Raw genomic sequence first — 110,823 nt, forward strand, 5'->3', positions numbered from 1 at the left:
GGCTATGGTCGCGCGGACGATGTGAGCGAGGATGACGAAGCGAACTCGGTGTTCCTGCAGATCATCGACCCCGGCGCATTTGGCAGTGAACAGAGTTTTTTACGGCAGACCGCGGCGCTGCTGGAAATGTGGGAACAGTGCGAGCGCGAGGGTCATATCAACACTCCGCTGCGCATCCCAGGAAAACGCGCCTGGCACCTGCGAAACAGGCAGTTGGAAAAGGGGGTAGAGCTTTATCCCAGTATCGTTGACGACCTGAAAAAGCTTGCGGAGAAGTCGGGAATTGCCATGCCCGAAGCTATTTCCTGAGAGATAACACGCATCGGGGCGGGTTGTTCCACCCGCATTTGACGAATTCGGCGCGAAATGGGTCTAGGCTGGGAGAGAGCGAAAACCGAATACCCATATAACAAAGGAGTGCAGCGCGCGTGAATGATCTGGCTCGGAAAACGGCACTGGAACTGCTGCAGGGCTACCGGGAAAAATCCTTTTCTCCGGTTGAGGTGGTAAAGGCGATGCTGGCGCAGATCAGACGTTGCAATCCGGTCGTGAATGCATTCAACCTGATCGACGAAGAAACAACGCTGCGATTCGCGCGCGAATCTGAACAGCGTTATCAGTCTGCGAATCCGCGGGGACGACTGGACGGAGTACCCATTGCCATCAAGGATGTTTTTCTCACACCCCAGTGGCCCACCATCAAGGGGTCCAGAACCATCGACCCGAAATCTACTGTGGGCAAGGAGGCCCCCTGCGCGGCCGCATTGCGCCGCAACGGTGCGGTCCCGCTGGGTAAAACCACCACGCCGGAATTTGGCTGGAAGGGTGTTACCGACAACCCGGTAGACGGCATCACCCGCAACCCCTGGAATCCGGAGAAAACCGCCGGTGGTTCCAGTGGCGGCAGCGCCGCGGCGGTACCGCTCGGTATGGGGCCACTGGCGCTCGGCACCGATGCGGGCGGTTCCATCCGTATTCCCGCGGGTTTCTGTGGTTTGGTGGGTTTGAAGCCGAGTTTCGGCGAGGTGCCGCACTGGCCCGCGAGCCCCTTTGGTACCCTCGCGCACGCCGGCCCCATGACCTGGACGGTGGCAGACTGTGCGTTAATGATGAATGTCCTCACGGAAGCAGACAGCCGCGATACCCATGCCATTCCCCGCCGCAATATCAATTATCTCGCGGCGATCGATGGCGAGCCGACAGACCTGCTGCGCGGAGTGCGCATTGCCTACAGTGGCACACTCGGGTATGTGGATGTGGCTAGCGAGGTCGCGGATGCGGTGCGTGCGGCCGCGGAGTTGCTGGCGTCTCTGGGGGCGGAAATTACCGAGGTGGCGCCGGGCTTCGACGATCCCATCGCCGCGTTCGGCCACCTGTTTTACGGTGGTGCCGCCAATGCGCTGAGGAATCTCGGCAAAAAACAGCGCGCACTGATGGACCCGCAACTGGTGGCGGTCTCGGAAAAGGCCGCACAGCTGTCCATGCTGGATTACCTGGAAGCGGTGAACGAGCGCATGGCGCTGTGCGAGCGCATGGCCGCATTCCACACCAAATACGACTTGCTGCTCACACCCACGCTGCCGATTACCGCATTTAAGGCGGGGCGCGAGGTGCCGGAGGACTGGCCCAGTACCCGCTGGCCGTCGTGGACGCCATTTACCTATCCCTTCAACATGACCGGGCAACCGGCCATCTCCGTACCCTGTGGCTTTGACCGCGCGGGCCTGCCCATCGGCCTGCAGTTTGTGGCGGCGCGCTTCAACGACAGCGCCGTGCTGCGCGCGGCACAGGCCTACCAGCTGGCGGCACCACTCACGGATAAACGCCCGGATTTGTTCTTTGAACACTCGACACAGAGTGCGGCTGAGAGGATGAGCCCGTGAGTCGGCTGGATTTCGATTTTTACGAGTCGGAAGATCCGATCTGGAATCCGGCGCTGCTCACAATCCCAGTGCCCGGTATTCGCAAAATGGTCAATCTGGCGGCCACCATGGAGGATGTAATCCACCTGTCCATTGGCCAGCCGGATGCGCCCACACCAGCCCACGTGGTGCAGGCGGCAGTGGATGCACTGAACGCGGGGCAGACCGGTTACACCATGGATGCCGGGTTGCCGGAGCTGCTGGATGCATTGGCGGATTATTACAGTGAGCGCTCCGGCCGCGGGATTACGCCGGAAAATATTTTGGTCACCACTGGCGCCACCGAGGCGATCTACCTGGCGTTGACGGCGGTCTCCGCGCCGGGTCGGGAATTTATCGTGCCCGATCCCTCCTTCATGCTCTACGCGCCGCTGATCCGCATGAATGGCGGTACCGTGAAATACATCCCGACCCGTGCGGAAAACCACCATCAGCTCGACCCGCAGGAAGTGATCGACGCAATCGACAGCAACACCCACGCGATTGTCCTGAATTCACCCAGCAATCCCACCGGCACGGTATATCCGCGGGAGACGGTTGAAACCATCGTGCAGGAGGCGGCGTACCGCGGTATCTATGTGATCAGCGATGAGGTGTACGACCACCTGATTTACGACGAACGCGGCTATCACAATTATGCGAGCGTGTTGTCCTGCTGCTCTGACTTGGATCATGTGATGGTGATGAGCAGTTTTTCCAAGACATTCAGCATGGCGGGCATGCGCATTGGCTGGCTGATTGCGAGCCAGGGCGCCATCCGCAAACTGCGTCGCTACCATATGTTTACCACCACCGTGGCAAACACACCCTGCCAGTGGGCCGGGGTGGCCGCGCTCAAAGGTGACCGCAGTTTTATTGCCGATGTAGTGGACACCTACCGCAAGCGCCGCAACCGTCTGGTGGAACTGGTGGATCAGACCCCGTTTCTGGAAGGGTATGTGCCGGATGGTGCGTTCTATATGTTTCCCGCACTGCCGGAGGGGGTGAACGGCAATAATGTTGCGTTGCGATTGTTGCGGGAAACCGGCGTGTGCACTATCGCCGGTGATACTTTCGGTGAGAGCAGCCGCAATGCGTTGCGTTTCAGCTACGCGACATCCATCGAGAATATCGAGCGCGCCTTCGAACGCATTATTCCGTGGATGGAAAAGCAGGATTTCGGCTGAGTAATTCTGCGGTTGTAGGAGCCTGCTTGCAGGCGAACGGTTCGGAGCACTGCCGTGTTCGCCTGCAGGCAGGCTCCTACAGCAAGTCGGTGGTCATCTGCGGATGTTTTTTTGCGTTTGTCTGTAGGAGCCTGCCTGCAGGCGATTGGTTCGGAGCTCTGCCCGTTTCGCCTGCAGGCAAGCTCCTACAAAAGCGTACGTCGTATCTGTGTGTAGGTTGGGCAAAGCGCGGCTTGCCCAACAGCGGAATCAGATGCTGCGTTTGCCGGAGAGATTCAGGGTGAGCTCCAGCAGTCCCGCCCAGGGGTCCATGTCCCTGCCGCCCTTGATGGCGTTGTCGACCGCGCGTGCGCGCAGCAGGAAGTTTTCCAGCTGGCGCGGGCGCAGGCGCTGGCAGGCGGCCTGGATCAATGGCTGGCGCTTTTGGATGCGGACCAGGCGGTTGATCGGCTGGCCCTGATCCAGCTTTTGTTGCGCCTCCAGCAGCGTGCGGATTTCCCGGGCGATGGCCCACAACACTACCGCGGCCTCGACGCCTTCGGCGCGCAGGCCCTGGAGTGTACGCACGGCGCCGGCCGCGTCGGCGGCGAGCGCCTTGTCGATGAGGCCGAACACATCGTAGCGCGCGGAGCTGGCCACGGCGTTGCTCATGGTGTCGGCCGTAATGACGCTGTCCCGGGCCAGCAGTTTCAGTTTTTCAATTTCCTGACTGGCGGCGAGCAGGTTGCCCTCAGCGCGTTCGGCGAGAATCTGGATGGCTTCCGGTTCGGCGTCGAGGCCGGCGCTGCGCAGGCGTTCGTGTATCCAGCGCGGCATTTCGCTGGCGTCCACCGGCCAGATCTGGATGAGCACGCCCCGTTCTTCCAGTGCCTTGACCCATTTGCTGTTGAGCTGGGCGCGGTCGAGCCGCGGCAGTACCAGCAGCAATAGGGTTTCGTCGTTTGCCATGCTGGCGAATTCCTGCAGGGCTTTGCTGCCCTTGTCGCCGGGTTTGCCGCCGGGCAGGCGCAGTTCGATGATTTTTTTGTCGGCGAACAGGGAGAGGCTGCCGGCGGCGGAGAGGAGTTGCCCCCAGTCGAAATTGTTTTCGCCGTGCAGCAGGTCGCGCTCGTTGAAGCCGTGTTTGCGGGCGGCGTCGCGGATGCTGTCGCAGCATTCTTGCACCAGCAGGGGTTCGTCGCCGGTGACGACGTAGATGGGGGCGATGCTCTGGCGCAGGTTTTGGCCGAGTTGCCTGGGGGTGATGCGAGCCATGCTGTTCTGTTGCCCTTGTGTCTTTTTGGTCCCGCCGTTAGGGGGTGGCGGGGTTGTCGGTGACGGGGGCGCTGATGTCGAGGCGGCGCAGGCGGTCGATGATGCGGCCGATGAGTTCGCGGCGCATTTCTTCCCGTTGCAGGCGCTCTTCTTCGCCTTTGCTGACGACTTCGTCGTCGTCCCATTCGAGGGTGCGGTAGATGTCGGCTTTGGCGTTGGTGAGTAGGTCGCGTCCGGTGTTGTCGCGTACGCTGTATTCGGCGCTGGTGATGAGTTCGTATTCGGAGGCGCGGCCTTGGGCATCCACGGAGACGGTGCGTTTCCGTTCGATTTCTTTGTGGATGGTGAGGGTGAAGTCGGCTTCGATCGGACTTTCTGCCAGGGGCAGGCCGCTGGTCTGCAGCAGGCGGGTGATGCTTTCGGCCAGTTCGCTTCTGGGGTCTTCGGTGGCGATGTAAAGCTTGCTGCCGGGAGGGAAGTTTTTCGGTGCGCCGCGGAGGTGCCAGCCGCAGGCAGAGATAGTGACGGCCAGGATTATTGTGAGAGTCCGGAGTATTGCGTGTTTCATCTAGGTCCGCTGAGTTTTTTAGCTGGTGCGGTGGCGGCCGGGCACCGGGGGTGGGTTTTCAGGACCGCTGTGAATACATCCCTGTACGCTGCGTCGGCAACATCCCTGTTGCCGACGCTCCTGAAAACCCACCCCCGGCACCCGGCCTTCGCATCTGATTTTTGTGCTTCGATGGCGAGAGCGTTTACGGCTTAGTTGGCGACGACGTTGACCAATTTGCCGGGCACCACAATCACCTTGCGCACGGTGAGGCCGTCGGTGAACTTCACCACGTTTTCGTCTTCCAGCGCCATTTTTTCCAGGGTGGCCTTGTCGGTGTCCGCCGGTACTTCCAGCTTCGCACGCAGCTTGCCGTTGACCTGTACCACGAGGGTGATGGTGGAGCGCACCAGGGCGTTTTCATCCACTTGCGGCCACTGGGCGTCGACCAGCTCGCTGTCGTTGCCGATCAGTTTCCACAGCGCGTGGCAGATGTGCGGAGTGATTGGGGCGAGCAGCATGATGGCGACTTGCAGGGCTTCGCGTTCTACCGCGAGGCCGTTGGCGGAGTCGCGTTCTGCAATCCTGGTGACTTCGTTCAGCAGTTCCATCACCGCGGCCACGGCGGTGTTGAAGGTCTGGCGGCGGCCGTAGTCGTCGCTGACTTTCTGGATGGTTTCGTGGGTTTTGCGGCGCAGTTGCTGTTGTTTGTCGGACAGCGCACTGGTGTCGATGGCGCTGCTGCTGTTGCCGGCTTCGATGTGGCCGTGCACGGTTTTCCACAGTTTGCGCAGGAAGCGGCTGGCGCCTTCCACGCCGGAGTCGTGCCACTCGAGGGTCTGCTCGGGCGGTGCGGCGAACATGGTGAACAGGCGCACGGTGTCGGCGCCGTATTCCTGCACGGCGGCGTGGGGGTCGATGCCGTTGTTCTTGGACTTGGACATCTTGACCACGCCTCCGGCAACCACTTCTTCACCGGTGGCGCGCTCGATGGCTTTGATCGGCTTGCCTTTGTCGTCGCGCTCTACGTCGACGGCGGTGGGGGCGATCCAGGTTTTGTGGCCGTCGACTTCTTTGTAGAAGGACTCCGCCAATACCATGCCCTGGCACAGCAGGCGTTTGAAGGGTTCGTCGCTGCTGACGAGGCCTTCGTCGCGCATCAGTTTGTGGAAGAAGCGCGCGTACAACAGGTGCAGGATGGCGTGTTCGATGCCTCCCACATACTGGTCCACGGGCAGCCAGTAGTTGGCGCGCTCGGGATCGAGCATGCCTTGTTCAAAGTCGGGGCAGGTGTAGCGGGCGTAGTACCAGCTGGACTCCATAAAGGTGTCGAAGGTGTCGGTTTCGCGCTCGACCGCTTCGCCGTTGTATTCGTCCTTGCGCCATTCCGGGTCGGCCTTGATCGGCGAGGTGATGCCGTCGAGTTCCACGTTTTCCGGCAGCAGGATCGGCAGTTTTTCCGCGGGTACCGGTATTTCGGTGCCGTCGGCCAGGTTGAACATGGGGATGGGAGCTCCCCAGTAGCGCTGGCGGGAGACACCCCAGTCGCGCAGGCGGTAGTTGGTGGTGACGCGGCCCTTGCCGGCGGCCTTGAGGCCGTCGGCGATGGCGTTGAAGGCGGCGTCGAAGTCGAGGCCGTCGAAACCGCCGGAATTGGTCAGTACGCCTTTTTCGGTGAAGGCCTCTTTGTCCAGGTCGATGGCTTCGCCCGCGGCGGGGGCGATGACCTGTTTGATCGGCAGGTTGTATTTTTTGGCAAACTCCCAGTCGCGCTGGTCGTGGGCGGGCACGGCCATGACGGCGCCGGAGCCGTAGTCCATCAGTACATAATTGGCGATCCACACGGGCACTTCTTCGCCGGTGAGCGGGTGGATGGCCACAAGGCCAGTATCCATGCCTTTCTTTTCCATGGTGGCCATGTCGGCTTCGGCCATGGACTGCTTCTTGCACTCGGCGATGAAGGTTTTGAGCTCGGGACTGGATTCCGCCAAGGCAAGGGCGATGGGGTGCTCGGCGGCGAGTGACACGTAGGTCACGCCCATCAGGGTGTCCGGGCGGGTGGTGTAGACATCAAAGTGGTCGACGCCGGCAATGGTCTTGGGCAGCGCGAACGCGAGCTCGACGCCTTTGGATTTGCCGATCCAGTTGCGCTGCATGGTGCGCACCTGCTCCGGCCAGTCGGGCAGCTGGTCCAGGTCTTTCAGCAGTTCTTCGGCGTAGTCGGTGATCTTGATGAACCACTGCGCCAGCTCGCGGCGCTCGACGGTGGTGCCGCAGCGCCAGCAGGCGCCGTCTTCCACCTGCTCGTTGGCGAGCACGGTGGCGTCGTGGGGGCACCAGTTCACCGCGGAGTTTTTCTTGTACACCAGGCCTTTCTTGTACAGGCGGGTGAAGAACCACTGCTCCCAGCGGTAGTAGGAGGGCTTGCAGGTGGCCAGTTCGCGGGACCAGTCAAAACCGAAGCCCAGCGCTTTCAACTGGCCCTTCATGTAGTCGATATTGGAGTAGGTCCATTTGGCCGGCGCGGTTTTGTTCTGGATTGCGGCATTCTCCGCCGGCAGACCGAAGGCGTCCCAGCCCATGGGGTGCAGCACGTTCCTGCCCTGCATGCGCTGGTAGCGGGAGATCACGTCGGTGATGGTGTAGTTGCGCACGTGCCCCATGTGCAGCTTGCCGCTGGGGTAGGGGAACATCGACAGGCAGTAGAACTTTTCCTTGCTGTGGTCTTCCTTCACCTCGAAGCTTTTGTTGCTCTCCCAGTGGGCCTGGGCGGCGGCTTCGACTGCGGAGGGGTTGTACTGCTCTTCCATCTGTGGGGAACCTATACTCTGTGACTCAATCTATTGGGATATTCCGGCCGTGAACGGCGCTGGCCTTTCGGCCAGAAAACGGCGAATTATAGGAGGGATGGGGTGAGTAAGAAACCTGTAGCGGGCAAACCCGATCTGCCATCGGAAGATGAGGACCTGACGGCGGAGTTGCGGCGGGACCTGGAAAAGCTGGTGGAGGGCGAGCTGGCGGTGGAAAAACTCACGGCCAGCAAGGCGGCCTTCCTGCGCGCCTGGCTGAAAGACGACGCGCATCGGGCGGAAGATTACCTGAAGGATCTCGGTGGTGAACTGAAAACCCTTGAGGAGCGCACCGGTGATTGGCTGTTGGAGGCAGCCGACCCCACCAAGTCCGCCTGGCCAGCGCTGATGTACTGTATCCGTCGCGGCGAACCCTGGGCGCTGGCGGGAGAAACTGCCGGCGAGGGCGAGGAGCTGCAGTGCATCGGCTGCGGCTACCGCGCGCTGCCGGACGCTGGTAGTCAGATTACGCCCTGCCATCGCTGCGGCTACGGCTGCTTCCGCCAGATCAGTGGTGGACTCACATCGGACTGAAGAACACCCGCACCACGATGGCGCGGAGACCACTCGCGCATACACCGAAAATGGAGCCACCCTGGCCAAGATGGAACTGCAGACTGCCCTTACTACCCTGATCATGCCGCCTTTCGCCCCGCTGGTGGGGTTGCTGTTGGCGTTTGTGTTCTGGTTTTTCCCCTCGTCTACCCCTGTCGCCAAATTGTCACTGCCGCTGGCTATTCTCTGCTTCCTCACTTTGTGGATTTGCGCGACACCCGCGTTCTCCGGCTGGCTGGGCCAGCGCCTGGTAAGCCAGCAGCCGGAGGCTCCCAAAGTGGAGCCGGGCGCAGTAGTGATTCTTGGCGGTGGCCGCTACCGCAACGAGGACACTGGCAGCGAGCGGCTTTCGGCAGAAACGCTTGAGCGAGTGGCCTGGGCTGTCGCGCGGGCGCCGGCGGACTTGCCGTTACTGGTCTCCGGTGGGCGGGTCTACGCGGAAGAAAAGGCGCCGGAATCAGATCTGATGGCCGACGCGCTGGAGAAGCTGTTTCAGCGTTCGGTGACATGGCGCGAGAATTGCAGTCGCAATACGGCGGAGAATGCCGTGAATTCGGCGGCACTTCTGCACGATTCCGGAGTCGAAAGCGTACTGTTGGTAACGCATTGGTGGCACATGCCGCGCGCGGCGGAAAGCTTTGCCCGCGCCGGCCTGCAGGTCCGGCCACTGCCGGTGGGCAGCCCGGGGGAACTGGTGCCGAGAGCGGAGAACCACCTGTTGCGCTGGCTCCCTAGTGCGGCGGCACTGCTGCGCAGCCAGGTTTACTGGCGCGAGCTTTTGGGAAATCAGTGGTACCGCTGGCGTGCGCTGCCAGGCAGGCGCAATTGCTGACCGGCTTGCTCCGGAGGTTCCGGATCAACGCTTGATGCGATAGCCCTGAGTAACTAGTATGGGCGCCCTGATCGAAGGTTTCTTATGAAACCATCCGGGTGCCGGATGGACCCGGCCAGGTACCGGAGCGATCAGGAGTGAACCTCAGATGGCCGAATTACGCGCAATAACAAGATAAAAAACGAGGTAATGTTCACATGATGGGTATCCCACCTTCCCTTTCCCCTATTCAATTGCACAACCGCCTGAACCGTCCGGTGTGGATTGGTTTCAAGTTGACCCGGCGCGGTAAGCGCCAGCTGGTTCTGTTGGCTGCTGGCAGTGAAAGTGGAGCTCAGTTGAGCAAGAACTTCGAAACCTTCGTAGGCCAGATAGTGCGGGAATTCAAACTGGATCCGCAGCAGACGGATTTTGTGGAGCTGCGGCAGGAGCAGCGCGAAGAGGGGATATCCAACAACTGGCTCCGCTGGCACGCCCACTGGGTCGGCTCAGCGCCCATGGAATGCAGGGCTGATCCCGTAACCTCGGAATCGGCGCGTACCTATCTCGACGAGGTATTGATCCGCAGCAGTGCGGCAGCCTAGGAAATTTTCCAGAGTAACAAATCCGTTAACCGAGCCCGCCCTGTGCGGGCTCGGTCCGTTTTGGACGGGGACATTCGACCAATCAGCGGGGACGCGACGAGGCGTGCGCCCTGCCTTTTGCCCTCTCCGGGCCAAACAAGTCGGCCAGGGCTTTCTCCAGAGTGGGAAACTGGAAACTGTAGTCGCTGTCGAGCACTACGCGGGGCTCCATTCGCTGGCTCGCCAACAGCAGTTCTGTGGCCATCTCCCCAAATATCAGCTTGAGCATCCACGCGGGTGTGCGCAGCAGACAGGGCCGGTGCAGCTGTTTTGCCAGCAGGCGGGAAAAGCTGTTGTTGGTGACTGGCTCAGGTGCGCAGGCGTTAAAGGGGGTGCAGAGATGCCGGTCGATGGCGTGCAGCATCAGGCCGACAATATCTTCCTCGTGAATCCAGCTCATCCAGTGCTCGCCGCTGCCCATCGGACCGCCAACACCAAGGCGGAACGCGGGCAGCATTTCCGGCAGGGCGCCGCCGCGGGTGGAAAGTACGATGGCGGTGCGCATGATGCCGACGCAGATACCCGCCTGTTGCAGCGGAAGGGTCGCCGCTTCCCAATCGCGGCAGAGTTCCGCGGCAAAGCCGCCACCGGGGCCGCTGGTTTCTTTCAACAGATCTCCGCCGCGATCGCCGTAATAACCCACGGCGGAACCTGAGAGGACGTATTTGGGGCGTTGTGGGAGGCTGAGAATCCACTGCGCCAAGCGCGCGGTTATTTCCAGGCGCGAGCGGCGGATTTCCTGCTTGCGGGCGTCGGTCCAGCGCTGGGCGATGGTTTCGCCCGCCAGATTGACGACAATATCGACAGGCCCTTCCACCTGTTGCAGGTCGCGCACGCCCACGGCGGTTTCTCCGCAGCGCTCGCGCACCTTGTCCGGATCGCGGCTGAGCACCGTGAGGCGGTATCCTCGCGCCAGCCATTTCGCGCAAAAAAGACGGCCTATCAATCCAGTGCCGCCGGTGATTAAACAATGCATAAATCTGGCATCCGTGCCGCACATTGTCGGGCGTGTGCAGAAAAAAGGGTTCCGGTTGCGGGGTGGCAGTGTCTTCCGGCTCATCCCTGCAAAGAGCGCAGCCCGCTGCTGTCAGGGGCTGCAAATATCACAGCATAATAGCAGCCGTATTTTACCGGCGCGGCAGAATGCGGCGATATTCCGGGGGGGCAGGGCATTGGAGGTGAAAGTGGGCGGCAAACCGAGGCAAGGGGCGCCCCGTTTTGGGGCGAGCCAGGAAGGACACTGATCTCGCCCGCGCGCGCGTTGCGCAACTCAGTCCGCAATTTCACGGGCGAAGACGGTTTCGGTTCCTCTGGCCGGGCGGCGCTGCAGCAGAGCGGCCGCTGCCAGCATCAGGGCAGCCAGTGCCACCAGAGCCCACACGCCGATCACCATGAAGGGGGTAAAGCCGCTGCGCGACTCTACCTTGCCAATCAGGGTCGCCTGCTCGAACTGCGGCAGCTGCTCGATAATGTGACCGTTCGGCGCGACGATAGCGGTTACACCGGTATTGGTACTCCGTACCAGATAGCGCCCGGTTTCCAGTGCGCGCATCTGTGCCATTTGCATGTGCTGCAGTGGGCCGATGGAGCGGCCAAACCAGGCATCATTGCTCAGGGTCAATAGAACCTGGGCTTCGCCGCTGCTCTTTGCCACCAGTTGCGGGTAGACGATCTCGTAGCAGATCAGAGGCGCCCAGCTCAGGCTGCCGGCCTCCAGTGGGGGCTGGCCTTCAGGTCCGGGGCGGATAAACGAGGTGGGCAGGTTGAAGAATTCGATGGTGCCGCGAATCCAGTCTTCCAGCGGCACATACTCGCCGAACGGCACCAGGTGGCGTTTGTGGTAGAGCTGCTGCTCGCGGCCAAAGACCGCCGCCGAGTTGTGCACCACGCGACGGTAATCCTGCTCCGTGTCGTAGAGGATACCGGTGATGAGATCTATACCGATTGACTCTGTATTGTCCTGCAGCGCCTGCATCAGGTTCGGCGAATGATGGTACAGCAGTGGCAGCGCTGCTTCCGGCCAGATCACCAGATCGACCCCCTGGCGGTGCAGTTCTTCTGTGGCGCTCTGGTAGCGCTTGATGGTCTCGCCGCGAAATTCCGGCAGCCACTTTTTTTCCTGGGGAATATTCGCCTGCACCAGCCCCACGCGCACGCTGCGCGCATCGGCCCGGGTCCATTCGATGTTGCCGAGCAGCAGGCCGGCGGGCCAAAGCAACACCGCGGCGAGCACCAGGGACAGGGCGCTGCTCGATTTCCATGAGTCGAAGGCACGGCGCGCGCACAGCGCGCACACCGCGGTGGAAAATGCCAGCAGCAGGCCAATGCCGTACACGCTCAGTATCGGCGCCCAGCCCGCCAGCCAGGTGTGGATATGCCCATAGCCGGCAAAGAGCCACGGAAAACCGGTAAATATCCAGGTGCGAAACCACTCACTCACAAACCACAGTGCGGCAAACGCGAGTGCGAAGGAGGCAGGGTGTGCGCGGAAGCGCGCGAGGACCGCGAACGGCAGCGCAAACAGTACCGCCATGATGCCGACAAAACCGCCAGTGAGAATCACCCCGAGCAGCGGTGAGGAATTGCCGAAGTCGGTAATGGAGACGTATACCCAGGAGCCGCCGCTACCGAACAGACCGAGGCCGTAACACAGTGCCAGCCCGAAGCAGCGCCTGCCGCTCAACACCGCAGCGTTGCGACCGGGCGCCAGCAGCCAGGCGAACAGCCCGAGGGAGAGCGGGCTGCACCACCAGTAATCGAACGGGGCAAAGGAGAGGGTCAGCAGGCCGCCTGCGATCAGTGCGGCCAGCGGATACAGGAACATGGTCAGTGAAGAAAAGGGATTGCGCATCAGCCGTCTTCTTCAGTGGGCTTGTCGGTGCGACTGACCCGCAGCAGGTGAATCTGCCGATTATCGGCGTAGAGCACGCGGAATTGGAAATTCCCGAGTCTGGTGGTCTCATCCCGTCCCGGCAGATGGCCGAAGGACTGCATCACCAGGCCGCCAATGGTGTCGAACTCCTCATCGCTGAATCCGCAATCGAAGTACTCGTTGAAGTCTTCAATGGGGGTGAGCGCCTTGACCACGTAATCATTGTCGCTCACCTTGCGGATATAGCTGTCTTCCTCGTCCTCATCGGTTTCGTCTTCAATATCGCCGACGATTTCTTCGAGAATATCTTCAATGGTGACCACGCCGGAAACGCCACCATACTCATCGATGACGACAGCCATGTGATAGCGGTTTTCGCGGAACTCCCGCAGCAGAATATTCAGGCGCTTGCTTTCCGGGATGATATTCGCCGGGCGGATGATGTCTTCCAGGCGGAATTCGTCCACGCCTTTCAACACCAGCGGCAGCAGGTCTTTGGCCAGCAGGATGCCGCGGATGTCGTCGATGCTTTCGCCCACCACCGGGAAGCGGGAGTGACCGGATTCGATGATCTTGGGCAGAAAATCCTTGGGGCAGTCCTCAATGCTGACCACCACCATCTGCGAGCGCGGAATCATGATCTCCCGCACCTGCTGGCTGGACACATCCAGCGCGCCCTGAATGATGGACAGGGCTTCGGCGTCCACTACCTTGTTTTCGGCAGCGTCCTTGATGATATCCAGCAGTTCATCGCGGGATCTGGGTTCTTGGGAAAAGGCGCCCAGTAATTTCTCCAACCAGTTTTTCTCTCCCGATCGGGGGCGGTTGGAGGAGGAGCTACTTGGGGGTTCGTCGGTGGTCATGGATGTGGCCATACTCCGCGTTACTCGTCGGTTCCGTCTGAAAGTTCATCCGCCGGCACACCTTGCGCCGGCTCATCAATAGGGGCGTAGGGATCACTGAATCCCAACTGCGCCAGAATGCGGGTTTCGAGATTTTCCATGATCTCGGCTTCATCGTCCTCGATATGGTCATAACCCAGCAGGTGTAGTGTGCCATGGACAACCATATGCGCCCAGTGTGCGGTCGGAGCTTTGCGCTGCTGTTCCGCCTCCACGGCTACCACCGGGGCGCAGATCACCAGGTCACCGAGCAGTGGCAGGCCCAGTTCCTCGGGGATGTCCGCGGGGAAAGAGAGTACATTGGTGGGCTTGTCCTTGCCGCGGTACTGGCTGTTTAGCGCCTGGCTCTCGTCTTCGTCGACGATGCGCAGTGCGATTTCGGCCTCAGGGCGACAATTGCCCACCGCGGCGGCGGCCCAGCGTGTGAGGTCGTCGTCGCTGGGCAGATCGGTCTGGCTCGTGGCCCGCTGGACATCAATAAATACGTCCGCGGGCACAAGCTGCGAGGGTTCGGGTTGACTTTTGTTCATGGGCGCGGCGTCAGGCCGCATCTTCTCCGGCTGCGCGCAGGGCCCGGCGGGCTTCGCGCTCCGCCTGCTGCTTTGCCTCCACTTCCGCCTCGTGCACATCGTAGGCTTCGACGATGCGCTGGACCAGCGGGTGGCGCACCACGTCTTTGGCGCCGAAGTGGGTAAAGCTGATGCCGTTGACGTTATCCAGCACCTCGATGGCGTGTCGCAGACCGGAGGCGGCACCGCGAGGCAGGTCGATCTGGCTGGGGTCGCCGGTGATGACCGCAGTGGAGCCGAAGCCGATGCGGGTCAGGAACATCTTCATCTGTTCGCGGGTGGTGTTCTGGCTCTCGTCGAGGATCACGAAGGCGTTGTTCAAAGTGCGCCCGCGCATGTAGGCGAGCGGCGCCACCTCGATCACATTGCGCTCGATGAGCTTGCCCACGGTCTCAAAACCGAGCATTTCATAGAGGGCGTCGTAGAGAGGGCGCAGGTAGGGGTCGACCTTCTGGCTCAGGTCACCGGGCAGGAAGCCCAGTTTCTCACCGGCTTCCACCGCCGGGCGCACCAACAGGATGCGCTCGACCTCGTCTTTCAGCAGCGCCTCTACCGCGCAGGCTACCGCCAGGTAGGTTTTGCCGGTGCCGGCCGGGCCGATGCCGAAGTTGATATCGTGGGTCTGAACGGCGCGCACGTATTTGCGCTGGTTGACACCGCGCGGTCGCACACTGCACTTCTTGGTGCGGATCAGGACAACCTGATCCCCTTCGCCTTCCGCGGCAGTCTGACGCGCATCCACCAGTTCTTCGACCCCCGACTGTTGCAGGGCGAGGTGAATCTCGTCCGGAGTGAGGCTGTCTTTCGCTCCGGTTTCCTTGTACAGGTTGCTCAGGATCTCGCCGGCGGCGCGGGCGGAGCTGGCATTGCCGTAAATGGCAAACTCATTGCCGCGATTGCGGATTTCAATATCCAATCGCTGTTCAATCTGGCGCAGGTGTTGATCGAATTGGCCACAGAGATTGGCCAGGCGGCGGGCGTCGTTGGGCTCAAGAGTGATGCTGTGAGCGAGAGCTTGTGTTTCCAAATTGGTTTCCGTTCACCTTTCGTCTATGGGTTCTGTCTGTAGGTTATACCCATTTCGCCGATATGGGAAAGGTTGGATTGTGACGATTGGGTTCTAACCGGTCTCGCGGCTTATAACAGGTGAGTATGACGAATCAATGTGTTTAGGATCTGCGGACGTCGGAATTGAAGGTTCTGATACTGATTGCCCTTCGCGAGACCTTCCGCGAGAGGGACCTCGCGGAAGAGCCCCCATGGATGGGTTCACGGCGTGTCTCGCGAAGGGCAATCGGTAGCAGGACCGCCACGGGACCTTCCGAATAGGGACCCCGAAATCAGTTCAGTGGACCATCAAGTTCGGATGACAGAAGAGTTCCACGCAACGAATTCGGCAGCGCCTCCTCAATCAACACATCCGCGAATTTTCCAATCAGATCCAGCTGGTCACAGCGGAAATTGACCACACGGTTATTCTCGGTCCGACCCTGCAGTTGCCCCGGGTCTTTCTTGGACACACCGCTCACCAGAACCCGCTCCACATTGCCCACCATGCGGCGCGCGATCTCCGCGGCCTGCTGGTTGATGCGGTGCTGCAGCAGTTGCAGGCGCTGTTTCTTGACCTCTTCCGGGGTGTCATCCGGCAGGTCCGCCGCCGGGGTGCCCGGGCGCGGAGAATAGATGAAGCTGAAAGACAGATCGAAACCCACGTCCTGGATCAGCTTCATGGTGGCTTCGAAGTCTTTTTCGGTCTCGCCCGGGAAGCCGACAATAAAGTCGGAAGACAGGCAGATATCCGGGCGGATGGCCTTGAGGCGGCGGATCTTCGACTTGTATTCCAGCGCGGTGTGGCCGCGCTTCATGGCCATCAGGATACGATCGGAACCGCTCTGGACCGGCAGGTGCAGGTGGCTGACCAGTTCCGGTACCTCTGCGTACACGTCGATCAACGCATCGGAAAATTCCACCGGGTGTGAGGTGGTGTAGCGGATACGGTCGATGCCGTCGATAGCGGCCACGTAGGTGATCAGCTCGGCGAAATCGACGATCTGGCCATCTTCACCTGCTGCGCGGTAGGCGTTTACGTTCTGGCCCAGCAGGTTCACTTCACGCACACCCTGAGCGGCCAGGTGGGCCACTTCTTCCAGCACATCCGCCACCGGGCGGCTAACTTCCTCACCGCGGGTGTAGGGCACTACGCAAAAAGTGCAGTATTTGGAACAGCCTTCCATGATGGAGACGAATGCGCTCACACCGTCCGCTTCCGGCTGGGGCAGGCGGTCGAATTTTTCGATTTCCGGGAAGGACACGTCCACCACGATGGCGCCGGTGTTCTGTTTACGGGTTTCCATCATCTCCGGCAGGCGGTGCAGGGTCTGGGGGCCGAATACCAGGTCCACATAGGGCGCGCGCTTGGCGATTGCCTCGCCTTCCTGGCTCGCCACACAGCCGCCGACACCGATGACCAGGTCGGGATTCTTTTCTTTCAGGTGCCGCCAGCGGCCCAGCTGGTGGAACAATTTTTCCTGTGCCTTCTCGCGGATAGAACAGGTATTCACCAGCAGTACGTCTGCCTCCTCCGGATCGTCCGTGGGCACCATCTGGTGGGATTCGCCCAGCAGGTCCCGCATGCGCGCAGAGTCGTACTCATTCATCTGGCAGCCGTGGGTCTTGATGAAGAGCTTTTTCACCGGTTTTTCGGACGCTGGAGAAGACATAGTGAGCCTGGTTAAAAACTGGTCAGTTTAGAAGGTGGGGCATTATACCGGCCGCCCCGGGGGCTGCATAGACGGGGGCTGGTTACAGTGATAACCTTCCGCGCTTTTTCGGGGGCCGGGCCCGCCCAGCGGCTGGTTCCGAATCTATCCCGACCTTAGAATTCAGCGGCGCTTTCCGACTCCTGCGCACTCTTTCAGAGATATTCATGGCCAACCCAATCTACAAAGTTATTTTTCTCAATCAGAATCAGGTATTCGAGCTCTACGCCCGCGCCATCTACCAGAGCGAGATGTATGGCTTTATCGAGGTGGAAGAGTTTGTATTCGGGGAGAAGTCGCAGCTGGTGGTGGACCCCAGCGAGGAAAAGCTGAAAAGCGAGTTCGCGTCGGTGAAGCGTTCCTACATTCCTCTGCACAGCATCGTGCGGATCGATGAGGTGGAGAAAGAGGGCGTCGGCAAGGTGCATGAAGTGAAGGGCGACAAGATTGCCCATTTCCCATTTCCCGCCCCTTTGCGCCCCCCCGTCGACTCCGAGTGACGGTCCGACGAGCCGGACGTCACCAGCCACCCTCAGAAAACGGGCCTCAACGGCCCGTTTTTTTGTTTTCCAATCCCTGCTGATCTCCGGCCGCTGCGTCTGATTCCACACTATTCATGGGGAGCCGTGGCGTAGAGTGGAATTTCTGGCACGGCGTTTTGCATTTTGGTAACGGTTTGTCGCAATGGCGCTGACGACGACCGGCGGCGAACTAATCTGATTAGAGGAATGTGTCGATCGCCCATTCGCGATCCGGGCTGTGGGAGGAATCGCGCGGCGGGCGTGGAAATTTCCGAAACCTAAAATGTCGTGGAAGTTTTTAGGTGATTGCATGAATTCAATACCGGCCATCAGAACCGCTATCTCCGATCTCAAGATCGAACAACGTGTTGAGCGCGACGTCAAAGCGGGTATCCCGGAGGTAGACCGCCGCAACCACACAGAGAGCGAAGAGAGCCTGCGCGCTTATGTGGTGCGTGAGGTCATTGGCAGAGTGCATGAAAACCGACAGTCGGAACTGGACCGGGAACTGGCGGACCGAAGCGGGGTAGAAATTCGCCAGCTCTATCAGGAGCTGAAAAATGCAGAATCCCTGGTGGAGAAGAAAATCGGCGGCCGCCTGGCAAGTCTGATCAGCGGGCTCAAGTGCGGCGCGCAGGATTACTCCGCGTTGCGTATGGACCTGGAGATCTTTCGCCATCGCAACGGGCTCACCCGCGAAGCGGAGTATCGTGAGTCGAAGCTGATGCACTACTCCGTCATCTTTTTTATCGTCATTCTCGAAACAATGCTGAATGCCTTTTTTCTCTCCCGGGGAAGTGAGCTTGGGTTGGTGGGAGGATTCTTTCAGGCATTCATCATTTCCCTGATTAACCTCGGATTTGCCGCGATTCTGGCGGTTTCACTCAGGAACTGCTTCCATGTAAACCTGGCGAGAAAAACGATTGCCGCGGTGATGCTTGCGGCCGTGGTTACACTTGCGGTCGTTTTCGTGCTGGGGGTCGGGCACTACCGCGAGGCACTGGAGCAGGACCCCTTTACCGCCTCGCAGCTCGCCATCCAACATCTGCGTGCGCAGCCACTTGCGATCGACGATTTCAATTCCTGGATCATGGTGGTAGTCAGCGGTATTGCGCTGATGCTGCTGTGCGCCAAGTTGTTTGTGGTGGATGACCGCTACCCCGGATACACCGCGATCACGCGAAGGGTGCGCCGCCTGCAGCAGGCCTGGGCCGAGGCCCACGAGGACGCGATCGAAAGCGTCAATGAGATGGCCGACGAACTGCATGAAATGCTGGCGGAAAAAGAGAAGGCCCTGCGCGCGCAGTTTATCCAGTTCAAAGCCAGTATTGAGCGCAGTGAGGAAATTCATCGCCACTATCAGGAAGACATTGTCAAAGCGCAGGGGTTGCTGGATGAGTTGGTGCGCTACTACCAGTCTTACTCCACACGCATGCTCAACCGTCGCGCCGCCTATTTCGGTGAACTGTTGCGCTTTGAGCTGGACAAGCTGCCGCGCCTCAATACCACGGGCCTGGAACAGCACCAACGGGATCTCGCGACCTTTGAAGAATTGATGGCGGAACTGGATCAGGTATACGACCGAGGTATCGCGACCGTCAATCAGCGCTGTGAAGCAATCCAGTACACCCTTTCTGTACTGGTGGACAAGCTCGAGCTGGATCACGGCCTGCGGAGAGCGTGACACCATGGCAGCAGCAAGAAGCCGCGCGCGGCACAGAAGCCGTTTTTCAGCGGAGGATCGCAAAGGCCTCGCTGTGATAGCCGTAAGCCTTGCCATTCTCGCGCTGCTGGCGGTGTTTGCGCTGACGGTATTGCGCGCCCCGGAGCGGAATTACGACCCGGTATCGCTGTGCAACCCCAGCCTGCCGCGATTTGCACAGTACATCGTCGTGATCGACGCTTCGGATACCCTGTCTGCCCATCAGGCACACTTCCTGAAAACCCATCTGGCGGGGCTACTGGACAAGGCTGCGGTCAATGATCGCTTTTCGGTCTTTGTACTGGACGATCACTACAACGGTCTTTCGGAACCGGTGGTCGATCTGTGCAAACCCAACGCGGGCCGGGATGTGAGCGCACTGACCGCGAACCGGCAATTCGTACAGGCGCTGTACCGCGAGCGTTTCGAGCTGCCGCTGGACCGGGCGATTGCCAGTGCGGTTGCCCGCGGGGACCAGCCGGTATCTCCCATATTCGAAGCGTTGTCGGATGTGGCGGCGCTGAACCACTTCGATCCCGCGGCGGAGAATGTGCATCTCACCATCGTCAGCGACATGATCCAGAACTCGCGTGCGGGCTCCGTGTTCAAACTGGGCCCGGCGGCCGTTGACGGGCTGCCATTGATCGACCTGCGCCGGGCGCGCACCCGGGTATTGTGGCTGGACCGCGAGAAGTATCAGCAATACCAGACCGCCGAGCTGCAGGCCAGCTGGAAAGATTATCTCGACAGTGTTTCCCGCCTGGAGGCCATTCAGCGGGTGCGAAATTAGACTTGTATTCCCCGACCTGAGCATTTTTGTCACCGGTTTTCTCCAATCTGCCCGGTTGACATAGAAGCTTCAAGAAACAGCCGCCGATTTGTAAGAAAACTCAAGCAAAGTTTCCGTCATCAGGATTTCCCAAAACGATCTCCTTAACTGACGACGGGACATGCCAATGAGTAATCGATATCGCGCCCTGTGGATCTCCGATGTTCACCTGGGCAGCCGCGACAGCGAGCCGCAGCGACTGGCGGATTTTCTCGCGCAGAACTCCGCGGACACGGTGTACCTGGTGGGCGATATTTTCGATATGAAGGCGGTGTCACAGGGCAGGGGAAGCTGGTGCCATGCCTCCAGCCTGCTGCTGGAAATGCTGTCTGACCTGAGCACCCGCGTTCCTGAAATCATCTACGTCCCCGGCAACCACGACGCCCCCATGCGCAGCTGGGCGGGCAAGCGCCTGGGCAACATCCGCATAGAGCGCGAGTGGACCCATACCGCCGCTGACGGCAAACGCTATTGGGTGACTCACGGCGACCAGTTTGAGCACCACATCGAAATACATCCGGTCAGCTACCACATTGGTGACCATAGCTATTACCTGATGCTGCGAATCAACCGCTGGATCAACTACTGGCGCGGCCGCTTCGACAAGCCGTGGTGGTCGCTCGCCAACCACGTGAAAAACCGCGTGAACGCGGCGCGTCGCATGATGAACAAGTTCGAGGAAGTGGCGATTCGCGAGACTGGCCGCCGCGGATTCGACGGCGTTATTTGCGGGCACATCCACCGCGCAGGTATCCGCCACAGCGCCGCCCGCGACCAGGCCATCACCTATGCCAACTGCGGCGACTGGGTCGACTCCATGACCGCGGTAGTGGAGGAAAAGGATGGTGCCCTGAACATTCTGCACTGGCACCGCGCGCCCAAGATTGCCCGCATCATGACCGAGGCTGTCGCCGCATGATTCATCTTGAAAATCTGTTACAGCAAAACCCCTGGTACAGCGCCGCGCCGAAAAGTCCCGCGCGGCGTCTGGTTTCCGCCACGGTTAAAAAAATCTGCTGCGAACAGCAGATTCAGCAGTTCGGCAAACACTTTCCGCACCTGGGGGGGCTCGATTTTATCCGCCAGGTATTTCGCTCCTTCGATTTCCGTTACGACGTCAATCTGGCGGAACTGGAGCGAATTCCCGCCAGCGGACCGCTGGTGATTGTATCCAACCATCCGCTGGGCAGTCTCGATGGGCTCGCGCTGATCGACCTGGTGGCCAGGGTGCGAAAAGATGTAAAAGCAGTTGCCAGCCAGCTGCTGTGGAATATCGAACCCCTGCGCAGCTACTTGTTGCCGGTGGACAACTTCAATGGCCGCACCCGCCGCGAAGACGTGGAAGGCATCTACAGCCACCTGCGCGCCGGCGGTGCCATCATCGTCTTCCCCGCCGGGGAGGTATCCCGCCTGACCCCGCAGGGAGTGCGCGATGGCCACTGGAACCCGGGCTTTATTCGCTTTGCGGACAAAACCGGTGCACCGATATTGCCGGTGCAGGTGCGCGGCAGGAACTCGCTGTGGTGGTACGGCCTGTCCATGGTCAACAAGCCGCTGTCGACGCTGTGGCTGGTGCGGGAGATGTTTAAGCAGGTGCGCCGCGGAATCGACATTCGCATCGGCACTCCGGTGTCGCCTGAGCACTACCGCAACTGGCCCATGGCGCCGCGGGCACAGGCCAAGCTTTGGAAAAAACAGGTCTATCGTCTGCACAGAAATCCCCAGGGGTTGGCACCGGAGCCGATTGCCGCGGCGGAAGCGGTTGCGGACGTAGCGGCAGTACTGGCGCGCTGCGAAACTCTGGTGGCGCAGGGAGAGTTCGAGGTGAAACTCTACCGGCAGCAACCGGACTGTGTGGTAATGCGCGAGCTGTCGCGGCTGCGGGAAATTGCCTTCCGCGCCGTGGGCGAGGGCACCGGCAACAGCCGCGACTGGGATGCGTTTGACGCCTGGTACGATCACTTGCTGCTGTGGGACAAAGACAACCAGCGTCTCGCCGGCGCCTACCGCCTGGTGAGCACCGATGGTCTTGATGCCGACAGGATCTACAGTACCACCCTGTTCAGTTATGCGCGCTCACCAGACGAATGCCTGCCGGCGTCTGCCGAGTTGGGCCGCAGCTTTCTGCTGCCGGACTATTGGCGCGGCCGTGGGCTCGATTTATTGTGGTGTGGTATCGGGCAGTGGATTCAACGCAACAACCGCCGCTATCTGTTCGGCCCTGTGTCCATGCCCGGTAATTTCTCGCGCCGCGCCAAATCCGCCATCGTGCGCTACTTTCTGCATCACTTTGCGACCGAAGCGCCAATGGGCAATGCGCGCCTGCCATTTGTGGAAGCGCGCGCGGATCTGCCGGCACTAACCGGTGATGCCGACGACGACATGCGGCAGCTGAAGCAGATCCTGAAAGATGAAGGTGTGGTACTGCCCCCGCTTTTCAAAAAATATACCGCCGTGACCGTTCCCGGTGGCACCAGCTTTCACGCGTTCAATATCGATCCGGACTTTTGCGATTCGGTGGATGGCCTGGTGGTGGTGGATCTGGAAAAAGTGGATCCCAAGTTTGCCCGACGCTATCTGACCGCAGATTGATCTGCGGCAACGCCGTTCCCGGATACGGGCAATCTTCGTCTGTATCCGGCGCCTTTTCCCCTTTGCCTTTCTGCGATTCTGTTACGCTTGTGATTCTTCGGCCTTTTCGCATCCCGGATCACGGACATGAACAAGTGGTTGTCGAAAGGAGTGCTCGCCTGTTTGCTGCTGCTGGCGCAGCTTTGCTTTACCTATTGCGTAGCGCAGGAGCCGCAGTCGCAGGGGGAGGGCAATGAGCCGGCCGCCGAGCGGCGGGGCCCACATATCGCGCAGCTCTCAATCAGCGGCCCCATTGGTCCCGCGACCACGGATTATTTGATTCGCACCAGCGACAAGGCACGCAAGGGCGGTGCGCGACTTTTTATCGTGAATATGGATACCCCGGGAGGGCTGGACGCGGCCACCCGGGACATCATCCAGCATATCCTCGCCTCAGACATTCCCTACGTTACCTACGTCACCCCCGCCGGAGCCCGCGCTGCCAGCGCCGGAACCTATATTCTCTACGCCAGCCATGTGGCGGCGATGACGCCTTCAACCACTCTCGGTGCCGCCACTCCGGTACAGATCGGCGGTATGCCAGGCCAACAGGAGCCGCCGGCGAAAGCGCCGGAGATGTCCGAGGACAAGGCGGGCGAAGAAGGCGAGCAGAACGGCGAACCGAAAAAACGCGAACGCGATCCGAGGAGCGCGATGGAGCGCAAGGTCGTCAATGATTCCGTCGCCTATATCCGCGGGCTCGCCCACCGCAACGGGCGCAACGCCGACTGGGCTGAAAAAGCTGTGCGAGACGCCGCGACCCTGACCGCGAGAGAAGCGCGTGCCGAAAACGTGGTGGATATTGTGGCGGACAATCAGCAGCAGCTGCTGCAGCAGCTAGCCGATCGGGATGTGATATTGCCTTCCGGGAAACAGAAAATTTCCGGAACCATCGCCGAGTTGCCTGTGGTGTCCTACGAGCCGGACTGGCGCAACGAACTGCTGTCCCTCATCACTAACCCACAGGTGGCCTACATTCTGTTGCTGATCGGCATTTACGGGCTGATTTTCGAAGGCTACAGCCCTGGCGCGATTGTACCTGGCGTGGTGGGTATTATTTGTCTGTTACTGGCGTTTTATGCGCTGCAGGTTCTGCCGATCAATTACGCCGGTCTGGCACTGATTATCGTGGGGGCCCTGTTGATCGCGGCGGAACTGTTTGTGCCGAGTTTCGGTGCGCTGGGTATTGGCGGGGTTGTTGCGCTGGTGATCGGTTCGGTCATGTTGATCGACAGTGATGTGCCGGGGATGCGGATTTCCAAGACGATGATCGGCTCCATTGCTGCAATTAGTGGGCTGGCGCTGCTGGGATTTCTGTACGCGGTCGGCCGCAGCCTGCGCAAGCCGATTGTCGCCGCCAATCAGGCGATGGTTGGGCGCACAGCGGTGGTGTCGGTGGTGGAACCGGAATTGTTGGTGAAAATCGACGGTGAGATCTGGCGTGCACGCTGTGACAATCTGCTGACAGAAGGTCAGCTGGTGAAGGTGACGGCGGAGCAGGGATTGCTGTTGCAGGTAGTGCCGGAATAATCAAACAAGGAGACGTTTATGCTCAGTTACTTTGCCGGTCTGGCGTTTCTCGCGGTTGTCCTGGTGGTGATGTACGCGATCCGCATCCTGCGCGAGTACGAGCGCGCGGTGGTATTTTTTCTCGGCCGCTTCCAGGCGGTGAAGGGACCGGGGCTGATTATCATCATTCCCGTCATCCAGACCATGGAACGGGTGGACCTGCGTGTAGTGGTAATGGATGTTCCCACCCAGGACGTGATCAGCCGGGACAATGTGTCGGTAAAGGTCAACGCGGTAGTGTATTACCGGGTTGTCGACCCGCAGTCGGCGATCATCAATGTGGAAAACTATCACGAAGCGGTGAGCCAGCTATCGCAGACCACGTTGCGCTCTGTGCTGGGCAAACACGAGCTCGACGAGATGCTTTCGGAGCGCGACAAGCTCAACATTGATATCCAGAAAATTCTCGACGAGCAGACGGACGCCTGGGGAGTAAAGGTGACCAATGTGGAAATCAAACACATCGATCTCGACGAGAGTATGATCCGCGCCATTGCACAGCAGGCAGAGGCAGAACGCGCACGGCGGGCGAAAGTGATCCATGCGGAGGGGGAGGCTCAGGCCGCGGCGAAGCTTACTGAAGCGGCGGACCAGCTCTCCAAAAATTCGAATGCGATTACGTTGCGGTATATGCAGACGCTGATCGATATCGCGGGGGATCAGAACTCAACGATTGTGTTTCCCCTGCCGCTGGATCTGGTCAAGCCATTGTTAAAAGCGGATAAAGGGTGAAGGGAAGAATAAAAAGGGCTCCCGGCATGCCGGGAGCCAATCTCCTGCGAGATGATTGCGGTAGGAGAAAAGGGAAAAAAATTGGGAAATCCGTGGGCCCGTTACCACCAGGCCCAGTAAAGCGCGACCAGAATCAGGCTGATACACACCGCGGAGATATTGAATCCACTGCTAGTGGAATAATCCACCTGTTCTGCGTGAATGGCCTTCTCGCAGTGCTCTTTGCCGGCAAACAGCATGCCGAGAACCAGGCAGGCCACAAACACCAGCCCCACCCGATCCATAAATGGCAGCTCGGGCCAATAGATGCGCGCCAGTGCGGACAGCACCACCGAGCTGATGCCGGCTACCAGTGCCGAGGTGGCGTTGGCTTTTTTATAGAAGAAACCCAGCAGGAAAATGGCCACGACCCCGGGGGTGAAGAAGCCGGTGAATTCCTGGATATACTGGAATGCCTGCTCCATCTGGCCGAGCAGCGGCTGGGCGATAATCATCGCAATCACCATTGCGACCAGGGCAGCAATGCGGCCAATGGTAACCAGGTGTTTTTCACTGGGCGGTTGGCGTACCAGCTGGCGGTAGATGTCCATGGTGAAAATGGTCGATATGCTGTTGGCCATGGAACCGAGGGATGAGGCAATGGCGGCGACCAGCGCGGCGAAGGTCAGGCCCAGCAGGCCGGCGGGAACGAGTTTCATCATTTCCGGGTAGGCCTGGTCCGGGCGCTCCAGGTTTGGCGCCAGTACCAGGGCGGCAATGCCAGGCAGCACCACGAGCACCGGCATCAGCAGTTTCAGAAAGGCCGCCAGCGTAATCCCCTTTTGTGCTTCGCGCAGGCTTTTAGCCGCGAGGGTGCGCTGGGTTATGTACTGGTTGAAGCCCCAGTAAGAGAGATTCATTACCCACAGGCCGCCAACCAGAACAGAAATACCCGGCAGGCTCACGTAGTCTTCATGCTCCGGCGACAGAATCATGTCGAAGCTCTGCGGAACCCGATCCAACAGCATGCCGAACCCGGTGATCACGCCATTGCCCTCGGCAATGGTGTCGAGGGCCAGGTAAGTCACCAGCAGACCGCCAAACACCAACAGTGCCACCTGCAGGATATCGGTGAATGCCACTGCCTTAAGGCCGCCATACAGAGAGTAGGCTACGGAGAACAATGCCAGGAACAGCATACCGTACAGCATATCGATACCGGCGATGGTTTTGATCGCCAGCGCCCCCAGGTACAGCACCGCAGTGAGATTCACAAAGGTGTACACCGCCAGCCAGAAAAACGCCATCACCAGCTGTACCCGCTGGTCGAAGCGCTGCGCCAGAAACTGGGGCATGGTGTAGATTTTTTTGTCGAGAAACGTAGGCAGGAAATATTTGCCGATAATGATCAGCGTGATCGCACCCATCCATTCATAGGAGGCGATGGCGAGACCGATGGCGTAGCCGGAGCCCGACATGCCGATGATCTGCTCGGCGGAAATATTCGAGGCGATCAGCGAAGTACCGATGGCCCACCACGGCAGGGTATTGCCCGCGAGAAAATAGTCGGAGCTGTCGCGCTGGTGGCCGGCTTTTTCCCGCGAGACCCACCAGGCTATGCCCATTAATAAAATGCAGTATGCCGCGAATACGGTTATATCCAGACTCGTCAACGCCATGTGTTACCTCACCGGAATCGGTTCGTTATTGTTGTGAAATGGAGTGATATTTTTCGATATATTGCTGTGCCACCTGCGCGGCCTCTTCCGGTGTTCTCCCCGGCTTGTACAGATCGCTGCCGATACCAAAGCCGCGGGTACCCGCGAGGAAGAATTCGCGCATGCTGTCCAGATTGACACCGCCTACCGCGAGCAGATCTATGTCACCCGGCAGTACCGCTTTCAGGTTTTTTACATAGCCAGGGCCGAGGTTGACCGCGGGAAACAGTTTCAGGTATCGGGCACCGGCGGCAATCGCCGAGAAGGCTTCGGTGGGGGTCTGGATACCGGGCATACTCACCATCTTGAGTGCGATGGTGCGGCGGATCACGTCCTGATCGCAGTTGGGGGAGACAATCAACCTGGCCCCGGTCTCGGCCACGGCTTCGACCTGCGCCGTCGCGGTTACCGTGCCGGCGCCACAGCAGGCCCGGTCTCCGAAATGTTCAACCAGCCTGGCGATACTCTCAAGCGGGCGCGGGGAGTTGAGCGGCACTTCGATATAGTGGAAGCCGGCTTGATAAATGGCGTCCGCTACAGGAATCACTTCTTCCGGTGTAATGCCTCTCAGAATGGCCACCAGCGGCAGTATTTTTTTCTCGCTCATCGGTTGTTGTCCTTATGGTTTTCTTTTCCCGTCTATGCGGGAGCGGTTTGTCGGGGGGCGAGCTGGCGTGCAAAAAAAGCGAGACCCGCGAGCGCCAGGGACTCCCCGTCGTGGCAGTGGCACTCTATTTCCATACTTTGCAGCGCCTGGCGGTACAGCCGGGTAATCCGCTCCGAACCGATCAGCTGCACTGCAGGGGGATGATTTTCTCCGGCGACGGCGTGGCGGATCTCGCTGCCGATCAACAACCCGGATAGATAGGCTGCGCTGTGTTGCGGATGCAGTTTGTTGTCCAGTACGCGGGTGCGCGCGCTGAACAACTGCTGCAGCAGGGCGCCACTGCTTGTTGAGTCACTGCGGCTGGCTTCTACACCGGCAAGGAATGCGGTGTCGTCGAATTGCTGTTCGCCCTGCACCAGCACACTGTGTTCACTCAGCAGTGCATAGAGCTCGCCGGTCATGGCGGTGGTAAATGCGTGTATCTGGCCATCGCGGATTTGTACCCACTTTGCGTGGGTGCCCGGCAGGCACAACAGGCTTCGCTGTTTCTGCGCTGCATCTGCTTGCTGCAACCAGCCGATGATCTGGGTTTCCTCACCGCGCATGACTTCCAGCTCGCCGGTTGCGCCGCGCGCGCAGACGCCGGGCACGATGTGCATCCGGGGGGACTCGTCCTGAGTTGCGGAAATTGACGCCATCTGGTCTGCCAGCGTGGCCGGGTCCAGCGGGCACTGCGCATAGGGCACAGCCCGCAGGCCGATATTGGAGCCGATCATGCCGCACAGAATGACGGGATAGGCACGCGCCGCATCGGGCAGCCGGGCGATTTCCGCCTGTAAAAAGGGCAGCAGGCCGTCGCGGCCGAGGCGGGAGACGCCGTTGGCGGAATCCGACTGCGCCACCAGCGTACCCCGTTCGTCAAGCGCCCGCAGGCGGAAGCTGCTGGTGCCCCAGTCGATGGCGATAAACCCCTGCCTGACGCCCGCGGTGATGTCGGTATTGACCGCAGACATCAGTGGGATTCCCGCGAGACTTCGTCACCGGAACCGCCCACCAGGAAATCCAGGTCTGCGCCCTGGTCCGCCTGCAGCACCGTGTCGACATACAGTTTGGCGTAGCCGCGGTGATAGGTGGGAGCCGGTTTGTTGGCGTGCCACACTTCGAGGCGCGCCTGCAGTTCATCGTCGGAAATTTTCAGGTTGAGGCTGCGGGCTTCGCCATTGAACTCAATCAGATCACCGTCGCGCACCACCGCCAGCGGGCCACCGGCGCTGGCTTCCGGGGCCACGTGCAGGATTACCGAACCGAAGGCGGTACCGCTCATGCGCGCATCAGAAATACGCAGCATGTCCTTGATGCCTTTTTCCAGCAGTTTTTTCGGCAGCGCCATGTTGCCCACTTCCGGCATGCCCGGATAGCCCTTGGGACCGCACCCCTTCAGCACCATGATGCAATGCTCGTCGATATCCAGTTCCGGCAGGTCCTTGCGCGCGTGGTAATCCTCAATGGACTCAAACACCACAGCGCGACCGGTGTGGTTCAACAGCTCGGGAGAGGCTGCGTTTGGTTTGATGATGGCACCCTGAGGGCAAAGGTTGCCGCGCAGTACCCAGATGCCGGAGTTTTCCTTCACCGGGTTGTCGATATCGCGGATCACGTCGTCGTTGTAGCACTCGGCGTGTTCGATCTGTTCGCCGAGGGAGACACCGCTGACGGTCGCTGCGCTCAGCTCCAGAAAGCCGGCGATTTTTTTCATCACCGCAGGCAGGCCGCCCGCGTAGTGGTAGTCCTCCATCAGGAAGCGCCCCGACGGCATCAGGTCTACCAGCAACGGCAGGTCGCGGCTGTAGCGGTCGAAGTCTTCCAGTTGCAGGTCGATTTCCAGGCGTCCGGCCAGCGCCAGCAGGTGCATCACGGTGTTGGTGGAACCACCCACGGCGGCGTTCACCTTGATCGCGTTGATCAGAGAGTCCTTGGTAACGATGTCTTTCATACGCACATCGTCGCGCACCAGTCGCACAATCTCGCGGCCGCTCATATGCGCCATAGCCTGGCGGCGGGCATCCACGGCGGGGATGGAGCCGTTGTAGGGCAGGCACAGGCCCATGGCCTCCACCAGGTTGGAGACGGTAGAGGCGGTGCCCATGGTCATGCACACGCCGCGGGAGCGGGACATGCCGCTTTCAGCGGCGATGAAGTCTTCCTGGCTCATTTCGCCGGCGCGCACCGCTTCGGAGAATTTCCACACGTCGGTGCCGGAGCCGATATCGCGACCGCGGAACTTGCCGTTCAGCATGGGGCCGGAGGAGACCACGATAGTGGGCAGGTTGACGCTGGCAGCACCCATCAGCTGGCCCGGGGTGGTCTTGTCGCAGCCGCCCAGAAGCACCACGCCGTCGATGGGGTTTCCGCGAATGGATTCTTCCACGTCCATCGCCAGCAGGTTGCGGAACAGCATTGCGGTGGGGCGCATCTGGGTTTCGCCGAGGCTGGTGACCGGGAACTCCAGAGGCACGCCACCGGCTTCCCAGATACCGCGCTTCACGTATTCGGCGATTTCCCGAAGGCCAGAGTTGCAGGGAGTGATTTCAGACCAGGTGTTGCAGATGCCGATAATCGGGCGGCCGTCGAAGACGTGGTCGGGGTAGCCCTGGGCTTTCATCCAGGAGCGGTGGATAAATCCGTCTTTATCCAGCTTGCCGTAGCTCAGCTGGCTGCGGCGTGGCTTTTCTGCCTTGTTATTGGGCTTGTCGCTATCGTTGCTCATTCAATTGCCATTCCTGATCGCAGGGTGAATGTCACCCTATCACTCAAAGTTGTTTTATATGATAAATATGTCTTATTTGTGAGGCAAGCCGTTTTGTGGGATTCCCTCCTGGCATTGGCAACAGGAACGCGCCCGTTCGTGGCCTCAGACGGATTACTGTATGATTTGTCATATTAAATCAAGTGGTGGGAGTATGTAATGGCAATGGATTCCGGTCGCAACCTGACCCAGCAGGTGGTGCACAGTCTGGGGATGGATATTCTGAACGGTCGCTATCCCCCGAATGCCGCCCTGCCCTCGGAGGCGGAACTGTCGGAGATGTTCGGGGTTTCCCGCAGTGCTACCCGCGAGGCGGTAAAAATGCTCGCGGCCAAGGGCCTGCTCTCCTCCCGTCCCCGCCAGGGCATTCGCATTCTGCCGGAGAGTGAGTGGAACCTGTTTGATACCGATGTGCTGCACTGGCTGTTGGCGAGCCGCCCGAACCTGTTGTTGTTGCGGGATTTCATTCAGATGCGTATTTCCATTGAACCGGAAGCGGCGGCGTTGGCGGCGCAGCTGGGGGATGAGGAGCGGATCGCGGGGATCGGTGCGGCACTGGAGCGGATGAGGCTGGCGGAGCAGGGAATGGAAGACCCGCTGGAGGCGGATATCGCGTTTCACACGGCAATTCTGTCGGCCAGCGGAAATCGCTTCCTGACCCAGTTGCGCGCCTTCTGTGCCACCGCGCTGCGGTTCAGCATTCGCCATACCAACCAGATCAAGGGCGTAACGGCGGCGGATGTGAGCGATCACCAGGCCATCTATGTTGCCATCCGCGAAGGGCAGAGCGAAAAGGCGCGAGTGATGATGCGCGATATGCTGGAAGAGGCGCTGTCGCTGCTGGAAGCGAAGATTACGAAAGTTGCAGCGTGATCGTTTGACGCATACAAGAGCGCCGGGTTACCCCGGCGCTATTCAGCATCACTTCAGTGGCAGTTTTACCGTCGCCGCTTCCAGCTGCGGAGCGTTGGCGGTAATGGCGATACCGTCCAGCTTCTCACCCACCCGGATCAGCGCGCTGGCTACACCGTCTTCACTGTTCAGTGCGGCCGGCGATACCAGTTCCGCATCGCCGCTAACGGAGAAGGTTACCGGGATACCGTTGGTGTGGGTGCGGTTGCCGTTTTTGTCCAGCAGGGCGGCGTGCACGAACAAAAGGTCTTTGCCGCCGGCCACCGGAGCGATGCCGGCGGTGTCGACGTTCAGCGCCAGCTGCCGAGCTTCGCCGGCGGTGGCCAGGCGATGCCTGGCAACTTCCCTGCCGCCTGCATAGGCCACGGCTTCCAGAGTGCCCGGTACAAATTCCGGCAGTTCAAAGTGAAATGGCGGGTGCCTGAGGTTGCTGAAGCGGCTGTCCGGTGTGGTGCGCGCAATGGCGTTGCCGTTCAACAGAATTTCCACTTCGTCCGCGTTGCTGAAGACATAGAAGCTGCTGCTGGAGTCCGCCTGCCAGTGGCTGGCGATATGCACCATGTAACCACCTGCCAGCGGGCCGGCAAAATCGTCGGCGTCGCGTTGGCTCTGGTAGAAGTAGTAGCTGAACTTGGGTCTGCGTTCGATGCTCATGATGCCGGAGGCTTCCAGGTCATCGGCGTAGCCGCGGTTGTAGTCGAACATCACCCAGTAGCCGTCGGCGAAGGCGGGCGTGTTGAAGTTGTCGTTGTGCGCTTCCATGATATTGAGCGCCTGCTGCTGCAAACGTTTTTCGCCGTCGCCCAGCAGCTGGCGGCTGGAGCGGTCGGACTGCATCAGGTCGCCCCAGCTGTCCTGGTTCAGGCCTGCGTTCATGGCGTAGTATTCCCAGTCCCCATACTCGGACACGATGTAGGGTTTGGTGGGCTCTTCATAGTGATCCAGGCGATGCTGGCGGGCCTGCAGGTAGATGTCGTAGCCGTAGCTCTGCCAGCCGCCGGAGTAGACATTCTCGCCGGGGAATTCCTCGTGTACCGCGGCGTGCAGACGGTCGATAAACGGCTCGGGCATCCAGGATTCATTCAGCGAGCACTCCCAGGCCAATACCGAGGGGTGGTTGCGGTCGCGGCGGATAAGATCGCGGCAGGTCTGTACCACGTGGTCCTGAAAGGCGGGATTGTCGCTGTAATACTGCCAGCCGAGCACCGCGTCCAGCAGTACCAGACCCAGCTCGTCAGCGGCACGCATAAATGCCTTGGCGTGGGGGTAGTGGGACAGGCGCACATAGTCGAAACCCGCGGCCTTGATCAGCGCCGCATCGCGGTACTGCGCCGCATCGGACAGGGCATAACCCACATAGGGGTATTCCTGATGGCGATTGACGCCGCGCAGGAACGTTTTTTCCCCGTTGATAAACAGCTCGCCATTTTCCAGACGGAACTCGCGAATACCGATGCGGGTGTGCTCTTCGTCCACCAGTGCGTCGCCCGCGTAGACACGGGTGTGCAGGTCATAGAGGTTTGGGGAAGACGGCGACCACAGCTTGGGGGCATCGACGGACAGCGTCTGTCTGTCGGTGACCGCAGCTTCTGCGCTGCTCGGGATCTGCTGCTGCGCGCTGGCGACTACTTTGTCTCCGTCCAGCAGGCGGTGCTCTATGCGCAGTGCGCCGGTGTGCTCACCGTTGCGCAGGTGGGTCTGTACCTGCACCTGCGCGGATTGTTCGGAGACCAGGGAATAGCGCACGAACAGGCCGCCGGAGGCCACTTCACCGGCGTGTACCGGGTCGCTGATATGCACTGGATTCTCTACCCGCAGCCAGGCGTTGCGGTAGAGGCCGCCGTACATATTGAAATCGAGTTTTTCCAGTGGCTTGGGACCGGTGGTTTCGTTATCGCGATTGTCCAGACGCACCAGCAGCTGATTTTTTCCGGGCTTCAGGTGATCGCTGAGATCGACAGTAAACGGCAGGTAGCCCCCCAGATGGGACGCGATTTTTTCGCCGTTCAGCCATACTTCCGCGGCGTTCATTGCCCCTTCAAAATCGATGTACACCCGTTTGCCAGCCCAGCCGCCACTGCTGTCTATGGCATCAGTGTCGATGGTGCGCCGATACCAGGCATCGCCCTGCCACTGGTCGTTGACAATACGCGGTTCGATACGCGGGGTGTGGGGCAGGGCGACCTTCTGCCAGTCTGCGGATTGCCGCACCTGTTCCTTGGTGAGTACCTCGTCGGCACGGGTGAACTCCCAGCCCTTGTTCAGACTGATCGGCTGGCCTACCCCGTGTTGCGCGGCACTGATGGTAAGGGCAGTACGATTTTGCTCCGGTTTCTGCTCCGGACCGGACTGGCCGCAGGCGGCGAGAGCGAGCGCGCTGGCGAGCAGGCCACTTTTTATGGCAAGGGATTTCATTGTTTGTCCTCGGTGTTCTTCATCGCGGATTTTTTATCGGTACCCATTTCCGCGGCAGGGGTTGCGGCGTGACGCTTGAAAAATGCCAGGGACGGCAGCGGTGCATTGTGCCTTGCCGGGTCGAACATCCCGGCATTTTCCCAGTGGGAGCCCTGGCCCCACAGGGTTTTGCACTGCGTGCTGACCCAGGCGGGCTCCCAGTAGACCACGCCGATGCCCCCGGCATTTTTTACCGTGTTGGCGAGGTCGTCCAGGTAGCGCAGTTGGCCCTCCGCCGTGGCGGGATACCCGGGCACCAGGCTGTCACTGCCGAGCACGTTTTCCGCCTGGTCGTAATTCTTCAGTGTCCAGGGATAGGAGGTTTCGACGATGATCACGTCTTTGCCGAATTTCTCCCGCAGTTCGACGATGGCCTCACCCACGGAAGACACACTGTACTCGGACCATTTGCCGTAATAGCTGAGACCGATCAGCTCGTAATCCTGTTGCAGGTATTTTTCCGCATCCGCAAACCAGTTGAGGGCATTCTCCGGCTGCGCGATGTGCAGCATACGCTGGATGTCGGTGTTGTGTTGCCGGTTGAAATCCGCCACCGCCTGCAAGCCGCGGTCCAGCAGGGCGGCGTTTCTGTGCCAGTCAATGGTTTCGTGCTGCATGGATTCCGCGGTTTGCAGAATCTCGTTATTGGTTTCGTTGCCAACCTGCACCATGTCTGGCACCAGGCCGCGGCGCTCAAGCTCGGCGAGGGAATCAAAGGTGTAGCGGTAGAGGGCGTCGCCCAGTGCCGCGGTATCGCCCACGATGTGTTCCCAGGCGGCGGGCACAATCTGCTTTTCGGGATCGGCCCAGGTGTCGGAGTAGTGGAAGTCCAGCAGTACCGGCAGGCCGGCCTGTTTGGCGCGGGCCAGCATTTTGGCGGCGTCTTCAAAGTTGGAATAGTTGGTCCATTGCGGGTTGTGCCACAGGCGTACTCTCACCAGGTTGGTGCCGGCATCCGCAAAGATCTGTACCGGGTCGCGGGCTTCGCCGTTGACCAGAAAGCGGGCGCCGCAATCTTCCATTTCATTGACGTAGGAGAGGTCCGCGCCGGCGTAAAACAGAGGGGCTTCCGCTGCAACGGTGGAACTGGTGGGGGTGGAGTTAATCGTGGGGGTGGATTGGCATCCGGCCAGCGCTGCGGCGAGGCCGAGCAAAAAAATCTGATTTCGCATGGGATTCCAGTCAGAAACTCAGTAGGCATCGGCGAGATGGAAAGGACCGGGCGGCGGGGCGCCCGGTCCAGTGACGAAGAGTCCAGCAACCGGAAACTTACAGTTTCCAGTTGAAGCCGACGCTGAAGCGGCGGCCAAATTCTTCGTACTTGTTGATGTGATACGGGTTGTTGGATTCCAGTCCGTACACCTCGTAGGGCTCGTCCGTGAGGTTCTGTACCTGGAATAGCAGTTTCAGGTTCTCCGTCGCCTCGTACGACATGCTGAGATCCACATATCCCTCGTCGGCGTTGACCCCTTCCTCGCCGGAGACGCGGTTGATGTCCCGCTGGAATTCACTGCGGTAGTTGTAGGAAACGCGGGTTTCAAAGCCGTTCATGTAGTACCACAGGGTGGCGGTGCCCACGTGTTCAGACAGTCCGGTGAGGCCGAACGGTGTGGCATTCAGCGGGGTGCCCTGCTTGATGTTGGATTCGGTAAAGGCGTAGTTCGCGTAAATACCGAGGCCACTGAGGTAACCGGGCAGGAAGGTGAGGGGCTGCTGGTACATCAACTCGTAACCACGGATATAGCCGCCACTGCCGTTGACCGGCAGCGACACGCTGTATTCGGTGCCTTCGTATTCCACGGTTTCGGCGCCCGCTTCGCGAGAAATGAACGATTCCATGTCCTTGTAGAACAGGGTGGCGGCGACGCTGCTGTTCTCCGCGAAGTACCACTCGTAGCTGAGGTCCGTCTGATTGGCGCGGAAGGGCTCAAGGTAGGGGTTGCCGGAGCCGGACTCTCCGGGGTTGGCGCCCCACTGGTCCTGTCCCAGATCCAGCGCCGGGCTCAGCCAGTCCAGCGGTGCGCGGGCGATGGTCTTCGCCACCGCGAGGCGTACCTGGCTGTCTTCGGTTACGCCAAAATTGAGGTTCAGGCTGGGCAGTACATCGGTGTAGCGGTTGTCGGTGCTGACCGCGATGGCTTCTGCGGGAATCTCGGCCCAGCTACCGTCGGCGTTTTCAACCCATACGGCCGGGGTGATCTGGTGGCTGCTGGTGGCGGTGTCGGTGCGCGCCCAGCGGACACCCACGTTACCGGTGACCGGGATGCCGGCGATGGCAGTGTCGAGATTCAGTTGTACAAACGCCGCGGTGATGTCTTCGTTCACCTCCCAGCTGCCCATCAGATCGTTGTGATCGCCCGGTGTGGGGTTTGTGAGGCCGTTGAAGTAATCGGCAATCACCGTTTCGCGGTCGAGCGCCAGGTATTCCGGCAGATCGCTCCAGTAGTCCTCGCCGGCGGCATCAATCACCAGGTCGGAGGTAATCGTGTTGCCGTCCACGGCGAATTGCTCCCAGCGCTGGGCGTCGACGCTCTTTTCCCGCTGCGATACGCGGGTGCCAAAAGACACCGAGGAGAAAATACCGTCGCTGAACAGGTAATCCGCGTTCAGGGCGACTGCGCTGATGGTGTCGGAACCGGATGCCAGCGGGCGCACTTCGATATTATCGATGACATTCTGGTTGAGATCGGTGAGGCTGACACCCGGGTCGAGCACAAAGGTCATGCGGTTGTCGCCGGTCGCACCGAAGGTGGCGTACATGTCTTCGCTGGTATTGACGGTGCGCAGAGAGGCCCAGCGGCGGTCGCGATCGGCGGAAGAGTAGGAGAGGTCGGCACCGAATACCCAGGACTCGGTATTCCACTCCAGCGCCAGGCCGTGGCTCTGGAGGGAATCTTTCTGGGTAAACTCTTCGTTCAGGTTGCGCAGGGAACTCAGGCCCACGCGACCGCTGAGCAGGTCGACAGTGCCGGCGTCCGAGTTGGCGTACTGGCTGTCGATACTTTTGATGATATCCCACTGGCGTGCGTACGCCGGGTCTATCTCGAAGTCGAAGCCGCGTTGGGTCTCGTCGATCTCCAGACGGGAATAGAAAAAGTCGTAGCTCAGGCTGAAGGCGTCGCTCGGCTCCCAGGCGACCACCGCCATGGTGCCGAGGCGCTTGTCGCTGCCGCCGCGCACCAGTGCAGAACCACCCCACGGGGCGTTGACGTTCTTGCCCTCTTCGTCATTCCACTGCGTGTTGTGCCAGGTGTCGCCGTAGTTCCAGAGCTCCGCGCGTTGGGTGCCGATCGGCTGCTCCTGGCCGGAGATACCGATGGCTACCCCCAGAGTGTCGTCGGCGAACTTGTCGATAAAGGCGACACTGTAGCGGGTGCCAATACCACTGTTGATGGCGTCGTCAATGCCGCTCGCCAGTTCTTGTTGCGAGCCGCGAAAATTGATCGAAACCACGCGCTCATCGTAGTCCAGGGGCGCCACCGTTTTCAGGTTGACGGTGCCGGATACGCCGCCCTCGGTGAGGCTGGCGGTGGGGGATTTGTATACCTGTGCGGCGTTGATCAGCTCTGACGGGAACTGGTCGTAGCGGATATTGCGGTCTTCTTCGACGGTGGCAACCTCGCGGCCGTTCAGGGTGGTAAGGCCGAGCTGGCCGCCCATGCCGCGGATGGAAATCTGGCTGCCGTTGCCGCGGTCGCGGTCCTGTGCCAGGCCCGGCAGGCGCGCCAGTGTCTCGGTAATGGAGACGTCCGGCAGCTGGCCGATGTCTTCGGCGGAGATCGCTTCAACAATACTGTTGGCGTCGCGCTTCTGGTTCAGTGCTGACTGCAGGCTCTTCTGGTAGGTGCCGGTAACAACGATCTCTTCCAGTACTGCGTCACTGTCCTCCTGCGCCACGGTGATGGAGGTGGTGAGTCCCAGTGCCAGCATCAAGGCGGCCTGGCTGACGGCGGACTGAGGGTGGTGGATCTTTATCATTGTCGCTCTCATCCTTATGGTGTTCTGTCGGTCTATTTTTGTGACTTCGCTTCGTACAAAACGTCAATTCTCGTGTACTGCTGGTCAAATATATATGATAAATACTATCAAAAGCAACGAGGTTGTCCCGTCCTATTTGTCTTAATAATAATATAAATCGACTTGCAGGCGGGGATTCAGTATCTTTGGCCCTGGCAACCAGAGCCCGAATGTTTAAACCCGACCGAAAATAAGAGAGGTGATGAGTTATGTCCCATGACGATCTGCAAATGGATGATTTCGACCAGGTGTTTGCCAGTGGTGAGCTGGAGAAAATTACCCCTTACTGGGACCTTGAAGGCAAGCGGGTGTTTATTACCGGCGGCGGCTCGGGTATTGGCGCCTATCTCACCGCGGCGTTTGCTCTGCAGGGCGCGCGGGTGAGCTTTGTTTCCCTGCGCGATGCGCCAGCGGCGCAGTTATGCGCTCAGATTGAGGCCAAGACCGGCCAGCGCCCTCATTACAGCCTCTGTGATATTCGCGACCTCGCTGCGCTTGAACAGGCGATGGCGGATGCGGTGGCGGCAATGGGCGGGCTCGACGTATTGGTGAACAACGCCGCCCGCGACACGCGCCACTCAATCGACAGCCTGACACCGGAACAGTGGGACGACTCCCTCAATACCAACCTGCGCCCGCAGTTTTTCGCCATGCAGTGGGCGGCGCGGGCGATGGAGAAATCCGGCGCTGGCAGTATCGTCAACCTGGGGTCCAACTCGGCCAACCTGGCGCTGGCTGGTTATCCCGCCTATGTCACCGCGAAAACCGCCATTGTCGGCCTGACCCGCGCGGCGGCGCGGGAACTGGGTGAAAAGGGTATTCGCGTCAATGCATTGATCCCCGGCTGGATCATGACCGAGCGTCAGAAACGTCTGTGGGTTACTGAAGAGGCGTTGCAGGAGTGCCTGGCGGAACAGAGCCTGAAGTTCCCGATCCAGGGCGAAGATCTGGTGGAGTCGGCATTGTTTCTCGCCTCCCGCGCGTCGCGCGCGATTACCGGCCAGCAACTGATTGTGGATGGCGGTCGTGTCTGAAATCGCAACCGGTATGCAGGGAAAGGTAGAGCTGGAGCTGGTCAACATTCTGCCAGTGGCGAACCAGTTGGGTGAATGCCCGCTGTGGCACCCCGAGCGCCAGCAGCTGTACTGGACGGATATTCTCGGCTGCAGGCTTTACCGCTATACCCCGACCACGGATGCGCTCGAGGTGTTCGATACCGAAGAGCGGCTGGCATCTTTCGGGTTTATCCGGGGCAGCGACTGGCTCATCTGCGGCTTCGCCAGCGGCATCGCGCGCTACCAGCCGCAAAGCGGCGAAGTGGAATGGCTGTACCGCCTGCCGGACCAGCGCGAGCTGCGCCTCAATGATGGTCGGGTAGATCCGCAGGGTCGGTTCTGGGTGGGGGCGATGATTGAAAACGGCGACCATGTTGCGCGGTCCGGTTTTCCCGAGGCACACCTGTACTGCTGTGACCCTGATGGCCGGGTCACCGAGCACTTGGGGGATATCCGCATCAGCAACAGCCTGAGTTGGTCGTCCGCAGGGGATAGGCTGTACTTCGCAGACTCACCCCGCCATGAAATCTATTCATATGAATTTGACGCCGTGAGCGGGCAATTGGGGGAGAAAATCCTATTTGCGCGGACACCGGCCGGGGTTCACCCGGATGGCTCTACGGTAGATGCCGAAGGTCACCTGTGGAATGCGCATTGGGGGGCTTCGCAGCTGGTGCGTTATGGCGCCGACGGAGCGATATCCGAGACCTTCCCGTTACCGGCGAGCCAGCCTACCTGCTGCGCGTTCGGCGGAGCCGACTTCGATACGCTGTTTGTGACCAGCGCCTGCTGTGGGCTCGACGATACGCAACTGGTGCGAGAGCCGGAAGCGGGAAATCTGCTGATCTACCGTGTGCATAACGCGCGCGGTAGAGCCGAAGCCCTGTTTGCCTCATAGCGCGATTCGGCTGCCCACAGGGCGGTGCCGGCCTCCTCGGGAGGAGGCACGGCGTCTTTCCGGCGTTGGCTTCCGTGCCTGGCACCGTCCGATTTATTTGAGCAGGCGCTGCAACAGTAAGGCGGTAGAGCCGTCCCAGTCGTCTGGAATCTCTCCGGCAATGGCGGAGTGCACCGCAGTACCCAGCACCTTGCCCAGCTCCACACCCCACTGATCAAACGGATTGATGTCCAGCAGCATGCCGAAGGTAAACACCTTGTGCTCATACAGGGCCAGCAGACTGCCCAAGTGGAACGGATCGAGCTTCTCGACAATCAGCGTATTGCTTGGGCGATTGCCGGGAATCACCTTGTGTGGCGCCAGCTGATGCACTTCTTTGTGCGTGTGGCCTGAGTCCTCCAGTTCTTTGCGTGCCTCCGCCAGCGACTTGCCGCGCAGCAGTGCCTGGCTCTGGCTCAGGCAGCAGGCCAGCAGCCACTGATGCTGTTCCTCCAATTCGGAAGTAGGCTGTTTGATCGCTACAAAATCCGCAGGAATCATGTCGGTGCCCTGATGCAGCAGCTGGTGGAAGGAGTGTTGGCCATTGCTGCCTTCCGCCCCCCAAATCACTGCGCCGGCGGCGTAGGGCAGGGGCTGACCTTCGCGCGTTACGCTCTTACCCAGGCTCTCCATATCCAGTTGCTGCAGCCATGCGGGGAACTTGGCCAGACGCTGCGCGTAAGGCAGGACGGCAAGGCTGCCGGCGCCCCAGCACTGCCGGTACCAGAAGTGGATCAGCGCCATCAGCACCGGAAGATTCTGCGCGAACGCCGCTTCCGCAAAGTGGCGGTCCATGGCGTTGGCGCCTTTCAGCAGATCGCTGTATACCTCGAAACTGCAGGCCAGAGCGATGGGCAGTCCAATGGCTGACCACAGCGAGTAGCGGCCACCAACCCAGTCCCACATGGGGAAAATATTCTGCGCGGCGATACCGAAGTCCTGCGCCGCCACGATATTGCTGCTCACGGCAACGAAATGCTTCTCCAGATCGGACTCCGCACAGCCCGCATCAAGCACCCACTGGCGTGCGGAAAGCGCATTTTGGCGGGTTTCGAGCGTGGAGAAAGACTTTGAGGCGACGATGAACAGCGTTTCATCCGCCGGCAGGGCCGCGATGGTATCGCTGAGGTCGGCTCCATCGACATTCGCGACAAAATGCACGGTGAGATCTTGGTTGTGCCAGGGGCGCAGGGCTTCGCACACCATGCGCGGGCCGAGGTCGGAGCCGCCGATACCGATGTTCACCACATGGCGGATGCGCTTGCCGGTGAATCCGGTCCAGGCGCCGCTGTGCACCTGTTCAACAAAGCTGGCCATCTGCGCGCGGCAATCCGCCACGGCCTGCTCGTGCTCAGTTTTGGGTTCACCCTGAAAGCGCAGCGCGGTGTGCAGGGCGGGGCGGTGTTCGGTGTTGTTGATGTTGGTACCGGAGAGCAGGGCACCAATACGCTCTTTCAATCCGGCGGTGTCAGCGTAGGCCAGCAGCTGCTGCAGGGTCTCCGCATTCAACAGATTCTTGCTGTAATCCAGATAGAGTCCGGCCGCCTCGGCGCTGAAGGCCTGCGCGCGATCCGGGTCGGACGCGAACAGATCTCGCAGAGACCAGCGCTGCTGGTCCTTGTGCTGTTGCAATTGGGCGATGGCGGCGGACAGGGGGAGAGCATCCATGGTCAATAATTCTTCGTTAAAGGGAATAATCGTGAGAAAGGCGCAAATATTAGCGACAAATGTGCGGTGCGGCCAGTTTGCCGTAAAGACGCATGGATGAGAAGAAGGCGCATGGAGGGGGAGCGCTCAATCGCGCGGTCGCGGAATACCGCGGTGCACGCTGGTGGCGCGGATACCATGGATGATTTAAAGCGCAGGGCTTTGGCGGTTCAGTTTGAGCGGTGAAGTGGGCGGAGATAGGTTGTGCCCGTCGGATCGTCTGCCTGATGCATTTGGACGGACCACAACTGGGCGGGGGTGGAAATGCAAAATGCCGCTCCGAGAAGCGGCATTTGCATGTTCCTGTATGTTGGTGGTTACTTGACCACCTTCATGCAACGAACGTTGTCGGATGCCATCCAGCAATCCGCGTCCGCAGGACAGGCCATTGAAGTCGGAATCTGTTCAGAGCCCGGAGGGCAGGCGGCCGGCATCGGAGCCGGTGCACAGCAACCTGCGAGAACCAGTGCACAAATAATTCCGGTTAAGTACTTGGCTGGAGTGAAATTCATCCCCTAACTCCTTTCCGTTGATGTTAGTCAATAGCATAGACAATAAAACGTCACCTGTTTGGTGTGCTTTGTAAAAATCTTTTCTACAAACATACCGCCCAATGGAGTGTAATAGGCGCGCGGTAAAAATAGCCGCCACCGTTGAATTCAGGATAAAACAGCTGCCAGTTTGTCGTATCAGTAGGCGATAAACAGCGGGTTATTCCGCCAAATCGCACTGTCAATCATTGCGGGGCGCGGAAGGTTTTTTTTGAGTAAAGCGAAAATTTTTTTATTTTTTTGCGTTGCGCTAAATTCCCGCGGGAATTCGCGTCAGATATTCGGCATCGCTCGTTCCGAGTGGCGACCATTTCGGCAGATGAATTGCGCGTATATTTTTTCTGCGCACGCCAGATAAGGATGGTAGACAGTCAGGCCGGGAGATTGCCAGTGCACGGACCTTCCGGAAAGTATTAACCCGGCAATATTTTATTCTCGGGTTAATGCTTTCCGGAGGGTTGTAGAAACGCACCGAACGCGCGGGCGACGGACTCCGGACGCTCCGGGTTGCGCAGTATGCCCAGCAACACGTTGCGCACCGGCGGCAGAAACAGCAGATCTGTCAGCAACAGATTGAAGGTTTGCTGCGGCTGGTTGGTGCTCAGCCTTTCAAGCCAGGTGCTGGCGAGTTCCGGCTGTTGCAGATCATCTATGCAGCGGCTGCCGACCGCTGCCAGCACGTCGCCGTGCGCGCCCGCATCACCCAGTAGCAGCCGCAACAGGAACTGTTGGCGCATACCCGAGGCGACGCTGTGGGACAGTCCCCGCACTACCGCGGTAACCAGGGTGAAATCTGGGGTGTTGCTCGCCAGCGATTGCTCTGCGCGTTGGATCAGCGGCTCGGCGATCTGGTGGTCGATCGCTTCACTTTCCAGGCATTGGCAAAGGGAGATCAATGCCGGGGTGGCGAAGCGCGGGAGCGTTTTCACCAGTTGCGCCTTTTCCTCTTCCCAGCGCACGGCGAGGTCGGCAAGCCCCTGAAGGGCCAGCTGTTCCCAGGGAAAAGAAGCTGGATCTTTGGCGTAGGCTCGCGCGGCCGGGAAGTGGTCGCTGGCTTCCCGGCCGAGCAGACGAGCGGATTTTGCGTGGAACACCGCGCGCTTTTCCGCCGGGGGAGCAAACATCAGACCGCTGTCGTCCAATGAGCGCTGGAGATTTTTGTGCAGATCGCCCGCTTGATTGCTGTAGAGCGCCTGCTGCAATTGCTTGAGGAAGCGATCGCGAACCGGCAGCAGGAGTTTTCCCTGTTCGTCCAGTGGCAGGCGAAGAAACCATACTACTGGTGCGCCGGCATCTTCCTGCCCGCTCTCGGCGTTATTCCCTTTCGGCCACAGCAGTAATCCACACCAGGCCTGCCGCAGGTAGGGGTATGGCCAGGGCGCGATGCCCGCCTCAAAGTCTTCCGCGTTTTTTTTACCGATGAGTCGCACTCTGCGACCCATATCGAACCAGCGCAGGTTGAAATCCGCGGCGGCGATCAGCTCGCTCAACGAGGTGGGCAGTGGGTTTGAAGACGAATTCGGCATCAGCTGTGGACTTCTTCGGCGAGCGGTAGCGTATTCTCTTTGCCAAGCGGCATTTGCTTGAAGTGCAACCAACCATAGGCAATGGCCAGCAGCGGACAAAGAATATTGAACAGTGCGAAGGGTGCATAGGTGAAGGTGGCGACACCCAGAGTGGCACTCATATACGCGCCGCAGGTATTCCACGGTATCAGCACCGAGGTGATGGTGCCGGAGTCCTCAAGCGTGCGGGACAGGTTCAAGCGATGCAGTCCTTTGTCGGTGAAGGCATCGCGAAACATGCGTCCGGGAATGATGATGGCCATGTACTGGTCGCCTGCGGCGGCGTTCATGCCAAAGCAGGTAAGCACCGTGGAGGTGATGAGCCCGCCTACGGTTTTTACGCCGGACAGCGCCCAGTTGACGATGCATTCGAGGAAGCCGGCGCGCTCCATCACGCCGCCAAAGGCCATGGCGGAAATAATCAGCCAGATGGTATTGAGCATGCTGCTCATGCCACCCTTTGACAACAGCGAGGCAACGGCCTCATTGCTGGACGTGGATTTGTAGCCATCGAACAGACTGTGCCATGCGCCTTTCAGCAGGCTCAGGGCGCCTTCGCCACCTGCCAGCTGGCGGGTGGCGTTGGGCTCGAAAACTATTGCAATCATGCAGCCCACCAAGGCGCCAATGATCAGCGTGGGGTACGCCGGAATTTTGCGCCACGCCATAAACAGCAGCAGCGCCAGTGGCAGCAGGCTGACGATGGAAATGCTGAATTCCTCCCGCAGCGCATTCAGCAGCAACTGGATATCTTGGGCGGAAGCGCTACCGGTATCGGCGCTGAGGCCGATAACCGCAAAGATAGTGATGGCCATGACAAATGCGGGGATGGTGGTCCACAGCATATGGCGGATATGCAGAAACAGGTCGTTGGAGGTCACCGCCGCGGCCACGTTGGTGGTGTCGGACAGGGGGGACATCTTGTCCCCGAAATAGGCGCCGGAAATGACCGCACCGGCGGTGATAGCCGGGTTCAGCCCCAGGGCTGCGGCAATGCCCATCAGCGCAACACCCAGCGTACCTGCGGTGGTCCAGCTGGAACCGATGCTGAGGCCGACCACGGCGCAGATGAGGCAGCTGGCGGCGTAGAACCACTGGGGTGACAACATTTGTACGCCGTAATAGATCATCGACGGTACAGTGCCAGCCAGAATCCAGCTGCCGATCAATGCGCCGACTGCCAGCAGAATCAGGATCGCACCAAACACCAGGCTCATGCCATGCAGCATGCCGCCTTCCATTTCCTTCCAGGTAAACCCATTTTTCATACCCACCAGCGCCGCGACGCCGGCGCACAGCAGCAGGGCAATCTGGTTGGGTCCGTAGGAGGAATCGGCACCGTAGAAAAATACCGACAGGGAAAGCAAGGCGATAAGGATCAGTAGGGGGGTCAATGCATCCAGCAGGCTGGGTTTGCGGTGAGACTCACTGGTTTTGCTGGAGCTGCTCGGATTCAAGGGGTTCTCCTTATCACAGACAAACAGCATCAGCTACCCGCTGCGAAACCCCGCTTGTGGCCGGGTCGCCGGGAAGTTTTCTGTTGTCTGTATCTTGTTATAGGCGCAAAACGCCCTATTCTCGGGGCGGGACCAGCATATGTCCATAGGGCCCAACCGGCGTCCGGTGTTGCCCGGTGGCTCAGTGCGCGCCGATTCCGGTGTAGCGCTGTTGTACCGCCGGGTCCGCCGCGGCACTGGCAGTTCTCTTCGGCATCCGGTATGTTCTGCGCCGGTTTTGGCCGGCCCGCCTTGTGTTACCGGGGTTGGGCCACAATAAGAACGAGCCAGAGCGCAGAATCCCGGGGGGACGCGCTGCAGTTGGCAGGTAGAAAATTTTCATGAATGCGAGAAATCTGGATCTGAGTCAATTCGATGATATCCGCCCGTACCGGGACGATGAGGTGCGGCCGGTGCTGCGGCGATTGGTCGAAGACCCCGAAATGTCCCGGGTGGTGGCGCATTTCCTGTTGCCCGGCGCCGCCAGTAAATTAGAGCGGCCGTTGGCATGGCTGGTGCGCCAGTTTGTGCGCTTTGAGTTCCGCAAGGCGAACAACCTGCGGGGGGTGCAAGAGGTGATCGCCCGCTATCTGGAAAAAGCGGTCAACCGCACCAGTTGCGGACTCACCATCTCCGGGCTGGATACACTGCCCAGGAACCGCGCCTGCCTGTTCGTCAGCAACCATCGCGATATCGCCATGGACCCGGCACTGGCCATTCTCGCCATGTTCAAGGAGGGCCACGAGACCTCGCGCATCGCCATCGGCGACAACCTGCTGTCCAAGCAGTTTGCGACGGACATGATGAAACTCAACAAGTGCTTCGTGGTGAAGCGCAGCTCCGGCAGCCGCCGCGAGAAGCTGAACGCGGCCACCACCCTTTCCCGCTACATCCATCACTCTATCGTGAATGACAACGAGCATGTGTGGATTGCCCAGCGCGCGGGCCGCGCCAAAGACGGGCTCGACCGCACTAACCCCGCGCTGGCGGCGATGTTTGCGATGGCTAAGCCGAAAGAGCAGTCGTTTGCGGATTTCTGGCGCGAGCTGCACATTGTGCCGCTGTCGATTTCCTACGAGTGGGACCCCTGCGACCGCTACAAAGCGCGCGAGCTCTATATCAAGGAGCACCAGGACGAGTATCAGAAAGAGGCCCACGAGGATCTGGGCAGCATTGGCAAAGGTGTGGTAGGCAAGAAGGGCCACATTCACGCGGCGTTCGGTACCCCGATCGAGGGCGATTTTAACGATGTCGCTGCGCTGGCGGACGAGATCGACCGCCAGATCATCGGCAACTATGTACTGCACCCGACCAATCTGATCGCCTACCAGATGATCTACGGCGTAGCGCCGGATCTGCCGGTTGGCTACCCCGCCAAACCCTGGCATCCGGACGAGCACCAGGCCATCCGCGAGCAGTTCGAGCAGCGCATGGCGGCGATTGACGAGCGCTGGCGGGACAAGGCCATTCAGGCCTATGCCAATCCGGTGGTCTCCCGATTGGCGTTTGAGCAGTAATTATTCTGAGCCTCGTTCCTTTTTCGACTTCTGAAGCTGGTCTTGTGGCGGCGAAGTGCTGGGCAGTATCTTGTTAGCGATCTTCCTTCCGGGCAATCCAGTTGGCTCAGTACTTGATGAGAAGGCAAAGTGCTGGGTATCCGTTTTCGGAAGCGTCGGCGACATGGACGTCGCCGACGCAGCGTACAGGGATGTATTCACAGCGGTTCCGAAAACGGATACCCAGTGCTTTGCCGCCACCGGACTTTCCAGGGCCAAAAGAATCCAGGTTGGCTAAACCCTGAGCAACCGTGGATAATGCGCGGCTGATTTAACCACTACTGCAGATTATTCCGTCGGTCCCCAGTGCTCAGCGAAAAAGACAAAGAATCCATCCAGAATGCCTACCGTCAGTTCCTGAACGGGCGCGAGCTCAAGGCTCGCTATGGTCAGAAGCTGATGATCGCAGCCATCGCCCGTACCCTCGGTGGCATCCAGCGCAACGGCGCCGGCGAGCGGGATCACGGCAAGACCGACGGCGAGCATATCTGCGTGGTGGAAGCGGGCACCGGCACCGGCAAGACCGTCTCTTACCTGCTCGCCGCCATCCCCATGGCCATCGCCCACGACAAAACCCTCGTGGTTTCCACCGCCACGGTGGCCCTGCAGGAACAGATCATCAACAAGGATCTGCCCGAACTTATCCGCCACTCCGGCCTCAAGTTTGAAGTGTCCCTGGCCAAGGGCCGCGGTCGCTATCTGTGCCTGTCCAAACTCGATCAGCTGCTCACCGAACTCACCTCCAGCGGCGTCGGCGCCTCTCTCGCCTTATACGAAGATGAAAAACCCCAAGTGGACGAAGTGGGGATCAAGCTTTACCGCGATATGGCCGACGAACTGGCCAGCGGCCGCTGGGATGGCGACCGCGATAACTGGAAAGACACCATCGAAGGCGATGACTGGAGCCGGGTCACCACCGACCACCGCCAGTGCAGCGGCCGTCGCTGCCCGCATGTGAGCAGCTGCAGCTTCTTCCGCGCCCGCGAGAGCCTGGGCAAGAGCCGGGTCATCGTCGCCAACCACGACCTGCTACTGGCGGACCTGGCCCTCGGTGGCGGCGCGATCCTGCCTCCACCGGAAGACACCATCTACGTGCTGGACGAAGCGCACCATCTGCCGGACAAGGCATTGAACCATTTCGCCCACCACAGCCGCGTGGGCGCCACCACCGGCTGGCTGGACCAGGCGAACAAAAACCTCGGTCAACTGCTTGGTGATATCGGTGATGGCGGGGAGCTGGAGCGCGCCGGGGAAGAGCTGCCGGCGTTGTTCACCGCCGCCAAACAGAAAATGGAGATGGCCTGGCCGCTGTTGGAAGATCTGTGCGAGTTCGAGGAAGAGCGCGGTAAGAACAGTGGTGCTTTTGCCGGCCGCAGCGCCCGCCACCGCTTTGAGGGCGGCGTGGTTCCGGAATCCCTGATGCACCTGGCGGAGCAGCTGCGGGAGGATTTCGACGAGATCGAGGGCCTGCTCAGCAAAATGGTGCAGTCCGCCCAGCGCATGATGGAAGACGCCCACAGCCCGGTGCCGATTGTCGATCTGGAGCGCTGGTATCCGGTGCTCGGCAGCTGGCACGGCCGCGCCGAGGCGAACCTGGAATTGTGGGCAAACTATTCCCGTATTGATGAGGGCGCCGTGCCCCAGGCGCGCTGGGTAACCCTGGTAGAGTGGGGCGGTTCGTTTGATTTTGAGGTGTGCAGCTCGCCAATTCTCGCCGGCAAGACCCTGGAATTCAGCCTGTGGCGCCGCTGTTACGGCGCGGTGCTGACCTCCGCGACCCTCACCGCGCTCGGGCGCTTCGACCGCCTGAAGATGCGCGCCGGTACCCCGGACAACGCCAGTTACGAAATCGTCCCCAGCCCGTTTGATTTCTCCCGCGCCGAGCTGCGGGTGCCGAAAGACGCGGTGGAGGCGAACAACGCCGACCTGCACACCGACGCGGTGATCGAGGCTCTGCCGGACCTGCTTGAGGGGCCAGGTGGCTCACTGGTGCTGTTCGCCTCCCGCCGGCAGATGGAAACCGTGTACGAATCGCTGCCCGGTACCTGGCGCAACCGCATCCTGATGCAGGGCCAGCAGTCGCGACAGCAACTGCTCGACAGTCACAAGAAGAGCGTCGACAGCGGTGGTCACAGCGTGCTGTTCGGACTCGCCAGTTTCGCCGAGGGCCTGGACCTGCCGGGGGATTATTGTCGCCATGTGGTCATCGCGAAATTACCCTTTGCGGTACCGGATGACCCTATTGAGGCAGCGTTGGCGGAGTGGATAGAGGCCAAGGGCGGTAATGCATTTATGCAGATCACGGTGCCCGACGCAGCCCTGAAACTAGTGCAGGCCTGCGGCCGGCTGCTGCGCACGGAGCGGGACAGCGGCACCATTACCCTGTTGGACCGGCGCATCGTTACCAAACGCTATGGGCGCGCCATGCTGGATTCCCTGCCGCCGTTCAGGCGCGCGATAAACTGAACCAACGTAGTTTTATAACGTAGTTTTATGAAGTCGATCTACTCCGATATTGCGACGCTGATGCTGGAACTCGAAGCTGAGCTTCGCCGACTGGATCTGTGGGAACCCGAGCCGCCCTCGGCGTCGGCGCTGGCGAGTACCGAACCCTTCTGTGTGGATACGCTGACGCTGCCGCAGTGGTTGCAGTTCGTTTTTCTACCGCGTATGAGCCAGATGGTGGAAGTGGAAACGCCACTGCCGCAGGCGTGCGGTATTGCCCCCATGGCGGAGGAATTTTTTCGTGGCAGCGATCTCAAAGTGGCGGGGCTTACCCGCAAGCTGGAAGAGATAGATGCCCGCTTGGCAAAGGGGTGATCGCTGCGACCCGGTCCCGGTTGTTTGTTGCCAACCGTCTTTGGATGCCGGGAATTGGCGCTTGAATGATTGTGACCAGTTGGTACCATCTCGTCTCGCACATTGCCGGAGACTATCCTTCACCGATTCCGGTCGGTTAGCGGCAGTTGTCCGCCAGAAATGTGCTCTGCGTCGCAGTCGCGATGCAGAGACAAAGTGGATACGGTAGTATGCGCAGTTTGCAAAAAACGGGTTCCACGGACGGCCCGGATTTCATGCCGCCAGGATAAATGCCCGATAACAAGCTCAGGGCCGGTCGCCCCGCCCCTAAGGTAGTAATAAACAGATGCGGTTTTTACCCATATTTTCCTATTTATTGGTCGCGCAACTGCTGACTGGTTGTGAGGTCTTGGCTCCTAATGCCACTCCCGAGCCCGCGGCGGAGGAAGTGCCGCCGTCGCCGACGCCCGCTTCCTTTGATCCCAGCCTCTGCCCCTCCGTCGAGGCCGTCGTGTGTGCCGAGCCCGAGGTGCAGGTGGTCGAGCGGGTTGTCGAGCGCAAGCTGGAGCGCGTGATCGAAGTGCCGGTCGCTAAGGGCAAACTGGTACTGGGCTCAGAAGAGGTCTTTACTGTTGAACCGGGTGGTGTTCGCCTGAAGGCGCTGGTGGATACCGGTGCTGCCACCTGCGCCCTCAATGTACAGGAGCTGACCCGGTTTGAGCGTGATGGCAGCGAGTGGGTGCGCTTCAGCCTGGCGGATGGCACCGAAGGTGAGCCACAGCAGATCGAGCTCCCTATCAAGCGCCACGTGCGCGTTGCGCGCCCTGGCTTTGACCGGCAGCGCCGCCCCATCGTCGATATGAGTCTGACGGTGGGCGAGGTCACGCATATGGTGGAAGTGAATCTGGTTGAGGGTGGCGAGTTTGAATTCCCATTGCTGGTGGGACGCAACTTTCTCAAAGATGCTGCGGTTGTGGATGTGAGCCGCAAGCAGGTGCAAGGGCAGCCGACAGCTCCATCAGTGAGTAAGTAAATCTTTTTTTATTGCCCGAAAATGTGGGCGGAGTACTGGCGCAAGTACTGGTACTCGGCAAGAATACGCGGCCATTAGTGTACTGCTGCGCGTTTAACGGCACAGTACACTTGCTGCATCCAACAACAATCGGGGAATGGCGAATGTCGCCACGGGCTCAGGTCTATATTCTCGCCGCGCTGCTCACCGTGCTGGGCGCCGGTCTCACCATCTACAAACACTTCGCACTGGGTTTTCCTCTGTTGCCCGGTGAATACCGCACCGTGTGGACCATCGAGGCCAAAGTCGGATTTGATGCCGACGGCGGGCCGGTCAAGGCCGCACTCACGCTGCCGCGCTCACAGCGCAATATGGCCGTGCTGGGAGAAACGTTCAGCTCTTCCGGTTACGGCTTCAACATCATTCACGAAGACGATGAGCACCGTGCGGTTTGGTCCAAGCGGCAGGCATCCGGCCCGCAGTCGCTGTTCTATCAGCTGGATGTCCACCAGACACCGGGTGCTGCGCTGGAGCAGTCCCTGGATCTCAGTACCGAAGTAGAGAAGCCGCTGCTGGGCGCGCGCGAGCAGGAAGCGGTGCGCCAGGCGATTTACTCTCTGGTGGAGGCCGGCCGCGCGCGCTCATCCGATGTTTCCACCTTTACCTCCGAGCTGCTGCTGGCGCTGGCGGACACCCGCAACCAGGACCGCAACCTGATTTTTGGCTACTACAAAGACAGCAACTTTGTGGATGTCGCGTTGTTGGTGCTGGCGGCGGCGGATATCCCGGCGCACCGGATTCGCGGGCTGTATCTTGAAGATGACCGCCGCCGTCTCGACCCGGAAGAACTGTTGGAAATCTACGATGGCGAGCGCTGGGTGGTGTTCGAACCTACCAGTGGCGCCCCCGGAGTCCCGAAGAACTTTTTCATCTGGCAGCGCGGCGGCAAGAGCCTGCTGGACGTGGAAGGTGGGCGCAACTCCGGCGTGACCTTCTCAGTGATTTCCAATGACGTGCCTGCGCGGGATGTCGCCATGCTCAGCACCAGCCAGGAAAAAGAAGCGCTGGTGGATTTCTCCATCTACAGTCTGCCCATTGAGCAGCAGAGTATCTTCAAACTGATCCTGCTGGTGCCGGTGGGCGCTCTGGTGGTGGTGTTGCTGCGGGTTTTCGTCGGCCTGCGCACATCCGGTACCTTCATGCCGGTGCTGCTCGCCATCGCCTTTATCGAAACCCAGCTGATCACCGGTTTGTCCATCTTCGTGCTGATTCTGATTCTCGGCCTGTGGGTGCGCTTCTATCTCAGCCGGCTCAATCTGCTGCTTGTGGCGAGGATCGCCGCGGTGGTGATCACGGTGGTGATATTGATGGGCGCCATCAGTGTGGTCAGTTTCAAACTCGGCATTGAGCAGGCACTGACGGTGACCTTCTTCCCGATGATCATTCTCGCCTGGACGATCGAACGCATGTCCATCCTGTGGGAAGAGGACGGCCCCTACGAAGTGGTGATACAGGCCGGTGGCAGCCTCCTGGTGGCGGTGCTCGCGTGGTGGGTGATGACCAACCGCTACGTCGAGCACTGGACCTTCAATTTCCCGGAGCTGCTGCTGGTACTGCTCGCCTTGGTGATGATCATCGGTAACTACACCGGTTACCGCCTGGGTGAACTGGCGCGCTTCCGCCAGCTGGTGCGCTGATGCAATTCCGATTGCCCGCTTTGCGGATACCGCCATTTTTTCGCGGCGGCCTGGTGTCGCCGTTCAGATTGCGTAAGCTCGGGGTGCTGGGCATGAACGCGCGCAATGTGCGTTACATCGCCCGCTATAACGACCGCGATAAATACCCGATTGTCGACGACAAACTCAACACCAAGCGCGCTGCGCGCCGCTATCGCATTCCGGTGCCGGACCTGATCGCCGCGTTTGAAACCCAACCTACCCGCAAACGTATTATGCAGGTGATCGAGCCGCTGCAGCAGTTCGTGATCAAGCCGGCGCGCGGCTCCGGTGGCAAGGGTATTCTGGTGATTGTCGGGCGCGACGGTGAAGACTATGTCAAACCCTCCGGCAGCAAAGTGACTGCCCTGGATATCCAGCGCCATATCAGCAACATCCACAGCGGCCTGTATAGTCTCGGCGGTAAACCGGACCGGGTCATGATCGAGGCACTGGTGGACTTCGATCCGGTATTCGACAAATACTCCTTCGAGGGTGTGCCGGATATTCGCGTTATCGTGTTTCGCGGCTTTCCGGTGATGGCCATGCTGCGCTGTTCCACCCACGACTCCGATGGCAAAGCCAATCTGCACCAGGGCGCTGTGGGGGTGGGTATTGATCTCGCCACCGGCAAGGCCTCCCATGCGGTGCAGCGCGGTTTGCGGGTGGATATTCACCCTGATACCCAAATGCCGTTTTCAGATCTTGAAGTGCCGGGCTGGAAGGATCTCGTCAGCCTGGCCGCGAGCTGTTATGAAATGACGGGTCTCGGTTATTTGGGCTGCGATATTGTGCTCGACCGCAAGCGCGGTCCGCTGTTGCTGGAAGCCAATGCGCGCCCCGGCCTCGCTATCCAGATTGCCAACGGCATCGGCCTGCGCACCCGCCTGGAACATATCGAATCGATGACCCTGGAGCAGCTGGAAAAAAACGTGGAGGAGCGCGTCAACTATTCCATGGACTACTTCGCCGCGCCCACCACACTGTGAAGATTTATCGGAAGCGGCGGCGGAGCATCGCCAAGCAGTCGGCAACCCTGTGCTGGTTTGGCGCGATTTCGGGTTTATTTTCCAGTGCATTATCACTCCCTGCCTTTTCAAGCACCTCGCAGGAAACCCGCCGGCAAGTTCCGGCAATTGGGGTGGAGTCGGTGGAGGTAACCGGCACGCCGACACACAAAGCCGCAACTGCGGACGAAACAGCACTGTCCGCGCTTACTGCGAGCGTCATCGTACAGCGAGCGCCCACTCACCCGTCCGAATTGCTCAACGGTCTTCCCGGTATCTGGATCAGCCGCGGTAACGGTCAGGAACACCTCACCGCGATCCGTTCACCGGTACTGAGCGGCGCCGGCAGTTGCGGTGCTTTCGCGGTACTGGAAGGGGATATTCCAGTGCGCGGTACCGGATTCTGCAACGTCAATCAGCTGTCTGATCTGCCACTTTCCCAGGCGGGCAGCGTACAGGTACTGCGTGGACCCGCCAGCGTGCTGTACGGCTCCGATGCCCAGCACGGTGTCATCCGTCTGCTGAGCGCCGCCCCCGCAGACCGTGGTGAGCGAACACTCAGTATTGAACACGGTGCCAATGACTACCGCCGTATCTTCACAGGCTTCAGCGACACCGTTGGGCGCAGCGGCATCCGAGTCGGATTCACTGGCAGCCGCGACGGTGGTTATAAAACCGATTCCGGTTACGACCAGCAGCAGTTCAGCGCCCGCCACGATTACCGCGGGCAACAATGGAATGCGCGTACGCTGTTAAACCTCAGCAATCTCAATCAGGAAACCGCCGGCTACGTCAGCGGACTGGATGCCTACAAAGACGCCGGTCGCAAACGCGAAAACCCGAACCCGGAAGCCTTCCGCGATAGCCGGTCCGCACGCATACAGTCGCGCCTTGAGTACACCACCTCCGGTGGCGATCACTGGCAGATCACCCCTTATGCCCGCTACACCGACATGACGTTTCTGATGCATTTCCTGCCGGGCACGCCGCTTGAGGAAAACGGCCAACGGGGCGTGGGTGTCCAGACCTCCTATGATCGCGCGCTGAATGAGCGTGTGAGTCTGCTGAGCGGTGTTGACCTGGAGCGGACCAATGGCTGGCTGCGGCAGACCCAGGCCGGTGGTTTTTCCTCCTTTCCCGCTGGGCGTCATTACGATTACGACGTGATCGCCCAGGTCTTTGCGGCATTCTCCAGCCTGGAATGGCAGCTTGCGGAGCGCAGTCGGTTCATGTTCGGCAGCCGCTGGGAATCCCTGCGCTACGATTACGACAATCACATGCGGGCCGGCGATACCGCGGAGGATGGCAGTCTGTGCATCAATGGATATACCGGTGCACCGGGTTGCCGCTACAGCCGCCCGGAGGACCGCAGGGACCGGTTTTCCAATTTCTCCTTTAATGCAGGCCTGATTCACGAAGTGGACAAAACCCTGTCCACCAGCCTGCGCCTCGCGCACGGTTTCCGCGCTCCGCAGGCGGCGGAATTGTACCGATTGCAGAGCGGGCAGACTGTCGCGGATCTGGATGCTGAATCCATCGACAGTGTTGAGCTGGGCCTTGTGAAGCAAAGTGAATACTCACGTTTCAGCCTGACCGGCTTTTTCATGGAAAAGTCCGATGTGATTTTCCAGTCGTCCGAGCGCCTGAACCTGAGTGACGGAAACACCCGGCATTACGGCGTGGAATACGAGTTGCAGTGGGCGCTCGCCCCGCAGTGGGCACTAACTTTGGCTGGAACCTATGCCCGCCACCTCTACACCAACAACGTCAGCGAACCCGGTAGTGACGCGCTGATTGAAACCCGCGGCAACGACATCGACACTGCACCGCGCAATATGCACGGCCTGACGCTGGAGTGGCATCCGCAGGAACAAACCCGGATTGAACTGCAGTTCCAGTCCATGGGCCGCTACTACACCGATATCGAAAATGCCCACCGTTACCGCGGCCACGACCTGCTGCATCTGCGGTTGCGGCATCGGGCTACACCGCGAATCCATCTGGGATTGCGGGTGAATAACCTGGCGAATGTGGACTACGCGGAGCGCGCGGATTATTCGAGTCTGGCGGGGGGCGACCGGTATTTTATCGGCGATCCGAGAAGCGTGTTTGGGGACGTTCACTTCAGGTTTTGAGGCTCGCCCGGCGGTAAGGGATTTCGCCGCAGCGAAGCCCCACGCGAGATCGTCTGGCTACCTTTTATGACTTTACCTGGCCCACAGGCAAGTTACATATCCCACAGGGAGTTCGTTGCTTTGGAGAGCGCAATTCTCTCCTTGTCCTGGATCTGCTTCAGATTCTTGAACACCTCTTTGACCTCTTCTGATTCGATACTTTCATAGACCGAGTCATAGAGCTTGGAAAAGTATTGGTCAATTTCCTGCCCGAGGCCGTTGATTTCCTCAATGCTGGGTTTTTCACTCAAGTGGAGACTGTCCACCAGGTGACTTGCGGATTCTTCCTGAGTGTACTGCAGCCAGGTCTGCATGACCTTATGCTGGGCGACCGCACCGTAATCTTTCAGATTATTGGCCATGCGCAGCTCGTGCTCGTGCAGGTGCTTGAGGAGCAACTGGGTGCGCTTGTCGTCGGTTTTGCTTAGAAGATTCCGATATATCCCTGCCATATCCAGATGAAATTTCTGGGCATCCCTGAGCACTTCGTGCGCCTGTTTGAATGTTTTCATCGCTACGCCTGTCTGGTTAACAATAGGATTATAGTTTTCTGAAAACCCCGGGGCGGAGATTCCGGGTTTGCCGGGGGTGACTGCGTGCTCACAGTGCGTTAATACCGTTGATCAACATCTGCGGATAAATGCCAAAAATCAACAACAGTGCGGTCAGTAGCAACAGTAGACCAAGGCCGGAGCGCGAGATAAGCAGTGGATTGTTCCGCGCGGCAGGTTCAGCAGAGGTATGTGGTTGATCGACAACCACCCTCACTCCTGCGGTCTGGCCTGACGCGATTGGCGGGGCTTCCACCAGTGTCAGCAACAGGCGCAAGTAGTAAAAAAGTCCCAGTGCACTGCCAACAATCAAAGCACCAAGCAGCCCCCATAATTGCCCATCCAGGGCCGCAGTAATCAGATAGAACTTGCCGATAAAGCCTACGGTGAACGGGATTCCTGCCAGAGAGAGCAGGGCGGCTGCAAGGCACAGCGACAGGGTGGGCGAGCGCCAGAACAGGCCCCGATAGAAGGACTGTTGAAAAGGATTGCGGTCGTCGCCAGTTGTGACTTGTGGGTTCGACACATCGCTAAGTGCCGCGTCGTCGATGAGGCTCACGGCGGAAAATGCGCACAGCGTCGTTACCGTGTAGGCAACCAGATAGTAGATCGTCGCCTCCCGGGCAATGCCCCGATCAATCACCAGGTAGACCACCAGAAAATACCCCATATGGGCAATGGCACTGTAGGCCAGCAGTCTCTTTACATTCCGCTGGCGCAGGGCCAGCAGATTGCCGCCGAGCATGCTGGCAACCGCCAGCAGGGAAATCATCGCCACCGATGTTTCCAGAATATGCACGGAGAATTCGCTGAACAGGCGCAACAGGATGGCCAGTAATGCCGTTTTCCCCAGTGTTGCAATAAATGCAGTTACTGGTGTCGGCGCGCCCTCGTAAACATCCGCGGTCCAGACGTGAAACGGAACCAGCGAGAGTTTGAACGCGACTCCGGCCAACAGCAGCGCAAAACCGCCGATAAGAAGCGCAGATTCGCCGCGGGAAAAATCCATGGAGGAGAACTGTAGATTGCCCGTTGCGGCATACATCAATGCGATACCAAACAGCGCGAGCGCCGTCGCCAGGGCAGAAGTGATCAGGTATTTGATGCCGGATTCCAGCGACAGCGCCGCTTCGCGATTGGATACATCGCGCCCCGCCCCCCACTTTGCCAATGGCACCGGAAAGGCGAGTAGCGGGTAGAGAGACAGGCTGATGAGTTCCAGTGCCAGAAAAAAGCTGGCGAAGTGCTGGCTGGAGACCAGCGTGCAGGCCCCCAGTGTTGCCAACAGCACAAAAAAATAGAATTCACCGCAAGACGAGCTAGACGGGCAAGAGGAGAGCGTTGTGGAAGTCCCGCGATTGCCGGTCAGTCGGGCGCGCAGATACCGGTACCCCAGCCCCCCGCAGACCGCAGAGGTGAAGAAAAACAGCAGGCAGAAAAACAGGCTGAAGCGGTCCACGCGCAGCAGCGTGGTAACTGCCGTCGCCTGCTCCACTGCGGGCAATCGGATCCAGCCGTCGACACTGGCGGCCGCAAGCGTCAGCAGGAATGTGGCGAACGCCGCCCTGTGGCTGCGTACAAATGCCAGTTGCAACAGCAGGACCAGGGCGCCGGTGGCAACGATCAGCAGTGGTGACAGGGCGATGAAGTCGCGCAGGCTCACGGCGCGGCTCCTTGTAAGGATGCGGCCTTGTCGCCATCCGCAGCAGGTGCTGTGAAGTAGGTGGCCAGCAGGTTGCTCCAGCCCGCGGACTGGCGCAGCAGCGGCTGTGGATACAGGCCAATCCATACCAGCAATAGCAACGGCAGCAGCAGGGCAAACAGCTCGCGACGCCTGAGATCCATTAACCCTGAAGACCCCATTGTCGCGTCGCTGGCTTCCCGGACCGCCGGTGGCGGACCGAACAGCACACGCACCACCAGTTTCAGACCATAGATTGCAGCGCCGATCAGGCCTACAGCTGCCAGCGCGCTGAACCACGGAAACCGCGCATAGGTGCCGATCAATACCAGTGATTCGCCAACGAAATTCGCCAGTCCCGGCAATCCCATCGCGGCCACAATAAAAAACAGGAACACGGCGGCGAGCGCGGGCATCGTTTGCCAGATGCCGCGCACGTCATTGATGTCGCGGCTGTGCAGGCGATGCTGCAGGCTGCCGGCAATACCGAACAGCGCCGCCGTGCTGAGCCCGTGGGCAACCATCTGCGCCACCGCGCCCTGCAGCGCGATGCTGTTGAGTGCGTAAATGCCGAGTAACACAAAGCCCATGTGGCTGACGCTGGAATAGGCAATCAGGCGTTTGATGTCGGTTTGCGAGAATGCCATCAGCGCGCCATAGAGAATGCCCGCCACACCCAGCGCCATGGCTACGGGCGAGAACGCGGTGCTGGCCGCGGGAAACAATGGCAGGGTAAAGCGAATGAGCCCGTAGGCGCCGGTTTTCAGCAGAATAGCGGCGAGCAGCACACTGCCTGCCGTCGGCGCCTGGGTATGCGCGTCCGGCAGCCAGGTATGAACGAGGATCGCCGGTAGCTTTACCGCAAATGCAATAAAAAAGCCCAGCATCAGCCAATAGGCGTAGGGGGTTTCCGCAAATTGCGTGTGGAGTGTTGCCGTGAGTTGCTGCGGCGAAAAACTGACGCTTCCCGACATCTGGTAATGCACGAGGGTGCTGCCAACGATGGCGGCCAGCAGCAGCAGGCTGCTGGCCTGGGTGAAGATGAAAAACTGGATGGCCGCACGGGTACGCTGCTCGTGCCCCCAGATGGCGATCAGTAACAACATGGGAACCAGCATGGTTTCCCAGAAGCAGAAGAACAGGAACAGGTCCTGGGCACAGAAAACACCGACCACGCCGGCAAGTGTCCACAGATAATTGGCGAGATAGCAGCCGGTCCGTCGGCGAATCTCTCGCCAGGTCATCACCAGCCCGAAAAGTCCACACAGTAACGTGAGTGCCAGCATCAGGAATCCGAGGCCGTCGATGGCGAGGGTAAACGAAATACCGAATCGCGGTATCCAGGGCACACGGATGTGATCCCACCACAGTGTCTGTGGCTTAGGTTCCGCGGCCAGAACATCCAGTGCCTGCGGCAGGTAGCGGCCCAGCAGGAGGATTGCGATCGCGAGTACAGTGAGCGCGATCCAATGGCCGCAGCCGCGCCGTAGATTCTCACCCGCCCAGGAAAGTCCGCCCCCCAGAATCAACAGAGCCAAAAGCCACAGCAGCGTCACGGGCCCGACACCCTGGCAAGTGCGTGGACCACAAGCAGTAACAGCAAGGTGGCGGCGAGCAGTGTCGCCATATACCAGCGCAAGGTCCCATTCTGCGCGCGTGACAGGAACTGGTTGGCGCCGAGGCTGAGTGCGCTGATACCGCGATAGATCTGGGTGACGATGTCGCCGCGATTGACGCGACTGATCCACAAAACCGGACGCACAAAAAGCCGTTGATACAACGCATCGAATCCCCAGCCTTGCCGTAAGAATTCCCGACACAGTCCAAGTGCTTGCGACCCGGGACGCCGCGCCAGAAACCACCAGCAGAGGGCGATACCCAACAGGGTCGCAAGCGTGCCGGCAATGCCAACCACAAGTGATGCTGGCTCGGCATGCGCATCAACGAAAATGCTCTCCAGCGGCGGTGCGATCCAGCCACCAGCCAGTGCCAGCAGGCCCAGTGCAACAAGCGGCACGCCCATCTGCCAGCGCGTCGCCGCTGGCGGCAATCGCGAAATATCGTTGGCTTTTACGGGCCCGAAAAAAATCCGATAGAAAATACGGAAGCTGTACATGCCCGTTATTGCCGCGCCAATGAGTGCGCACCACCACAGCCACGGCGGCTGGTTGTGCCAGATGGCCAGCAGCAGGTGTTCCTTGCTGAAATATCCCGCGGTCAGTGGCAGTGCCGCCAGATTGGCGCAGCCGACACCGAAACAGGCACACAGGAACGGCAGTCTGCGCGCCAGACCGCCCATGGCATCGAGGGACTGCTTGTGGCGTACGCGCAGGATAGTCGCACCCGCCGCCAGAAACAGCAGTGCCTTGAAGAATGCGTGGGTGACCAGGTGAAAGATGGCGGCGGAAAAAGCGCCGGCACCGAGCGCCGCGAACATGTATCCCAGTTGGCTGATGGTCGAATAGGCGAGCACACGCTTGATGTCGGTCTGCACCAGTGCGCTGCTTCCGGCCACCAGTAACGTGGCGGTGCCAATAATCGCCACGGTCTGCATGGCCATCGCCGAGCTTTGAAACAGCGCGTGGCAGCGCGCGATCAGATACACCCCGGCGGTAACCATGGTGGCAGCGTGGATCAGCGCGCTTACCGGTGTGGGGCCGGCCATGGCATCCGGCAACCAGGTCTGCAACGGAATCTGCGCGGATTTCCCCACCGCACCGGCAAGCAGCAAGAGTGCACAGATCGCCAGCATCCGGTCATTGTGGCCGGGGTCTTGCAGTGCGGCCATCGCGGCCTGGATGCCCAGCGTATTGGTTTGCCAGAAGAGGGCGATGATGCCGATCAACAGCGCGGTATCGCCGATACGGGTCATCAGAAACGCTTTGCCGGCGGCGCGGGCATTTTCCGGATTCCGGTACCAGAATCCGATCAGCAGGAAGCTGCACAGCCCCACCAGTTCCCAGCCCAGATAGAGCAGCACCAGATTGTCGGCCATGACCAACAGCGCCATGGCGCCGACAAACAGGTTCAGGTAGGCGAAGAAACGCCGATAGCCGTCATCGCCGCGCATGTAACCCGCGGCGAACAGGTGGATCAGCAAGCCCACGCCGGTGATCACGCCGAGCATGGTGATGGTCAGCGCATCCACATACAGCGCAAAGTCGACGCGCAGTGGCGGCAGCGAGACCCATTGCCACAAATGGACATAAGCCGGGGAAGCATGGTGTGTTGCGAGTATCGCCCACGCCACCGCGGACAAGGCCACAGAACCCACCCCGATGATTGCGCTCGCGCTTTCTGACAGCGGCCGGCGAATCAGCAGTGGCGCGCATGCCAGGCACAGGAAACCGAGCAGCGGAAACCCTGCGATGAGTACGGTCAGTGCGGACATGAAGGTTCCTGCATTTCAGTCTCTCATGGCGGCCAGCTGATCGATGTCCAGGGTGTGGTGGCGGCGGTAGAACAGCAGTACCAGCGCGAGAGCAATTGCCACCTCCGCGGCAGCGAGGGTAACTACAAAGACATACATCACCTGGCCGTCCGGATTGCCCCAGTGGGCGCCGGCGGCGACGAATGCCAGTGCCACGGCGTTGGTGCAGATTTCCAGGCTCATCAGCGTGAACAGGATATTGCGCCGGATCAGCATGCCCACCGCGCCGACACAGAACAGCGCCGCGGCGAGTGCCAGGCCATGGCTCAAGGGAATCTGCTGCAGGGATTCTGCAGACTGTGCCGCGATTGCTTGCGCATTCACCGGACACCCCGCGCACTTTTCACGCTCTCTGTGCTTGCCGCGTTATTTGTGCTTGCCGCGCTATCCGCAGTGTGCCGCCGGGCCAGATGAAATGCGCCGACCAGGCCCGCCAGCAATACGAAGGAGGCAAGCTCCACGACCAGCAGATATTTACTGTACATGGCGAGTCCCACCTCGGCGGCGGATACCGACCGGGCAGCAGCCCCGCGGCTAGCAGAATCCCAGAGCAAATACAGCATCATCACCAGCAGCGCACCGGCCAGTGACGCCGGGGCCAACCAGTTTTCCCTGGCCAGCCACTGGGTTTCCTGATCGACGGCGGCCTTGCCCTGGTTCAGCATCATGATCACGAAGACCATCAGCACCAGAATGGCGCCGGCATAGACGATGACCTGTAGCGCCGCCGCCAGGGGCGCGCCGATCTGATAAAAAATACACGCGACGGCCAGCAGTGACACAATCAGCATCAACAAGGCGTGCACCGCGTTTCTGCTGATGACCGCGAGCAGACTGGCCATCAGTGCAATCAATGCGGAAATATAAAAAGACACAAGTTCCATCTGGCCGCACCTTTGAGCTGTGTTTAAAGGTTGAGGCTTTTGACATTCACCGGCTTTGCTTCGCCTGCCGCCTCGCCCTTTGCTTTCCCCGATACTGTTTTGCCGGCATGCCGGTAAAAACTGTATTCGTGGTATTTTCCGGGGCCATTGATCAGCAGGTCTTCTTTTTCGTACACCATGTTCTGGCGATCGTATTCGCACATTTCAAAATCCGGTGTCAGCTGTATGGCGTAGGTGGGGCAGGCGTCCTCGCACAGGCCGCACATGATGCAGCGGGAGAAATTGATGCGAAAAAATTCCGGCCGCCAGCGGCCATCGGCATCCTCCATTTTTTGCAGGGAAATGCAGTCCGGTGGGCAGGCAACCGCACAGAGATTGCAGGCGACGCAGCGCTCGTCACCGTCCGGATCGCGGGTCAGCACAATACGCCCGCGGTAGCGCGGCGCCAGATACGGCATTTCCTCCGGATACTCCACCGTGACCCGACGCGTAAACAAATGACGGAAGACCAGCCACAGGCTGCGAAGAATACTGATCATTTCTATTTCATCCCCGCCATATCAGTACGCTTCCGGTGACGACCAGATTGAGCAGCGCCAGCGGCAGCATCACCTTCCAGCCGAATGCCATCAGTTGATCGTAACGGGGCCGCGGCAACGCCGCGCGCAGCAAAATAAACAGGCACACCAGTGCAAATGTCTTCAGTGCAAACCAGACCAAGGGTGGCAGCCACGGACCCAGCCATCCGCCCAGGAACAGGGTGGTGACCAGTGCGGAGATCAAAAGGATGGAAAGGTATTCGCCGACGAAGAACAGGCCGAATTTCATTCCCGAATACTCGGTATGAAATCCCGCGGTCAACTCATGCTCCGCCTCGGGCAGATCCAGCGGCAGCCGGTGACTTTCCGCGATGCCCGCCACCAGAAATATCGCGCAGCCGAGCATTTGCGGCAGCAGGAACCAGCCATTTTCCTGGGCCATCACGATGCTGCGCAGATCGAAACTGCCGGCGAGCATCACCACGCCCATCAATGACAGCCCCATAAACACTTCGTAGCTCACGGTCTGCGCCGCCGCGCGCAGACCGCCGAGCAGGGCATATTTGTTACCGGAGGCATAGGCGCCGAGTACAACGCTGTACACCGCCAGTGCACTCATCGCCAAAAAGAACAGCAATCCGATATGCATGTCGATGACGCCAACGGCGGGGCTGAAGGGCACCACCACAAACGCCAGTAGCGTGGTTGCCATAACAATGGTGGGTGCCAGTAGGAACACCGGTGCATCGGCGAAGCGCGGAATGAAATCCTCCTTGAAGAACAGCTTGATCATGTCCGCCACCACCTGCATCAGGCCGAACGGTCCCACCCGGTTGGGGCCCGGTCTGTCCTGCCAGAAGCCGAGCAGCCGGCGCTCTCCCCAGGTGAGCAGCGCCGTCAACAGCACCGCAGTGGTGAGCACGCCAAATATGTTCAGCAGTGTCATGGCGATATCTGCATGGCCGGTATTCACGCTCAGGCGTCTCCCGGCGCGATCTGTTCGCGCTCTATATACGCACCGGGAATGGAGGCCATTTGCGTAAAGCCTGTACTGACGCCGATGCAGTGCCGCGGAATGGTATCGGATACCTTGGCGAGCAATTGCCAGCGGTCACCGCTTTCGGTAATCGCAATCTGTTGTCCCGCAGTCAGCGACAGCAACTCTAGGTCTTGCGGGTGGAAGACCGCGAACGGCTCCTCGGTGACGGAGGCAATGGCGCCGGCGTAGTTACTCAGTTCGCCGGAGCCGAACATGCGATAGAGCGGCAAAATCCGGAAGCCGTCGCTTGGATCGGCAGTGGGCCGCGCTGCATCGCCAGCGGCCGAGTCGGAGTGGAACACCACCGCTTTGCGGGCGAGCGGTTGCCCGCTGCTGTGCCCCAGGCGCGCGGCCCCCGGTTTGGGCTGGTAGCAGTGGATTGCCTGATTGGAGTTCCAGCCGGGCGCCCAGTTGTTGGCTTGTAGCGGCGACTGGCAGGCGAACTGAATGCCCTCCATGGAAAACGCCATAGGGGCATCGTCGTCCGGCAATGGCTTGTACTCGGCGACCTGGCGCTCCGCCTGGATGGCGGTACGGCCGCTGTAGCGGTGAGGCTGGCGCGCTGTCTTCTGACCCTCAATGGTCTGGTCCCAGTCCGGTCCCAGCTCGGCCAGCGGTGCCAGTTCCGGGTACGATTCCGCCAGCGCCACACTCAGTTGGGTTACATGCCGCCACCGGGCCAGCGACTGCAGTCGCGCGTGTGTCTCCTCGTCTCCGGAAAGCTCCGCGCCAGCAAGTTCCCCGCTGGCTGCGGCGGCATCGGCGAGCCAACGCCAGCTGGCCTGAATCCATCCGGAACCCTCGTATACCGCATAGTGGCGCTGGGCGAGGCCGCCGCTGTTCACCAGCGTGCCCTCGTACTCCGGTGTGGCAGCGGCGGGCAGTATCAGGTCGGCGCGCGCACTGGTGCGGTTGTGCACGATTTCCAGCTGGATGATTTCATCGACACCGGCGCACAGCTGATCGGCGACAGACGCGGGTAGCTGCCGGTAGAGATCGGCTTCCATCACCAGCAGGGTCGTCGGCTGCGGCGTATGCTCTGATTGCCGTTCGCGGTGCAGCTGATTCAGGTTTTGCCGGGCATCGCAGAGTTGCGCCAGACCCAGGCTGTTGGCTTCGGGGCAGGCGAGATACAGTGCGGCACGGGCTTCGCGACTGTCTGTTTGGCGGTGATTTGCTTCTTTGTGGCCGGCGACGGCAAAGGCGAGTCGCGCCGCGGCCTGCAACAGCTCCTGCGACTGCAGTCCGCAGCCGGATACGATCACCGGGTGTCGGGCCTGTTTCAGCTGTTCGACCAGCGCAGTGAATTCGCCCGTGTCCAGTCCGGCGATATCCGGTGCGTGGATTTCTCCGGATTCCGCGGTGAGCGCCTGTGCCAGCACATCGGCCAGTGCCACCATCTGTTCGGGCGCCGCCCGTACACGGCAGCTGGCAATGTCGTCGAGATCGGTGCGCTCTGCGCTCGCGACCAGCAGCGGCGTGCGAATACCGGTGAGCTGGCGCACGGAATCGTCCTGCCATGCGGGTATTTTCAGTTCTCCGGCGCGCGCTATCTGTGCGCTGCGCGCGGCCTGCCGTACGGCGAGTGCAATGCGCGGCGCGGTGTCGGCAATGTCTTCACCCAGCACGATCACCATGTCGGCCCGTTCAATCTCCGGGGTGCCCGGCGAGTGAACACGCGGGTCGCGCTGGATACGGTCGACCAGCTTGAGCAGCGCGAGGCTGCGCTCATCCAGTCCCGCATAAAAATGTTCGCGACCCACCAGGGTCTGCAATGCAAAGTTGTTTTCGAGAGAGCTGCGGCTGGAACCTATGCCGATGACGCGCCGGTTGCCGCTGCGCATCTGCGCGATGGTCACCGCCAGTCGTGCCACCGCGTCCGCGGGTGACAGAGACTGATGAACCTTTGCTGAGCCGGCAGTGGTCTGAATCAGCGGCTGCGTAAGCGCCGCCTGCGGCGTGTAGATGCGCGCGGCACTGTTGGCGTATTCATAGCCGAAGCGTCCGCGGTCACACAGGAAATAGCCGTTGATCTGGCGATGGAAAAGGTTGGTCACCCGGCGCAGCTGGCGCGGATCCCCTTTGCCATCGCGGCGCGCTCCCGGCGCGGTGTTGCAGCCGACGGCGCAGTGTTCGCACACCGAGGGCGCGGTCTGCAGATCCCATTTGCGGACGTAGTGACGACTGTAGGTTTTATCCGTAAATACACCGGTGGGGCAGACCTCCACCAGGTTGCCGCTGAATCCGTTGTCCAAAAGGCCGTCCTCCTGACGTCCAAAATACACCTGATGATTGCGCCCCAGCGCTTGCAGGTCCGTGCCGCCGGCGTGATCGCGATAGAAGCGCACGCAGCGATAACAGGTGATGCAGCGGTTCATTTCATGGTTGATGAACGGGCCGAGATACTGATTGTTGTGCGTGCGCTTGCGACCTTGAAAGCGGCGTTGGGTATGTCCGCTCATCAGCGTCATGTCCTGCAGATGGCACTCGCCGCCTTCCTCGCACACCGGGCAGTCGTGGGGGTGGTTGGTCATCAGATTTTCGATGATGCCTGCACGGAAATCCTGCGCAGTGGGCGCGTCGATGGAATAGATAGCGCCATCCTTGACCGGCGTCATGCAGCTCATCACCAGCGTGCCGCGCTGGTCGTCGGCGTCTTTGAAGAGCACCACCGCGCACTGGCGGCAGGCGCCGACGGAACCCAGCGCCGGATGCCAGCAGAAATAGGGCAGATTTTTTTTCAGGCTCAGGCAGGCACTGAGCAGGTTCTGCCCGTCGTCTACCTCATACTGTCGATTATCTATTGTTATCGTTGCCATGGCTTGGGCATTCCCTGCCTTGAGCATTGCACCGGTGTGTCCGGTCCGTTCGAAGCTTGTTTACGATTCGCTTTGACGACTTCCTGTAACGACTTGCGCTTATTGTAAAAATGCCTGCCGCAGTGTCAGCGGCATTTCAGTGTTCGCACAGTGGCTCGGCAGCGGGCTTTGCGCTGTGTCGATAGGGACAGCCGCGCTGTACGATATGCGCGACATAATCCCGCAAAAATAATTTCAGGCTGCTCTGCAGCGGCTCGGCCGCACCGGGTGCCAGCGCGCAGAATGTGGTGCCCGGCCCCATACGTCGCGCCAGTTCCCGCAGCAGGACCAGGTCGCGTTTTTCGCCGAGTCCACTTTCGATACGCTGCAGAATTTCCACTACCCATGGCAGCCCGTCGCGACAGGGCGTGCACCAGCCACAGGACTCCCGCGCAAAAAAACGCTGCAGGTTCAACACCATGGCGACCGGACAGGTGTGGTCATCGAGCACGATCAGCGTGCCGGTGCCGAGGCGGCTGCCGGCCTCGCCTATCACATCGTAGTCCATCGCCAGATCCAGGTGGCGTGGAGACAGAAAATCCGTCGAGCCGCCCCCCGGTAAAAATCCGCGCAGTTGGTAGCCGGGCGCCATGCCACCCGCATGCTGCTCAATGATTTTGCGAATGGGTGTACCCATCGGCAATTCCCATAGGCCCGGATGTTTTACCCGTCCGCTCACACCGAACAGTTTGCTGCCTGTGTCTTTTTCTCGGCCGAGCCCGCGGTACCAGTCCTCCCCCAGCGCCAGCAGGCAGGGCAGGTTGCACAGGGTTTCCACGTTGTTCACCACGGTGGGCATTCCCCACAGACCACTCACCTGCGGAAACGGCGGCTTGGCTCTGGGAATGGCGCGACGGCCCTCGAGGGCATTGAGCAGCGCGGTTTCCTCGCCGCAGATGTAATTGCCGGCACTGCGGTGCAGGTGAATCCGCAGGGAGAATTCCCGCTGCATGATGCGCTGGCCGAGCAGGCCGGCGTTGACCGCTTCCTGAAGGGCATGGGCCAGGCGCTCGGCCGCCAGATGGTATTCGCCGCGGATAAAGATATAGGCGGTCTCGGCGCCGATGGCGCGGGCGGCGATCAACATCCCCTCGATAAGCAGATGCGGGTCCCGCTCCATCAGATAGCGATCCTTGAACGCTCCGGGTTCCATTTCATCCGCATTGCAGATCAGGTAGCGCGGCCCCGGGTGCTGGTCTGCGTCGGGGACAAAACTCCACTTGAGTCCGGTATTGAAGCCGGCGCCGCCGCGCCCCCGCAGTCCCGCGCTCTTGACTAGTTCGACGATATTTTTCGGCGCCATTTCCAGCGCTGCCTGCAGTCCGCTGTAGCCACCGCCTTTGCGGTACGCATCAAGAGACACCGCGTCGCCGCCGCGGATATTCCGGGTAAGTGGGGTGCGCAGGCCGGGGTCCAGTCCGGGCATCTTACTGTTCCCGGTGGTCGGACATGGGTTGTTGTCCATCGCGCGCGCGCAATTCACTGAGCATTGCGTCCAGGGTTTCCCGGGACAGTTGCCGATACATCTCCCTGCCCACCATCATCACCGGCGCCCTGTCGCAGTCGCCCAGGCACGGGGTTTCCAGCAGGGTAAACAATCCGTCGCGGCTGCTTTCGCCAGGGGAAATCTGCAGCCGGTTCTGCAAATGTGCTTGCAGTCCGTCGCCGCCCAGCATCCAGCAGCTGACGCTGTTGCAGCAGTAGATCACGTGCTTTCCCACCGGCTCGCGGAATATCAACTGGTAGTAGGTGGCCAGCGCTTCCAGCTCCGCGATGGGGCATTTGAGGTAGCTTGCCAGTGCCTGCAGGCTGCCGTCGGAAACCCAGCCCCTGTGCTGCTGGACGATGCGCAACGCTTCCAGTAGCACCGCACTTTTGTGCGGGTAGTGCCCGGCCTCGGCGTCGATATCGCGGATTTCTTCGGTACTGAGTTCGGGGGTAATCCGTTCCAAGGTCATCTCCTCAGCGGTCCACGTCGGCCATGACGAAGTCGATACTGGCGATGATGGCAATCAGGTCCGACACGCTGAGATCGCGGCACATTTGTGGAATCATCTGCAGGTGCGGGAACGAGGGCGTGCGAATGCGGTTGCGGTAGGCTGTGGTGTTGCCATCACTGATGATCTGATAACTGTTTAGGCCCTTGGTCGCTTCGACGGGTACGCAGCACTCACCGGCGGGCATCACCGGGCCCCAGCTGTTGTTGAGAAAATGCTGGATCAACGTCTCGATATCTTCCATGGTGCGCGCCTTGCGCGGTGGTGTGGTGAGCGGGTGATCCGATTTGTAATCGCCGGCGGGCATGTGCTGCAGGCACTGGCGGATAATGCGCAGGCTCTGGTGCATTTCCTCCACGCGCACGCGGCAGCGGTCGTAGCTGTCGCCGCCGTCGAAGGCGGGAATGTCGAACTCGAAATTTTCATAGCCGCTGTAGGGCCGGCGCTTGCGCAGGTCCCACGCCAGTCCGGTGGCGCGAAGCCCCGGGCCTGTTACGCCCCATTCCAGCGCCGCCGCCGTATCGTAAACACCGATGCCGCGGCAGCGCTTCCTGACAATGGCGTTGCGCAGCACCATGCCCTCGTATTCCTGCAGGCGGGCGGGCAGGTAGTCGATAAAGGCGCGCACCCGCTGCTCCCAGCCGTTGGGCAGGTCCTGCGCCAGGCCGCCAATGCGGAACCAGGACGGATGCATGCGCCCGCCGGTGATGGCCTCAATTACACCGAACAGTTTTTCCCGGTCTTCGAACATGTAAAACACCGGTGACATCTGCCCTAGGTCCTGGGCGAAGGTGCCGTAGAACACCAGATGGCTGGCAATGCGGAAAAATTCGCACAGCATGATGCGCACAGTCTGCGCGCGCTCGGGCACGTCAATGCCCGCCAGCTGTTCCAGCGCGAGCACATAGGGCAGGTTGTTCATCACCCCGCCGAGATAGTCGATGCGATCGGTGTAGGGCAGATAGCTATGCCACGCCTGGCGCTCCGCCATTTTTTCCGCGCCGCGGTGGTGGTAGCCGATATCCGGCACCGCATCCACAATGCGCTCCCCATCTAACTGCAGTGCCACACGGAACACACCGTGCACACTGGGGTGGTTGGGGCCGAGATTGAGAAACAGGAATTCACTTTCCTCGCTGGCGCGGGCCATGCCCCAGTCTTCGGGCCTGAAGCGCAGCGCTTCCTGCTCGACCTGTTGCTTGTGCGGAGACAGGCTGAACGGGTCCACTTCGGTGGCGCGGGCGTGATGATCCTTGCGCAGCGGATGCCCTTGCCAGGTCTGCGGCATCATGATGCGCGTAAGGTGGGGGTGGCCGGCGAAGTCGATGCCGAACAGGTCCCACACCTCGCGCTCATACCAGTTGGCGGCGGGCCACAGTGGCGTGATGGACGGCAACCGCAGGTCGGATTCTGACAGCGGGACTTTGACGCGAATGAACAGGTCGCGCTCAAACGAGAGCAGGTGATAGACGACGGTAAAATCACTCGCCGGCTGCGCCGCTTCGCGCTCGCCGCGCACAAGGCGCATGCGCTCATCGATGGCGCTGAGATCGTAGAGCATGGCGAAAGGCCGGTTGATTCCGTGTTTCAGCCATCGCAGAAATTCCAGCAGCTGTGCTTCGCCAATCCACAGCGTGGGCATATCCGGCGTATCCGGCTGCAGCCAATAGGCGAGCTCGGGCCGGGTGTCGCTTTCCCTGGCCAGGTCTTGCATAAATGCTACCGCCGCGTCGCGATAGGCGCTCGCTGGAAACCGGCTTTTTGCCCGCACCCCGATCATGGGCAACTCACACGTCGTCCGGCGCGCGGAGCCTGTCCGCTGCCATGCGCGTTTCGCGGTGCAGATCCCGCTGGCTGGGTTTGCCCAGGGTATTCAGCGGTTTTCGCGGTACTTCCTGCGCGCCGTGTTCGTCCACCAGCCAGCTCAGCGCCCGGCGCTCGCTGGCAATGGATTTTTGCAGCAGCATCAGGCCCTGCATCAGCGCTTCCGGGCGCGGCGGGCAACCCGGCACATACACGTCCACCGGCAGAAACCGGTCCACGCCCTGCACCACGCTGTAGATATCATACATGCCACCGGAGTTGGCGCAGGAGCCCATGGAAATAACCCAGCGCGGTTCCACCATCTGCTCATATAAACGCTGGATCACCGGCGCCATTTTGATGAACACAGTGCCGGAAATAACAATCAGGTCGGCCTGTCGCGGGGTTGCGCGAATGACTTCGGAGCCGAAGCGTGCGAGGTCGTGGCGACTGGTAAACGCGGTGGCCATTTCCACATAGCAGCAGGACAACCCAAAATTGAATGGCCACAGCGAGTTTGCGCGCCCCCACGCGACCATGTCTTGCAGCCTGGTGAGCAGTACATTTTTGCGAATGTCTTCGTCGAAGGCGTCGCTTTTGCTGTGGCTGTCTGTTGCTATGAGATTGTCACGGTCCGCTGGGTAACCGGCGCGGGTGAGCTGCCATCGCATGATTGCTGTTCGCGCCGTTGCGCGCTCCGCGTTGTGGTGTAAACCTGGAGAGGTTGATTATTTCTTTTGTCTGTCAGGCGGATTCTGGCGATGTGGGCCCCAGTCGAGAGCACCGAGGCGCCAGATATAGATCAGTCCGACAAGAAGTACTCCAATGAAAATAGACGCCTCGACGAGTCCCGGCAAACCGGCTTGGCGCACACAGATGGCCCAGGCAAATAAATACACTGCTTCGAGGTCGAATATGACGAACATGATGGCGACGAGGTAGTAGCCGACGGAGATACGAATATGCGCGTCGCCAGTGGGTACGATGCCGGATTCATAGGGTTCGTGGGTGGCGGGATCGCGGCGCTTTTGGCCGAGGGTGTGGGACAGGCCGAGCATCAGGGCGATCAGTCCCAATACGGCCAGGGCATAAACAAGTAGTGGCCAGTAATTTGACACGCTTTGAAGTGGCATGGAGATGGTGAGGAGGTTGATTGAGTCTCCGTAGTGTAGTTCGCTGGCTGTGGGGCGTATTTTGGGTTGAGGTCTTTAAGCGGGTCCGGTGGCGGTCCGGCACTGGGTGGGGCATTTCGGAACCGCTATGAATACATCCCTGTAAGCTGCGTCGCAAACGTCCCTGTTTGCGACGCTTCCGAAATGCCCCACCCAGCGCCGGCCCTTCGCGTTGGAACTTTGCACTTCGAAATTAAACAAAAAAGGCGCCCATTTCTGGGCGCCATTTCGGCTTACGAAGCTATGAACGTGATGCGAAGGTAAAGTGCCGGGGATCGGTTTTCAGAAGCGTCGGCGCCATGGACGGCGCCGACGCAGCCTACAGGGAAGTATTCATGGCGGTTCTGAAAACCGATCCCCGGTGCTTTGCCGCCACAGGTCCACCTTAAAAAGAATAAGCTCCGGAGGCGGCTAGCCCATCAGAGGTTTTTAAGAGACTCCAGTTGCTCAGCAAATCGAGCCCGGGCACTTTCCATTTCCGCCTGTCTGGCTTTTTCCTTGGCCACGACGTCTTCCGGCGCCTTGTCGACGAAGTTCGGGTTCTGCAGTTTGCCGGCAATGCGGGCGAGTTCCTTGTCGAGCTTGTCCAGCTCTTTCAGGACACGCGCGGATTCCGCTTCCACGTCGATCAACCCGGCCATCGGCACCAGCAGCTCCAGCTCGCCCACCAGCGCGGTAGAGGAAGCGGGCGCTTCGGCACCGGCTGGCAGCGAATCGATCGACTCGAGCTTTGCCAGCTTGATCAGCAGTGTGCGGGTCTGTTCCAGCAATTGTTGGTCGGCCGCAGAAACGTTGCGCAGAATCAGCGGAATGTTGATCGCCGGGGAAATGTTCATTTCACCGCGGATATTGCGCACACCCTCGATCACGCCCTTCAACCAGGCGATTGCCGCTTCCGCGTTCTCGTCGATGCGGTGTTCGTTCGCAACGGGGTAAGGCTGCAGCATGATGGTGTCGCCGGCCTGGCCCGCGAGATCTTTCACACGCTGCCAGATTTCCTCGGTGATAAACGGCATCAGTGGGTGCGCCAGGCGCAGGGTGGTTTCCAGCACGCGGATCAGGGTGCGGCGGGTGCCTTTCTTCACCGCGTCGGAGGCGTTGTCGTCCCACAGTACCGGCTTGGACAGTTCCAGGTACCAGCTGCAGTATTCGCCCCACACAAAGTCATACAGCGCCTGGGATGCCAGGTCGAAACGGTAACTGTCGATGGCTTCCTTCACCGCGATCTCGGTGCGCTGCAGCAGGGAGATGATCCAGCGGTCGGCGATGGAGAGTTCGAAGTCTTCACTGCCGTCCTGACTGCAGTCGTAGCCGTCGCAGTTCTGCAGTACATAGCGGGAGGCGTTCCAGATCTTGTTGCAGAAATTGCGGAAGCCCTCGATACGGCCCACGTCGAACTTGATATCGCGGCCGGTGGAAGCCAGCGAGTAGTAGGTGTAGCGCAGGGCGTCGGTGCCGTAGGCGGCGAGGCCTTCGGGGAATTCCTTGCGGGTCTGCTTCTCGATCTTGTCGCGCAGGTGCGGCTGCATCATGCCGGAGGTGCGCTTCTGCACCAGACTTTCCAGATCGATACCATCGATCAGGTCGATGGGGTCGAGTACGTTGCCCTTGGACTTGGACATCTTCTGGCCGTGGCTGTCGCGCACCAGGCCGTGCACGTACACGGTGTGGAACGGCACTTCCTTCTTGAAGTACAGGGTCAGCATCATCATGCGCGCGACCCAGAAGAAAATGATGTCGAAGCCGGTGACCAGCACGGACGTCGGGTGGAATGCCGCCAGCTCCGGGGTTTCTTCCGGCCAGCCGAGGGTGCCGAAGGTCCACAGGCCGGAGGAGAACCAGGTGTCGAGCACGTCGTCGTCCTGGCGCAGTTCGATGTCGCCGAGGTTGTGCTTCGCGCGCACTTCTTCCTCGCTGCGGCCGACGTAGACCTTGCCGTCGTTGTCGTACCAGGCCGGGATGCGGTGGCCCCACCACAGCTGGCGGGAGATACACCAGTCCTGGATGTCGCGCATCCAGGAGAAGTACATGTTCTCGTAGTTTTTCGGTACGAAATTGACGCGGCCGTCTTCCACCACCTTGATGGCTTCTTCCGCCAGCGGCTGGGTGCGGACATACCACTGGTCGGTGAGCCACGGCTCGATGACGACACCGGAGCGGTCGCCGCGCGGTACCTTCAAGGTATGCGGGTCGACTTTTTCCAGCAGGCCGAGTGCGTCGAGGTCGTCGACCACCTGTTTGCGCGCGGCAAAGCGCTCCATGCCGCGGTATTTCTCCGGCACGTTGTCATTCAGGTTGGCGTCGGCGTCGAGGATGTTGATCACCTCGAGGTTGTGGCGCTGGCCCATTTCGTAGTCGTTGAAGTCGTGCGCCGGGGTGATCTTCACACAGCCGGTGCCGAATTCGCGGTCGACGTAGTCGTCGCCGATGATCGGGATTTCGCGCTCGGCCAGCGGCAGCTTGATGGTTTTGCCGATCAGGTGCTTGTAGCGCTCGTCTTCCGGGTGCACCGCGACCGCGGTATCGCCGAGCATGGTTTCCGGACGGGTGGTGGCGACCACGAGGTGGCCGCTGCCATCGGCGAGCGGGTAGCGGAAGTGCCACAGGTGGCCCTGTTCTTCCTCGTTCAGCACTTCCAGGTCGGAAATTGCGGTGTGCAGTTTCGGGTCCCAGTTCACCAGGCGCTTGCCGCGGTAGATCAGGTCGTCTTCGTACAGGCGGATGAAGACTTCCTGCACCGCCTTGTAGAAGCCGTCGTCCATGGTGAAGCGCTCGCGGGACCAGTCCGGACTGGCGCCGAGGCGACGCAGCTGGCGGGTGATGTTGCCGCCGGACTCTTCCTTCCACTCCCACACCTTTTCGATGAACTTGTCGCGGCCCAGCTCGTGGCGATTCTTGCCTTCCGCGGCGAGCAAGCGCTCCACCACCATCTGGGTGGCGATACCGGCGTGATCGGTGCCCACCTGCCACAGGGTGTTGTCGCCCTTCATGCGGTGGTAGCGGATCAGGGCGTCCATGATGGATTCCTGGAAGCCGTGGCCCATATGCAGGCTGCCGGTGACGTTCGGCGGCGGGATCATGATGCAGTAGGGATCGGCGGCGGTGTCGCCGGAGGGCTTGAAGTAGCCGTTCTCTTCCCAGGTTTTGTACCACTGTTGTTCGATGGCGTTGGGCTGGTATGTCTTGTCCATGCGCGGGGGAGTGCCTTGCGTTGTATGGGCTGGCCGCCCGGCCGTTGGGACGCCGGCGGCAGTGAATAAATAAAAAGGGGCGGAATTATACCGCTGGGGCCACTGGGGGCAAAAGGCCGGCCGACCGGCCGGACACTGTCAGGATTTTTTCGGGTAGAGCTCGTCGAGCATCATGCCGATGCCGAGACGCAGATGCCGCTCCAGCTCCGGCAGTTGCTCCGCTACCAGCTGTTCCAGCAAGCGCGCGCGCTCGTCGTCAGACAATGTGCGGTGACTGGTCTGCGCTACCTCTGTTTTGGTCGGCGCAGCCGGCTGCACCACCGGCATCGGCTCCGGGCGCGGAATCCTGCCGCCGGTTAACCGCGCGCGAATGTGAGGTGGCAGAAAAGGGTTTTCTGTCATGGTGGCTGTGCTGACCTTGGGGCTCAATGGTGTCTGTGTGGCTGTCGGGACTGTCGTTTGCTCGGTTGTCGCCATCGGTTTTACTGCCGGTACCGCGGGGGCAGATTCGGCGAGCCCGGCACCCGCCGGCGCTTCCTCCTGTTCCGTCTCGAACAGCCCGGGCTGGTGTTCACCCTGAGGTGTCTCCGCTGGCTGCGCTTGGTCCTTCACTGACTCTTTCGAGTTGTCCGCGGGCGTTCGCCGCTCGGCGCCTTGGCTGTTACTTTTCGCCTCTTGGGTAGCGGCAGCATGCTGGTGGGGCTCTTGCCGGCCGGATTCGCTGTGTTGAGGCGCCCGGGGCGGCAGGTCCCGCAGTGGGCGGAGCAGTTCGAGATCCGCCTCACTCAGCGCCGATGTGTAATCGTCGAACTCGTCCAGTGGTTCTTCGTCGACCGGGGAGAACAGGATTGGCAAATCCTGTTCGGTCAGCGGGCGCTGGGGTGGTCGCGGCGTTTGGCCGGGAACGCTGATCGCTGCGTGTGAGGGGCCGTTTTGGTGTTGGGCGGTGCTGGTTTTCTGATTGGCGGACGCGTCGGCCACCTGGTCCAGCAGCGGGATGTCGGCTTCCATGTCACTGCCCAGCAGCTCCCGCAGGGAGTTGAGTTCCCGGAGGAGTTCATGGGGCGGCTGGCCGTGTTGGGGTCTTCTGTTCTTTTTGCGACCGGACATGGATTCGGGTTCGGGTTTTTATCAGTTGGTGATGTTGTGGGATTGTAACGGATATCCCCTGTCGCGAAAGTGACTGTATCGCGTTCTGGAGCGGGTGAGGGATTCGGGGTGCTGGCAGACGATTTCGGCGAGGCGCTCGAAGCGGCTGAACCAGGCGGGGATGTCGCTGCTGAGGTTGATGAGCAGGCCGTGATGGTGGCCGGGGTCTTCGCCACTGTTGATTTCGATGGCGGCCTGTTGGTCTTTGTTCTGCTGGGCGTGAGGCAGGAAGCTGTCTTCCCGGTAGGTCCACAGCAGGTCGTCCAGCTCTTGTGCCTGCTCGGCGTTGTCCACGGCGATCAGCACATGCAGTCCACTGCGGAAGGCTTTTTCCGCAAGACGGCAGGCGAAGGTCTGGATTTCACCAGGATTCTCAGAGGCCAGGACGTAGAAATCTATTCGAGTCATATTACTTGCGACTGTGCGATGAAATTCGATGCGAAGGCCCTGATGCCGATGGCTGTTCGCAGGACCGTCTGCGGCCTGGATGGCCGCAGCCGAGCCCCCATGGATGGGTTTACGGCGTGTCCTGCGAACAGCCATCGGCAGCAGGGCCGCCACTGCCGTAGTTTCAGAACTCCGAACTGACTTTAGTGGCGGCGCCGCTACCGGGTAGTGCCTTGCGAGACACGAGCTAGGCGCCCCCCCTCAACCCATCCATGGGGGCTCTTCCGCGAGGTCCCTCTCGCGGAAGGTCTCGCAAGGCACTACCCGGTATCAGCGCCTTCGCGTCTAACTAACCACTTCGCGGTCTGATTTATTTGGGGTTCAGAATGTACTGCAGCAACAGCGGCACCGGGCGGCCGGTCGCGCCTTTGGCGGCACCGGATGTCCAGGCGCTGCCGGCGATGTCCAGGTGCGCCCAATTGTATTCCTCGGCGAAACGCGCCAGGAAACAGGCGGCGGTTACGGAGCCGGCTTCGCGGCCGCCAATGTTCTGCATATCGGCAAAGTTGGAGCTGAGAGCAGACTGGTATTCCTCCCACAGCGGCATGCGCCAGGCGCGGTCGCCGGTAGTTTCGCCGGCGGCGATCAGGTCGTTCGCCAGCTGGTCCTGATTGGCGTAGAGACCGGTGGCGTGGTTGCCCAGGGCAATGACGCAGGCGCCGGTGAGGGTGGCGATGTCGATCACTACGCTCGGCTTGAACTTGCCCACCCAGGTCAGGGCGTCGCATAGCACCAGGCGGCCCTCGGCGTCGGTGTTAAGAATCTCGATGGTCTTGCCGCTCATGGAGGTAACGATGTCACCGGGCTTGCTGGCGCGGCCGCTGGGCATGTTTTCGGCGGCGGCAACCACGCCGACAACGTTCACCGGGGCGTTCATTTCCACCAGGGCGTTCATCACCCCAAACACGCTCGCCGCGCCGCACATGTCGAACTTCATCTCATCCATCTGCAGGCCCGGCTTGATGCTGATGCCGCCGGTGTCGAAGGTGATGCCCTTGCCCACGAGCACGATGGGCTTGTCACCGGTTTTTCCGCCCTTGTATTGCATCGCAATCATCGCCGCCGGCTCGTCGCTGCCCTTGGCAACGCTCATGAAGGCGCCCATGCCCAGGGATTCCATCTTTTTGTTATCGAGCACCGTAGTGGTGAGCTTCGGGTGTTTTTTCGCCAGCGCCTTCGCTTCACTGGCAAGGTAGGTAGGGGTGCACAGGTTGCCGGGCAGGTTGCCGAGTTCGCGGGCGATGTTGCTGCCGAGGGCCTGGGCGCTGCCGAGATCGGTGCCTTTCTGCACGGCGCTCAGCTGTTTTTTATCGGCCGCGTGCAGGGTGAATTTGGCAAGTGGATGGGGTTTTGCCTCGCTGTGGAAGCGGGTGAATTTGTAACCGGCGAGGCCTGCGGCCAGTGCCAGTTGCTGCGCCTGCCATTCGATATCCGCATCTCGCACCGAAACTTCAATGAGGTAGCTGGTGGCGTCTTTGAGCCCGGTGACGGCCTTGGCACTGGCGTTGGCAAGCTTGCGGAACTCCGTTTGGGATACCGGGGCCTTGCCGGTGCGCACCAGCAGTACTCGCTCGGCAGCGCCTTCCAGCAGGGACACCAGTTGGGTACTGCCGGCGGCTTTGCCCAGATCGCCGCGTTTCAGCAGGGTGCCGAGGCTGCCGTGACTCGCTTTGTCGAGGTCGCTGCCGCTCTGTGTGAGCTGGTCTTTATCGTCGACGGCGAGAATGACGCAGGCGCTGCGCTGTTTGCTGATGTCGGTGACCTTGGCGATAAACTGCATGAAATGGTTCCTTGATGTTCTATGTGCTTTGAGCCGGGTACTTGTCGTCTCGGTGCATCGGGGTGCGGCCACACGGGAGCGCCGGTGATCCCCATGCCGCGCTGGCGGATTCCGGCGATGGGAGCCAGACTCCTGATGGCGTTCGCTCGGGCGGGATACGTTGGCACCGGGCCGTACCAGGTCGAGACATGACCGGGCTTTTTGGTGATAATGCGCACCGCAAGTTTAACCCGGGAAGGATCGGATTGCTTGATCGGGTGTCCTATCCGTCACCTGAGTGTCCAGTCTTAGGATTCTCGAATCCATTTCGCCATTTCTTTCAATAAGTGCAATCAGGGAAGCTGTTCGTTCAGTGATAATTTTCCGCTACCTCTGCCGCGAGCTGCTCGGTGCAACCCTGGCTGTCAGCGCGGTCCTGCTGCTGATGGTGATGAGCGGCCGTTTTGTCAAATATCTGGCCGAGGCGGCTGCCGGCGATCTTTCCGCGAGCATCCTGTTTGCCCTGATGGGCTTTCGTTTGCCTGGCTTTCTCGAGCTGGTGATTCCGCTCGGGTTTTTCGTCGGTATCCTGCTGGCCTACGGGCGCCTCTATATTGAAAGCGAAATGACGGTACTGCACGCCTGCGGTTTCAGCGAGCGGCAACTGTTGCGCTACACCATGGTGCCGGCGCTGATGGTGGCGGCTTTTGTCGCGACCATGAGCCTGTACCTGACGCCTACGGGTATCGAGCGCACCTCTCACCTGCTGACTGCCGACAAGACGCGCAATGAATTCGACCATCTGGTGCCGAAGAAATTTGTCGGCACCGAGGGCGACCGCGCGGTGTACTACGCGGATTCCCTGAGCGACGACAAATCCACCATGCACGATGTGTTTCTCGCCGAGCTGGGTAACTCCCGCGGTGAAACCGAGACGGATCACCAGATCGTCACTGTCGCGCGAGAGGGTGTGCAGCGGATAGACCCGGAGACCGGGCTGCGCTATCTGGTATTGCGCGACGGTTACCGCTACGAGGGCATTCCCGGCCAGAGCGATTACCGACAGATGGCGTTTTCCAGTTATGAGGTACTGTTGGAGGTGCCGCGTCTGCGCACCAAGGCCAGCGAGCAGCTGCAGTCCATGTCCACCGCGGCATTGTGGAAGAGTCAAGACGCCCGCGAGCGCGTGAACCTCCACTGGCGCTTCAGTTTGCCAGTGCTGGTGCTGGTGGTGGCGGTTCTCGCTGTGCCGCTCAGCCGCACCAATCCGCGTCAGGGGCGCTATGCCAAGATGATCCCGGCGGTATTGCTGTATATCGTTTATCTGGTTGCGCTGCAGGGGGTACGCGGCGCTATCGAAGACGGCAAAATCGAGCACGCTTGGGCCATTTGGCTGGTGCACCCACCGTTCCTGATTCTTGGTCTGCTGCTATTGGGCGGGCGCAACCGCAAGCCCCGTCGGCGCAGGAATATAGCGAGTGGTGGTGGTGCGAAGGGTGGAAATGGAGGTGCCAATGTCCCTGCTTGATCGCTATATCGCCCGCACCGTCACCCTGGCGATTCTCGCGGTGTTGATGGTCATCCTTGGCCTGGACGTTATTTCCGCCATTGTGGATGAACTGGGTGAATTGGGAGGGGACTATCAGTTCGGCAACCTGCTGGAATACGTGTTGTGGACACTGCCAGAGCGCGTATACAGCCAGCTGGGTTTTTCCGCGCTGGTGGGTTGTATGGTTGGGCTCGGCACACTCGCTGGAACCAGCGAGCTCACCGTAATGCGGGCCTCCGGGGTATCCATCGCGCGCATTGCGTGGGCGGTGATGAAGCCGGTCATGGTATTGATCATACTCGGCCTGGTGTTGGCGGAGCTGGTGGTACCGGTCACCAACCAGACCGCGGAGAGCCGCCGCGCCATTGCCCAGGGGGAACTGGAGAGTGCGGGCTTGGGGCAGGGTTTGTGGTTTAACGAGAACGGAGAGTTCGTACACTTCAATGCGGCGCTGCCCGGCGGCACCCTGTTTGGCATCACCCGCTACCGGTTTGATGAAGACCGCCAATTGCAGCAGGTGGTGTTCTCCGAGCGCGGGTATTACGAGGGCGGCCGCTGGGAGCTGCAGAACAGTCGCCAGACCAGCCTGACGCCGGAGCGTGCCAGTAGCAGCCGGGAGGCGAGGTCGGTATGGGAATCGGATTTGTCGCCGGATCTGTTTTCGCTGGTAGTACCAATGCCGTCGGATCTGTCACCGCGCAATCTGTGGTCCTACGGCAAGTTCCTCGACCGCAAGGGTGAGGATTCCGCGCGCTACTGGCTGGCGTTCTGGAAAAAGGTGCTGCAGCCGCTGACCATTGCGGGGCTGGTGATGATGGCGATCTCGTTTATTTTTGGCCCGCTGCGGGAAGTAACCACTGGCCTGCGGGTGTTCACCGGGGTGATTGTAGGGATTGTGTTCCAGACCCTGCAGGACATGCTCGGGCCGTCGTCAGTGGTGTTCGGATTCCCGCCGTTTATTGCGGTGCTGGTACCGATTCTCGCCAGTTTTATGATTGGCTGGCTGCTGCTGAAGCGGGCGCGTTGAACGCCCGCTTCAAGATTAGCGTTTTTTCTCTTTCTTCTTCTTCGGCAATTGCCGCACTTCCGAGTCCGACGCCAGGTCGTGCCAGCTGGCGCGATCCTCCCTAAAGTAACCCCAGAAATATCCCAGCCCCAGGCAGGCCAGTGAGAGTGGGCCCACCAGCCCGCGGATTACGCACTGGTACCAGCTGAGCTGCATGCCGTTGTTATTCGCCACCATCAAGCGCCAGGCGCGCATGCCAATGGTCTGTCCGGCGGCGCGCCAGGACCAGAAAAAATATCCCGCTGTTACCAACAGCAGGCCGAGCTGATACAGCAGGCCGCCGACGCAGGGGGTGTAGTCCTGAAGTTCCGGTTGGCAGTGCAGCCCGCCAAAGGCGGAAACCACCAGCATGGCGAAGAAGCCGTACACCATCCACAGGCCCGCGACAATCAACAGGTCGTAAAGCAGTGCCACGAGGCGCGGCACTACGCCGGCGCGGGGAAGCTGGTTGAACTGGGTGGGGGTATTGACTGTTTCTGGCACGGGAATCTCCGCCGGTAGGTATAGGCGGAGATTCTAGCAAATTCGCGCGGGTGCGCGCGGCGGAGAGCGAGTCGATTCGAGCTGGTGGCGGTTAAAACTCGTACTCGAAGGAGATTGAGAATTTGTCATCCGACAGGCGGAAGTCGTAATCCAGTGCGTTGTTGAGACTGCCGTGGCTATTGGTATAGCGCAGAAGCGGATGTTGTTTCGCGCGTTTGTGCTGTTCCATGTAGGTTTTGAAACCCATCTTCAGAATTTCATTGATCGCACGGCCGCCGGTAACGTTCTCGGATTGATCGGGATAGGTATGTACTTCCAGCCACTGGTGGTTCAGGCGGCGATGTACCATGCCCATGGAGTTGTTGCGCAGATTTTCCGCGGATTCAAACAGCGCGTTGTTGTCCATGCCGAACGCACTGTCGATGAAGAAGGCGTTGTCCGCCTGGAGATTGAGCGCTTTGGTGGAGTCGGGTATGAAAATAGTGTCTTCGGCGAACAGGGCCGAGGATACGGGAAGCAGCAGAATGCCGAGCACAACAGGCAGGCTGCTGATCTGGCGCTTGTTGGAACGAAACCGAGAACTGCAAGTTTCCATCTTTCCACCCCGGGGCGTTTTGTCTACATCAGTTGGTTACTGAACAACCACTGAATTTATTATGGCTCACCCTTACTGAACCCGTTTGTCTCACAAATTCCGCCATTTTGCCAACCCTGGACGTGAATTGTTGCGGGGTGACGGTCATTTCTTCGTAAGCCCCGCCATTACTGGATATTCAGAGTTTTGCCGAGTTTCCGGGGGCTGCGGGGAGGTTTCCGCCAATGTTTTTTACTACTAAAACGCCGGATGTAATCCGCGCCTTATAAAAACATCGTCTAGTGAACGAACGGTTGGATCACTAAATGCCGCCGTGGTTCAGCAGTCATATGACTGTTGGCGCGAGCCCGGTCCTTTCCTGCTTATGTCCGGGGGCCATCAGATCCTGTTGACAGCGTTGTCTTTTTCGCTATGGTGGACGGCTGGCCGGTGTCGGTTCACCGTGTCCGCGCACAAAAAATCAAATAGAGCACCATCAATAAAAGAGAAGACCCATGAATCGGCTTCCCCTCTTTGCCAGCCTGGCCCTGTCCGCATTGATCGCTTCCTGTTCCGATCCCGAATCCGCTGCGGCGCCCGAGACCGCCGTCGCCCTCTCTGCGCCCGAGCGCATTGCCGCCAACTTCGCGGTGACTCAGGAGGTGCTGACCAATTTTCAGGGGATGGACGATGAGATGCGCGCGCTGTGCAAGCGGGCCGGGGGGAGCAGCGCCGCCTGTTCCACCTATCGTGTCAGCCTGATCAACAACGGTCCGGCGATTGCCGCCGACGAGCGGGACTGGGTGCTCTATTTCCACAGCGTGCGCCGCTCACTGGCACTGCTGAACAGCGACGCCTTTACCCTGGAGCGGGTCAATGGCGATCTGCACCGCCTCATTCCCACCGCGAACTTCGCCGGTATCGGCAGTGGCGAGACCCTGCCGCTCGATATGCTGGCGGAGAGCTGGATGCAATTCGCCTCTGACTTCCAGCCGCGCCTGTTCGTGGTAGGGGCCGACGGCGAGGCACGGGTGATTGAATCCACGGATACCGATGACCTGAGCGGCCAGGTCCTGTCTATCAACAAGAACGATCCGAACAACTGGAAGCGCGCGGCAGACGATGCCAATGTACTGGCCACGGCAAGCACCCGCTTCGAGCGCTTTGCCGCAGACGATGACATCGCCAGCGTCGGGGAGCAGGACTGGCGCGGCCGTATCATTCCGCAGCCGCTTTCCACCGAGGTTCATGCTGGCGCGCCGGTGGTGCTGGGCGCCGGTATCGCGATTGAGGCCAATGGCCTCGCGCAGGGCAGTGTTCGCGCGCTGGAGCAGCGCCTGACGCAACTGGGGCTTTCCGCAAAAAGTGACGACACCTACCCGGTGCAGGTGGTGGTGGACAGTTCCGCACTCGCCGGCAAGCCCGCCGGGGCCTATCGACTTGTGGTGGAGCCTGACGGCGCCAGGGTCATCGGTGCCGATGCCGACGGTGCCTTCTACGGGGTGCAGTCCCTGCTGGCGCTGGTGGACCTCAACAGCAACAGCCTGCCCCAGGCGGTGGTGACAGACGCGCCGCGCTTCCCGCACCGCGGCATGTTCCTGGATGTCGGCCGCAACTTCCACAGCAAGCAGGTGGTGCTGAAACTGCTGGACCAGATGGCGGCCTACAAGCTCAACCGCTTCCATTTCCATTTGTCTGACGATGAAGGCTGGCGTCTCGAGATCCCGGGGCTGCCGGAACTCGCCGAGGTCGGCGGCCAGCGCTGCTTCGATCTGGAAGAAAATACCTGCCTGCTGCCGCAATTGGGGTCCGGGCCCAAGGCAGACAACTTCGGCTCCGGCTTCTACAGCGTGGAAGACTATGTGGAAATCCTGCGCTACGCCGCCGATCGCCATATCGAAGTGGTGCCGGAGTTCGATATGCCCGCCCACGCCCGCTCCGCGGTGGTGGCGATGGAAGCGCGCTACCGCAAACTGAAGGATTCTGACCCGACCGCTGCCGAGGCCTACCGCCTGATTGACCCCGAGGACGACACCAGGTACCTCTCGGTACAGTTCTACAACGACAGCTACATCAACCCCTGCGTGGACTCCACCTACAACTTTGTCGGCAAAGTGATCCGCGAAGTGAAGGCCATGCACGACGCCGCCGGTATGCCGTTGCAGACCTGGCACTTTGGTGGCGATGAGGCCATCAACATCCTTGCCTCCGACGGCTTTGAAGTGGGCCCCGGCAAAGACCCCGAGAAAGGCGATACCAGTGCCGATATGCGCAACAAGCCCTGGAGCAATTCTCCCCAGTGCCAGAAACTGATCGCCAGCGGTGAAGTGACAGCTCTCGACGAGCTGGGTGAACTCTACGCCAAGCGCGTGAGCAGGCTGGTGGCGGATGCGGGTATTCCCACCATGGCCGCCTGGAACGACGGTGTGAAGAAAATCCGCAACGCGGGCGAAGAGCTCGCCACCCGGCACAATTACGTGAACTCCTGGGCGCCGCTGTTCTGGGGTGGCGGAGACGAGAGTGCGCATTTCGCCGAGACCGGTTTTGACCTTGTGCAGTCTCACTCCGACTATCTCTATTTCGACATGCCCCAGGAAGTGGATCCGGCGGAGCGCGGTTATTACTGGGCGTCCCGCTACACCGATACCCGCAAGACGTTCAGCTACGCGCCTCTGAATACCGCGCAGCAGGCGGAGGTGTACCCCAATCGCGATGGCCACGGCTGGGAGGCGACGTCTCCCGCACCGGAATTCGCCAACAGCGTGCGTGGTATCCAGGGCCAGCTGTGGAGCGAAGTGGTGCGCACCGATGAGGCGGTGGAGTATCAGGTGTTCCCGCGTCTGCTGGCGCTCGCCGAGCGCGCCTGGCACCAGGCGAGCTGGGAGTTGCCATTGAAAGAGGGCCAGAAATTCTCCGCGGAAACCACCTTCGTGAACAAACAGGCACTCGCGCGCGACTGGGCGAGCTTCTCCGCGGCGCTTGGCAACAAGGAACTGCTGAAACTGGATCGCGCTGGCATAGGCTATCGCATCCCGGCGCCCGGTGCGGTTGTGGAAGGCGATCGCGTGAAAACCGCGCTGCCGTATCCCGGGCTGGCGCTGGAATACTTCGACGGCGAACGGTGGCTGCCGCTTACCGAGGGTACTGACCCGCAGCTGGTGCAGTCGCTGCGCGCGAAAAGCGCCGACGGCAACCGCAGTGGTCGTCCGGTGACGCTGGGCGTATCCGCGGACCTGGGTGCCAAATAAGTCCCGTCGCCTTGTCTAGACTGTTCTGATCATTGACCGGCTGCACAAGTCGGGTTGGAATCCAGTACCAGCATAATGATCAGAACAGCGGATGGGAGGCGGGTATGGGCAAAAGCCGGGTCTACGACTATGTGATTGTGGGGGCGGGCTCCGCCGGCTGCGTGCTGGCCAACCGCCTCAGCGAAGACGAACAGAACCGCGTCTGCCTGCTGGAAGCGGGTCCCTCTGACCACAACCTGCTGATCCAGATGCCCGCAGGCATCGCCTACCTGCTGCCGGGCAAGCGCTTCAACCGGCATTTCTACACCGAACCCCAGAGTAATCTCGACAACCGCCGCCTGTTCTGGCCGCGGGGCAGGGTGCTCGGTGGCTGCAGCGCCATCAATGCCATGATCTACACCCGCGGCAACCCGGGCGATTACGACGCCTGGGAGCGCGCCGGCAATCCCGGTTGGGGTTGGTCCGGCATGCTGCCGTATTTTCTGCTGGCGGAGGGTAACCAGCGCGGCAGTGACGCCTACCACAGTGGCTACGGCCCGCTTGCGGTCTCCGACCTCAAATGGAAGTCGCCTGCGGGGTATGCCTTTGTACAGGCAGCGCAGGAAGCCGGTTACAGGCCCAATCACGATTTCAACGGCTATCAGCAGAACGGTGTGGGCTTCTATCAGGTCACGCAGAAATTCGGTCGCCGCTGCTCTGCGGCCACTGCCTACCTTTATCCGGTCAAAAACCGCCCGAATCTCAGTATTTGCACCAGCTCGCCGGTGGCGGCGCTCGAGTTCAAGGGCAGCCGCGTGAGTGCGGTGACGCTGGTAAACGGCCGCCGAATTGTCGCCAACAAGGAAATCATCCTGTGTGCCGGCGCCATCCAGTCGCCGCAGTTGCTGATGCTCTCGGGCATAGGGCCGGAGGCGGAGCTGAAAAAGCTCGGCATCGTGCCCCAGTGCCACCTGCCGGGGGTAGGGCAGAATCTGCAGGACCACCTGGATATTTCCCTGGTGGTGGAGACAGATCGCAAGGTCGGGTTCAACAATGGTTTTTTCCCGAAGCTCGCCACCGCCATGCATTTCCCGGAATACCTGCTGCTGAACCGCGGCATGCTTACCAACAATGTCGCGGAAGCGGGCGGCTTTGTCAGTTCCAGCCTCGCCGGTGAGTACCCGGATATCCAGTTTCACCTGACCGCGGCCCCGCTGTTCAAGCACGGCCTGGATAAAAAATCCGGCAATGGTTACACCCTGCACGCGTGCGCACTGCGGCCGAAAAGCCGCGGGTTTATAGCGCTCGCCTCCCGCGATCCCAAAGCGCCGCCGCTGATCCAGCCCAACTACCTGTCAGACCGCGAAGATCTGCAAGTCATGATCGAAGGGTTTGAAATGGCCCGCGATATCATCGGTCAGTCAGCCCTCAAAACACTGCAGAAGCGCTGGTGGTCTCCCGGGGAGCTGCTGAGCGAGCGCGATGCGATCGCGAATTTTATTCGCCAGAATGCGGAAACCATTTATCACCCCGTCGGCACCTGCAAAATGGGCGACGACGATTTTTCGGTGGTTGATACAGAACTGAGGGTGCGGGGCGTGGATGGACTGCGGGTAGTGGATGCCTCCATAATGCCCGCCCTCATCAGCGGCAACACCAACGCACCGGTGATTGCCATCGCGGAAAAAGCGGCGGAACTGATCCTGCACAAAACTGACGTGCCGAAACCACAGGAAATCATCGAAAGCGCATGATCTGGCAGTGCCCTCATTGCAATCACCTATTGAGTCTGGAAAAGCAAAGCTGGCGCTGTAGCAACGGCCACAGTTTTGACCGCGCAAAAGAGGGCTATGTAAATCTGCTGCCAGTGCAGCAGAAGCGCAGCCGTGAGCCGGGGGATTCCGCGGACATGCTGGCCGCGCGGCGACGTTTTCTGGATGCCGGTTACTACCGTCCGCTGGCGCAGGCCATCTGTGCGCAGCTAAGCGTCACAACCTTTGGTGACAGACCATTACTGTTGGACATCGGGTGTGGTGAGGGCTATTACGCGCGCACGCTGGTCGCGAGCGGCTGGGAACCGGCGAATATTTTCGGGGTGGATATCGCCAAAGCCGGCGTACGGCTCGCGGCAAAAAGGCAGCCGCAGGCGAACTTTGCCGTGGCCAGCAGTTTTCACCTGCCGGTGGCGGACAGCAGCGTCGACGCGCTGCTGCGTGTATTTGCGCCTGGGCCGGCAGAAGAGCTGGTACGGGTGCTCAAACCCGGTGGCATTTTGCTGGACGTCTCCCCGGGCCCGGATCATCTTTGGAGCCTGAAGTCCCGCCTCTACGAGACGCCGCAACGGCATACGGCGCCGGCGGCCATTTCCGGGCTTGAGTCGGCCGGTGAGAGCCGCTGTCAATTCGACCTCAACATTCACGGCAACGAGGCAGTGCGGGATTTTCTCGCGATGACGCCATTTGCCTGGAAAGGGCGAACAGAAGCGCGGCAATCCCTTGAGCAGCAGGACGGCCTGCAACTGGAAGCCGATTTCCTGTTGCGGCAGTTCATCAAGCCAGCCGCCGATGGAATTTTAGAGTAACGTTAACGAAGGAAGTTCTTAAATTGGCGACGCCGCGGGATTACATGTTCATGCAGCAGGCCCTGGGGCTTGCCGCCAAAGCCGCCGAACTGGGGGAGGTACCGGTAGGGGCGCTGGTGGTGCTGGATGGGGAGATCATCGGCGAAGGCTTCAACCAGCCGATCACCGCTTCCGACCCCAGCGCCCATGCCGAAGTAGTCGCGCTGCGCGCGGCCGCCCGTCATATGAGCAATTACCGCCTGCCGGGCGCCACCCTGTATGTCACCATTGAGCCCTGCACCATGTGCTTCGGCACTCTGATACACGCCCGCATCGCGCGCCTGGTCTACGGCGCAAGCGAACCCCGCGCCGGTGTGGTGGCGAGCCAGCTGCAGCTGGCGGAGCAGACATTTTTCAATCACCGGATCCAGGTGGAGGGTGGGGTCATGCAGGATGAAGCCGGTGCGTTAGTGAGGGCGTTTTTCCAGAAACGACGTTGAAACGGTTTCACCGATATGCTGCTTACGCTATTTCTCAACAGTCTGCTGGTTGCCGTTGCCATCGTGATACACCACGAGGTGCTGAACGGGCTGTTCAAGCTCGGCCACAAGCTGAAGCTGCGGCGCAATCTCGGGGTTCTGATGGGGGTTTTCGGGGCGCTGATTGGGCACATTGCGGAAATCTGGATGTTCGCGTTTGGCTACTACTACATGTACCACTCGCCGCATTTCGGTACCCTGACGGGCAATTTCAATGGCACCTTGATTGATTGTGCCTATTTTTCCTTTACCACCTACACCTCGCTCGGCTTTGGTGATGTCGAGCCCCACGGCGAACTGCGCTTTACCGCTGGTCTTGAAGCGCTGACCGGACTGGTGCTGATCACCTGGACCGCGTCCTTCCTGTTCCTGAAAATGCAGCGGTATTGGCACCGCTACGAAGAGGAAAACTGAGGCGAGCCATCGCCCGTACCTCAGTTCCCACACCTCGGTTCCTGTATCTGAGCCCCCGCGGGATCAGATCACTCAGATCACTATGGCGGCCAGGGTCTGTTCCACCAGTGCGCGCAGCTGAGTCTTTGCGCCCTCGTCCACCAGATTTCCCTCCGCGTCAAATACGTTCATGGAAGCCGGCACCGCCAGCATGGTGGGGGCGATCCAGGTGCCGAGCGGTTGCAGAATATCCCGCAGGTGGTTCAACCCACGCATACCGCCAAGGCCGCCCGGAGAGGTGGCAAACAGCGCAGCGCGGCGCCCTTGGAACACTTCCGCGCGACCGTACTGACCATCGGGACGGGACACCCAGTCAATCAGGTTTTTCAATGCTGCAGTGACCGAACCGTTGTACTCGGGGCTCGCAATCAGCAGGCCGTCGGCACTGGCAAACAGGTCCTTCAGGCGGCTCACGGGCTCCGGTACACCGGCGGCCTCAATGTCTTCGTCGAACAGGGGCAGGGGATAGTCGCGCAGGTTCACTTCCACCACCTCGGCACCGGCGTCCCGCGCCATCTGCGCGGCGGCGGTTGCCAGCTGACGGTTCCAGGAGTCCTGACGCAGGCTGCCGGCAAGGGCCAGCAGGCGAGGTTTGCGATTGTTGCTCATGATGGATTTTCCTTTGATGCGTGTTTGCGGAGATTCCGCTGAATGCGAAACGCCGGTAACGTTCCAAACCAATTTCGATGGCCGCCATTCTGTCCTAACTCCGGGAGGACAGAAATAGAATATTCGCAACGCTTCTGTGCGTAGTTGCACAGAAGTCTGAGGCACAGTAGATTGCACTCCAAGTAACTGGCACAAGGAGACCCGGATGTCTGGCACCGCGGTCAAGGACTGGAACAACCTGCACTACGCCCTGGCGGTGGCCCGCGCGGGCACACTGTCGGGCGCGGCGTTGGAGCTGGAGGTGTCGCATTCCACCGTACTGCGGCGGATAGACGCACTGGAGAAGGCGCTGAAGACCAGGCTGTTTATCCGCCACCCCCGCGGCTACGTGCCTACTGAAGCGGGGCAGATACTGATGAGTGCGGCGGAAAATATGCAGGATCAGCTGGACCTGCTGGTGGGGAAGATGCAGGGCGTGGACGAGGCGCTGCATGGCACGCTGATCATCACTACCGTAAACACGCTGATTCCACAGCTGATGCCCATTGTGCGCGGATTTCAGGCCGAGAATTCCCAGGTGCGCCTGCATCTGGTGGCAGACCAACGCCATCTGCGCCTGGAGCACGGAGAGGCGCACATCGGCATCCGTCCGGGGGCAAAGCCCACGGAACCGGACTATGTGGTGCAGCCGGCTATCTCCCTGCAGAACACCCTCTATGCATCCGACGAGTACGTTCGCGAGTGCGGACCGCTGAACAGCCGCGACGACCTGTCTGGCCACCGCTTTATAGCGCCCATCAAGGCTTACGATTTCATTCCCAGTCTGGATTGGATCGCCAGGCAGGTGCCAGAGGAACAGATTGTGTTCCGCTGCAATGAGTTCTCCGGATTCGAGGACGCTGCCCGCAATGGCGTCGGCATTGCCGCGCTGCACAGCTGGTGTGCGGAAACGCGCCCCGGTCTGCGTCGAATGCTGGAGCCGCCGCGGGAGTGGCGCACAAACCTGTGGCTCGTCACCCACCGCGACATGCACCGCACACGCAAGGTGCAGTTGTTCCTGGAGTGGATCAAACGGGAGCTGGCGCTCCTGCCACCGGAGATCGGCGTGCAACCCTGAATCGGCTATGATCGTCGGCAGTCGATTTGAACTTATGAACTCTGCAACGGGAAGCAACGACGTGAAAAAAATAACGATCTCCGCGGCAATGGGCCTGTTACTCGCGATAGGGGCAGGCTGCGACAGCCGCACTAAGAACGGGGCGCGGGAATCCGACGCAACCGAAACCACGGCATCCGCGCAGCAGGGTGAAACCGCAACCGCGCCCGAGAATACGCAAAATGACGCCGCGCTGGACCAGCTGGCGGAAGACTATGTGCGGCTGGTGCTCACTCTCGGTAATCACGATAAAAGCTATGTAGATGCCTATTACGGGCCCGCCGCCTGGAAAGCCGAGGCGGAAGCGGATCAAGCCTCGCCGGCGGAACTGGCGAGTCGCGCGGAAGCACTGCTGGCGAAATTGCCGCAGACTACCGAGCCTGCGGGCAATCTGCAGGCCCTGCGTCAGCATTACCTAAAAACCCAACTGTCCGCCGTTACCTATCACGCCCATCACATTGCCGATGCGAGCTACCGCAATTTCCAGCGCGAGGCCAAAGCGCTGTATGACACCGAGCCACCGGTGCAACAGTACGCCGAATTCGAGCCGGTGCTCGCGGCACTCGAACAGGAACTGCCGGGCGGCGAGCCGCTGCATCTGCGCATACAGCAATTCCAGCAGCAGTACCGCATTCCCGAAGACAAGCTGGAGGCGGTGTTCAATGCGGCAATCGACGAATGCAAGAAACGCACAAAGGCGCATATCCAGCTGCCTGAAAATGAGAGCTTCCGCCTGGAGTACGTGCAGGACAAACCCTGGAGCGGCTACAACTGGTACCAGGGCAATGCCCACAGCCTGATCCAGATCAACAGCGAACTGCCCATCTATATCGACCGCGCCGTGGATCTCGGCTGCCACGAGGGCTACCCCGGCCACCATACCTACAACACATTATTGGAACAGAAACTGGTGAAGGACCGGGGCTGGGTGGAGTACAGCGTGTATCCGCTGTTCAGCCCGCAATCCCTGATTGCCGAGGGCAGCGCCAATTACGGTATTGATCTCGCCTTCCCGGGCGAGGACAAAACGCGCTTTGAACGGGAAACCCTCTACCCGCTAGCCGGCCTCGACCCCGCTGGTGCGGAAAAATACCAGCGGGTACTCGACCTGCTAGCGAAACTGAAGTTTGCAGAGAACATCGTCGCGCGCGAATACATCGACCGCGAGATAGACCGCGACGAGGCCATCGCCCGCTTCCAGAAGTACACCGGAATGAGCCCGGAAAAGGCTGCGCAGCGGGTAAGGTTCGTGGATACTTACGGCGCCTACGTGATCAACTACAACTGGGGCAAGCAGCTGGTACAGGAATATGTCGAGCAAGGTGCGGACTCGCAGGACGAGCGCTGGCGTAAATTCGCCAAACTGCTGTCATCGCCGCGGCTGCCGTCGTCATTGCACTGGTGAGACGCGGCCATCGCCAAACACGCTATAAAAGGCAAATAAAAAGGAAATGGAATGAAAGGATTTCTTGCAGCGTTGTTTTCCGTGATACCGCTTTTCGGCTGGGCACAGGGTTCACCACTCATTCAGTCGGCACAGGTCTTCGACGGTGAGAGCTGCTGGAGCGGAAATCACGCCAGTTATGAACGATGGCGAGCGCAAGTTGCCGGTAAAATCGCCACGCGAAACCTGCCGGAAAAAAAGGCGGCTAAAGCACTGGAGAATTTTGAACAGTTCTTCCCTGTATCGCAGTACTTGCAGTATCGCGACAGACTTGAGTGCGAAACCTTCATATACGAGGTGGATGGCGCTGCCGTGCGGGGTTTTGTTATTCGCCCGAAGGGCGCGGAGAAATCTTTGCCCGTGGTGGTTTACAACCGCGGTGGCAACGGTGATTTCGGCGCGGTGACCTTCTCCAGCATGATGCGCAATCTGTTTCCCGTCGCGGATCGGGGTTTTGTCGTTGTTGGCAGTCAGTATCGGGGCACATTCGCGGCACCAGATAGTGATGGCCCGAGCGATGAGTTCGGTGGGCGCGATATAGAGGATGTCCGCGCACTGTTCGATCTGGTTCCGGCAATCAGAGGTGCCGATGCGAAACGGATTGGAATGTGGGGCCACAGTCGGGGTGGAATCCAGACGTTTATGACGGCGAGAAGCGGCGTCCCCGTAAAGGCGCTGGTAGTAGCCGCCGGGGTCGCGGATTTATCGGCGGGCCTGGCGCAGCGTCCGGATATGGAGGCGGTTTTCCGCAAACGTATACCGGAGTTCGATCGCGACAGAATGGCTGCGCTGAAGAAGCGCTCAGTGCTGCTTTGGGCGGAGGAGCTGGATCGGAACCTGCCAATTCTTTTGCTCCATGGCACTGCCGATGAAAAGGTGTCTGTCGAACAGTCCCGTGTGTTAGCACAAAAGTTCCAAGCACTCGGACATCGCTACTCTCTGGTGGAGTTCGAGGGGGACAATCACGGCTTCAACAATAATCGTGAAGCTTATCTGCGGAGCGTCTCCGACTGGTTCAATCGTTTCCTTTAAAGGCAGCTAAACAGTCTGACGAACGTGCGCACATTTTTTGCGGACTGCAGACGTGTTCCCTGGCGGAATTCTGGGCCAGGTAACCGCAGATGGTTAACAATCGGGTATCATGCGCCAAAATTGTGGTCGCCAGGCAATAAGCGGCCGATCAACTGTATTCAGGAGTATTCGTGGAAGATTTTATCGTCGATGTCACAGCCCAGAACGCCCAGCAGGTGTTGATCGAAGAATCCATGAAACGCCCGGTGGTGGTGGATGTGTGGGCCGACTGGTGTGAGCCCTGCAAACAGCTGATGCCGGTATTGGAGAAGCTGGCGAGGGAATACGCGGGCCAGTTCCTGCTGGCGAAGCTGAATGCCGATACCGAGCAGGTGCTGGCCGGCCAGCTGGGGGTGCGCAGCCTGCCTACGGTGATGGTGCTGAAAGATGGCCAGCCGGTTGACGGCTTTGCTGGCGCCCAGCCGGAAAAACAGATCCGCGAGATGCTGGATAAATACCTGCCCAAGCCCTGGGACCTGGCATTGGCGCGCGCGCAGAAGCTGGTGGGCGAGGGTGACCTGGACGAGGCACTGCCAATCCTGCGGCAGGCCTACACGGACTCCGGTGAGCGCGCGGATATCGCCAAACAATACGCGGCGGTACTGCTGGAAAAAAACCGCACCAAAGACGCAGAAGCGGTGCTCGGCAAGATTCTGCTGGCGGATCAGGACGGCGATTACCAGCAGCTGATGGCGCAGCTGGAGCTGAAACTGCAGGCGGCGGAATCCCCCGAGATCAAGGCGCTGCAGGAAGTTCTGACGGCCAACCCCGACGACTTCGATGCAGCCCACAAACTGGCGGTGCAGTACAGCCAGAACGAGCGCCACGAGGAGGCGCTGGAGCTGCTGCTGAACATTCTGCGCCGGGATATGGGCTATGCCGATGGCGCGGTGAAGCAGGCGTACCTGGATATCGTCAAGGCGCTGGGCAAGGGCGATCCGGTGGCGACGGCCTATCAGCGCAAGCTGATGACTCTGCTGTTCTGATTATTTTCTGAGAGGGCGGTGCGGTGTTCAAACTCTGCGTGTATATCCCCGAACCGCATCTGGAGACGGTGAAGCAGGCACTGTTTGCCGCCGGTGCCGGGCGCATCGGCGATTACGACAGCTGCAGCTGGCAGGTGCTCGGCACCGGCCAATTCCGCCCGCTGGACGGCAGCCAGCCGTTTATTGGCCAGCAGGGGAGGGTGGAACAGGTGCCGGAGTACCGGGTGGAAACCGTGTGCGCGGATGAGGTGGTGGACGACGTGCTCGCCGCCATGCGCCGCGCCCATCCTTACGAGGAGCCGGCGTTTGATCTGTGGCGACTAGACCCCCGGTGTGGCTGACGAAGTGTTGCGGTCAAAACTGAAGGTGAAGCGCTGGGTAGCCCTTTTCGAAAGCGTCGGCGACAGGGATGTCGCCGACGCAGCGTACAGGGATGTATTCACAGCGGTTTCGAAAAGGGCTACCCAGTGATTCGCCGGCACCGAAACTCGACAGAACGAGGCGGGCTTTAAAGCGAGGAGGTTGTTTTGACTCAGAGCTTCCGTTCGATCACTTCGCGATGCAATTGAAACACGCCATTGTCCCGGTCGCGGAAGTAGTGCTTCAGCGTTTGCGTCATCACCGGAAAGGCCATCTCGTCCCAGGGAATGTCTTTCTCCTCAAACAGTTCCACTTCCAGTGACTCCGGCCCAGGGCCGAAATCCATATCGGTGAGTTCCCCGCGGTACATCAGGTACACCTGATTGATGTGGGGGATGTCGTAAACCGCGAACAGTTCGTCGATACGGAGCCTGGCGCGCGCCTCTTCCCAAGATTCCCGCAGTGCACCCTGTTCACTACTTTCGCCGTTTTCCATGAATCCGGCGGGCAGGGTCCAGAGCCCGTGGCGGGGTTCGATGGCGCGCTTGCACAGCAGCACTTGTTCGCCGATATAGGGCAGGGTGCCGACAATCACCCGGGGGTTTACATAATGAATGGCACCGCAAGCCCGGCACAGGTGGCGGGGGCGGTCGTCGCCGGCGGGGATCTCGAATACAACGGTATGGGCACAGTGGCTGCAAAATTTCATCGCGCAAGTATACGCGCAGTGCAGAATGGCGTCAGCCGTCTCGGGTGTCGCCACCCGCTTCCCGAGTGACCGGCCTGTCGAGCTTCACCAGTTTGAAGCCGGTATAGCCGTACAGCACGCTGAGCGCCGGGCTCGCCACGTTGAACAGGCAGAACGGCAGATACAGCAGCGTGGGTACGCCGAGAACTGCCGCCATAAACGCGCCGCAGGAATTCCATGGCACCAGCGGTGAAGTGACGGTGCCGCAATCGGCCGCCAGCCGCGACAGGTTCTGCGGGGCCAGGCCGCGCTTCTCAAACTCTGCGCGAAAGATACGCGTCGGCAACACCAGGGCGATGTACTGATCTCCGGCCACCACATTGAGGCCGAAAGCGCTGGCGAATACTGTAAGGAAGAGACCGCCAATGGATTTCGCGCGGTAGATCAGCGGGTTGATCAGTTGCTTGATCAGACCGAACTCATCCAGCAGCGCACCAAAGGTCACCGCACCCATAATCAGCCACAAGGTGTGCAGCATACTCGACATACCGCCGCGGGACAGCAGCTGGTCCACATCCGCGACACCCGATGCCATATGAAACCCGTTTGCCATCGCCTGCCAGATCGCCTTCACTGCGCCACCGATACCGAGAACATCCTCACCGGCAAATCCGGCATACACCGTCGGTTGCAGGAAGGCGCCGAGAATGCCGGCAAATATCGCCGACAACAGCAGCGAAAGGGACGCGGGAAATTTGCGGACCGACATGATGACCAGCAACAACAGCGGCAACAGATTCAGAGCGGTGATGTGGTAGATACCGTTTAGGGATTTCAGCTCCACCGCCTGCTGTAATTCGCTCTGCCCCTCAATGTCGACGCGGCCGAGGCCGAGCAGCGCAAATATCACCGCGGCAAACAGAAATGCGGGCACCGAGGTCCAGGCCTGATTGCGGATGTGGGTGTAGACGTCCACCTTGACCATTTGCGAAGAAAGAATCGTGGTCTCCGACAGCGGCGACAGTTTGTCGCCGAGGTAAGCGCCCGAGATAACCGCACCGGCGGTAATCGCGGTGGAGACTTCCAGCATGGTGGCGATGCCCACCAGCCCCACACCGATGGTGCCGGCGGTAGTCCAGGAACTGCCGATGGACATGGCGATAACACCGCAGATCACCGCGCTCGCCACGTAATACCAAGTGGGGGACAGCGCCTGGATGCCGTAGTAGACCAGTGTGGGGATGGTGCCGGAAAGATTCCATGTGCCGATCAGTGCGCCCACGGCGAGCAGAATGAAGATGGCACTGGTAATCGACGCCAGCGCGCCCTGGCCGGCTTTCTGCACCGAGCTCCACGAGTGACCATTCTTCAGGGCAATGAGGGCGGCGACCATGCAGCAGACAATTAGCGCGGTCTGGATTGGGCCGTCCAGTGCCTGCATACCGAACAGAGCCAGCGAGCTGCCAATCAGCAGCGCCAGCGTCACCAGCGGAATCAGTGCATCGAGGAGGGACGGTGTGCGGATGTGTTTGTGTTCACCTGGCATGGCCATAGTGAGAAATTCTCTCGCGCGCGGGGCAGCTCGGCGGACGCCCCGCGCAGTTTTATCGCAATGGGAGTATCAGAAATCAACGGGATCGCGCGCAATCGGGCAGGTCATGCAGTGGCCTCCGCCACGGCCGCGTCCAAGTTCAGCGCCGACGATGGTAATCACCTCGACGCCCTCTTTGCGCAGCTGTGTATTGGTGTAGGTGTTGCGGTCGTAGGCAAACACCACCCCGGGTTTCGCCGCGACAAGATTGTTGCCGCTGTCCCACTGCTGCCGTTCGGCGGCGTAGTGGTCGCCACCGGTTTCCACCACGCGAATTTTCTTCAGGTGCAATGCCTTCGCCACCACTTCCACAAACGGCTTGTTTTCCAGAGTGATATGCAGGTCTTGAGCCTGGTCTTTCGGCCGCAGCACCAGGGTGTGTACCTGATTCATGATCTCCGGGTAAAGCGTGACCAGGTCGCGGTCGGCGAAGGTAAACACCGTGTCCAGATGCATCGCCGAGCGCAGCTTCGGCATCGCCGCCACGATTACCTGTTCTGCCGCGCCCTTTTCAAACAGCGCCGCAGCCAGCTGCGAGATGCCCTGGCGCGAGGTGCGCTCGCTCATACCGATCAGCACAATGCCGTTGCCCACCGGCATCACATCGCCGCCTTCCACGGTGGCGAGCCCGAAATTTGTGTCCGGGTCGCCCCACCAGACTTCAAATTTCTCTTTGGTAAACATTGGGTGAAACTTGTAGATCGCGGTGGTGAGAAAAGTCTCTTCCTTGCGCGCCGGCCAGTACAGCGGGTTCAGGGTGACACCGCCGTATAGCCAGCAGGTGGTGTCGCGGGTGTAGAGTGTGTTGGGCAGCGGCGGCAGTAGGTACTCGGTCGCGCCGTGGGCTTCACGGGCGAGTTCCATGAAATCGGATTTAGAGAACGCATCCGGCAGGTCGATCACCGACAGACCGCCGATCAGGAATTCCGCCAGCTCGCGCGGCTCAAGACTTTCGAGGTAGGCGCGGGTGTCTTCCATCATGCCGATACCGACGTTATTCACGGTGATCTTGCGGTCCAGCAACCACTTGCGCGCTTCCGGAATGGCGACGGTCTCGGCGAGCAGGTTGTGCATCTCCACCACGTCAATGCCAACGTCACGCATCTTGGTCATGAAGTCGAAGTGATCGCGTTTGGCATTTTGCACCCACAGGACATCGTCAAATAAAAGGTCGTCGCAATTGGTCGGAGTAAGACGGGTGTGCGCCAGGCTCGGTGCGCAGACCATGACCTTGCGCAGTTGGCCGACTTCGGAATAAACGCCGAGAGTGGCGGCGGACTTGGATTTGGACTTGGATTCGGACTTGGAGCTAGCCATGAAAAAACTCTCTCTAGAGAACGATGGCACCAGTAATAAGCGAGTAAATACCGATGACGGCGCCGACAATGATGGCGGCGAACAGAATGAGTTCCTTACCGTTAAAAGTGCGCAGGTTCAGCTCCCGGCGCGCGAGAATGAACAGTAGCGTGCCTGGTGCAAACAGAATGCAGGCCAGCAGCACATGTTCCAACCCACCGGCGAGAATCATGAAAAACGTATACAGAGTGGCGATGATACCGACGATCAGTTCGCGGTTGCGCAGACGGGCGGGATCAGATTCGTATGTCTCGCGGGTGAATGCGAGCTTGAGTCCGTAACCGGCCACCAGCAAGTACGGAATCAGTGTCATCGAACTGGTCAGTTCCAGCGTCAGATCAAACGCGTACTGCGCAAAGATGGTCAGGATCAGAAAAATCTGCACCAGAATGTTGGTCAACCACAGTGCGGTAGATGGCACCCCGTTGCTGTTCTCACGCCCGAAGATCTTCGGTACCAGATCGTACTTGGATGCGGTGAACAGCGCTTCCGCACACAGCAGCGTCCAGGCCAGGTAGGCGCCCAGCACCGAGATGATTAAACCCGCGCTCACGAATACAGCACCCCAGGTACCAACCACCGCCTGCAGCACACCAGCCATGGACGGCTGACGGATGTCGGCGATCTCCGGTCGCAACAGCACACCATAGGGCAGTAAGGTAACCAGAATCATCAAACACAGCACACCGAGAAAACCCATTACCGTGGCCCAACCCACATCTGCGCGATTCTTGGCGTAACGAGAGAACACACTGGCGCCTTCCACACCGATAAATACGAACACCGTAACCAGCATGGTGCGGCGCACCTGACTCATCACGTCGGAGAGGTTGTAGTCACCGCCCCCCCAGAAATTTTCCACGAACAGATCTTTCTTGAACGCCATCGCCACAATGATGATGAACAGAATGATGGGAATGATCTTGGCAACGGTGACGATCTTGTTGATGGCCGCAGCCTGTTTGACACCGCGCAGGATCATAAAATGGATGGACCACAGAATGACGGAGGATATAGCCACCGCTGGAACGGTGTTGCCCTCGCCGAACATCGGAACAGCGGCACCGAGAGTGGATTTGATGAGTACGAAATAGGTTGTATTGCCGAGGCAACTGCCCGCCCAGAAGCCAAACGCGGCCATAAAGCCGATGTAATTGCCGAAGCCGTCTTTGGCGTAGGTAAAGATACCGGCATCGAGATCCGGTTTGCGCACCGCCAGGGTCTGGAATACGAACGCCAGCATCAGCATGCCGGTACCGGCAATACACCAGGCGATCAGTGCACCGAACGGACCCGTGGCATTGGCAAAGGTGGCGGGCAGCGAGAAAATACCGGCTCCAATCATGGAGCCGACCACCATGCCCATCATGGTCGTGCGTGTCAGATTCTGCGCGGATTCTGTACTCATTGAACTTGCGGCCATTAGATAGCTTTGTTCAGTGTAGCTACTGGCATAAAACTCGACTCCGGCTTCATCCAATGCAATTTGCTATCAAACGGACCTTTAATATAGCGGCTTAGTTACCTCTGGAATCAGCTGCGCGCACTTGGCGATGGCCTACCAGGGAAAAAAAGCTGTAGAGCCCCACCATCGAGATCGCGTAGGCAATCGCCGCACCGGTTGCTTCAAACCTCGGTACCAACACAATCAACAGGGCTATCTGCGCGAGTGCGGCGAGTGCGAGCGCGGGAAAAATGACACGACTCTGCTTCCGGTGCTTCAGGTAGATCGGGGCGACCCCCATAAGCACCGTGGCCGACGTAGTGACCGCGAGAATACGGAAGGCGGCGGTGCCCTCAGTAACGAAATCCGGCTGAAACAGTCCGAGAATTTCCCGGGTGAATATGAGTGCGATTAGCAGGAATAGTCCCAGCACCGGTAGCATCCACTGCAGCCGTTGCACCCGCAGGCGCCTGAGTGCGGTGTAGTCTCCCGTATCCAGAATAATCGAGAGCTCCCGCGCATAGACCCGGTTAGTGGCCGCTGCTAGCACCGCGGCGAGCCCGGCGGTAGACATGGCTGCAGCATAGGCACCTGTTGCTGCGGGCGAAGGTTGCAGCCAGTCGAGCAGAATAATGGCGATCTGTGCAATGACGACCATGGACAAGCGGTATAACCAGAAAGGCATCGCTTCGCGCTGCCAGGATAAGTTGGCCCTCTCCGGCTTGAGCGCGCCGCCCTCTGCCGGCCATGCTTTTTTAACCCAGTAGGTGGCGAGAGCGAGTCCAAAGCACCAGGAAATCAACCAGCAGAGGATACCCATGGCACCTGTTGCCTGCGGGGAGGCAACCAGTGCAATACAGACAAATGCCAAGGTGAGCACAGGCACAAAGAGATAGGTGACTGTCGTTGCGCGCACGCAGTCGCCGGTGGCGCTGATCACTGCGCACAGGTAGTAAGTCAGTGCGCCGAGAGGCAAGGCGAGCAGACTGTAATAGATGGCATTCAAAGCGTCGTCAGAGAATTCGCGTAATTCCCGAGCCCACAACAGCGTCAACGCGGCCACCACTATGGCGCCAATCATCAGGCGCGATAATGAGAAAAGAAAGTAGTGCGCCGCGTGTCCGTGATGCTGGCGAGAAAATTTGGCCGGCATTATTCGCAGGGCATACTTGTCCAGCCCTTGGGAAGTTATCGCCAGGATCAGATGAAAGACCGCTACCGCGACGACATAGTTTTCGAATTCGGTTACGGCCAAGTGGCGTGCCAGTATCAGATTGATCAGAAAGACAATGCCGTGACCGGTGAACGCGATGACCGCCAGCTTACCGACTTCCGTGAAATGTTCGCGTCTGGAGACGATCAACATCGTGGCTGCGAAATACCTGCTGTTTTAGGTGTGCGCGTGAATGGGGGATTGCGTGTATCCCGTGCAAAGTTTAGTTCGGCGCATCGAGAACGCGCCGGACATTGTTGATCACGCTGGAGCGGCTTCTCCAAGTCACTAATTCGCTTAACAGCGGCTTTTGGCACTTGATTAGTCTCATTCGGCGGTTTGGTGAAGGGTGCCATCTATAGTTTGAATATGTGTCGTAGTCCAATTGGCTGTGTGTTTTAGCTGATGTTGAAAGCCCTGTTCCCCACGCCGGTCGTTGCGGCGCTCATTTTGCTGTGTGTGAGTGCCTGCGGAGACAAAGGTGAAGACACGCCGGCTCCCAAGCCGCCGCCGGTCGAAGTGCTGGCGGTGCGTGCGCATCAGGTGGTTCCCCGCTATGAGTATGTGGGGCGCGTTGAAGCCACTGATGAGTTCAAGGTGCGGCCTCGGGTTGAGGGGTATATCGAGAGCCGCAATTTTATTGAGGGGCAGATGGTTCAGCAGGGGGAGTTGCTGTATGTCATCGACCCCAGGCCGTTTGTGGTTGCGCTGGAAAACCAGCGGGCCAACCTTACCCAGGCCCAGTCCGCGCTGGTCATCGCCGAACGCAATTTCCGCCGCGGTAGAGAACTGGTGCGCACGGGTGCTATCAGTAAGGTTCAGATGGATGAGCTCACCGGCAACTATGAAGCGGCGCAGTCCCAGGTAGAGGCCATGCAGGCTAATGTCGACGCAGCGGAGCTTAATCTCAGCTTCACCCAGATCCGCGCGCCGCTTACCGGTATCATCGGCCGCAGCCAGTTTACCGATGGCTCACTGGTGGGCCCAAACTCCGATCCATTGACGTCGATCGTGCGTATGGACCCGATCTTCGTCAATTTCGAAGTACCGGAACACCGCCTGTTTGTGGTCCAGGAAGAGGCGGAGCGACGTCGCCAGCAGGGACTGGCGCCGGAGCGGCGGGAAGTACGCATAAAACAGCCCAATGGGGTGCTCTATCCACATCCTGGCGTGATTGTATTTGTCGACAACCAGATCGACCCGACGACTGGCTCGGCGCTTGTGCGTGCGCGCTTCCCGAATCCTGAGCAGTTATTGGTACAGGGGCAGTTTGTGCGGGTGGAGATCAGCGTGTTTTCCGGCAAGGAATCCATCAAGCCCCTGATCCCCCAGGCCGCCGTGCAGGAAGACATGCAGGGGCGGTTCGTCTATGTGGTGGATGACAATAACATCGCGCACAAACGCTACCTGGAACTGGGGCAGCGGGAGGGGGAACTGTGGGCGGTGGATAAGGGGATGAAGCCCGGTGAGCGGCTGATCGTGAATGGCCTGCAACGGGTGAATGCCGGCGAGGCCGTGACGCCGCAGAATACTGCATTGAACCCCTACAAGGGGCTGAAGACGATAACACCTCCGCAGACCACCAGCCCGGTAATGCAGCTGCGTGAAGGGGACGTGCCCGAAAAGGAGCGCGCCAGATCCGGCGCCGCCGACACCGATCCGACACGGGACAGGGAGCCGGATGCGTATCTCGATGGCAAATAATCCACAGCAGTATTCGCCATTGTGCAAGGCCGGTAAACGATGATCAGCGCCACGTTCATCCGCCGGCCGCGCTTTGCGCTGGTGATCTCCATTCTCATCTCACTGGCAGGCGTACTGACACTGCCACAGCTACCCATTGCGCAGTTTCCCGATATCAGCCCGCCAACGGTAAGGGTGAGCGCTTCTTTTCCCGGCGCCAGTGCTGAGGTGATGCGCGACAGTGTGGCGATTCCCATCGAGTCACAGGTCAACGGCGTGGAAGGCATGCAATACATGTCGTCTACGAGCAGCAGTGATGGCACCTACAGCCTCACCGTCACCTTTGACAGCGGCTACGACGGCGATATCGCCCAGGTCAATGTGCAGAACCGCGTGCAGCAGGCAACCCCGAGCCTGCCGGAGGAAGTGACGCGCAGCGGTGTAACCGTAGAGAAACGCTCCAATACCATTCTGCTGGTGGTGAACCTGCTCTCCCCGGAAAATGAATTCGATACCCTGTTTCTCGCCAACTATGGAGAGATCTTCATCCGCGACGAGCTGGCACGTCTCGACGGGGTCAGCGACGTGCAGATTCTCGGCGCACAGGATTATTCCATGCGTCTTTGGCTCAACCCCGACCAAATGGCCGCGCTGGATGTGACCGCCAATGATGTGATTGCGGCGGTGCGGGCGCAGAACCTGCAAGTGGCCGCGGGCAGTATCGGCGCGCCGCCGATTCAGAAGGATCAGCAGTTTCAGTACAGCATCATCGCGCGCGGACGCCTTGAGAGCGCGGAAGAATTCTCTAACATCAGCATCCGCTCCAAGCCTGACGGCGCTATCGTGCGCCTGAGGGATATCGCGCGCGTTGAACTCGGCAGCCTGAGTTACAGTGCGTTTGGGGAACTGGATAACAAGCCTTCGGCGGTGATTGCGGTATATCAGCTGCCGGATGCCAATGCATTGAACGTCGCCGACGCGGTGCGCGAAAAAATGGCGGAGCTTTCCAAGCGCTTCCCCGACGGCCTGAAATCGGAAATTCTCTACGACACCACCGATTTTGTGCGTGCCTCCATCGCGGAAGTGGTGGAAACACTGGTGATTGCTCTTTTGCTGGTTATCGTCGTGGTATTCGTATTCCTGCAGGATTGGCGCGCGACGCTGATTCCTGCGATTGCGATTCCGGTTTCCCTGGTCGGCACCTTTGCGGTGATGTATGCACTGGGTATGACGATCAACACGGTGACGCTGTTCGCGCTGATTCTCGCCATCGGTATCGTAGTGGACGACGCCATCATCGTGGTGGAAAACACCCAGCGTTTGCTGGGCGAAGGCATGCCGCCCAAAGAGGCGGCGATGGAGTCCATGCGCGAGGTGACCGGGCCGGTGATCGCCACCACCGCAGTGCTGTTTGCGGTTTTTGTACCCGTCATGCTGATGCCGGGACTGACTGGAAAAATGTATCAGCAGTTTGCGTTGACCATTTCGATTTCGGTGTTTATTTCCAGTATTAATGCATTAACTCTGAGTCCGGCACTCAGTGCGATTCTACTGCGGCCGACGCAGGGGGAAGGTGAGCATGGCGAAAAACTGACGGGCGTGTTCGGATTCTTCAACCGCTTTCTGCGCCGCGCTACCAATGGTTATGTTCGCATCGTGCGTTTTTGTGTGCGGCGTCCGCTGATTGGGCTGGCGACGATTGCTGGTATCGGCGCACTCTGTGTGTGGCTGTTTACGGTAGTGCCGACGGGATTTATTCCCGATGAGGACCAAGGCTTCTTTATGATGAATGTGCAACTGCCCGACGGCGCGTCCCTGCGCCGCACGGCGACAGTGGTGCAGGGGTTGAGTGACAATATCCGCGAACTCGATGGCGTGGCACATGTAATGGCGGTACCTGGCTTTAGCCTGTTGTCCGGCAGCGCCACATCCAATACCGCATTCATGATCGTAATATTGCTCCCATGGGAAGAGCGACCAACGCCGGCACTAAACCAATTCGCCATCCTCGCCAAGGTACAGCGGCTGGGTGCCGCGGTGCCAGAGGCAGAAGTACAGGCCTTTCCGGTGCCGGCGCTGCCCGGCCTCGGCACCATCGGCGGTTTTGAGTTTGTGCTGCAGGACCTGCAGGGGCGCGAGATTCAGGAACTCGCTGCGGTACTCTATGCACTTCTCGGGGAGGCCAACCAGCGCCCGGAAATTGCCCGGGCTTTCACCACCTATCAGGCCGCGACACCGCAGTTGCAACTGGAGGTGGATAAAGACAAGGCGCATATTCTGGGGTTGCAGCTGTCCGACGTGTATCTCACGTTGCAGACCTACCTCGGTGGTTTCTATATCAATGACTTTAACCGATTCGGCAAGATGTTCCGGGTCATGGCGCAGGCCGAAGCACAATTCCGTGATGACGAGCAGGATCTCAACGGCTTTTTCGTGCGCGCCAATAGTGGCAGTCTGGTGCCGGTTAGTTCTGTGGCGGAAGTGGTACCGAGCATAGGTCCGCAAACGGTGAATCGCTACAATCTTTACAACAGTATCAGCGTCAATGGGGTGCCCGCTCCCGGTTTTTCCAGCGGCGAAGCGATGCGCGCAATGGAAGAGTTGGGCGCACAATTGCCACAGGGCTACAGTTATGAGTGGACCGGGTCCAGCCTGGAAGAAATCAGCGCGGGTAATCTGGCGCCCATCCTGTTTTCGCTTGCGGTGCTGTTTGCTTATCTGTTTCTGGTGGCACAGTACGAGAGCTGGTCAATTCCGATTGCGGTACTGTTGGCGATTCCCGTCGCCATCGCCGGTGGTCTGCTGGCCTGCTGGTTGGTGGGGCATGACAGCAATCTCTATACCCAGATTGGCCTGGTACTGCTGATTGCGATGGCCGCCAAAACCGCAATCCTAATGGTGGAATTCGCCATGCTGCAGCGGGATCAGGGCAAGTCGGTGGAAGAATCTGCGCTCCAGGCCACCCGCCTGCGCTTTCGCGCGGTACTGATGACCGCTCTGGCCTTCGTGCTGGGTATATTTCCGCTGGTGATCGCCACCGGCGCCGGCGCAGCCAGCCGTGTGTCTCTTGGACTCGCGGTATTTGGCGGTATGCTTGCGGCGAGTATTTTTTCCACCTTTTTGGTGCCGATTTACTACGGACTCATGCAGGGACTGCGGGAAAAAGTGAAAGGTGGCCACACGCCGAAGGACACTGGCGGCGCGTCGCCACCGGAGGCCGGTACAAATCCGCGCTGAGGTTGTGATCGCTGCAGTGAACAATGCGGTCGGCCGGGGTATAGTGTTTCAGAACGCAGTGGCAGTAAACGATAGAGACAATGCTGGATATCATTGAACGCAAATTTTCGGCGGTAAAAGATGAACTGGCGGCGCGAGTGCCGAAAGGCCCGAATCTGCACGGCCACGCCGCGGTGCTGCTGGCACTGACCGACGAACCGGACCCGCAGGTCATTCTCACTTTGCGCTCGCAGCAGCTGTCGAGCCACTCCGGTGAAGTCTCCCTGCCCGGGGGGCGTTGGGACGAGACCGACCCCTCCCTTGAGTACACCGCGCTGCGCGAAACCCACGAGGAAATCGGTCTGCCCGCCGACCAGGTGCGCGTGCTGGGGCCGCTGTGGACGCGCAATACACGCTGGCAGGTGGCGGTGACACCCTGGCTAGGTATCGTCGCCGCGGACGCCGTGCTCACGCCAAACCCCGGCGAACTGGATGCAATCTTCCACGTACCCCTGTCATTCTTCATGGAGGACCCGCGTATCCGCACCGACCGCATCACCATCGACCAGACCCGCGTTTATCTGCCAGCCTACGAGTACGAGGGTTACGAAATCTGGGGATTTACCGCCGGGGTGCTCACGGAATTCCTGGTGCGAGTGCTGGATGTGCCCATCGGGCGCCGCGATGACGTACCAGTCAGGGCTTTGAGTTAATTTTCCGCCCATTCGTCTGATCGCCCTCTCGCTTGTAGGAGCCTGCTTGCAGGCGAATTCGCAAACAGCCGTCCCTGCAAGGCAGGCTCCTACAGGCAGTGAACTCCAGCTCCGGTATACTGCCCCCCAGTTTTACCGAGATAGCCCATGCCCAGACCTAAATCTGCCGTCGCCCTGGAAGAAGTCCACTGGAGCGCGCTCAAAACCCTGTTTCCCTACCTGCTCGAATTCAGGCGCCCGGTGCTGCTGGCGCTACTTTGTCTGGTAGGCGCCAAGGCCGCCAGTGTCGGCCTGCCGTTTCTGCTCAAGTACATTGTCGATGATCTGGACCAGGCCGGTGGCGCCGCCGCGGCCATTGCATTGCCCTTGGGACTGCTGCTCGCCTACGGCTTCGTGAGACTCTCTTCGGTACTGTTTGGCGAATTACGGGATACCATTTTCGGCCGCGTGACGGAGCGTGCGCAGCGCCGCGTCGGTCTCGAAGTCTTCCGGCACCTGCACAGGCTGGATCTGGATTATCACCTCAACCGCCGCACCGGGGGCCTGTCGCGGGATATTGAGCGCGGCAATTCTGGCATCGGCTTCCTGATGCGCTTCATGGTGTTCAACATCGTGCCCACTCTGGTGGAAATCCTGATGGTGGTGGGGCTGTTGTGGTGGAATTACAGCGCCGCGTTCGCGTTGCTGGTGCTGGGGGCAGTGAGTGCCTATATCGGGTTTTCCGTGGCGGCGACCGAATGGCGCACGCGCTATGTGCGGGCACTCAATCAGGCGGAATCCCAGAGTAGCAGCCGCGCGGTGGACAGCCTGCTTAATTACGAAACCGTGAAGTATTTCGGCAATGAATCACACGAGGCGGAACACTATGATCGTGAGCTGGCGGAATGGGAAAAAGCGCGGCGCAATAGCCGGCTTTCCCTGTTCGGCCTGAACGCTGGTCAGGCGGTGATCATCGCCGCTGCCATGTGCGGTGCCATGGTAATGGCCGCGGTAAACGTAACCAGAGGCACCATGACCATCGGTGACTTTGTGCTGATCAACGCGGTGATGATGCAGATATTTATCCCGCTCAACTTCCTCGGATTCGTGTACCGGGAAATGAAAGGCGCCCTCGCCAATATCGAAAAAATGTTTTCCATCCTCGACGTGAAGCCGGCAATCGAAGATGCCAGCGAGGCGGCCAGTCTCGCGGTGGCGCAGGGGGCCATCGAATTTCGCGATGTGCACTTCGGCTACAACGCCAACCGGGAAATCCTGCGCGGTGTGCGCTTCACCGTGGCGCCGAGACAGAAAGTTGCGATCGTCGGCGCCAGCGGTGCCGGCAAGTCGACTCTGTTCAAACTGCTGTTTCGCTTTTACGACGTTAACCAGGGCAGCATTCTGGTAGATGGCCAGGACATCCGCAATGTCAGCCAGGATTCCCTGCGCCGCGCCATCGGTGTGGTGCCTCAGGACACGGTGCTGTTCAACCAGTCCATTCTGGAAAATGTGCGCTACGGCCGTGTGAATGCCAGTGACGAAGACGTCATGGAAGCCATCCGCCATGCGCAGCTGGATACCTTCATCCAGCAACTCCCCGATGGTGTGAACACCATGGTGGGCGAGCGCGGTCTCAAGCTGTCCGGTGGCGAAAAGCAGCGCGTGGCCATCGCCCGCGCACTGCTCAAGCACCCACCGATCATGGTCTTCGACGAGGCCACCTCCAGCCTGGATAGCCACTCCGAGCAGGGCATCCTGCGCGCACTGCAGGAGATCTCCCGCGAGCAGACCACCCTGGTCATCGCCCACCGCCTGTCCACGGTGGTGGATGCGGACCAGATTCTGGTCATGGATCAGGGGCGAGTGGTGGAGCAGGGCAGTCACACCGAGCTGATAGCCGCCGGGGGGCACTACGCGTCTCTGTGGCGGATGCAGCAGCGCGAGCGTGCAATGGATGTGGAACCACTGGCGCAGTGATCATCACCGGTCCGGCTGGTAACGTGAATTGTTGTTCTATGGTGGATTCACGCCGCGCATTTTTCTTTCATCGCCCATAATTGCAGTCAAATATCCGGGCTGGATCGGGGTTGCACGGTGATTACTGGACATCACTCAGGGGCACATTTAATGTGGCGCGCAAGGTACCGGGCATTGCTCGTGGATTCCCGGGCCACGACCAAATAAAACAACAGGCAGGAATCGGAATGAAAACTGCAAACTTAATTGCTTCTTTTACCGCCTCCGCACTGGCACTCGCCATCGTTGCCGGCTGCTCTTCTGACGAAAAATCCACCGGCAAAGCGGGCGTCGGCGCGCCTGCGGAAAGCGCTGCAGCACAGTCAGCAACCGACACCGCGCCACCGGCCACCGGCCCCCAGGCGGGCGGTATCGCCAAGGGGGTGGACCCGTCGCGTTTCAATATCTACGCACCGGTGGAACTGAATGCGGATCTCTCTTCCCTGTCTGACAACCAGCGCCAGCTGATTGGTAAACTGATTGACGCCAGCAAAATTATGGACCAACTGTTCTGGCTGCAGTCGTACGGTCCGGCGCAGGAATTGCTGAGTGGTATTGACGACAGCGCAGCGCGCAAGTTCGCCGACATCAACTATGGCCCCTGGGATCGTCTGAACGACAACAAGCCGTTTATTGAAGGCTATAGCGACAAGCCACTGGGCGCCGAGTTCTACCCGGAAGACATGACCAAGCAGGAGTTTGAGGCGTGGAACCAGCCGGAAAAAAATGGTCAATACACCCTGGTACGCCGCGATGAAAATGGCAATCTGAAGCTGGTACCCTACCACGAGGCATACAAAGCCGAACTGGAAAAGGCCGCCACCCTGTTGCGCGAAGCATCGGACCTGGCCGAAGACGCCGAGTTCGCCAGCTACCTGAAACTCCGTGCCGATGCCCTGACCAGCGACCGGTTCCGCGACAGCGATATGGCGTGGATGGACATGAAGAACAACCGCATCGACGTGGTGATCGGCCCCATCGAAAACTATGAAGACCAGCTGTTCGCCTACCGCACCGCCTATGAATCCTACGTACTGCTGAAAGACATGGCGTGGAGTGAGAAACTCGCCAAGTTTGCTGCGTTTCTGCCGGAACTGCAGCGCGGCCTGCCGGTAGAGGACAAATACAAGGCTGAAACACCCGGAACCGATTCCGACCTCAACGCGTACGATGTGCTGTATTACGCGGGCCACAGTAACGCGGGTTCCAAAACCATCGCCATCAACCTGCCGAACGATGAAGAAGTGCAGCTGAAGAAGGGCACCCGCCGCCTGCAGCTGAAAAATGCCATGCGTGCCAAGTTCGACCAGATTCTTGTGCCCATCAGCGGCGTGTTGATTGCCGAAGACCAGCGCAAGCACATCACCTTCGATGCGTTCTTCGCCAATACCATGTTCCATGAGGTGGCTCACGGTCTCGGTATCAAGAAAACGGTCACCGACGGTGCCAATGTCCGTCAGGCACTGAAAGAGACCTCCTCCGCGCTGGAAGAGGGCAAGGCGGATATTCTCGGCCTGTACATGATTACCAAGCTGCATGAGAAAGGTGAGCTGGAGGAGGGCGAGTTGATGGACAACTACGTAACCTTCCTTGCCGGTATTTTCCGCAGCGTCCGCTTCGGCGCCGCTAGCGCACACGGAAAGGCGAATATGATGCGGTTCAACTTCTTCAAGAATGAAGGCGCTTTTACCCGCGATGAGGCCACAGGCCAGTACAGTGTCGACTTCGAAAAAATGCAGGCAGCCATGACCAAGCTTTCGAACCTGATTCTGACGGTACAGGGCGACGGTAATTATGCCAAAGCCAAGGAGCTACTGGACGGCATGGGCGTTATCAGCGCTGAACTGCAGGTCGATCTGAATCGCCTGGCGGAGGCCGATATTCCCGTGGACGTTACCTTTATTCAGGGTAAAGAAGTGCTCGGGATCAAATAACCCGCGCCGAGCTGTAGTTTCCAAGCAGTAAATAAGGCAGCTCTGAGACTAGGACCAGCGTTAAATCTGGTTTAAGTCCCAGGGCTGCTTTGTTATTTTCGGCAGCCGGTACATCCAATCGGCCGATGCCGGTCACCGCTGATCAAGTGGGCTGGTGGCGCCTTCTTTGTGTTTTCCCACTACGTGGGTATAGATCATGGTAGTGTTCACGTCGCTATGGCCTAGCAACTCCTGAATATCCCGAATACTGGTGCCGGTTGCGAGAAGATTTGTCGCAAATGAATGGCGGAACGTGTGACAACTGGCCGATTTCATGATTCCAGCCTTCTGGATCGCTTCGCGTACCGCACGACGTATCTGCTGCTCGCGCATGTGATGTCTGCGCACCACCTGGGTTACAGGACAGAAGGCACGACCCGCCGCGGGAAAAACATAGAGCCATTCGATACCGGGTTCTGGCATACGGGATGACCGGGCGCCCGGTACGTAAATAGTGCCAAATCCCTCCTCCCTATCGCGGTGATATAGCGCCGTAGCCAGATCTACCTGCACACTTAGCGAAGAAAACAATGACTTGGGCAGCAGTGTAATACGTGATTTGTCACCCTTGGATTCACGCACAATCAGCGACTGGTTGCCGAAGTCCAGGTCGCGCACCCGTAGCCGTGCCGCTTCCATAACTCGTAAACCGGACCCGTACATCAAAGACGCAGCAAGTCGCACAGGGCCTGACATTAATGACAGGACACGGACTGCCTCCTCATGACTGAATACTTCAGGCAGTTGCCTACCCTTCTTCGCACGACTGAATTGTAGCGGTTCCAAGTCCTGTTGCAAAAACTGACGGTATAGAAATACGAGCGCATTCAGCGCGGTTTTCTGTGTATTGGCTGACACGGCTCGATCACACACGAGATGTGAAAGCCACTGGTCGACATGCTTTGCCGCCAGGTTCTCAGGCCTCTGCATACCATGATATCGAATGAAATCATGAATCCATCGGCAATAGCTATCTTCGGTCCGGTAGGCCAACCGGCGCGCCCGCATAAACGCGCGCAGTCGATCCATAAAGCGCTCAGGTGATGCAGGAATAGGGCGAGGCAAGTATTCCATAAATGCTCTTATTGCTGGTTGTATATACAGTATTGTATATGTTTTGCAGATTTTGCCAATTACAAGTGATTACAGTGAACGATATCCAGAGAAGTAGGAGAAATGACCATATTCTCTTTATTAATCAGTGAGTTACTGATTTTGACGCAGTGGGGATAGTGGGCGGAATGACTGATTTTTCGAAAACGATGTGCCTGATGGATCGACCGAACTCTTGACGTACTGTGGGCTGAGGAGCATTCTCAACGCTTATTGTCAGAGAGATAGTGGGCAGGGCATTTGGATCACTTTGCCTACTAATTAACTGTTAAGCATTTGAACATGTCCAGTAACCTTAAAAAGACACTGTCAACTTTACTGCTGATTGTTGGAGTGGCCTCTGCTGGATTTACAACCTAT

At 59.8% G+C, this 110,823-nt stretch carries 86 protein-coding genes (1 of these 86 only partly in view); 40 read left to right on the forward strand and 46 right to left on the reverse strand.

Annotated features, from left to right (window positions below; all coding sequences use genetic code 11):
- The 3 genes from FDY93_RS01845 to FDY93_RS01855 all read left to right on the forward strand — a co-directional run.
- Nucleotides 1-309, forward strand: partial view of an Ldh family oxidoreductase gene (locus tag FDY93_RS01845; RefSeq protein ID WP_138234042.1) — the 3' portion only. Its footprint begins 750 nt before the window's first position; only the last 309 of its 1,059 coding nucleotides appear in the window; its start codon lies off the left edge, out of view; the stop codon is at nt 307-309.
- Nucleotides 310-428: 119 nt separating this feature from the next.
- Nucleotides 429-1,883 carry an amidase gene (locus FDY93_RS01850; RefSeq protein WP_138234043.1) on the forward strand — a complete coding sequence of 485 codons (1,455 nt, stop codon included), beginning with the start codon at nt 429-431 and terminating at the stop codon, nt 1,881-1,883.
- Nucleotides 1,880-3,088 carry a pyridoxal phosphate-dependent aminotransferase gene (locus FDY93_RS01855; protein WP_138234044.1) on the forward strand — a complete coding sequence of 403 codons (1,209 nt, stop codon included), beginning with the start codon at nt 1,880-1,882 and terminating at the stop codon, nt 3,086-3,088. The genes FDY93_RS01850 and FDY93_RS01855 overlap by 4 nt, the downstream gene beginning before the upstream one ends.
- A 249-nt stretch (nt 3,089-3,337) precedes the next feature.
- Here FDY93_RS01855 and holA read toward each other — a convergent pair whose 3' ends face one another.
- From holA to leuS, 3 genes are all read right to left on the reverse strand, one after another.
- Nucleotides 3,338-4,342 carry a DNA polymerase III subunit delta gene (holA, locus tag FDY93_RS01860; RefSeq protein WP_138234045.1) on the reverse strand — a complete coding sequence of 335 codons (1,005 nt, stop codon included), beginning with the start codon at nt 4,340-4,342 and terminating at the stop codon, nt 3,338-3,340.
- 37 nt (nt 4,343-4,379) lie between these two features.
- Nucleotides 4,380-4,910: an LPS-assembly lipoprotein LptE gene (locus FDY93_RS01865; protein WP_138234046.1), complete on the reverse strand. Its 531-nt coding sequence runs from the start codon at nt 4,908-4,910 to the stop codon at nt 4,380-4,382.
- Nucleotides 4,911-5,101: 191 nt separating this feature from the next.
- Nucleotides 5,102-7,699 (reverse strand): leucine--tRNA ligase, encoded by a 2,598-nt coding sequence (leuS, locus tag FDY93_RS01870; protein ID WP_138234047.1) that lies wholly within the window; start codon nt 7,697-7,699, stop codon nt 5,102-5,104.
- Nucleotides 7,700-7,801: 102 nt separating this feature from the next.
- On the opposite strand from leuS, the gene FDY93_RS01875 reads away from it, so the two are divergent.
- The 3 genes from FDY93_RS01875 (at nt 7,802) to FDY93_RS01885 (ending at nt 9,709) form a co-directional block, all read left to right on the forward strand.
- Complete coding sequence (locus FDY93_RS01875; protein ID WP_138234048.1) at nt 7,802-8,272, forward strand: zinc ribbon-containing protein; 471 nt, start codon at nt 7,802-7,804, stop codon at nt 8,270-8,272.
- Nucleotides 8,253-9,125, forward strand: coding sequence for a YdcF family protein (locus tag FDY93_RS01880; protein ID WP_240914303.1), 873 nt, complete (start codon nt 8,253-8,255; stop codon nt 9,123-9,125). Before FDY93_RS01875 ends, FDY93_RS01880 begins: the two co-directional genes overlap by 20 nt.
- A gap of 197 nt (nt 9,126-9,322) precedes the next feature.
- Nucleotides 9,323-9,709: a hypothetical protein gene (locus tag FDY93_RS01885; RefSeq protein WP_138234049.1), complete on the forward strand. Its 387-nt coding sequence runs from the start codon at nt 9,323-9,325 to the stop codon at nt 9,707-9,709.
- Between the two features lie 82 nt (nt 9,710-9,791).
- On the opposite strand, the gene FDY93_RS01890 is transcribed toward FDY93_RS01885, so the two are convergent.
- The 6 genes from FDY93_RS01890 to miaB all read right to left on the reverse strand — a co-directional run bounded on the left by FDY93_RS01890 (nt 9,792) and on the right by miaB (nt 16,811).
- Entirely contained in the window at nt 9,792-10,748 is a 957-nt protein-coding gene (locus FDY93_RS01890) for a TIGR01777 family oxidoreductase (RefSeq protein ID WP_342776592.1), read from the reverse strand.
- Nucleotides 10,749-11,018: 270 nt separating this feature from the next.
- Nucleotides 11,019-12,599: an apolipoprotein N-acyltransferase gene (gene lnt / locus FDY93_RS01895; protein WP_246068422.1), complete on the reverse strand. Its 1,581-nt coding sequence runs from the start codon at nt 12,597-12,599 to the stop codon at nt 11,019-11,021.
- Complete coding sequence (locus tag FDY93_RS01900) at nt 12,599-13,495, reverse strand: CorC family transporter (protein WP_171018861.1); 897 nt, start codon at nt 13,493-13,495, stop codon at nt 12,599-12,601. Before FDY93_RS01900 ends, lnt begins: the two co-directional genes overlap by 1 nt.
- An 8-nt stretch (nt 13,496-13,503) precedes the next feature.
- Nucleotides 13,504-14,052, reverse strand: a complete 549-nt coding sequence (gene ybeY / locus FDY93_RS01905) for an rRNA maturation RNase YbeY (protein WP_138234051.1) — start codon at nt 14,050-14,052, stop codon at nt 13,504-13,506.
- 10 nt (nt 14,053-14,062) lie between these two features.
- On the reverse strand, nt 14,063-15,118 hold the full coding sequence (locus FDY93_RS01910) for a PhoH family protein (RefSeq protein WP_138234052.1): 1,056 nt from the start codon (nt 15,116-15,118) through the stop codon (nt 14,063-14,065).
- A 313-nt stretch (nt 15,119-15,431) separates the two neighbouring features.
- Nucleotides 15,432-16,811, reverse strand: coding sequence for a tRNA (N6-isopentenyl adenosine(37)-C2)-methylthiotransferase MiaB (miaB, locus tag FDY93_RS01915; protein WP_138234053.1), 1,380 nt, complete (start codon nt 16,809-16,811; stop codon nt 15,432-15,434).
- Between the two features lie 206 nt (nt 16,812-17,017).
- Here miaB and FDY93_RS01920 point away from each other — a divergent pair, with 206 nt between their 5' ends.
- From FDY93_RS01920 to FDY93_RS01950, 7 genes are all read left to right on the forward strand, one after another.
- Entirely contained in the window at nt 17,018-17,350 is a 333-nt protein-coding gene (locus FDY93_RS01920; protein ID WP_171018862.1) for a DUF1820 family protein, read from the forward strand.
- 331 nt (nt 17,351-17,681) lie between these two features.
- Nucleotides 17,682-19,055, forward strand: a complete 1,374-nt coding sequence (locus FDY93_RS01925) for a hypothetical protein (RefSeq protein WP_138234054.1) — start codon at nt 17,682-17,684, stop codon at nt 19,053-19,055.
- A gap of 4 nt (nt 19,056-19,059) precedes the next feature.
- The gene (locus tag FDY93_RS01930) at nt 19,060-19,863 is read left to right on the forward strand and encodes a hypothetical protein (RefSeq protein ID WP_138234055.1); all 804 of its coding nucleotides are present in this window, start codon (nt 19,060-19,062) and stop codon (nt 19,861-19,863) included.
- Between the two features lie 166 nt (nt 19,864-20,029).
- Complete coding sequence (locus FDY93_RS01935) at nt 20,030-20,821, forward strand: UDP-2,3-diacylglucosamine diphosphatase (protein ID WP_138234056.1); 792 nt, start codon at nt 20,030-20,032, stop codon at nt 20,819-20,821.
- On the forward strand, nt 20,818-22,494 hold the full coding sequence (olsF, locus tag FDY93_RS01940; RefSeq protein WP_138234057.1) for a bifunctional ornithine lipid synthase OlsF: 1,677 nt from the start codon (nt 20,818-20,820) through the stop codon (nt 22,492-22,494). The genes FDY93_RS01935 and olsF overlap by 4 nt, the downstream gene beginning before the upstream one ends.
- 126 nt (nt 22,495-22,620) lie before the next feature.
- Entirely contained in the window at nt 22,621-24,063 is a 1,443-nt protein-coding gene (locus tag FDY93_RS01945) for an NfeD family protein (RefSeq protein ID WP_138234058.1), read from the forward strand.
- Nucleotides 24,064-24,081: 18 nt separating this feature from the next.
- On the forward strand, nt 24,082-24,834 hold the full coding sequence (locus FDY93_RS01950) for a slipin family protein (RefSeq protein WP_138234059.1): 753 nt from the start codon (nt 24,082-24,084) through the stop codon (nt 24,832-24,834).
- A 101-nt stretch (nt 24,835-24,935) separates the two neighbouring features.
- Here the strand turns inward: FDY93_RS01950 and FDY93_RS01955 are convergent, their stop codons facing one another.
- From FDY93_RS01955 to FDY93_RS01970, 4 genes are read right to left on the reverse strand one after another with little or no spacing between them, the layout of a single operon-like run.
- Nucleotides 24,936-26,492 carry a sodium/sugar symporter gene (locus tag FDY93_RS01955; protein ID WP_138234060.1) on the reverse strand — a complete coding sequence of 519 codons (1,557 nt, stop codon included), beginning with the start codon at nt 26,490-26,492 and terminating at the stop codon, nt 24,936-24,938.
- A gap of 25 nt (nt 26,493-26,517) precedes the next feature.
- On the reverse strand, nt 26,518-27,138 hold the full coding sequence (locus FDY93_RS01960; protein WP_138234061.1) for a 2-dehydro-3-deoxy-6-phosphogalactonate aldolase: 621 nt from the start codon (nt 27,136-27,138) through the stop codon (nt 26,518-26,520).
- Nucleotides 27,139-27,170: 32 nt separating this feature from the next.
- Nucleotides 27,171-28,151 (reverse strand): 2-dehydro-3-deoxygalactonokinase, encoded by a 981-nt coding sequence (locus tag FDY93_RS01965; protein WP_138234062.1) that lies wholly within the window; start codon nt 28,149-28,151, stop codon nt 27,171-27,173.
- A complete protein-coding gene (locus FDY93_RS01970; protein WP_138234063.1) occupies nt 28,151-29,905 on the reverse strand; it encodes an IlvD/Edd family dehydratase in 1,755 nt (584 codons plus the stop codon). The genes FDY93_RS01965 and FDY93_RS01970 overlap by 1 nt, the downstream gene beginning before the upstream one ends.
- A gap of 198 nt (nt 29,906-30,103) precedes the next feature.
- Here FDY93_RS01970 and FDY93_RS01975 point away from each other — a divergent pair, with 198 nt between their 5' ends.
- Complete coding sequence (locus FDY93_RS01975; RefSeq protein WP_138234064.1) at nt 30,104-30,817, forward strand: FadR/GntR family transcriptional regulator; 714 nt, start codon at nt 30,104-30,106, stop codon at nt 30,815-30,817.
- A gap of 48 nt (nt 30,818-30,865) precedes the next feature.
- Here FDY93_RS01975 and FDY93_RS01980 read toward each other — a convergent pair whose 3' ends face one another.
- The 3 genes from FDY93_RS01980 to FDY93_RS01990 all read right to left on the reverse strand — a co-directional run bounded on the left by FDY93_RS01980 (nt 30,866) and on the right by FDY93_RS01990 (nt 37,288).
- Entirely contained in the window at nt 30,866-33,271 is a 2,406-nt protein-coding gene (locus FDY93_RS01980) for a glycoside hydrolase family 2 TIM barrel-domain containing protein (RefSeq protein ID WP_138234065.1), read from the reverse strand.
- The gene (locus FDY93_RS01985; protein ID WP_138234066.1) at nt 33,268-34,482 is read right to left on the reverse strand and encodes a glycoside hydrolase family 53 protein; all 1,215 of its coding nucleotides are present in this window, start codon (nt 34,480-34,482) and stop codon (nt 33,268-33,270) included. Before FDY93_RS01985 ends, FDY93_RS01980 begins: the two co-directional genes overlap by 4 nt.
- Before the next feature lie 97 nt (nt 34,483-34,579).
- On the reverse strand, nt 34,580-37,288 hold the full coding sequence (locus FDY93_RS01990) for a TonB-dependent receptor (RefSeq protein WP_138234067.1): 2,709 nt from the start codon (nt 37,286-37,288) through the stop codon (nt 34,580-34,582).
- 248 nt (nt 37,289-37,536) lie between these two features.
- Here FDY93_RS01990 and FDY93_RS01995 point away from each other — a divergent pair, with 248 nt between their 5' ends.
- Together FDY93_RS01995 and FDY93_RS02000 are read left to right on the forward strand one after the other, a co-directional pair.
- On the forward strand, nt 37,537-38,361 hold the full coding sequence (locus FDY93_RS01995) for an SDR family NAD(P)-dependent oxidoreductase (RefSeq protein ID WP_220446079.1): 825 nt from the start codon (nt 37,537-37,539) through the stop codon (nt 38,359-38,361).
- Nucleotides 38,354-39,280, forward strand: a complete 927-nt coding sequence (locus FDY93_RS02000) for an SMP-30/gluconolactonase/LRE family protein (RefSeq protein WP_171018863.1) — start codon at nt 38,354-38,356, stop codon at nt 39,278-39,280. The genes FDY93_RS01995 and FDY93_RS02000 overlap by 8 nt, the downstream gene beginning before the upstream one ends.
- 93 nt (nt 39,281-39,373) lie before the next feature.
- On the opposite strand, the gene pgi is transcribed toward FDY93_RS02000, so the two are convergent.
- The 3 genes from pgi to nhaC (FDY93_RS02015) all read right to left on the reverse strand — a co-directional run bounded on the left by pgi (nt 39,374) and on the right by nhaC (FDY93_RS02015) (nt 44,599).
- On the reverse strand, nt 39,374-40,987 hold the full coding sequence (gene pgi / locus FDY93_RS02005) for a glucose-6-phosphate isomerase (RefSeq protein ID WP_138234069.1): 1,614 nt from the start codon (nt 40,985-40,987) through the stop codon (nt 39,374-39,376).
- 1,030 nt (nt 40,988-42,017) lie between these two features.
- The gene (locus tag FDY93_RS02010; RefSeq protein WP_246068423.1) at nt 42,018-43,103 is read right to left on the reverse strand and encodes a DUF3549 family protein; all 1,086 of its coding nucleotides are present in this window, start codon (nt 43,101-43,103) and stop codon (nt 42,018-42,020) included.
- Nucleotides 43,103-44,599, reverse strand: a complete 1,497-nt coding sequence (gene nhaC, locus FDY93_RS02015; protein ID WP_138234070.1) for a Na+/H+ antiporter NhaC — start codon at nt 44,597-44,599, stop codon at nt 43,103-43,105. Before nhaC (FDY93_RS02015) ends, FDY93_RS02010 begins: the two co-directional genes overlap by 1 nt.
- Nucleotides 44,600-44,979: 380 nt before the next feature.
- On the opposite strand from nhaC (FDY93_RS02015), the gene FDY93_RS02020 reads away from it, so the two are divergent.
- From FDY93_RS02020 to FDY93_RS02050, 7 genes are all read left to right on the forward strand, one after another.
- Entirely contained in the window at nt 44,980-46,155 is a 1,176-nt protein-coding gene (locus FDY93_RS02020; RefSeq protein ID WP_138234071.1) for a 1-acyl-sn-glycerol-3-phosphate acyltransferase, read from the forward strand.
- A 345-nt stretch (nt 46,156-46,500) separates the two neighbouring features.
- The gene (dinG, locus tag FDY93_RS02025; RefSeq protein ID WP_138234072.1) at nt 46,501-48,660 is read left to right on the forward strand and encodes an ATP-dependent DNA helicase DinG; all 2,160 of its coding nucleotides are present in this window, start codon (nt 46,501-46,503) and stop codon (nt 48,658-48,660) included.
- Nucleotides 48,661-48,687: 27 nt separating this feature from the next.
- Nucleotides 48,688-49,014: a YqcC family protein gene (locus FDY93_RS02030; RefSeq protein ID WP_138234073.1), complete on the forward strand. Its 327-nt coding sequence runs from the start codon at nt 48,688-48,690 to the stop codon at nt 49,012-49,014.
- A gap of 388 nt (nt 49,015-49,402) precedes the next feature.
- Nucleotides 49,403-50,026, forward strand: coding sequence for an ATP-dependent zinc protease family protein (locus FDY93_RS02035; RefSeq protein ID WP_166216909.1), 624 nt, complete (start codon nt 49,403-49,405; stop codon nt 50,024-50,026).
- A gap of 143 nt (nt 50,027-50,169) precedes the next feature.
- Nucleotides 50,170-51,702 (forward strand): inactive transglutaminase family protein, encoded by a 1,533-nt coding sequence (locus FDY93_RS02040; protein ID WP_138234075.1) that lies wholly within the window; start codon nt 50,170-50,172, stop codon nt 51,700-51,702.
- Nucleotides 51,702-52,709 carry an alpha-L-glutamate ligase-like protein gene (locus FDY93_RS02045; RefSeq protein ID WP_138234076.1) on the forward strand — a complete coding sequence of 336 codons (1,008 nt, stop codon included), beginning with the start codon at nt 51,702-51,704 and terminating at the stop codon, nt 52,707-52,709. Before FDY93_RS02040 ends, FDY93_RS02045 begins: the two co-directional genes overlap by 1 nt.
- Before the next feature lie 161 nt (nt 52,710-52,870).
- On the forward strand, nt 52,871-54,862 hold the full coding sequence (locus FDY93_RS02050; protein ID WP_246068424.1) for a TonB-dependent receptor: 1,992 nt from the start codon (nt 52,871-52,873) through the stop codon (nt 54,860-54,862).
- 92 nt (nt 54,863-54,954) lie between these two features.
- Here the strand turns inward: FDY93_RS02050 and FDY93_RS02055 are convergent, their stop codons facing one another.
- From FDY93_RS02055 to FDY93_RS02140, 18 genes are all read right to left on the reverse strand, one after another.
- Nucleotides 54,955-55,413, reverse strand: a complete 459-nt coding sequence (locus tag FDY93_RS02055) for a hypothetical protein (protein WP_138234077.1) — start codon at nt 55,411-55,413, stop codon at nt 54,955-54,957.
- Between the two features lie 88 nt (nt 55,414-55,501).
- Nucleotides 55,502-57,115, reverse strand: a complete 1,614-nt coding sequence (locus FDY93_RS02060; RefSeq protein ID WP_171018864.1) for an NADH-quinone oxidoreductase subunit N — start codon at nt 57,113-57,115, stop codon at nt 55,502-55,504.
- Nucleotides 57,112-58,689, reverse strand: coding sequence for a complex I subunit 4 family protein (locus FDY93_RS02065; RefSeq protein WP_138234079.1), 1,578 nt, complete (start codon nt 58,687-58,689; stop codon nt 57,112-57,114). The genes FDY93_RS02060 and FDY93_RS02065 overlap by 4 nt, the downstream gene beginning before the upstream one ends.
- Nucleotides 58,686-60,524 (reverse strand): NADH-quinone oxidoreductase subunit L, encoded by a 1,839-nt coding sequence (gene nuoL, locus FDY93_RS02070; RefSeq protein WP_138234080.1) that lies wholly within the window; start codon nt 60,522-60,524, stop codon nt 58,686-58,688. The genes FDY93_RS02065 and nuoL overlap by 4 nt, the downstream gene beginning before the upstream one ends.
- 15 nt (nt 60,525-60,539) lie before the next feature.
- On the reverse strand, nt 60,540-60,887 hold the full coding sequence (gene nuoK, locus FDY93_RS02075) for an NADH-quinone oxidoreductase subunit NuoK (RefSeq protein ID WP_425462480.1): 348 nt from the start codon (nt 60,885-60,887) through the stop codon (nt 60,540-60,542).
- Complete coding sequence (nuoJ, locus tag FDY93_RS02080) at nt 60,884-61,447, reverse strand: NADH-quinone oxidoreductase subunit J (RefSeq protein ID WP_138234081.1); 564 nt, start codon at nt 61,445-61,447, stop codon at nt 60,884-60,886. Before nuoJ ends, nuoK begins: the two co-directional genes overlap by 4 nt.
- A 23-nt stretch (nt 61,448-61,470) precedes the next feature.
- The gene (nuoI, locus tag FDY93_RS02085) at nt 61,471-61,986 is read right to left on the reverse strand and encodes an NADH-quinone oxidoreductase subunit NuoI (protein WP_138234082.1); all 516 of its coding nucleotides are present in this window, start codon (nt 61,984-61,986) and stop codon (nt 61,471-61,473) included.
- Between the two features lie 7 nt (nt 61,987-61,993).
- A complete protein-coding gene (gene nuoH, locus FDY93_RS02090) occupies nt 61,994-62,959 on the reverse strand; it encodes an NADH-quinone oxidoreductase subunit NuoH (protein ID WP_421654474.1) in 966 nt (321 codons plus the stop codon).
- 2 nt (nt 62,960-62,961) lie between these two features.
- The gene (gene nuoG, locus FDY93_RS02095; protein ID WP_171018865.1) at nt 62,962-65,844 is read right to left on the reverse strand and encodes an NADH-quinone oxidoreductase subunit NuoG; all 2,883 of its coding nucleotides are present in this window, start codon (nt 65,842-65,844) and stop codon (nt 62,962-62,964) included.
- Between the two features lie 136 nt (nt 65,845-65,980).
- Entirely contained in the window at nt 65,981-67,309 is a 1,329-nt protein-coding gene (gene nuoF / locus FDY93_RS02100; RefSeq protein ID WP_138234084.1) for an NADH-quinone oxidoreductase subunit NuoF, read from the reverse strand.
- 1 nt (nt 67,310) lies between these two features.
- On the reverse strand, nt 67,311-67,835 hold the full coding sequence (gene nuoE / locus FDY93_RS02105) for an NADH-quinone oxidoreductase subunit NuoE (RefSeq protein ID WP_246068425.1): 525 nt from the start codon (nt 67,833-67,835) through the stop codon (nt 67,311-67,313).
- Nucleotides 67,836-67,845: 10 nt separating this feature from the next.
- Nucleotides 67,846-69,594 carry an NADH-quinone oxidoreductase subunit C/D gene (nuoC, locus tag FDY93_RS02110; RefSeq protein WP_240914298.1) on the reverse strand — a complete coding sequence of 583 codons (1,749 nt, stop codon included), beginning with the start codon at nt 69,592-69,594 and terminating at the stop codon, nt 67,846-67,848.
- Nucleotides 69,595-69,667: 73 nt separating this feature from the next.
- Complete coding sequence (locus FDY93_RS02115) at nt 69,668-70,354, reverse strand: NuoB/complex I 20 kDa subunit family protein (protein ID WP_138234087.1); 687 nt, start codon at nt 70,352-70,354, stop codon at nt 69,668-69,670.
- Between the two features lie 57 nt (nt 70,355-70,411).
- The gene (locus FDY93_RS02120) at nt 70,412-70,801 is read right to left on the reverse strand and encodes an NADH-quinone oxidoreductase subunit A (protein WP_246068426.1); all 390 of its coding nucleotides are present in this window, start codon (nt 70,799-70,801) and stop codon (nt 70,412-70,414) included.
- A 473-nt stretch (nt 70,802-71,274) separates the two neighbouring features.
- Nucleotides 71,275-74,046, reverse strand: coding sequence for a valine--tRNA ligase (locus tag FDY93_RS02125; RefSeq protein ID WP_138234089.1), 2,772 nt, complete (start codon nt 74,044-74,046; stop codon nt 71,275-71,277).
- A gap of 138 nt (nt 74,047-74,184) precedes the next feature.
- Nucleotides 74,185-75,156: a hypothetical protein gene (locus FDY93_RS02130; protein WP_138234090.1), complete on the reverse strand. Its 972-nt coding sequence runs from the start codon at nt 75,154-75,156 to the stop codon at nt 74,185-74,187.
- Between the two features lie 21 nt (nt 75,157-75,177).
- Nucleotides 75,178-75,603, reverse strand: a complete 426-nt coding sequence (locus FDY93_RS02135; RefSeq protein ID WP_138234091.1) for a DNA polymerase III subunit chi — start codon at nt 75,601-75,603, stop codon at nt 75,178-75,180.
- A 349-nt stretch (nt 75,604-75,952) separates the two neighbouring features.
- Nucleotides 75,953-77,422 (reverse strand): leucyl aminopeptidase, encoded by a 1,470-nt coding sequence (locus FDY93_RS02140; protein WP_138234092.1) that lies wholly within the window; start codon nt 77,420-77,422, stop codon nt 75,953-75,955.
- Between the two features lie 352 nt (nt 77,423-77,774).
- On the opposite strand from FDY93_RS02140, the gene lptF reads away from it, so the two are divergent.
- Together lptF and lptG are read left to right on the forward strand one after the other, a co-directional pair.
- Entirely contained in the window at nt 77,775-78,929 is a 1,155-nt protein-coding gene (gene lptF, locus FDY93_RS02145; RefSeq protein ID WP_138234093.1) for an LPS export ABC transporter permease LptF, read from the forward strand.
- Nucleotides 78,916-79,977 (forward strand): LPS export ABC transporter permease LptG, encoded by a 1,062-nt coding sequence (gene lptG, locus FDY93_RS02150; RefSeq protein WP_138234094.1) that lies wholly within the window; start codon nt 78,916-78,918, stop codon nt 79,975-79,977. Before lptF ends, lptG begins: the two co-directional genes overlap by 14 nt.
- Nucleotides 79,978-79,992: 15 nt before the next feature.
- On the opposite strand, the gene FDY93_RS02155 is transcribed toward lptG, so the two are convergent.
- A complete protein-coding gene (locus tag FDY93_RS02155; protein WP_138234095.1) occupies nt 79,993-80,499 on the reverse strand; it encodes an RDD family protein in 507 nt (168 codons plus the stop codon).
- 91 nt (nt 80,500-80,590) lie between these two features.
- Nucleotides 80,591-81,094 (reverse strand): hypothetical protein, encoded by a 504-nt coding sequence (locus FDY93_RS02160; protein WP_246068427.1) that lies wholly within the window; start codon nt 81,092-81,094, stop codon nt 80,591-80,593.
- Nucleotides 81,095-81,588: 494 nt separating this feature from the next.
- Between FDY93_RS02160 and FDY93_RS02165 the strand changes: the two genes are divergently transcribed.
- The 5 genes from FDY93_RS02165 (at nt 81,589) to FDY93_RS02185 (ending at nt 87,813) form a co-directional block, all read left to right on the forward strand.
- Nucleotides 81,589-84,321, forward strand: coding sequence for a family 20 glycosylhydrolase (locus FDY93_RS02165; protein ID WP_138234096.1), 2,733 nt, complete (start codon nt 81,589-81,591; stop codon nt 84,319-84,321).
- Nucleotides 84,322-84,425: 104 nt separating this feature from the next.
- The gene (locus tag FDY93_RS02170; RefSeq protein ID WP_138234097.1) at nt 84,426-86,054 is read left to right on the forward strand and encodes a GMC family oxidoreductase; all 1,629 of its coding nucleotides are present in this window, start codon (nt 84,426-84,428) and stop codon (nt 86,052-86,054) included.
- On the forward strand, nt 86,051-86,881 hold the full coding sequence (rlmA, locus tag FDY93_RS02175; RefSeq protein ID WP_138234098.1) for a 23S rRNA (guanine(745)-N(1))-methyltransferase: 831 nt from the start codon (nt 86,051-86,053) through the stop codon (nt 86,879-86,881). Before FDY93_RS02170 ends, rlmA begins: the two co-directional genes overlap by 4 nt.
- Before the next feature lie 23 nt (nt 86,882-86,904).
- Entirely contained in the window at nt 86,905-87,360 is a 456-nt protein-coding gene (gene tadA / locus FDY93_RS02180) for a tRNA adenosine(34) deaminase TadA (protein ID WP_425462481.1), read from the forward strand.
- A 15-nt stretch (nt 87,361-87,375) separates the two neighbouring features.
- Nucleotides 87,376-87,813: a potassium channel family protein gene (locus tag FDY93_RS02185; RefSeq protein ID WP_138234099.1), complete on the forward strand. Its 438-nt coding sequence runs from the start codon at nt 87,376-87,378 to the stop codon at nt 87,811-87,813.
- A 72-nt stretch (nt 87,814-87,885) separates the two neighbouring features.
- Here FDY93_RS02185 and FDY93_RS02190 read toward each other — a convergent pair whose 3' ends face one another.
- The gene (locus FDY93_RS02190; RefSeq protein WP_138234100.1) at nt 87,886-88,461 is read right to left on the reverse strand and encodes an NADPH-dependent FMN reductase; all 576 of its coding nucleotides are present in this window, start codon (nt 88,459-88,461) and stop codon (nt 87,886-87,888) included.
- Nucleotides 88,462-88,666: 205 nt separating this feature from the next.
- On the opposite strand from FDY93_RS02190, the gene FDY93_RS02195 reads away from it, so the two are divergent.
- The 5 genes from FDY93_RS02195 to FDY93_RS02215 all read left to right on the forward strand — a co-directional run bounded on the left by FDY93_RS02195 (nt 88,667) and on the right by FDY93_RS02215 (nt 93,459).
- Complete coding sequence (locus FDY93_RS02195) at nt 88,667-89,578, forward strand: LysR family transcriptional regulator (protein ID WP_138234101.1); 912 nt, start codon at nt 88,667-88,669, stop codon at nt 89,576-89,578.
- Nucleotides 89,579-89,639: 61 nt separating this feature from the next.
- Nucleotides 89,640-91,022, forward strand: a complete 1,383-nt coding sequence (locus FDY93_RS02200) for a hypothetical protein (protein WP_240914294.1) — start codon at nt 89,640-89,642, stop codon at nt 91,020-91,022.
- Between the two features lie 51 nt (nt 91,023-91,073).
- Nucleotides 91,074-92,093 (forward strand): alpha/beta hydrolase family protein, encoded by a 1,020-nt coding sequence (locus FDY93_RS02205; RefSeq protein ID WP_138234102.1) that lies wholly within the window; start codon nt 91,074-91,076, stop codon nt 92,091-92,093.
- 170 nt (nt 92,094-92,263) lie between these two features.
- Complete coding sequence (gene trxA, locus FDY93_RS02210; RefSeq protein ID WP_138234103.1) at nt 92,264-93,118, forward strand: thioredoxin; 855 nt, start codon at nt 92,264-92,266, stop codon at nt 93,116-93,118.
- 23 nt (nt 93,119-93,141) lie between these two features.
- Nucleotides 93,142-93,459, forward strand: coding sequence for a YqfO family protein (locus FDY93_RS02215; protein WP_138234104.1), 318 nt, complete (start codon nt 93,142-93,144; stop codon nt 93,457-93,459).
- Between the two features lie 191 nt (nt 93,460-93,650).
- Here FDY93_RS02215 and FDY93_RS02220 read toward each other — a convergent pair whose 3' ends face one another.
- The 5 genes from FDY93_RS02220 to FDY93_RS02240 form a co-directional block, all read right to left on the reverse strand.
- Complete coding sequence (locus FDY93_RS02220; protein ID WP_138234105.1) at nt 93,651-94,187, reverse strand: NUDIX hydrolase; 537 nt, start codon at nt 94,185-94,187, stop codon at nt 93,651-93,653.
- Between the two features lie 31 nt (nt 94,188-94,218).
- The gene (gene nhaC, locus FDY93_RS02225) at nt 94,219-95,718 is read right to left on the reverse strand and encodes a Na+/H+ antiporter NhaC (protein ID WP_138234106.1); all 1,500 of its coding nucleotides are present in this window, start codon (nt 95,716-95,718) and stop codon (nt 94,219-94,221) included.
- A gap of 69 nt (nt 95,719-95,787) precedes the next feature.
- Nucleotides 95,788-97,074, reverse strand: coding sequence for an arginine deiminase (arcA, locus tag FDY93_RS02230; RefSeq protein ID WP_138234107.1), 1,287 nt, complete (start codon nt 97,072-97,074; stop codon nt 95,788-95,790).
- Nucleotides 97,075-97,087: 13 nt separating this feature from the next.
- Entirely contained in the window at nt 97,088-98,521 is a 1,434-nt protein-coding gene (locus FDY93_RS02235) for a basic amino acid/polyamine antiporter (RefSeq protein WP_138234108.1), read from the reverse strand.
- Nucleotides 98,522-98,630: 109 nt separating this feature from the next.
- Nucleotides 98,631-99,923: a lipopolysaccharide biosynthesis protein gene (locus FDY93_RS02240; RefSeq protein ID WP_138234109.1), complete on the reverse strand. Its 1,293-nt coding sequence runs from the start codon at nt 99,921-99,923 to the stop codon at nt 98,631-98,633.
- 252 nt (nt 99,924-100,175) lie between these two features.
- Between FDY93_RS02240 and FDY93_RS02245 the strand changes: the two genes are divergently transcribed.
- The 5 genes from FDY93_RS02245 (at nt 100,176) to FDY93_RS02265 (ending at nt 109,311) form a co-directional block, all read left to right on the forward strand.
- Nucleotides 100,176-101,474, forward strand: coding sequence for an efflux RND transporter periplasmic adaptor subunit (locus FDY93_RS02245; protein ID WP_138234110.1), 1,299 nt, complete (start codon nt 100,176-100,178; stop codon nt 101,472-101,474).
- A 39-nt stretch (nt 101,475-101,513) separates the two neighbouring features.
- Nucleotides 101,514-104,690, forward strand: a complete 3,177-nt coding sequence (locus FDY93_RS02250) for an efflux RND transporter permease subunit (protein WP_138234111.1) — start codon at nt 101,514-101,516, stop codon at nt 104,688-104,690.
- 80 nt (nt 104,691-104,770) lie between these two features.
- Nucleotides 104,771-105,382 carry an NUDIX hydrolase gene (locus FDY93_RS02255; protein ID WP_138234112.1) on the forward strand — a complete coding sequence of 204 codons (612 nt, stop codon included), beginning with the start codon at nt 104,771-104,773 and terminating at the stop codon, nt 105,380-105,382.
- Between the two features lie 147 nt (nt 105,383-105,529).
- Nucleotides 105,530-107,338 (forward strand): ABCB family ABC transporter ATP-binding protein/permease, encoded by a 1,809-nt coding sequence (locus FDY93_RS02260; protein WP_138234113.1) that lies wholly within the window; start codon nt 105,530-105,532, stop codon nt 107,336-107,338.
- A gap of 227 nt (nt 107,339-107,565) precedes the next feature.
- On the forward strand, nt 107,566-109,311 hold the full coding sequence (locus tag FDY93_RS02265; protein WP_220446080.1) for a dipeptidyl-peptidase 3 family protein: 1,746 nt from the start codon (nt 107,566-107,568) through the stop codon (nt 109,309-109,311).
- A gap of 132 nt (nt 109,312-109,443) precedes the next feature.
- On the opposite strand, the gene FDY93_RS02270 is transcribed toward FDY93_RS02265, so the two are convergent.
- A complete protein-coding gene (locus tag FDY93_RS02270) occupies nt 109,444-110,424 on the reverse strand; it encodes an integron integrase (RefSeq protein WP_138234114.1) in 981 nt (326 codons plus the stop codon).
- Nucleotides 110,425-110,823 lie beyond the last annotated feature (399 nt).

The organism is Microbulbifer harenosus (genome assembly GCF_005771435.1).
Lineage (GTDB): Bacteria > Pseudomonadota > Gammaproteobacteria > Pseudomonadales > Cellvibrionaceae > Microbulbifer > Microbulbifer harenosus.

What these genes read in the sequence shown, in the direction of transcription:
- holA (WP_138234045.1), bottom strand. Translation starts at nt 4,342, where the DNA reads ATGGCTCGCATCACCCCCAGGCAACTCGGCCAAAACCTGCGCCAGAGC.
- FDY93_RS01865 (WP_138234046.1), bottom strand. Translation starts at nt 4,910, where the DNA reads ATGAAACACGCAATACTCCGGACTCTCACAATAATCCTGGCCGTCACT.
- leuS (WP_138234047.1), bottom strand. Translation starts at nt 7,699, where the DNA reads ATGGAAGAGCAGTACAACCCCTCCGCAGTCGAAGCCGCCGCCCAGGCC.
- FDY93_RS01885 (WP_138234049.1), top strand. Translation starts at nt 9,323, where the DNA reads ATGATGGGTATCCCACCTTCCCTTTCCCCTATTCAATTGCACAACCGC.
- FDY93_RS01890 (WP_342776592.1), bottom strand. Translation starts at nt 10,748, where the DNA reads ATGTGCGGCACGGATGCCAGATTTATGCATTGTTTAATCACCGGCGGC.
- lnt (WP_246068422.1), bottom strand. Translation starts at nt 12,599, where the DNA reads ATGCGCAATCCCTTTTCTTCACTGACCATGTTCCTGTATCCGCTGGCC.
- FDY93_RS01900 (WP_171018861.1), bottom strand. Translation starts at nt 13,495, where the DNA reads ATGGCCACATCCATGACCACCGACGAACCCCCAAGTAGCTCCTCCTCC.
- ybeY (WP_138234051.1), bottom strand. Translation starts at nt 14,052, where the DNA reads ATGAACAAAAGTCAACCCGAACCCTCGCAGCTTGTGCCCGCGGACGTA.
- miaB (WP_138234053.1), bottom strand. Translation starts at nt 16,811, where the DNA reads ATGTCTTCTCCAGCGTCCGAAAAACCGGTGAAAAAGCTCTTCATCAAG.
- FDY93_RS01920 (WP_171018862.1), top strand. Translation starts at nt 17,018, where the DNA reads ATGGCCAACCCAATCTACAAAGTTATTTTTCTCAATCAGAATCAGGTA.
- FDY93_RS01925 (WP_138234054.1), top strand. Translation starts at nt 17,682, where the DNA reads ATGAATTCAATACCGGCCATCAGAACCGCTATCTCCGATCTCAAGATC.
- FDY93_RS01930 (WP_138234055.1), top strand. Translation starts at nt 19,060, where the DNA reads ATGGCAGCAGCAAGAAGCCGCGCGCGGCACAGAAGCCGTTTTTCAGCG.
- FDY93_RS01935 (WP_138234056.1), top strand. Translation starts at nt 20,030, where the DNA reads ATGAGTAATCGATATCGCGCCCTGTGGATCTCCGATGTTCACCTGGGC.
- olsF (WP_138234057.1), top strand. Translation starts at nt 20,818, where the DNA reads ATGATTCATCTTGAAAATCTGTTACAGCAAAACCCCTGGTACAGCGCC.
- FDY93_RS01945 (WP_138234058.1), top strand. Translation starts at nt 22,621, where the DNA reads ATGAACAAGTGGTTGTCGAAAGGAGTGCTCGCCTGTTTGCTGCTGCTG.
- FDY93_RS01950 (WP_138234059.1), top strand. Translation starts at nt 24,082, where the DNA reads ATGCTCAGTTACTTTGCCGGTCTGGCGTTTCTCGCGGTTGTCCTGGTG.
- FDY93_RS01955 (WP_138234060.1), bottom strand. Translation starts at nt 26,492, where the DNA reads ATGGCGTTGACGAGTCTGGATATAACCGTATTCGCGGCATACTGCATT.
- FDY93_RS01960 (WP_138234061.1), bottom strand. Translation starts at nt 27,138, where the DNA reads ATGAGCGAGAAAAAAATACTGCCGCTGGTGGCCATTCTGAGAGGCATT.
- FDY93_RS01965 (WP_138234062.1), bottom strand. Translation starts at nt 28,151, where the DNA reads ATGTCTGCGGTCAATACCGACATCACCGCGGGCGTCAGGCAGGGGTTT.
- FDY93_RS01970 (WP_138234063.1), bottom strand. Translation starts at nt 29,905, where the DNA reads ATGAGCAACGATAGCGACAAGCCCAATAACAAGGCAGAAAAGCCACGC.
- FDY93_RS01975 (WP_138234064.1), top strand. Translation starts at nt 30,104, where the DNA reads ATGGCAATGGATTCCGGTCGCAACCTGACCCAGCAGGTGGTGCACAGT.
- FDY93_RS01980 (WP_138234065.1), bottom strand. Translation starts at nt 33,271, where the DNA reads ATGAAATCCCTTGCCATAAAAAGTGGCCTGCTCGCCAGCGCGCTCGCT.
- FDY93_RS01985 (WP_138234066.1), bottom strand. Translation starts at nt 34,482, where the DNA reads ATGCGAAATCAGATTTTTTTGCTCGGCCTCGCCGCAGCGCTGGCCGGA.
- FDY93_RS01990 (WP_138234067.1), bottom strand. Translation starts at nt 37,288, where the DNA reads ATGATAAAGATCCACCACCCTCAGTCCGCCGTCAGCCAGGCCGCCTTG.
- FDY93_RS01995 (WP_220446079.1), top strand. Translation starts at nt 37,537, where the DNA reads ATGTCCCATGACGATCTGCAAATGGATGATTTCGACCAGGTGTTTGCC.
- pgi (WP_138234069.1), bottom strand. Translation starts at nt 40,987, where the DNA reads ATGGATGCTCTCCCCCTGTCCGCCGCCATCGCCCAATTGCAACAGCAC.
- FDY93_RS02010 (WP_246068423.1), bottom strand. Translation starts at nt 43,103, where the DNA reads ATGCCGAATTCGTCTTCAAACCCACTGCCCACCTCGTTGAGCGAGCTG.
- FDY93_RS02020 (WP_138234071.1), top strand. Translation starts at nt 44,980, where the DNA reads ATGAATGCGAGAAATCTGGATCTGAGTCAATTCGATGATATCCGCCCG.
- FDY93_RS02030 (WP_138234073.1), top strand. Translation starts at nt 48,688, where the DNA reads ATGAAGTCGATCTACTCCGATATTGCGACGCTGATGCTGGAACTCGAA.
- FDY93_RS02040 (WP_138234075.1), top strand. Translation starts at nt 50,170, where the DNA reads ATGTCGCCACGGGCTCAGGTCTATATTCTCGCCGCGCTGCTCACCGTG.
- FDY93_RS02045 (WP_138234076.1), top strand. Translation starts at nt 51,702, where the DNA reads ATGCAATTCCGATTGCCCGCTTTGCGGATACCGCCATTTTTTCGCGGC.
- FDY93_RS02055 (WP_138234077.1), bottom strand. Translation starts at nt 55,413, where the DNA reads ATGAAAACATTCAAACAGGCGCACGAAGTGCTCAGGGATGCCCAGAAA.
- nuoL (WP_138234080.1), bottom strand. Translation starts at nt 60,524, where the DNA reads ATGTCCGCACTGACCGTACTCATCGCAGGGTTTCCGCTGCTCGGTTTC.
- nuoJ (WP_138234081.1), bottom strand. Translation starts at nt 61,447, where the DNA reads ATGGAACTTGTGTCTTTTTATATTTCCGCATTGATTGCACTGATGGCC.
- nuoI (WP_138234082.1), bottom strand. Translation starts at nt 61,986, where the DNA reads ATGATCAGTATTCTTCGCAGCCTGTGGCTGGTCTTCCGTCATTTGTTT.
- nuoG (WP_171018865.1), bottom strand. Translation starts at nt 65,844, where the DNA reads ATGGCAACGATAACAATAGATAATCGACAGTATGAGGTAGACGACGGG.
- nuoF (WP_138234084.1), bottom strand. Translation starts at nt 67,309, where the DNA reads ATGCCCGGACTGGACCCCGGCCTGCGCACCCCACTTACCCGGAATATC.
- nuoC (WP_240914298.1), bottom strand. Translation starts at nt 69,594, where the DNA reads ATGCAAGACCTGGCCAGGGAAAGCGACACCCGGCCCGAGCTCGCCTAT.
- FDY93_RS02115 (WP_138234087.1), bottom strand. Translation starts at nt 70,354, where the DNA reads ATGCGATGGCAGCTCACCCGCGCCGGTTACCCAGCGGACCGTGACAAT.
- FDY93_RS02125 (WP_138234089.1), bottom strand. Translation starts at nt 74,046, where the DNA reads ATGGACAAGACATACCAGCCCAACGCCATCGAACAACAGTGGTACAAA.
- FDY93_RS02130 (WP_138234090.1), bottom strand. Translation starts at nt 75,156, where the DNA reads ATGTCCGGTCGCAAAAAGAACAGAAGACCCCAACACGGCCAGCCGCCC.
- FDY93_RS02135 (WP_138234091.1), bottom strand. Translation starts at nt 75,603, where the DNA reads ATGACTCGAATAGATTTCTACGTCCTGGCCTCTGAGAATCCTGGTGAA.
- FDY93_RS02140 (WP_138234092.1), bottom strand. Translation starts at nt 77,422, where the DNA reads ATGCAGTTTATCGCCAAGGTCACCGACATCAGCAAACAGCGCAGCGCC.
- lptG (WP_138234094.1), top strand. Translation starts at nt 78,916, where the DNA reads ATGTCCCTGCTTGATCGCTATATCGCCCGCACCGTCACCCTGGCGATT.
- FDY93_RS02160 (WP_246068427.1), bottom strand. Translation starts at nt 81,094, where the DNA reads ATGGAAACTTGCAGTTCTCGGTTTCGTTCCAACAAGCGCCAGATCAGC.
- FDY93_RS02165 (WP_138234096.1), top strand. Translation starts at nt 81,589, where the DNA reads ATGAATCGGCTTCCCCTCTTTGCCAGCCTGGCCCTGTCCGCATTGATC.
- FDY93_RS02170 (WP_138234097.1), top strand. Translation starts at nt 84,426, where the DNA reads ATGGGCAAAAGCCGGGTCTACGACTATGTGATTGTGGGGGCGGGCTCC.
- rlmA (WP_138234098.1), top strand. Translation starts at nt 86,051, where the DNA reads ATGATCTGGCAGTGCCCTCATTGCAATCACCTATTGAGTCTGGAAAAG.
- FDY93_RS02185 (WP_138234099.1), top strand. Translation starts at nt 87,376, where the DNA reads ATGCTGCTTACGCTATTTCTCAACAGTCTGCTGGTTGCCGTTGCCATC.
- FDY93_RS02190 (WP_138234100.1), bottom strand. Translation starts at nt 88,461, where the DNA reads ATGAGCAACAATCGCAAACCTCGCCTGCTGGCCCTTGCCGGCAGCCTG.
- FDY93_RS02195 (WP_138234101.1), top strand. Translation starts at nt 88,667, where the DNA reads ATGTCTGGCACCGCGGTCAAGGACTGGAACAACCTGCACTACGCCCTG.
- FDY93_RS02205 (WP_138234102.1), top strand. Translation starts at nt 91,074, where the DNA reads ATGAAAGGATTTCTTGCAGCGTTGTTTTCCGTGATACCGCTTTTCGGC.
- FDY93_RS02220 (WP_138234105.1), bottom strand. Translation starts at nt 94,187, where the DNA reads ATGAAATTTTGCAGCCACTGTGCCCATACCGTTGTATTCGAGATCCCC.
- nhaC (WP_138234106.1), bottom strand. Translation starts at nt 95,718, where the DNA reads ATGGCCATGCCAGGTGAACACAAACACATCCGCACACCGTCCCTCCTC.
- arcA (WP_138234107.1), bottom strand. Translation starts at nt 97,074, where the DNA reads ATGGCTAGCTCCAAGTCCGAATCCAAGTCCAAATCCAAGTCCGCCGCC.
- FDY93_RS02235 (WP_138234108.1), bottom strand. Translation starts at nt 98,521, where the DNA reads ATGAGTACAGAATCCGCGCAGAATCTGACACGCACGACCATGATGGGC.
- FDY93_RS02240 (WP_138234109.1), bottom strand. Translation starts at nt 99,923, where the DNA reads ATGTTGATCGTCTCCAGACGCGAACATTTCACGGAAGTCGGTAAGCTG.
- FDY93_RS02245 (WP_138234110.1), top strand. Translation starts at nt 100,176, where the DNA reads ATGTTGAAAGCCCTGTTCCCCACGCCGGTCGTTGCGGCGCTCATTTTG.
- FDY93_RS02250 (WP_138234111.1), top strand. Translation starts at nt 101,514, where the DNA reads ATGATCAGCGCCACGTTCATCCGCCGGCCGCGCTTTGCGCTGGTGATC.
- FDY93_RS02255 (WP_138234112.1), top strand. Translation starts at nt 104,771, where the DNA reads ATGCTGGATATCATTGAACGCAAATTTTCGGCGGTAAAAGATGAACTG.
- FDY93_RS02260 (WP_138234113.1), top strand. Translation starts at nt 105,530, where the DNA reads ATGCCCAGACCTAAATCTGCCGTCGCCCTGGAAGAAGTCCACTGGAGC.
- FDY93_RS02265 (WP_220446080.1), top strand. Translation starts at nt 107,566, where the DNA reads ATGAAAACTGCAAACTTAATTGCTTCTTTTACCGCCTCCGCACTGGCA.
- FDY93_RS02270 (WP_138234114.1), bottom strand. Translation starts at nt 110,424, where the DNA reads ATGGAATACTTGCCTCGCCCTATTCCTGCATCACCTGAGCGCTTTATG.